99 protein-coding genes and 2 pseudogenes (1 of these 101 cut by a window edge) are annotated in these 115,343 nt (G+C 66.4%); 61 read left to right on the forward strand and 40 right to left on the reverse strand.

Annotation, left to right across the window (positions count from 1 at the left end; genetic code table 11):
• Together C7H84_RS31610 and C7H84_RS31615 are read left to right on the forward strand one after the other, a co-directional pair.
• Positions 1-2,509, forward strand: a 2,509-nt coding sequence (locus tag C7H84_RS31610; protein ID WP_205611480.1) for a YadA-like family protein, incomplete at its 5' end; no start/stop codon positions are given.
• Positions 2,510-2,636: 127 nt separating this feature from the next.
• Positions 2,637-3,299: an OmpA family protein gene (locus C7H84_RS31615; RefSeq protein WP_121862478.1), complete on the forward strand. Its 663-nt coding sequence runs from the start codon at positions 2,637-2,639 to the stop codon at positions 3,297-3,299.
• A 220-nt stretch (positions 3,300-3,519) separates the two neighbouring features.
• Here the strand turns inward: C7H84_RS31615 and C7H84_RS31625 are convergent, their stop codons facing one another.
• The gene (locus C7H84_RS31625) at positions 3,520-3,708 is read right to left on the reverse strand and encodes a hypothetical protein (protein ID WP_121862574.1); all 189 of its coding nucleotides are present in this window, start codon (positions 3,706-3,708) and stop codon (positions 3,520-3,522) included.
• A 92-nt stretch (positions 3,709-3,800) separates the two neighbouring features.
• Here C7H84_RS31625 and C7H84_RS31630 point away from each other — a divergent pair, with 92 nt between their 5' ends.
• From C7H84_RS31630 to uvrA, 6 genes are all read left to right on the forward strand, one after another.
• On the forward strand, positions 3,801-4,853 hold the full coding sequence (locus C7H84_RS31630) for an RNA-guided endonuclease TnpB family protein (RefSeq protein ID WP_121862480.1): 1,053 nt from the start codon (positions 3,801-3,803) through the stop codon (positions 4,851-4,853).
• Between the two features lie 217 nt (positions 4,854-5,070).
• The gene (locus C7H84_RS31635) at positions 5,071-5,286 is read left to right on the forward strand and encodes a DUF3820 family protein (protein ID WP_058903869.1); all 216 of its coding nucleotides are present in this window, start codon (positions 5,071-5,073) and stop codon (positions 5,284-5,286) included.
• Between the two features lie 249 nt (positions 5,287-5,535).
• Positions 5,536-6,450, forward strand: coding sequence for a LysR substrate-binding domain-containing protein (locus tag C7H84_RS31645; protein ID WP_121862482.1), 915 nt, complete (start codon positions 5,536-5,538; stop codon positions 6,448-6,450).
• A gap of 184 nt (positions 6,451-6,634) precedes the next feature.
• Positions 6,635-7,909 carry a dicarboxylate/amino acid:cation symporter gene (locus tag C7H84_RS31650; RefSeq protein ID WP_121862483.1) on the forward strand — a complete coding sequence of 425 codons (1,275 nt, stop codon included), beginning with the start codon at positions 6,635-6,637 and terminating at the stop codon, positions 7,907-7,909.
• Positions 7,909-9,369 carry an amino acid racemase gene (locus tag C7H84_RS31655; protein ID WP_121862575.1) on the forward strand — a complete coding sequence of 487 codons (1,461 nt, stop codon included), beginning with the start codon at positions 7,909-7,911 and terminating at the stop codon, positions 9,367-9,369. Before C7H84_RS31650 ends, C7H84_RS31655 begins: the two co-directional genes overlap by 1 nt.
• Positions 9,370-9,572: 203 nt before the next feature.
• Positions 9,573-15,476: an excinuclease ABC subunit UvrA gene (uvrA, locus tag C7H84_RS31660; RefSeq protein ID WP_121862484.1), complete on the forward strand. Its 5,904-nt coding sequence runs from the start codon at positions 9,573-9,575 to the stop codon at positions 15,474-15,476.
• Positions 15,477-15,556: 80 nt separating this feature from the next.
• Here the strand turns inward: uvrA and C7H84_RS31665 are convergent, their stop codons facing one another.
• From C7H84_RS31665 to C7H84_RS36675, 4 genes are all read right to left on the reverse strand, one after another.
• On the reverse strand, positions 15,557-16,498 hold the full coding sequence (locus C7H84_RS31665; protein WP_121862485.1) for an amino acid ABC transporter substrate-binding protein: 942 nt from the start codon (positions 16,496-16,498) through the stop codon (positions 15,557-15,559).
• 12 nt (positions 16,499-16,510) lie between these two features.
• Positions 16,511-17,818: a dicarboxylate/amino acid:cation symporter gene (locus C7H84_RS31670; protein WP_121862486.1), complete on the reverse strand. Its 1,308-nt coding sequence runs from the start codon at positions 17,816-17,818 to the stop codon at positions 16,511-16,513.
• Between the two features lie 308 nt (positions 17,819-18,126).
• Positions 18,127-18,816 carry a glutathione S-transferase family protein gene (locus tag C7H84_RS31675; RefSeq protein ID WP_121862487.1) on the reverse strand — a complete coding sequence of 230 codons (690 nt, stop codon included), beginning with the start codon at positions 18,814-18,816 and terminating at the stop codon, positions 18,127-18,129.
• Positions 18,817-18,833: 17 nt separating this feature from the next.
• A complete protein-coding gene (locus C7H84_RS36675; RefSeq protein WP_162999424.1) occupies positions 18,834-19,025 on the reverse strand; it encodes a hypothetical protein in 192 nt (63 codons plus the stop codon).
• A gap of 115 nt (positions 19,026-19,140) precedes the next feature.
• Here C7H84_RS36675 and C7H84_RS31680 point away from each other — a divergent pair, with 115 nt between their 5' ends.
• Positions 19,141-20,013: a LysR family transcriptional regulator gene (locus tag C7H84_RS31680; protein ID WP_121862488.1), complete on the forward strand. Its 873-nt coding sequence runs from the start codon at positions 19,141-19,143 to the stop codon at positions 20,011-20,013.
• Positions 20,014-20,102: 89 nt separating this feature from the next.
• Here C7H84_RS31680 and C7H84_RS31685 read toward each other — a convergent pair whose 3' ends face one another.
• Positions 20,103-21,020 (reverse strand): LysR family transcriptional regulator, encoded by a 918-nt coding sequence (locus C7H84_RS31685; protein WP_121862489.1) that lies wholly within the window; start codon positions 21,018-21,020, stop codon positions 20,103-20,105.
• A 176-nt stretch (positions 21,021-21,196) separates the two neighbouring features.
• Here C7H84_RS31685 and gltP point away from each other — a divergent pair, with 176 nt between their 5' ends.
• The 3 genes from gltP to C7H84_RS31700 all read left to right on the forward strand — a co-directional run bounded on the left by gltP (position 21,197) and on the right by C7H84_RS31700 (position 24,952).
• On the forward strand, positions 21,197-22,525 hold the full coding sequence (gltP, locus tag C7H84_RS31690; RefSeq protein WP_121862490.1) for a glutamate/aspartate:proton symporter GltP: 1,329 nt from the start codon (positions 21,197-21,199) through the stop codon (positions 22,523-22,525).
• Positions 22,526-22,578: 53 nt separating this feature from the next.
• Positions 22,579-23,856 carry an aminotransferase class V-fold PLP-dependent enzyme gene (locus C7H84_RS31695; protein WP_121862491.1) on the forward strand — a complete coding sequence of 426 codons (1,278 nt, stop codon included), beginning with the start codon at positions 22,579-22,581 and terminating at the stop codon, positions 23,854-23,856.
• Positions 23,857-24,085: 229 nt separating this feature from the next.
• Positions 24,086-24,952 carry a CoA ester lyase gene (locus C7H84_RS31700; protein ID WP_121862576.1) on the forward strand — a complete coding sequence of 289 codons (867 nt, stop codon included), beginning with the start codon at positions 24,086-24,088 and terminating at the stop codon, positions 24,950-24,952.
• Between the two features lie 612 nt (positions 24,953-25,564).
• On the opposite strand, the gene C7H84_RS31705 is transcribed toward C7H84_RS31700, so the two are convergent.
• On the reverse strand, positions 25,565-26,470 hold the full coding sequence (locus C7H84_RS31705; RefSeq protein WP_121862492.1) for a LysR family transcriptional regulator: 906 nt from the start codon (positions 26,468-26,470) through the stop codon (positions 25,565-25,567).
• Between the two features lie 118 nt (positions 26,471-26,588).
• Here C7H84_RS31705 and C7H84_RS31710 point away from each other — a divergent pair, with 118 nt between their 5' ends.
• The 3 genes from C7H84_RS31710 to C7H84_RS31720 all read left to right on the forward strand — a co-directional run bounded on the left by C7H84_RS31710 (position 26,589) and on the right by C7H84_RS31720 (position 29,936).
• Positions 26,589-27,179 carry a flavodoxin family protein gene (locus tag C7H84_RS31710; RefSeq protein WP_121862493.1) on the forward strand — a complete coding sequence of 197 codons (591 nt, stop codon included), beginning with the start codon at positions 26,589-26,591 and terminating at the stop codon, positions 27,177-27,179.
• A gap of 79 nt (positions 27,180-27,258) precedes the next feature.
• The gene (locus tag C7H84_RS31715) at positions 27,259-28,323 is read left to right on the forward strand and encodes an aldo/keto reductase (RefSeq protein WP_121862494.1); all 1,065 of its coding nucleotides are present in this window, start codon (positions 27,259-27,261) and stop codon (positions 28,321-28,323) included.
• Positions 28,324-28,490: 167 nt separating this feature from the next.
• Positions 28,491-29,936 carry a DEAD/DEAH box helicase gene (locus C7H84_RS31720; protein ID WP_205611481.1) on the forward strand — a complete coding sequence of 482 codons (1,446 nt, stop codon included), beginning with the start codon at positions 28,491-28,493 and terminating at the stop codon, positions 29,934-29,936.
• Positions 29,937-30,047: 111 nt separating this feature from the next.
• Here the strand turns inward: C7H84_RS31720 and C7H84_RS31725 are convergent, their stop codons facing one another.
• The 8 genes and pseudogenes from C7H84_RS31725 to C7H84_RS31760 all read right to left on the reverse strand — a co-directional run bounded on the left by C7H84_RS31725 (position 30,048) and on the right by C7H84_RS31760 (position 35,119).
• Entirely contained in the window at positions 30,048-30,647 is a 600-nt protein-coding gene (locus C7H84_RS31725) for a ParB/Srx family N-terminal domain-containing protein (protein ID WP_121862496.1), read from the reverse strand.
• A gap of 503 nt (positions 30,648-31,150) precedes the next feature.
• Positions 31,151-31,412, reverse strand: a pseudogene (locus tag C7H84_RS31730) (transcriptional regulator).
• A gap of 162 nt (positions 31,413-31,574) precedes the next feature.
• Positions 31,575-31,892, reverse strand: a complete 318-nt coding sequence (locus C7H84_RS31735; protein ID WP_121862497.1) for a hypothetical protein — start codon at positions 31,890-31,892, stop codon at positions 31,575-31,577.
• A 465-nt stretch (positions 31,893-32,357) separates the two neighbouring features.
• Positions 32,358-32,684, reverse strand: a complete 327-nt coding sequence (locus C7H84_RS31740; protein WP_121862498.1) for a hypothetical protein — start codon at positions 32,682-32,684, stop codon at positions 32,358-32,360.
• A gap of 415 nt (positions 32,685-33,099) precedes the next feature.
• On the reverse strand, positions 33,100-33,489 hold the full coding sequence (locus C7H84_RS31745; protein ID WP_121862499.1) for a limonene-1,2-epoxide hydrolase family protein: 390 nt from the start codon (positions 33,487-33,489) through the stop codon (positions 33,100-33,102).
• Between the two features lie 74 nt (positions 33,490-33,563).
• Positions 33,564-33,665: pseudogene (locus tag C7H84_RS37320) on the reverse strand (alpha/beta hydrolase); the annotation flags it as partial.
• A gap of 63 nt (positions 33,666-33,728) precedes the next feature.
• Positions 33,729-34,331 (reverse strand): NAD(P)-binding domain-containing protein, encoded by a 603-nt coding sequence (locus C7H84_RS31755; RefSeq protein WP_121862500.1) that lies wholly within the window; start codon positions 34,329-34,331, stop codon positions 33,729-33,731.
• Between the two features lie 35 nt (positions 34,332-34,366).
• Entirely contained in the window at positions 34,367-35,119 is a 753-nt protein-coding gene (locus C7H84_RS31760) for a 3-oxoacyl-ACP reductase family protein (protein ID WP_121862501.1), read from the reverse strand.
• A gap of 110 nt (positions 35,120-35,229) precedes the next feature.
• On the opposite strand from C7H84_RS31760, the gene C7H84_RS31765 reads away from it, so the two are divergent.
• Positions 35,230-36,159, forward strand: coding sequence for a LysR family transcriptional regulator (locus C7H84_RS31765; protein WP_121862502.1), 930 nt, complete (start codon positions 35,230-35,232; stop codon positions 36,157-36,159).
• 291 nt (positions 36,160-36,450) lie between these two features.
• On the forward strand, positions 36,451-36,918 hold the full coding sequence (locus C7H84_RS36680) for a hypothetical protein (protein ID WP_162999429.1): 468 nt from the start codon (positions 36,451-36,453) through the stop codon (positions 36,916-36,918).
• Positions 36,919-37,023: 105 nt separating this feature from the next.
• On the opposite strand, the gene C7H84_RS31770 is transcribed toward C7H84_RS36680, so the two are convergent.
• Both C7H84_RS31770 and C7H84_RS31775 read right to left on the reverse strand, forming a co-directional pair.
• Positions 37,024-38,100, reverse strand: a complete 1,077-nt coding sequence (locus tag C7H84_RS31770) for an alkene reductase (protein WP_121862503.1) — start codon at positions 38,098-38,100, stop codon at positions 37,024-37,026.
• Between the two features lie 22 nt (positions 38,101-38,122).
• On the reverse strand, positions 38,123-38,890 hold the full coding sequence (locus C7H84_RS31775; RefSeq protein WP_121862504.1) for an SDR family oxidoreductase: 768 nt from the start codon (positions 38,888-38,890) through the stop codon (positions 38,123-38,125).
• 59 nt (positions 38,891-38,949) lie between these two features.
• Between C7H84_RS31775 and C7H84_RS31780 the strand changes: the two genes are divergently transcribed.
• The 6 genes from C7H84_RS31780 (at position 38,950) to C7H84_RS31810 (ending at position 44,019) form a co-directional block, all read left to right on the forward strand.
• Entirely contained in the window at positions 38,950-39,939 is a 990-nt protein-coding gene (locus C7H84_RS31780; RefSeq protein ID WP_240462151.1) for a LysR family transcriptional regulator, read from the forward strand.
• 686 nt (positions 39,940-40,625) lie between these two features.
• Complete coding sequence (locus tag C7H84_RS31790; RefSeq protein WP_121862505.1) at positions 40,626-41,204, forward strand: DUF4337 domain-containing protein; 579 nt, start codon at positions 40,626-40,628, stop codon at positions 41,202-41,204.
• A 115-nt stretch (positions 41,205-41,319) separates the two neighbouring features.
• Positions 41,320-42,201, forward strand: coding sequence for an NmrA family NAD(P)-binding protein (locus C7H84_RS31795; RefSeq protein ID WP_121862506.1), 882 nt, complete (start codon positions 41,320-41,322; stop codon positions 42,199-42,201).
• A gap of 31 nt (positions 42,202-42,232) precedes the next feature.
• Positions 42,233-42,607: a hypothetical protein gene (locus C7H84_RS31800; RefSeq protein ID WP_121862507.1), complete on the forward strand. Its 375-nt coding sequence runs from the start codon at positions 42,233-42,235 to the stop codon at positions 42,605-42,607.
• Between the two features lie 72 nt (positions 42,608-42,679).
• Positions 42,680-43,393 carry an SDR family oxidoreductase gene (locus C7H84_RS31805; RefSeq protein ID WP_121862508.1) on the forward strand — a complete coding sequence of 238 codons (714 nt, stop codon included), beginning with the start codon at positions 42,680-42,682 and terminating at the stop codon, positions 43,391-43,393.
• Positions 43,394-43,557: 164 nt separating this feature from the next.
• Positions 43,558-44,019 carry a MarR family transcriptional regulator gene (locus C7H84_RS31810; protein WP_121862509.1) on the forward strand — a complete coding sequence of 154 codons (462 nt, stop codon included), beginning with the start codon at positions 43,558-43,560 and terminating at the stop codon, positions 44,017-44,019.
• A 218-nt stretch (positions 44,020-44,237) separates the two neighbouring features.
• Here C7H84_RS31810 and C7H84_RS31815 read toward each other — a convergent pair whose 3' ends face one another.
• The 4 genes from C7H84_RS31815 to C7H84_RS31830 form a co-directional block, all read right to left on the reverse strand.
• On the reverse strand, positions 44,238-45,620 hold the full coding sequence (locus C7H84_RS31815) for an MFS transporter (protein WP_121862510.1): 1,383 nt from the start codon (positions 45,618-45,620) through the stop codon (positions 44,238-44,240).
• 110 nt (positions 45,621-45,730) lie between these two features.
• Positions 45,731-46,909 (reverse strand): CaiB/BaiF CoA-transferase family protein, encoded by a 1,179-nt coding sequence (locus tag C7H84_RS31820; protein ID WP_121862511.1) that lies wholly within the window; start codon positions 46,907-46,909, stop codon positions 45,731-45,733.
• Between the two features lie 14 nt (positions 46,910-46,923).
• Positions 46,924-48,081, reverse strand: coding sequence for an acyl-CoA dehydrogenase family protein (locus C7H84_RS31825; RefSeq protein WP_121862512.1), 1,158 nt, complete (start codon positions 48,079-48,081; stop codon positions 46,924-46,926).
• 40 nt (positions 48,082-48,121) lie between these two features.
• The gene (locus C7H84_RS31830) at positions 48,122-48,967 is read right to left on the reverse strand and encodes a MaoC family dehydratase N-terminal domain-containing protein (protein WP_121862513.1); all 846 of its coding nucleotides are present in this window, start codon (positions 48,965-48,967) and stop codon (positions 48,122-48,124) included.
• Between the two features lie 140 nt (positions 48,968-49,107).
• On the opposite strand from C7H84_RS31830, the gene C7H84_RS31835 reads away from it, so the two are divergent.
• The 14 genes from C7H84_RS31835 to C7H84_RS31900 all read left to right on the forward strand — a co-directional run bounded on the left by C7H84_RS31835 (position 49,108) and on the right by C7H84_RS31900 (position 67,825).
• Positions 49,108-50,058, forward strand: a complete 951-nt coding sequence (locus C7H84_RS31835; protein ID WP_121862514.1) for a LysR substrate-binding domain-containing protein — start codon at positions 49,108-49,110, stop codon at positions 50,056-50,058.
• A 338-nt stretch (positions 50,059-50,396) separates the two neighbouring features.
• The gene (locus C7H84_RS31840) at positions 50,397-51,371 is read left to right on the forward strand and encodes a sigma-54 dependent transcriptional regulator (protein WP_121862515.1); all 975 of its coding nucleotides are present in this window, start codon (positions 50,397-50,399) and stop codon (positions 51,369-51,371) included.
• A gap of 161 nt (positions 51,372-51,532) precedes the next feature.
• Positions 51,533-51,931, forward strand: a complete 399-nt coding sequence (locus tag C7H84_RS31845) for a DUF3467 domain-containing protein (protein WP_121862516.1) — start codon at positions 51,533-51,535, stop codon at positions 51,929-51,931.
• Positions 51,932-51,940: 9 nt separating this feature from the next.
• Positions 51,941-55,726 carry an N-acetylmuramoyl-L-alanine amidase gene (locus C7H84_RS31850; protein WP_240462152.1) on the forward strand — a complete coding sequence of 1,262 codons (3,786 nt, stop codon included), beginning with the start codon at positions 51,941-51,943 and terminating at the stop codon, positions 55,724-55,726.
• Positions 55,727-55,795: 69 nt separating this feature from the next.
• On the forward strand, positions 55,796-56,872 hold the full coding sequence (locus tag C7H84_RS31855; protein ID WP_121862517.1) for a hypothetical protein: 1,077 nt from the start codon (positions 55,796-55,798) through the stop codon (positions 56,870-56,872).
• Positions 56,869-57,132, forward strand: coding sequence for a hypothetical protein (locus C7H84_RS31860; protein WP_121862518.1), 264 nt, complete (start codon positions 56,869-56,871; stop codon positions 57,130-57,132). The genes C7H84_RS31855 and C7H84_RS31860 overlap by 4 nt, the downstream gene beginning before the upstream one ends.
• Complete coding sequence (locus C7H84_RS31865) at positions 57,129-57,950, forward strand: hypothetical protein (RefSeq protein WP_121862519.1); 822 nt, start codon at positions 57,129-57,131, stop codon at positions 57,948-57,950. The genes C7H84_RS31860 and C7H84_RS31865 overlap by 4 nt, the downstream gene beginning before the upstream one ends.
• Complete coding sequence (locus C7H84_RS31870) at positions 57,947-59,428, forward strand: S8 family serine peptidase (protein ID WP_121862520.1); 1,482 nt, start codon at positions 57,947-57,949, stop codon at positions 59,426-59,428. Before C7H84_RS31865 ends, C7H84_RS31870 begins: the two co-directional genes overlap by 4 nt.
• A gap of 57 nt (positions 59,429-59,485) precedes the next feature.
• Complete coding sequence (locus C7H84_RS31875; RefSeq protein ID WP_121862521.1) at positions 59,486-61,342, forward strand: hypothetical protein; 1,857 nt, start codon at positions 59,486-59,488, stop codon at positions 61,340-61,342.
• Between the two features lie 50 nt (positions 61,343-61,392).
• Positions 61,393-62,445 carry a hypothetical protein gene (locus tag C7H84_RS31880; protein WP_121862522.1) on the forward strand — a complete coding sequence of 351 codons (1,053 nt, stop codon included), beginning with the start codon at positions 61,393-61,395 and terminating at the stop codon, positions 62,443-62,445.
• 33 nt (positions 62,446-62,478) lie between these two features.
• Positions 62,479-63,891, forward strand: a complete 1,413-nt coding sequence (locus C7H84_RS31885) for a hypothetical protein (RefSeq protein ID WP_121862523.1) — start codon at positions 62,479-62,481, stop codon at positions 63,889-63,891.
• Positions 63,892-63,894: 3 nt separating this feature from the next.
• Positions 63,895-65,208: a hypothetical protein gene (locus C7H84_RS31890; RefSeq protein ID WP_121862524.1), complete on the forward strand. Its 1,314-nt coding sequence runs from the start codon at positions 63,895-63,897 to the stop codon at positions 65,206-65,208.
• A 4-nt stretch (positions 65,209-65,212) separates the two neighbouring features.
• A complete protein-coding gene (locus tag C7H84_RS31895) occupies positions 65,213-66,208 on the forward strand; it encodes a hypothetical protein (protein WP_121862525.1) in 996 nt (331 codons plus the stop codon).
• A gap of 141 nt (positions 66,209-66,349) precedes the next feature.
• Positions 66,350-67,825, forward strand: a complete 1,476-nt coding sequence (locus C7H84_RS31900; protein ID WP_121862526.1) for a hypothetical protein — start codon at positions 66,350-66,352, stop codon at positions 67,823-67,825.
• Between the two features lie 163 nt (positions 67,826-67,988).
• Here C7H84_RS31900 and C7H84_RS31905 read toward each other — a convergent pair whose 3' ends face one another.
• The gene (locus tag C7H84_RS31905; protein WP_121862527.1) at positions 67,989-68,723 is read right to left on the reverse strand and encodes an ABC transporter substrate-binding protein; all 735 of its coding nucleotides are present in this window, start codon (positions 68,721-68,723) and stop codon (positions 67,989-67,991) included.
• Positions 68,724-68,883: 160 nt separating this feature from the next.
• A complete protein-coding gene (locus C7H84_RS31910; protein ID WP_098554011.1) occupies positions 68,884-69,177 on the reverse strand; it encodes an antibiotic biosynthesis monooxygenase family protein in 294 nt (97 codons plus the stop codon).
• 274 nt (positions 69,178-69,451) lie between these two features.
• Between C7H84_RS31910 and C7H84_RS31915 the strand changes: the two genes are divergently transcribed.
• Together C7H84_RS31915 and C7H84_RS31920 are read left to right on the forward strand one after the other, a co-directional pair.
• Positions 69,452-70,861 (forward strand): HD domain-containing phosphohydrolase, encoded by a 1,410-nt coding sequence (locus tag C7H84_RS31915; protein WP_121862528.1) that lies wholly within the window; start codon positions 69,452-69,454, stop codon positions 70,859-70,861.
• A 97-nt stretch (positions 70,862-70,958) separates the two neighbouring features.
• Positions 70,959-72,746 carry a histidine kinase gene (locus C7H84_RS31920; protein WP_121862529.1) on the forward strand — a complete coding sequence of 596 codons (1,788 nt, stop codon included), beginning with the start codon at positions 70,959-70,961 and terminating at the stop codon, positions 72,744-72,746.
• Between the two features lie 108 nt (positions 72,747-72,854).
• Here C7H84_RS31920 and C7H84_RS31925 read toward each other — a convergent pair whose 3' ends face one another.
• The 3 genes from C7H84_RS31925 to C7H84_RS31935 all read right to left on the reverse strand — a co-directional run bounded on the left by C7H84_RS31925 (position 72,855) and on the right by C7H84_RS31935 (position 76,629).
• Positions 72,855-74,303: an aldehyde dehydrogenase family protein gene (locus C7H84_RS31925; protein ID WP_121862530.1), complete on the reverse strand. Its 1,449-nt coding sequence runs from the start codon at positions 74,301-74,303 to the stop codon at positions 72,855-72,857.
• A 2-nt stretch (positions 74,304-74,305) separates the two neighbouring features.
• Entirely contained in the window at positions 74,306-75,409 is a 1,104-nt protein-coding gene (locus C7H84_RS31930; protein ID WP_121862531.1) for a tartrate dehydrogenase, read from the reverse strand.
• Positions 75,410-75,708: 299 nt separating this feature from the next.
• The gene (locus C7H84_RS31935; protein ID WP_121862532.1) at positions 75,709-76,629 is read right to left on the reverse strand and encodes a LysR family transcriptional regulator; all 921 of its coding nucleotides are present in this window, start codon (positions 76,627-76,629) and stop codon (positions 75,709-75,711) included.
• Between the two features lie 394 nt (positions 76,630-77,023).
• On the opposite strand from C7H84_RS31935, the gene C7H84_RS31940 reads away from it, so the two are divergent.
• Positions 77,024-78,352 carry an MFS transporter gene (locus C7H84_RS31940; RefSeq protein WP_121862533.1) on the forward strand — a complete coding sequence of 443 codons (1,329 nt, stop codon included), beginning with the start codon at positions 77,024-77,026 and terminating at the stop codon, positions 78,350-78,352.
• Between the two features lie 64 nt (positions 78,353-78,416).
• Positions 78,417-79,319, forward strand: a complete 903-nt coding sequence (locus C7H84_RS31945; RefSeq protein ID WP_121862534.1) for an NAD(P)-dependent oxidoreductase — start codon at positions 78,417-78,419, stop codon at positions 79,317-79,319.
• 296 nt (positions 79,320-79,615) lie between these two features.
• Here C7H84_RS31945 and C7H84_RS31950 read toward each other — a convergent pair whose 3' ends face one another.
• From C7H84_RS31950 to C7H84_RS31970, 5 genes are all read right to left on the reverse strand, one after another.
• Positions 79,616-80,692: a PHB depolymerase family esterase gene (locus tag C7H84_RS31950; protein WP_121862579.1), complete on the reverse strand. Its 1,077-nt coding sequence runs from the start codon at positions 80,690-80,692 to the stop codon at positions 79,616-79,618.
• 502 nt (positions 80,693-81,194) lie between these two features.
• Positions 81,195-81,578: a GtrA family protein gene (locus C7H84_RS31955; protein WP_121862535.1), complete on the reverse strand. Its 384-nt coding sequence runs from the start codon at positions 81,576-81,578 to the stop codon at positions 81,195-81,197.
• A 14-nt stretch (positions 81,579-81,592) separates the two neighbouring features.
• Complete coding sequence (locus tag C7H84_RS31960) at positions 81,593-82,636, reverse strand: glycosyltransferase family 2 protein (RefSeq protein WP_121862536.1); 1,044 nt, start codon at positions 82,634-82,636, stop codon at positions 81,593-81,595.
• Between the two features lie 24 nt (positions 82,637-82,660).
• Positions 82,661-84,040 carry a glycosyltransferase family 87 protein gene (locus C7H84_RS31965; protein ID WP_121862537.1) on the reverse strand — a complete coding sequence of 460 codons (1,380 nt, stop codon included), beginning with the start codon at positions 84,038-84,040 and terminating at the stop codon, positions 82,661-82,663.
• Entirely contained in the window at positions 84,037-85,275 is a 1,239-nt protein-coding gene (locus C7H84_RS31970; RefSeq protein ID WP_121862538.1) for a glycosyltransferase family 87 protein, read from the reverse strand. Before C7H84_RS31970 ends, C7H84_RS31965 begins: the two co-directional genes overlap by 4 nt.
• A 1,039-nt stretch (positions 85,276-86,314) precedes the next feature.
• Between C7H84_RS31970 and C7H84_RS31975 the strand changes: the two genes are divergently transcribed.
• From C7H84_RS31975 to C7H84_RS32055, 17 genes are all read left to right on the forward strand, one after another.
• Positions 86,315-86,497, forward strand: coding sequence for a Flp family type IVb pilin (locus C7H84_RS31975; protein ID WP_121862539.1), 183 nt, complete (start codon positions 86,315-86,317; stop codon positions 86,495-86,497).
• Between the two features lie 167 nt (positions 86,498-86,664).
• On the forward strand, positions 86,665-86,871 hold the full coding sequence (locus tag C7H84_RS31980) for a Flp family type IVb pilin (RefSeq protein ID WP_121862540.1): 207 nt from the start codon (positions 86,665-86,667) through the stop codon (positions 86,869-86,871).
• 30 nt (positions 86,872-86,901) lie between these two features.
• Entirely contained in the window at positions 86,902-87,441 is a 540-nt protein-coding gene (locus C7H84_RS31985) for a prepilin peptidase (protein ID WP_121862541.1), read from the forward strand.
• 32 nt (positions 87,442-87,473) lie between these two features.
• Positions 87,474-88,874: an ATP-binding protein gene (locus C7H84_RS31990; protein ID WP_121862542.1), complete on the forward strand. Its 1,401-nt coding sequence runs from the start codon at positions 87,474-87,476 to the stop codon at positions 88,872-88,874.
• Between the two features lie 35 nt (positions 88,875-88,909).
• Positions 88,910-89,752: a Flp pilus assembly protein CpaB gene (cpaB, locus tag C7H84_RS31995; protein ID WP_121862543.1), complete on the forward strand. Its 843-nt coding sequence runs from the start codon at positions 88,910-88,912 to the stop codon at positions 89,750-89,752.
• 113 nt (positions 89,753-89,865) lie between these two features.
• Positions 89,866-91,878, forward strand: a complete 2,013-nt coding sequence (locus C7H84_RS32000) for a type II and III secretion system protein family protein (protein WP_121862544.1) — start codon at positions 89,866-89,868, stop codon at positions 91,876-91,878.
• A 20-nt stretch (positions 91,879-91,898) separates the two neighbouring features.
• The gene (locus tag C7H84_RS32005) at positions 91,899-92,198 is read left to right on the forward strand and encodes a hypothetical protein (protein WP_121862545.1); all 300 of its coding nucleotides are present in this window, start codon (positions 91,899-91,901) and stop codon (positions 92,196-92,198) included.
• Between the two features lie 25 nt (positions 92,199-92,223).
• Positions 92,224-93,495, forward strand: a complete 1,272-nt coding sequence (locus C7H84_RS32010) for a TadE/TadG family type IV pilus assembly protein (protein ID WP_121862546.1) — start codon at positions 92,224-92,226, stop codon at positions 93,493-93,495.
• 43 nt (positions 93,496-93,538) lie between these two features.
• Positions 93,539-94,042, forward strand: a complete 504-nt coding sequence (locus tag C7H84_RS32015) for a TadE/TadG family type IV pilus assembly protein (RefSeq protein ID WP_205611485.1) — start codon at positions 93,539-93,541, stop codon at positions 94,040-94,042.
• Positions 94,039-94,482, forward strand: a complete 444-nt coding sequence (locus C7H84_RS32020) for a TadE/TadG family type IV pilus assembly protein (protein ID WP_121862548.1) — start codon at positions 94,039-94,041, stop codon at positions 94,480-94,482. The genes C7H84_RS32015 and C7H84_RS32020 overlap by 4 nt, the downstream gene beginning before the upstream one ends.
• A gap of 21 nt (positions 94,483-94,503) precedes the next feature.
• On the forward strand, positions 94,504-95,712 hold the full coding sequence (locus C7H84_RS32025) for an AAA family ATPase (RefSeq protein WP_121862549.1): 1,209 nt from the start codon (positions 94,504-94,506) through the stop codon (positions 95,710-95,712).
• 19 nt (positions 95,713-95,731) lie between these two features.
• Positions 95,732-97,099 carry a CpaF family protein gene (locus tag C7H84_RS32030; protein WP_121862550.1) on the forward strand — a complete coding sequence of 456 codons (1,368 nt, stop codon included), beginning with the start codon at positions 95,732-95,734 and terminating at the stop codon, positions 97,097-97,099.
• Positions 97,100-97,132: 33 nt separating this feature from the next.
• The gene (locus tag C7H84_RS32035; RefSeq protein ID WP_121862551.1) at positions 97,133-98,110 is read left to right on the forward strand and encodes a type II secretion system F family protein; all 978 of its coding nucleotides are present in this window, start codon (positions 97,133-97,135) and stop codon (positions 98,108-98,110) included.
• 38 nt (positions 98,111-98,148) lie between these two features.
• The gene (locus C7H84_RS32040) at positions 98,149-99,120 is read left to right on the forward strand and encodes a type II secretion system F family protein (protein ID WP_121862580.1); all 972 of its coding nucleotides are present in this window, start codon (positions 98,149-98,151) and stop codon (positions 99,118-99,120) included.
• A gap of 891 nt (positions 99,121-100,011) precedes the next feature.
• Positions 100,012-102,741 (forward strand): molybdopterin cofactor-binding domain-containing protein, encoded by a 2,730-nt coding sequence (locus C7H84_RS32045; protein ID WP_121862552.1) that lies wholly within the window; start codon positions 100,012-100,014, stop codon positions 102,739-102,741.
• Positions 102,738-103,256 carry a (2Fe-2S)-binding protein gene (locus tag C7H84_RS32050; protein WP_121862553.1) on the forward strand — a complete coding sequence of 173 codons (519 nt, stop codon included), beginning with the start codon at positions 102,738-102,740 and terminating at the stop codon, positions 103,254-103,256. The genes C7H84_RS32045 and C7H84_RS32050 overlap by 4 nt, the downstream gene beginning before the upstream one ends.
• Positions 103,253-104,245 carry a hypothetical protein gene (locus tag C7H84_RS32055; RefSeq protein WP_121862554.1) on the forward strand — a complete coding sequence of 331 codons (993 nt, stop codon included), beginning with the start codon at positions 103,253-103,255 and terminating at the stop codon, positions 104,243-104,245. The genes C7H84_RS32050 and C7H84_RS32055 overlap by 4 nt, the downstream gene beginning before the upstream one ends.
• A gap of 27 nt (positions 104,246-104,272) precedes the next feature.
• On the opposite strand, the gene C7H84_RS32060 is transcribed toward C7H84_RS32055, so the two are convergent.
• The 6 genes from C7H84_RS32060 to C7H84_RS32085 form a co-directional block, all read right to left on the reverse strand.
• Positions 104,273-104,644, reverse strand: a complete 372-nt coding sequence (locus C7H84_RS32060) for a beta-lactamase family protein (protein WP_240462153.1) — start codon at positions 104,642-104,644, stop codon at positions 104,273-104,275.
• Positions 104,645-104,698: 54 nt separating this feature from the next.
• On the reverse strand, positions 104,699-105,658 hold the full coding sequence (locus C7H84_RS32065; protein ID WP_121862555.1) for a transporter: 960 nt from the start codon (positions 105,656-105,658) through the stop codon (positions 104,699-104,701).
• 33 nt (positions 105,659-105,691) lie between these two features.
• Positions 105,692-106,219, reverse strand: coding sequence for a flavin reductase family protein (locus tag C7H84_RS32070; RefSeq protein WP_121862556.1), 528 nt, complete (start codon positions 106,217-106,219; stop codon positions 105,692-105,694).
• Positions 106,220-106,224: 5 nt separating this feature from the next.
• Positions 106,225-107,463, reverse strand: coding sequence for a styrene monooxygenase/indole monooxygenase family protein (locus C7H84_RS32075; protein ID WP_121862557.1), 1,239 nt, complete (start codon positions 107,461-107,463; stop codon positions 106,225-106,227).
• Between the two features lie 63 nt (positions 107,464-107,526).
• Positions 107,527-108,315, reverse strand: a complete 789-nt coding sequence (locus C7H84_RS32080; RefSeq protein ID WP_121862558.1) for an SDR family oxidoreductase — start codon at positions 108,313-108,315, stop codon at positions 107,527-107,529.
• A 67-nt stretch (positions 108,316-108,382) separates the two neighbouring features.
• Entirely contained in the window at positions 108,383-109,612 is a 1,230-nt protein-coding gene (locus tag C7H84_RS32085) for a dienelactone hydrolase family protein (protein ID WP_121862559.1), read from the reverse strand.
• Positions 109,613-109,964: 352 nt separating this feature from the next.
• On the opposite strand from C7H84_RS32085, the gene C7H84_RS32090 reads away from it, so the two are divergent.
• Positions 109,965-110,990, forward strand: a complete 1,026-nt coding sequence (locus C7H84_RS32090; protein WP_121862560.1) for an AraC family transcriptional regulator — start codon at positions 109,965-109,967, stop codon at positions 110,988-110,990.
• A 321-nt stretch (positions 110,991-111,311) separates the two neighbouring features.
• On the opposite strand, the gene C7H84_RS32095 is transcribed toward C7H84_RS32090, so the two are convergent.
• From C7H84_RS32095 to C7H84_RS32105, 3 genes are all read right to left on the reverse strand, one after another.
• Positions 111,312-112,421: an S-(hydroxymethyl)glutathione dehydrogenase/class III alcohol dehydrogenase gene (locus C7H84_RS32095; protein ID WP_121862561.1), complete on the reverse strand. Its 1,110-nt coding sequence runs from the start codon at positions 112,419-112,421 to the stop codon at positions 111,312-111,314.
• 55 nt (positions 112,422-112,476) lie between these two features.
• The gene (frmR, locus tag C7H84_RS32100; protein WP_121862562.1) at positions 112,477-112,752 is read right to left on the reverse strand and encodes a formaldehyde-responsive transcriptional repressor FrmR; all 276 of its coding nucleotides are present in this window, start codon (positions 112,750-112,752) and stop codon (positions 112,477-112,479) included.
• A 144-nt stretch (positions 112,753-112,896) separates the two neighbouring features.
• Positions 112,897-113,859 carry a LysR substrate-binding domain-containing protein gene (locus C7H84_RS32105; RefSeq protein WP_121862563.1) on the reverse strand — a complete coding sequence of 321 codons (963 nt, stop codon included), beginning with the start codon at positions 113,857-113,859 and terminating at the stop codon, positions 112,897-112,899.
• A 207-nt stretch (positions 113,860-114,066) separates the two neighbouring features.
• On the opposite strand from C7H84_RS32105, the gene C7H84_RS32110 reads away from it, so the two are divergent.
• A complete protein-coding gene (locus tag C7H84_RS32110; RefSeq protein ID WP_121862564.1) occupies positions 114,067-115,254 on the forward strand; it encodes a M20 aminoacylase family protein in 1,188 nt (395 codons plus the stop codon).
• Between the two features lie 82 nt (positions 115,255-115,336).
• Positions 115,337-115,343, forward strand: the 5' portion of a protein-coding gene (locus C7H84_RS32115) for an ABC transporter substrate-binding protein (RefSeq protein ID WP_121862565.1). It continues 788 nt past the right edge of the window; only the first 7 of its 795 coding nucleotides appear in the window; the start codon lies at positions 115,337-115,339; the stop codon falls past the right edge of the window.

Below are 115,343 nucleotides of genomic sequence, written 5' to 3' on the forward strand. Positions count from 1 at the left end.
GGTGACGTCGCTGTCGACGTCGACGTCGACGGGCCTGTCGTCTGCGAATAGCGCAATCACGTCGCTGTCCACATCCACTTCGACAGGTATCAGTTCGTTGTCCACGGGCCTGAGCGCGACCAACAGCACGGTGACGTCGCTGTCGACGTCGACGTCCACCGGTCTGTCGTCGGCCAACAGCTCGATCGCATCGCTGTCGACGTCCACGTCGACGGGACTGTCGTCAACGAACAGCGCGATTACATCCCTGTCCACGTCGACGTCGACCGGCATCAGTTCGTTGTCGACCGGCCTGAGCTCGACCAACAGCTCGGTCACGTCGCTGTCGACGTCGACCTCGACCGCCGTCGGTTCGTTGTCCACCGGCCTGAGTTCGACCAACAGTTCGATCACGTCGTTGTCGACATCCACATCGACCGGCATCAGCTCACTGTCCACCGGCCTGAGTTCGACGAACAGTTCGATCACGTCGTTGTCCACGTCGACGTCGACCGTCGTTGGTTCGCTGTCCACGGGGCTGAGCACGACCAACAGCAATGTGACGTCGCTGTCGACCGCAACGTCGAGCAGCGTCGGGTCGTTGTCGACGGGCTTGAGCTCGACCAACAGCACGATCACGTCGCTGTCGACCGCCACGTCGAGCAGCATCGGCTCGCTGTCCACCGGCCTGTCGACCACGGACAGCAACCTGACGTCGCTGTCGACGGCCACCTCGACGGGAATCAGTTCGCTGTCGACGGGCCTGAGCTCGATCACGAACAACAACACGAACCTCGGCAACAGCACGGCCGGCGCGATCGGCGGCGGCGCGACCTACGATCCGACCACCGGCACGATCTCGGCGCCGTCGTACGTGACGTACAACAGCGACGGCTCGACGACGATCAACAACAACGTCGGCGCGGCGATCGACAACATCAACGCGCACGGGATCAAGTACTTCCACGCGAACTCGACCGCGCCGGACAGTCAGGCGGTCGGCGTCGACAGCGTCGCGATCGGGCCGAACGCCATTGCGTATGTGAACGGCAGCATCGCGCTTGGCGCGGGCTCGGTCGCCGATCGCGCGACGGTGCCGTCGTCGGGGATCATCCGCAACGGCAGCGCGTCGATTCCATACGACACGACCGATCAGACGCTGCTCGGCGCGGTGTCGCTCGGCGATGCGACGAGCAAGACGTATCGCCAGATCACGAACGTCGCGGACGGCACCGGCCAGCACGATGCGGTGACGGTGCGGCAGCTGACCGGCGCATTGCAGTCGTTCGCGGTCACGAGCCAGAAGTACTTCCACGCCAATTCGACGGCCGGGGATTCGCTGGCGGTCGGCGCGGAATCGGTCGCGGTCGGCCCGACGACGGTCGTCAACGGCGACAACGGCGTCGGTATCGGCAACGGTGCGATCGTCGATGCAACGGCACCGGGCGGTGTCGCGATCGGGCAGGCGGCGAGTTCCGCGCAAGCCGACGCGATCGCGCTCGGCAGCGGCGCGACGGCAACCGGTGCGCAGTCCGTCGCGCAAGGTGCGAACGCAGTGGCGGTCAGCGTCGGCAGCGTCGCGCTCGGCTCGGGTGCACGCAGCAGCGCGACCGATGCGTTGGCACTCGGCGCCGGTGCGTCGGCGACGTTCGCGAACAGCGTCGCGCTGGGTGCCGGTTCGCTGACCACGGTCGGCGCACTGACGAACTACGTCGCGTACGGCTTGAGCAGTCCGCAGTCGTCGGCCGGCGAAGTGAACGTTGGCAACCGGCAGATCACCGGCCTCGCCGCCGGCAAGAACGGCACGGATGCAGTGAACGTGTCGCAGCTCGATTCGATCGCGAACCAGCTGACGACGTTGATCGACCAGCGCACGACCAATCTCGGCGGGCAGTACACGTCGAACCCGACCGGCGGCAACGTGCCGCCGGGGGCGAGCGGTTCGAATTCGTCGGCGGGCGGCTCGGGTTCGGTGGCATCGGGCTCGAACAGCACGGCGGTCGGCAACAGTTCGACGGCGTCCGGCAACGGCTCGACGGCGATCGGCGTCGGCGCAACATCGTCGGGCAGCAACTCGACCGCGATCGGCACGGGCAGCAACGACGGCGGCCGCTCGAACGTCGTCGCGGTCGGCTCGGCGGATTCGCCGCGGCAGGTCGTGAACGTCGCGGCGGGTACGCAGGGCACGGATGCGGTGAACGTGAACCAGCTGAATGCGGTATCGAACCAGTTCACGCAGTCGCTGAACACGGTCAACAACCAGCTCACGCAGATGCAGCAGCAGATCCAGCAGACCGATTCGATGGCGCGTGAAGGTATCGCAGCAACGGCGGCGATGGCGTCGATCCCGCACATGGACCGCGATTCGAACTTCGCGATGGGTGTCGGCACGGCGACGTTCCAGGGTCAGAAGGCCATGGCGGTCGGCGTACAGGCGCGCGTGACGGAGAACCTGAAGGCGACGCTGAACGGCGGTTTCGCCGGCAGTCAGCGCGTCGTCGGCGCGGGCATGCTGTATCAGTGGAAGTGATCGCGCACGGCGGTTCGTGCCGGCACCCGTTGCCGGCGCGCACCGCGCTGAACGCAAACGCATGCGAGGGTGGCGCGCACCATCGTGCCGCCGCTCGCTGCGCCCATCGCATTCTCGGAGTAATCAAGTGAAAAACATCCATCTTGCACTGCTGGCGTCCGTCGTTTCACTCGCGGCTTGTTCCAGCGCGTCGGGGCCGACGTTCAACGCGTACGAACTGCAGCCGCGCGACGGCATCCGGACTTTCCGCGTCGATTGTCACGGCATCCTGTCGAGCGTCAACACCTGCGTGAAGGTCGCGACGCGCATGTGCGGTGACGAGCCCGTGCGCCGCATCGATTCGACCACGCCTTACCGCGACGGCGCCGATCCGCACTCGCTCGTGTTCCAGTGCGGCGCGGCGCCCGCGCCGGTTGCCGCGGCCGTTACGCCGGCGCCTGCTCCGGTCGAGAAAGTGAGCCTGACCGGTGACGCGTACTTCGCGACGGACTCGGCCGTGCTGACGCCGGCCGCCAGCGCCGCGCTCGACAAGCTGCTGAATCAGCAGGGCGACAAGCATTTCGCGCGCGTGGAAGTGGACGGCTATACCGACGCAAGTGGCTCGGATGCGCACAACCAGGCGCTGTCGAAGCGTCGCGCCGATGCGGTCGCCGGCTACTTGCGCGAACATGGACTGAAGGCGGATTCGTTCGTCGCGAAGGGGCATGGCGAAACCAATCCGGCTGCGTCGAACGACACGGCCGAAGGGCGGGCGCGCAATCGTCGCGTGGAAATCTCGTTGCAGAAGTAGGGCGCCGCGACCCGCTTGCCGCAAGCGTGGCCGTCGAAGCCGGACGGCTCGCTTGCGGCAATGAAGCTCGACGCGGACACCGTCGGCGTGAAGGGCCCGCCGCAGCGTGCGCATGCAATGCCCGTCGCATCGCCGCCGCCATACGGCAACTGGCAAATGGCGACTTGCACGTGGCGTCCGCAACGCGGATCGCCATCCGCACCGGGCCGTGAATCAGCGCTCAGTGCCTGATCACGCAGACGGCCAGGATCTCGTACCCCGGGTCGGCATGCGCGTTCGCGGCTTTCTCCGCTTCGTCATACGAACCAAAGGATGCGGCGTCTTCGATTGCCGGCGCCATGCCGATATCGCCGTCCTCGGCGGTGCAGAGGAACTGCTCGCCGGTCTTCACGACGTAGATGGACATCATCAGAATTTGCTCCGAGAAACCCCGCCATTGATGGCGGGAAGGAAAGGTGTGCTGTTGACAGGCAGCTTCTTCCACGGGTTAGGATCACCTGCATGATCCTTGTCTACCGCTACCGGGTGAAGTCGCTCAACGGACTGCTCAACAAGCAGAGCCGTGCGGTGAACTACGTCTGGAACTTCTGCAACGATACGCAGAAGCACGCGCTCAAGTGGAGCAAGAAGTGGCCGACGGGATTCGATCTGAACGTGCTGACGACGGGGAGCAGCAAGGCGCTCGGCATCCACTCCGGCACGATCAACGCAACGTGTGAGCAATATGCGAAGTCGCGCAGTCAGCACCGTCGGCCTTACCTGCGCTATCGCGGCAGGAGATCGCTGGGCTGGGTGCCGCTGAAGGGGCGCGACCTGAAGCTCGAGGGTGACGCGTTCCGTTTCGCCGGCAACACGTTTCGCGTGTTCAACCGCCGCCCGCTTCCCGAAGGCAAGATCAAGGACGGGACCAACTTTGCGCAGGATGCACGCGGCAACTGGTTTCTCAACATCGTAATCGAGATGCCGGATGTTCCGGCCCGACCTATCCGTTCCGGTGTTGGCATCGATCTCGGCCTGAAAGACTTCGCCACACTTTCGACCGGAGAGAAACTGCCCAATGACCAGTTCGGTCGACGAGCAGCGGAAAAGCTGGCGAAAGCGCAACGGGCGCGAAAGCACAAGCGGCATATCGCGAAGTTGCACGCCAAGGTCGCGAATGCCCGTGCCGATTTCCAACACAAGCTCGCGCTCGATCTGGTGCGGCGTTTCGATTACATCGCGGTCGGCAACGTGTCGGCCACGAAGCTCGCCGGAACCAGGATGGCGAAAAGCGTCTACGACGCATCCTGGTCGTCCTTCCGGAACAAGCTCCGCTACAAAGCGATCGCGCACGGGGCCACGTTCGAGAAAGTTGACGAAAGCGGTTCTACCCAGTCCTGTTCGGCGTGCGGATCGAAAGACAGCACGACGCGGCCGAAAGGTATCGCGGGACTGCGAATAAGAGAGTGGACCTGCAGTGACTGTGGTGCCGAGCATGATCGAGATACCAACGCTGCGCTGAACATTCTCCGATGCGGACGTGCATCGCCAGGTGTGGGAATGCTCCGCCTTTAGGCGGAGGGGGACGTCAAGATTCCCTCCAGGGTTTGCAGGGGGAAATTCCAGTCTAGCAGGCAGCAACGAAGTCGGCGGCCGACGCGAATCCCGGCCGTCAATCGGGGCCGGTTCGTCGATCCGGCCTGCCCTGAAGGGACGGATTCGCGGCGGTGGACCGGCGGGCGCGGAGCCGCGCCGTGGCCCAGGGGACCGGAAAGCCGTGCACAATACGCGCATGCGAGCCCCAGATCTTGAATGCCTTGTCGCCGTCACGATGCCCTTCGGAAAATACAAGGGCCGACTCATTGCCGACCTCCCCGGCCCCTACCTCAACTGGCTGGCTCGCGAAGGGTTCCCGCGCGGCGAACTCGGTCGACAGCTCGCGCTCATGCACGAGATCGACCATAACGGCTTGCGGCATCTGCTCGAGCCGTTGCGCAAACCCGCGTAGCGAGGCGTCACGCCCGGTCGGTCACCCGAAGCGTTGACTGCAAGGTGGCGAAGTCGTGCCCGCGTGCAAGCGTGAGCGCGGTATCGCGCTCCGCGGCGCGACCGGCGTGCTCGTCGACCGCGTCGCACTGCATTTCCCCACCAGCGAGAGCAGGCTTCGGGGCGTGGACGGCCGCGATGAGCACATACAATGTGAGCGTTCGTCGGCCGGCGTGCAGGCCGGCTCCACCCGCGCACATCCAAGGCCCCCATGGAAATCAAATGGATCGAGGATTTCCTCGCGCTCGCGCAATACCAGAGCTTTTCCCGCGCGGCTGAATTTCGCAACGTCACGCAGTCGGGTTTCAGCCGCCGCATCCAGTCGCTCGAACAGTGGATCGGTGCCGAACTGATCGACCGCAGCAGCTTTCCGCCGGTGTTGACGCCGGCGGGCCGCCTGTTCCGCGAGACGGCCGAGGACGTGCTCAGCCGCCTGTTCGACACGCGGGCCATCATCCGCACCGAACAGCGGATCGCGGGCACGAGCCTGCAGATCGCGGCCGGCCACACGATCGCGCTGAGCTTCCTGCCGGCCTGGCTCAAGGCGCTCGCGCCGCATTTCGGCGAAGTGCGGGCCCGCGTCATTCCGACCAACGTGCACGACTCGATCCTGATGCTCGTCAACGGCAACTGCGAGTTGATGTTCGCCTATCACCATCCCGAGCTGCCGCTCCATCTCGACCCGGCCCGGTACGCGCACCTTACCGTGGGCCTCGACACGCTAATGCCCGCGTGCCGGCCGAACCGGCGATCAGGGCCCGCGTTTCGCCTGCCCGGCACGAAGCAGAACCCGCTGCCGCTGATCAGCTATACGGAAACCAGCTACTTCGGCCGGTGTCTCGCGCTGCTGCTCGGCCGTGCGCCCGATGCGCCGGCCTTGCAGCTGCACTACGAATCCGACATGGCCGAGGTGCTGAAGAAACTCGTGATGGAAGGCGAGGGTGTCGCATGGCTGCCCCGGAGCGCGATCGCAGCTGAGCTGGCGGCCGGCGAGCTCGTGCCGGCCGGGCCGGCGGCGTGGAATCTGGAGGTCGAGCTGCGCGTGTATCGCGATGTGTCCAATCGCAGCGAATTCCTCGACACGCTATGGCAGCACCTGCGCGCGTCGCCTGCACGGCTCGGCTGACACAGGGTTTTCCCGCGTTATGCGAGCCTCGCATAACGCCATGTTGCACCGGCATCACGGTCGTTTCGACCGTCCCTACCATTCGTTCCAACGGCAAATGCGACGCGTGATCGGCGTCGCACCGCCTTCTTCGCCGCGCTCGTCCGCCTTCCGGCGGGCGGGCGCCACCCAAGGACGAATGGACATGAAAAATCGCCTCACTCTAAGCATCGCAGTCGGCATGATCGTCGGTGTCGTCGCCGGTTACGCATGCCACGCGAACATCGCGGATCCGGCCACGCTCAAAGCGGTGGCCGGCTATTTCTCGATCGTCACCGACATCTTCCTGCGCCTGATCAAGATGATCATCGCGCCGCTGGTGTTCGTGACGCTCGTGTCCGGCTTGGCCGGCATGGACAGCGGCGAAGATGTCGGCCGCATCGGCATGCGCTCGATCGGCTGGTTCATCTGCGCGTCGCTGATTTCGCTGAGCCTCGGCCTCGTGATGGCGAACGCGCTGCAGCCGGGCGCCGGCCTGAACCTCACGGAAGCCGCCGGCGAAGTCAACACCGGGCTGAATACCGGCGCACTGAACGCGCGTGACGTGATCACGCACGCATTCCCCACCAGCCTGCTCGACGCGATGGCGCGCAACGACATCCTGCAGATCCTGGTGTTCTCCGTGTTTCTCGGCGTCGCGCTGAGTGCGCTGAAGCACGACAAGCGCGTCGGCGTCGTGATCCGGTCGATCGACGGGATGGTGCCGGTGATGCTGCGCCTGACCAACTACGTGATGCGCGCGGCGCCGCTCGGCGTGTTCGGTGCGATCGCGTCGTCGGTCACGCTGCGCGGGCTCGACGTGATCTATACATACGGTAGGCTGATCGGCTCGTTCTATCTCGGCCTGCTCGTACTGTGGACGATCCTGATCGGCGCCGGCTATCTGTTTCTCGGGCGACGCATCGGGAGCCTGCTGAAGGCCGTGCGCGAACCCGCGCTGATCGCCTTCTCGACCGCGAGCAGCGAGGCCGCGTATCCGCGCCTGACCGAGCAGCTCGAGCAGTACGGCGTCGACAAGAAGGTCGTGGGATTCACGCTGCCGCTCGGCTACGCGTTCAACCTGGACGGCTCGATGATGTATCAGGCGTTTGCCGCGATCTTCATCGCGCAGGCGTTCGGCGTGCACATGCCGCTGTCGCAGCAGGTCTTCATGCTGCTGGTGCTGATGTTGAGCAGCAAGGGCATGGCGAGCGTGCCGCGCGGCTCGGTGGTCGTGGTCGCGGCGGTCGCGCCGATGTTCCATCTGCCGGCCGCGGGCGTCGCGATGATCCTCGCGATCGACCAGATCCTCGACATGGGTCGCACGATGACGAACGTGATCGGCAACAGCGTGGCGACGGCGGTGATCGCGAAATGGGAAAGCCGGCGTGCCGCGAAGTCGCCACGTGCGGCATTCGATCAACCGGAGCTGAATGCATGATGCGCACCGACAGCATGCACGCGCGGCGGAAGTTCGGCGTGGTTGGCGGTCTCGGGCCGCTGGGCAGCGCGGACGTGTTCTTCAAGATGGTGAAGGCGACGCCCGCGTCGTCGGACGAGGAGCACGTCGACGTGGTCTTCGAGCAATACCCGTTCAAGGGTTCGGGGACGGGGAGTGCGGCGACCATCGAACGCAAGCTGTACGTGTTCGACATGATCCGGCAGTTCGAGCAGCGCGGCGTGACGACGGTCGTGCTGCCGTGCTTCCTGAGCCACACGTTCATCGACGAGTTGAAGGCGAATACCAGCCTGCCGATCGTGGATATCGTCGAAGCCGTTCGCAGCCACGTGCGGTGCACGTACCCGGACGCGACGCGTATCGGCGTGCTCGCTTCCGACTACGTGCGGGACAAGCGGCTCTTCGAAGCGTATTTCCCGGCGCTGCGGTTCGAAGCCGTCCATCCGCGGCCGCACGAGGGGATCGATCTCGTGACTGAAGCCATTTATGGCGCCGACGGCATCAAGTGCGGCCATCTTCGCGGTCGCCCGGTGGAGCTGTTACGCCGCGCTTGCGAGGATCTCGTGGATCAGGGTGTGCAAGTGATCGTCCCCGGCCTGACCGAGATCGCGCTGGTCGCCGATGAAATCGGCCCGCAGCGCGTGCCGCTCGTCGATTCGAACCTCGCGTATGCGCGGTACGCCGTGAGCGGACAGCCGGCTGCGCGCGCGGCGACGTTCAAGATCGGCGTGGTCGGCGGCGTCGGCCCGGCCGCGACCGTCGATTTCCTGGACAAGATCGTGCGCAACACGCCGGCGTCGCGCGATCAGGATCATCTCAAGCTGCTGGTCGAACAGAATCCGCAGATTCCCGATCGGACCGAGAACCTGATCGGCAGCGGCGTGGACCCGACGATCTCGTTGTACGCGACCTGCAAGAAGCTCGAGGACGGCGATGCGGACGTCATCGCGATTCCATGCAACACCGCGCATGCGTTCGTCGAGCGGATTCAGCCGTACCTCGGCATTCCGATCGTCAATATGCTGACCGTGACGGTCGCCCACTTGCGCGATACCTGGCCGGCGCTGCGCGACGTCGGCGTGCTGGCGACGTCCGGCACGATCGAAAGCGGTGTGTATGAAAAGGCACTGGAGTCGCAAGGGCTCCGGCAAGTGGTGCCGCCACCGGCGTTGCAGGCGCGCGTGATGGAAGCGATCTACGGCAAGCACGGCGTCAAGGCCGGTTTCACGACCGGGCAATGCGAGGACGATATCGGCGCTGCCGTCGACGCGCTGATCGCCGAGGGCGTGAGCGTGATCGTGCTGGGCTGTACCGAACTGCCGATCCTGCTGCCGGGCGGGGAATACGTCGCGCGGAACGGCGGACGGGCGACCCTCGTCGATCCGACCGACGTGCTTGCGCGCACGTGTATTGCGTATGCGATGGCGGCTGCGACCGGCTGAACCCGAGGTCGCGCGCCGCGAAAGCCCGTCGGTCGTGGCGCTTCGCCCGCCCGTGGAAAACTGTATGAATATACAGTATAGTATCCGTCGAACTCGAGCGGCGCGGGCATGACCCGTGCGGCACGTGCGCCGCGCCTGCGGGCATCCGCCGCAGCGTTCCGGCACCGTGAAATCCGGCTAACTCATTCAGACGGGCAGGCAAATTGTCATCCAGCAATCTGATCCGCATTCGCGGAGCACGTCAGCACAACCTCAAGAACCTCGATCTCGACCTGCGCACCGGCGAAATGACGGTCGTCACCGGCCCGTCGGGCTCCGGCAAGTCGAGCCTCGTGTTCGACACGCTGTACGCGGAAGGCCAGCGGCGCTACGTCGAAACCTTCAGCGCGTATGCGCGGCAGTTCCTCGACCGGATGGACCGCCCGCAGGTCGAGCGCGTCGACGGCGTGCCGCCCGCGATCGCGATCGACCAGACCAACCCGGTCCGCAGTTCGCGCTCGACGGTCGGCACGATGACCGAGCTCAACGATCACCTGAAGCTGCTGTACGCGCGCGCGGCCGAACTGTTCGACCGCCAGACCGCGCGGCAGGTGCGGCATGACACGCCCGAGACGATTTACGCGGAACTGGTCGAGCGCACGCGCGCCGACGATCCGCGCGTCGTCGTCACGTTCCCGGTCGAACTGCCGGAAAGCGCGTCCGAGGAAGAGGTCGCGCAGTGGCTATCGGCAAGCGGCTACACGCGCGTGCAGGCGCAGCGCGAAGTCGCGTCGCCCACCGGCCCGCGCAAGCTGCTCGACGTGGTGGCCGACCGCTTCCGCGTGCAGCAGGCCGACAAGGTGCGCGTGGTCGAGGCGCTCGAGGCGTCGCTGAAGCGCGGCGGTGGCCGCGTGAACGTCTACGTGCTCGGCGCCGAAGCCGAGAACGCGCTTGCCGAGCCGCAGATCTGGCGCTTTTCCACCGGGCTGCACGATCCCGACAGTGACCTGCGCTACGCGGAGCCGCAGGCGGCGCTGTTCTCGTTCAACTCGGCCTACGGCGCGTGCGAAACCTGTCGCGGCTTCGGCCGCGTGATCGGCGTCGATCTCGGCCTCGTGATCCCCGACGCGCGCAAGACGCTGCGCGGCGGCGCGATCAAGCCGATGCAGACGCCCGCATGGAAGGAGTGCCAGGACGACCTGATGCGCTACGCGGCGAAGGCGGACATCCGCCGCGACACACCGTGGTCCGACCTGACGGACGCCGAGCGCGACTGGGTGATCAACGGCTCGCCGGACTGGAACGGCAAGTGGCAGAGCCAGTGGTACGGCGTGAAGCGCTTCTTCGGCTATCTCGAGTCGAAAGCGTACAAGATGCACATTCGAGTGCTGCTGTCGAAGTACCGCAGCTACACGCCGTGCGACGTCTGCGGCGGCGCGCGCCTGAAGACCGAATCGCTGCAGTGGCGGCTCGGCTCGAAGGCGAACGCCGATGCGGTGCTCGCACCGGCCGATCGCTTCATGCCGCGCGGCGTCGACTGGACGCGCGCGCAGCTCGAAGCGCTGCCGGGCCTGACGGTGCACGATCTGATGCTGCTGCCGATCGAGCGCATCCGGCGCTTCTTCGACGACGTGAGTTTGCCGAGCGCACTGCTCGACGATGCGCTGAAGCTGCTGCTCGCCGAGGTGCGCACGCGCCTGAAATACCTGTGCGACGTCGGGCTCGGCTACCTGACGCTCGACCGGCAGAGCCGCACGCTGTCGGGCGGCGAGGTGCAGCGGATCAACCTGACCACCGCGCTCGGCACGTCGCTGACCAAGACGCTGTTCGTGCTCGACGAGCCGAGCATCGGGCTGCATCCGCGCGACCTCACGCGGATCGTCGAGGCGATGCAGCGGCTGCGCGATGCGGGCAATACGCTGGTCGTCGTCGAGCACGATCCGTCGGTGATGCTCGCGGCCGACCGGCTGATCGACATGGGGCCGGGCCCCGGCGAGCGCGGCGGCACGATCGTCTACGACGGCACGCCGGGCGACATCCGTTCCGCGCCTACGCTGACGGGCGAGTATCTCGGCGGCCGCAAGCACGTCGCGCATGCGTCGAACTGGGCGCGCCGTCCGGTCGACGCTCACACGCCGCGCATCGTGCTCGAAGGTGCGACCGAGCACAACCTGCGCGACGTAACGGTCGAGATTCCGCTGCAGCGGCTCGTGTGCGTCACCGGCGTGTCCGGCTCCGGCAAGTCGACGCTGCTGCAGGACGTGCTGTATCCGGCGATGGCACGCCACCACGGCAAGGCGACCGAGTCGCCGGGCGCGTTCCGCAGTCTCACGGGCGCCGACCAGGTCGGCGACGTCGTGTTCGTCGACCAGTCGCCGATCGGCAAGACCACGCGTTCGAACCCGGCCAGCTACGTCGGCGCGTTCGATGAAATCCGCAAGCTGTTCGCGAAGGCGCCGCTCGCGCTGCAACGCGGCTACGGCGCCGGCACCTTCAGCTTCAACTCGGGCGACGGCCGTTGCCCGACCTGCGGCGGATCGGGCTTCGAGCACATCGAGATGCAGTTCCTGAGTGACGTCTACCTGCGTTGCCCGGATTGCGACGGCAGCCGCTATCGCGCCGAGATTCTCGAAGTGCGCATCGAGCGCGACGGCCGCGCATTGAACATCGCCGACGTGCTCGACCTGACCGTCAGCGAGGCGGCCGCGTTCTTCGCGACGGATGCCGAGGTGCTGCGCGTGTTGCAGCCGATCGTCGACGTCGGCCTCGAATACGTGAAGCTCGGCCAGCCGGTGCCGACGCTGTCCGGCGGCGAGGCGCAGCGGCTGAAGCTGGCCGGCTTCCTCGCCGAATCGGCGGCGGCCGCCGGCGGGCGCCGCGTCGCCAGCGAAGAGGCGCGCATCGCGCGCACGAAGCTGTTCATGTTCGACGAGCCGACCACCGGGCTGCACTTCGACGACATCGCGAAGCTGATGCAGGCGTTCGGCAAGCTGCTCGCGGCCGGCCATTCGCTGATCGTGATCGAGCACAACCTCGACGTGATTCGCGCGGCCGACTGGCTGATCGATCTCGGCCCGGAAGGCGGCGACGGCGGCGGTCTCGTGTTGTGCGCGGGCACGCCCGACGACGTGAAGGCGTGTGCGGAATCGCACACCGGCGTCGCGCTGCTGCAGTACGACCGCGCGATGGACGGCGCAATCGCGCTCGCCGACGAAGGCGTGCCGCTGCAGGCGGTGCTGAGCGCCGCACGCGAGCGGCGTGCGATCGAGGGCGAGGACGTCGTGCGGATCGTCAATGCGCGCGAGCACAACCTGAAGGCGCTCGACGTCGACATCCCGCACGGCAAGTTCAACGTGATCACCGGCGTGTCGGGTTCCGGCAAGTCGACGCTCGCGTTCGACATCCTGTTCCACGAAGGCCAGCGCCGCTATCTTGAATCGCTGAACGCGTATGCGCGCTCGATCGTGCAGCCGGCCGGGCGGCCGGAAGTGGACGCCGTGTACGGCATTCCGCCGACGGTCGCGATCGAGCAGCGGCTGTCGCGCGGCGGGCGCAAGAGCACGGTCGCGACCACGTCCGAGGTCTGGCACTTCCTGCGGCTGCTGTACGTGAAGCTCGGGCTGCAGCATTGCATCCACGACGGCACGCCCGTCACGTCGCAAACCGTCGAATCGATCGCCGCGCAGCTGCTGCGCGACCATCGCGACGAACACGTCGGCTTTCTCGCGCCGCTCGTCGTCAACCGCAAGGGCGTCTATACCGATCTCGCGAAGTGGGCGAAGGCACGCGGCAGCACGCATCTGCGCGTGGACGGCGAGTTCGTGCCGGTCGATCCGTGGCCGAAGCTCGACCGTTTCCGCGAGCACACGATCGAGCTGCCGGTCGCCGATATCGTCGTGTCGCCGGACAACGAGGCCGAGCTGCGGCGCCTGCTCGACGAGACGCTCGAACTCGGCAAGGGCGTGATGCACCTGCTCGCGCCGCTCGACGGGCTGCACCATGCGATGCAGAACGATCATTCGACCGCGCGTGTCGGCGCGGTCAAGGTGCTGTCGGTGAAGCGCGCATGCCCGGTGTGCGGCACGAGCTACCCGGAACTCGACCCGCGGATGTTCTCGTACAACAGCAAGCACGGCTGGTGCACGACCTGCGTCGGCACGGGCGTCACGCTCACGCGCGAACAGCGCGCCGCGTACGACGACACCGTGCTCGCCGGGGACGATCGCGGTCGTGAGCAAACGCTGCCGTCGGACGAGCAGGAGCCGGAAGGCGTCGGCAACGAGCCGTGCCCGGACTGCAACGGTACGCGCCTGAACCCGACCGCGCGTGCGGTCACGTTCGACGCGCATCCGATCGTCGAGGTCGCGCAGTGGACGGTGTCCGATACGCGCCGCTGGATCGATACGCTCGAACTCACCGGCCGCGACGCGCAGATCGCGCGCGACATCGTCAGCGAGATCGGCAGCCGCCTCGCGTTCCTCGAGGAGGTCGGGCTCGGCTACCTGAGCCTCGATCGCGCGGCGCCGAGCCTGTCGGGCGGCGAAGCGCAGCGGATCCGGCTCGCGGCGCAGCTTGGCAGCAACCTGCAGGGCGTGTGCTACGTGCTCGACGAGCCGACGATCGGCCTGCATCCGCGCGACAACCAGATCCTGCTCGACGCGCTGCGCAAGCTCGGCGACAAGGGCAACACGCTCGTCGTCGTCGAGCATGACGAGGACACGATCCGCCGTGCGGATCACATCATCGACGTCGGTCCGGGTGCCGGCAAGCGCGGCGGCACGCTGGTGGCCGAAGGCGCGGTCGCCGATCTCGCCGCGCAGCCGGATTCGGTCACCGGGCGCCTGCTCGCGCGGCCGATGACACACCCGCTGCAACCGCGCCGTGCGGTGAGCGTGGCGGGCAAGAAGGGCGCACCGGCAGTGCCGGAGGGCTGGCTGACCGTTCATGGCGCGACGCTGCACAACCTGCGTGACGTGACCGTCGGTATTCCGCTCGCGCGGCTCGTCGCGGTGACGGGCGTCAGCGGCTCGGGCAAGTCGACGCTCGCGCGCGACGTGCTGATGACCAACCTGCTCGACGCGGTCGGCCGCTCGGTGCTGTCGTCGCCGGCCACGCGGCGCGCGCGCAAGGCCGCGCAGCAGGACGCGCCGGCCACGAACCGCCGTTCGAGCGTGCTCGCGCGCAGCGCGCCGCGGCCGTCGCTGAACGTCACGCATGCGTGGCAGGGCTGCGAATCGCTGAGCGGCTGGGAGCAGATCGATCGCGTGCTGGAAGTCGACCAGACGCCGATCGGCAAGACGCCGCGCTCGTGCCCGGCCACCTACATCGGCGTGTGGGACACGATCCGCAAGCTGTTCGCCGATACGCTGGAAGCGCGTGCGCGCGGCTACACGGCGTCGCGCTTCTCGTTCAACACCGGCGACGGGCGCTGCCCGGCCTGCGAAGGGCAAGGCGTGCGCACGATCGGGATGAGCTTCCTGCCCGACGTGAAAGTGCCGTGCGACGTGTGCCACGGGCAGCGCTTCAATCCCGAGACGCTCGCGGTCACGTGGCGCGGCCGGAACATCGGCGACGTGCTGACGATGGAAATCGACGAAGCGGTCGAGTTCTTCGCGCCGATTTCGAACATCGCGCATCCGCTGCAGCTGATGAAGGACGTCGGTCTCGGCTACCTGACGCTGGGCCAGCCGTCGCCGACGCTATCGGGCGGCGAGGCGCAGCGGATCAAGCTCGTCACCGAGCTCACGAAGGTGCGCGACGACATCACGCGGCGCGGGCAAAAGGCGCCGCACACGCTGTACGTGCTGGATGAGCCGACGGTCGGCCTGCACATGGCCGACGTCGCGAAGCTCATTCGCGTGCTGCACCGGCTGGTCGACGGCGGCCATAGCGTCGTCGTGATCGAGCATGACCTCGACGTGATCGCGGAAGCCGACTGGATCATCGATCTCGGGCCCGAAGGCGGTGTGGGCGGCGGCACGATCGTCGCCGCGGCGCCGCCGGAAGGGCTCGTGCAGGTGAAGGCGAGCCATACCGGGCAGGCGCTGAAGCCGGTGCTGGCGCGCACGGCCAGCGAAGACGGCGTAGAAGGCGAAGCGGAGCAGCAGGGCGCAGCGCGGGTCGGTTGAACGCGATGCTTGCGGTGAGCGGCCCCGGTGCCCAGCGAGGCAGCGGGGCCGCTCGTGTTTCGTCCTTCACGTCGCCGCGCTCATTCCCCCTTCACGCCGATCGTCTCGATGATGGTCTCCAGTTGCGGGCTCATCGGCAGGTTCAGACTCAAGCCCGACGGCAGCGGGCGCAGGAACCAGCGCTTGTACTGGCGCGCGATCTCGCCGTCGATGGCCAGCTCCCGGAACGTGCTCTTCACGACCTGCGCGAGCTGCGGATCGTCCTTGCGGAACATGATCCCGTACGGGTCGTAGGACAGAAAGTCGCCCACCACGTCGTACTGGCCGCCCTTGGCCGCATTCTCGGCAATCAGGCCGTACAGCAGCACGTCGTCCGTCGCGAACGCGTCGGCGCCGCCGTTCGCGACGAGCGCGAAGCCCTGCGCATGGTCCCGCACCACCTGTAGCTGGATCCCGAGCCTGAACCGCTCGCTCAGGTCGCGCAGCGCCTTCTCGTTGGTCGTGCCGGCCGTCACCGCGACTTTCTTGCCCGCGAGATCGCGGAACGAGCGGATCGGCGAGCCTCGTTTCACCATCACCTTCGTGCCGGCCACGAAGATGATCGGCGAGAACGCCACGCGTTGCTGGCGCTCGAGGTTGCTCGTCGTGGAGCCGCATTCCAGGTCGACCTTGCCGCTGACCACCGCATCGATGCGGTTGTCGGACGTGACGGGCACCCAGCGGATCGTCAGGCTCTTGTTGACCGCGTCCTCGATCGACGACACGAGCGCCTTGCACAGCTCGATCGAATAGCCGATCGGCTGGTTGCGCGCGTTCAGGTACGAGAACGGTATCGACGCGTCACGATAGCCGATTGCGATCGTGCCGCTGCTGCGGACCTTCGCGAGCGTGCCGGTCAGTTGGGCCGGCGCGAACGGCTCGACGCGCGGCAGCGTCGATGGTGCATCTTCCGCGCGCGCGGCCGCACCCGTGGCGAGCAGGCCCGCAAGCGCGAGCGCACGCCAGAATCGCTGCATCTTCATCGCGGGCCTCCGTCAGGCTTCCGTCGGATGCGAGATCGTCGCTTCCTGTTCCGCTTCGATGCGCGCGGCGTTGGCTTCGGCTTCCGCTTCCGACAGGAGCTGGCCTTCCCACTTCGCGACCACCGCGCTCGCGATCGAGTTGCCGACCGCATTGGTGGCCGAGCGGCCCATGTCGAGGAACGTGTCGACGCCCAGAATCAGCAGCAGCCCGGCTTCCGGAAGCCCGAACTGGTGCAGCGTCGCGGCGATCACCACGAGCGATGCGCGCGGCACGCCGGCCATCCCCTTCGATGTCAGCATCAGCACGAGCAGCATCGTGATCTGCGTGCCGAGCGACAGGTGGATGTTGTACGCCTGCGCGATGAACAGCGCCGCGAACGTGCAGTACATCATCGAACCGTCGAGGTTGAACGAATAGCCCATCGGCATCACGAAGCTCGAGATCTTGCGCTGCACGCCGAACCGGTCGAGCGCATCGAGGATCTTCGGGTACGCGGCTTCGGAGCTGGCCGTCGCGAACGACAGCATGAACGCTTCCTTGATCAGCACCAGCAACTTGAACACCCGCCGCCCGAGGAAGAACAACCCGGCACAGACGAGCAAGGCCCAGAGCAGGAACAGGCTGACGTAGAAGTCGCCCATGAACACCGCGAACTTCAGCAGCACCGACAGCCCGTTGACCGCGACGGTGGCGGCCATCGCGGCCATCACCGCGAGCGGCGCGAGCTTCATCACGTAGCCGGTGATCTTGAGCATCACGTGCGACAGCTGATCGATCGCGGCGATGAGGATCTTGCCGCGCTCGCCGAGCGCCGCGAGCGCGACGCCGAAGAACATCGAGAACACGACGATCTGCAGGATTTCGTTATTGCTCATCGCCTCGGCGAACGACCGCGGCACCATGTGGCCGACGAAATCCTTCAGCGTGAACTTGGACGTCGCGAGGTTCGCCGATGCGCCGATGTCAGGCAGCGGCAAGCCGAGATTGTCGCCGGGCCGCAGCAGGTTCGCCATGAACAGCCCGAGCAGCAGCGAGACCAGCGACGCGGTAACGAACCAGCCGATCGATTTCGCGAACACGCGCCCGACCGATGCCGCGTCGCCCATGTGCGCGATGCCGACGACCAGCGTGGAGAAGACGAGCGGCCCGATCACCATCTTGATCAGCCGCAGGAACACGTCGGAGACGAGCGAGATGTAACCGGCGATCTCGGTGGTGGCCTTCTTGTCGGGAAAGCTCGTGAAGATCATGTAGCCGATCACGATGCCTGCCACCATCGCGACCAGAATCCAGACGGCTGCAGCATTCTTTTTTTGCATCGTGTGCCTCCCATGCATCGGTTCGCAATCAGGGATGGAAGGACGATACAGGACAAGAATGACGCTGAAAAGTGCAACCGGGTCGGGGTTTGCGCTAGCGCCGGATCACGGCCGATCGAGCGCCGGCGATTGCGCCGGTGGCGCTTCGCGCCGGCAGCCGGCGCAACCCGGTACCGATTGGTGCGGAGCAGCACCTTCCCTGTTCGACGCTCGCGGCGTTGCGGTGACCGGCGCCTTGCAGGAGTGGGGATGGGCGTCGCGAAGCTGCCGCCGCCGGTTCGTCGCCGGGCGCGTAAAGGTGATTCAGTTCAATCCTCAACGCGCACCGCGCGATCGCGGATACGCGTCGACAGCAGCGAGCCGCGCTGGAGCAGGAAGTCCATCAGCAACTGCGGATAGTCGGCCCGCACCGCTGCGCGCACGGACGGCCGTTCAGCAAGCCGTTGCCGCCACGCGGCGACCTTGGGCAGGGCCGCGAAGAATCCGAAGTCGTCGATCTGCTCGAACACGTCGAAGTAGCGGAACACCGGCCCGAATGCCGCGTCCACGATCCTGAAATGCGCACCGCCAAAATACGGGCCAGCGCCGAGCGAGGCTTCGAGCTGCTCGAATCGCGTGCGGATCACACGGGTTTTCGCGGCAAGCGTCGCTTCGTCGGGAGCCGTGTAGAACCCCGCCACGGCATTGAGCAGTGCCGACGCGAACTCGACCCACGCGCGGTGCCGCGCCCGCTCGAGCGGCGCATCGGGATGCAGTCGCGGCGCGAGCGTCTCGTCGAGGTACTCGCAGATCACGGCCGATTCGAAGATGGGCGCGCCATCGACGACCAGCACGGGGGTCTTGCCGAGCGGGGAAATCCTGAGAAACCAGTCCGGCTTGTTGCCCAGGTCGACGTCCGTCCGTTCGAACGGCACACCTTTTTCTGTCAGCACGATGACAGCGCGCTGGACATACGGGCACAGCACATGGCTGACGAGGTGGTATCGGGGTGTGCTCATGTCGTCGCCTCGCCGTGTCAGGCCGCGCCAAGCGCGAAGCGTTCGCTGCGGCGTACCGCCAGCGCACCATCGCCGAGCAGCCACAGCGCTGAATGGGCAATCCACATGACGCCCAACGCCACGCGCAGCAGCAATGCGCCATAGGCGGCGGCATTGTCGCTCGTCGAAATCGATTGATTCATATCGGCACCCATCGCGAGAGTGAACAAAAGGTAAAGCGGCGAGGTAAAGCGGCGGCACCGAATTTAGCATTGCGGATATGCTTGAGTAATAAGCAGAATTACAATTAACGAATGCAAAAATGCAATGCACGGAGGTAACCGGATGCCATACAAGCTCAGCGCGGCAGATCTCGAAACGATCCTCGCGCTTTCCCGCTCGGGCACGCTGGTTCAGGCGGGCGAGCGACTGGAAGTGGATGCGTCGACCGTGTTTCGCAACCTCCGGCGGATCGAGCGCGGCCTGCAGCAGCAGTTGTTCGAACGGACCCGCTCAGGCTATCGCGCGAAGGAAATCGCGCTGGCGCTGGCCGGACACGCGGAGCAAGTGGAAGTGCAGGTCGAATCGGCCCGCTCGATCGCGCAACAAGCGCCCGAGCATGTGGCGGGTACGGTGCGCATCAGTACCACCGACACGATTCTGCACGGGCTGGTCGGGCCGGCGCTGAAGCAGTTGGAAGCCATCCACCCGCGGCTCGCGTACGAGTTGCACACGGGCAACGAGATCGCCGACCTGGGGCGCCGCGATGCCGACATCGCGGTGCGTGCGACCAGGCAGCCGCCGGACTATCTTGTGGGCAAGCATGTCGGGCCGATCGACGTGGCGCTGTTCGCGTCGAAGCACTACGAAGCCGCACGCCGTTATGAAGACGTCATCGCGGGCAGCGCACGCTGGATCGCGCCGGACGACGCGCTTCCGGGCCATCCGTCCGTCATCTGGCGCAAACGTCATTTCAGGAAAGTGGTGCCGCACTACAAGGTCAACAGCATCCTGACCGTGATGGAGCTGGTCGCCCTTGGCATGGGTGTCGGCATCCTGCCGACGTTCCTGACGCGCGGCCGCTCCGATCTCGTGCAATTGACCGATGTCCTCCAGGACTGCCAGACCGAGCTGTGGGTGCTGACCCACCGGGAGTCGCGGCATCTGCTGCGGGTCTCGACCGTATTCAAATACCTGTCGACGACGCTGCAGATCTGACCGGGTGCTGCGATGTGCAGCGATGCGCAGCGAGGCGGGCGCATCGCGTCACGGGCCAGTCGGGCCGTTCCCGCTGCGGGGATCGGTGATCATTCATGCGCACGCGGATCCAGCAGGCTCGTGCTGAAATCGCACGCCTGCGCCGCAAGCCGGACGATCTCGGCGGTGAGCGACTGGGCGCGCTCGGCGCGATGCAGCGCGACATAGCGGACCGGCGGCAATGCCGGCCGCGTGCGCACGATCTCCAGCGCGTCGCACGCGACGAGGTGCGCGACGCACGCCTTCGGCAGATAGCTGACACCCAGCCCCGACAGCGTCAGGCCGATCTGTGCGAGCAGGCTGTTGCTCGACAGCACGCGCTGCATCGCGACGCCATGTTCCTGCAGAAAGCGCGTGTACAGGTGGCCGGTGCCCGACAGGTTCCCTTGCAGGATCAGCGGATACCGGGCGATGTCCGTCAATGAAATGGCGGCCCGCGACTTCGGCATGAACCCGGCCGCGCACATCCACGCGTTATCGACCTCGCCGACCACCGTCGCCGTGAACGCGTCCGTCGCATGCATCTGCGGGACCACGATCAGATCGATCGTGTCGGCCGCGAGCCGGTCGCGTAGCGTCGCGGTCAGGTCCACCTCGGCCTCCACATGCACGCGCGGATACGCGGCCTGGATCGCCCCGATCAGGCGCGGCAGCCACGTCAGCGCGGTCAACTCGGTCACGCCGATACGGACATGCCGCACCAGCGCTTCCTTCGAACTCATCCGCTCGACCACGCGGTCGCGCTGCTCGAGCAGTTCCTTCGCGTGATCGAACAGTTCGGCGCCCTTGTCGGTGAGCCGCGCGCTGCGATGCGCGCGATCGAACACGGTCAGGTCGAACGCGCGTTCGAGTTCCTGGATCCGCTTCGACACGGCCGACTGCGTGGTGTTGAGGCGCGTGGCCGCCGCGTCGAACGAGCCGAGCTGCACGATCCAGTACAGCGCTTCCATCTGCTTGAAGGTAAGCATCGCGTGTCACTCGACAGATGAAGAAAAGAGATATTTTCTCATGTCAAAAAATCGCTTTTTTTACAGATTTCGGCTGTTTAAGGTTGTCCCGTTGTGCCGCTCGAAGAGTGCGTTCCTCAGAAAACGCGCCGCACCGCGCCCAGCGTTGGATCGAACCCCCCTTATCTGGAGATAGCATGGACACCGTCATCGACTCCCCGCCCGTCGCCGACGCGGCTCGCAAGCCGCGCATCGGTCTCGCGTGGCAAATCGTCATCGGGCTCGTCATCGGTATCGCGACCGGGCTCGTGCTGAACCGGTTTCCGCAATTGCGCGACACGGCCGTGTCCGGATTGCTGCAGCCGGCCGGCGACATCTTCATCAAGCTGGTGCGGATGATCGTCGTGCCGATCGTGTTCACGAGCATGGTGATCGGCATCGCCGGCGTCGGCGACGGCAAGTCGCTCGGCCGCATCGGCTTCAAGACACTGCTCTATTTCGAGGTGATCACGACGATCGCGATCGTCCTCGGCCTCGTCGTCGGCAATGTGCTGCAGCCGGGCGTCGGCACCGACATGTCGCAACTCGGGCACACCGACATCTCCCGCTACCAGCAGGCGACGCAGCAGGTGCAGCAGGCGCACCACGGGCTGATGGCATTGGTGCTCGGCATCATCCCCGACAACATCATCGCGTCGATGGCGAAGGGCGACCTGCTGCCGGTGATCTTCTTCTCGCTGCTGTTCGGGCTCGGGCTGCAATCGGTACCGGAAGAGCACCGCAAGCCGGTGCTCGCGATGCTCAAGGGCGTCGCCGATGCGATGTTCAAGGTGACGAACATGGTGATGCGCTATGCGCCGATCGGCGTGTGTGCGCTGATCGCGGTGACGGTCGCGAGCTTCGGCTTCGGGTCGCTGCTGCCGCTGCTGAAGCTGGTTGCCGTCACGTACTTCGCGATCCTGGTGTTCGCGATCGCCGTGCTCGGCGTGACCTCACGGCTGTTCGGGTTTCGCATCCTCACGCTGCTGCGCGTGATCAAGGACGAGCTGATCATCGCGTTCTCGACCTGCAGCTCGGCGACCGTGCTGCCGCAACTGATGAAGCGGATGGAGGACTACGGCGTGCCGAAGAGCATCACGACGTTCGTGGTGCCGACCGGCTACACGTTCAACCTCGACGGCGCGTCGATCTATCTGGGCATCGGCACGTTGTTCGTCGCGCAGCTCTACGGCGTGCATCTCGACTGGCAGCAGCAGATCCTGCTGACGCTGACCATGGTCGTCACGTCGAAAGGCGCCGCGGGCGTGCCGGGCTTCATGTTCGTGATCATGCTCGCGACGCTCGCCAGCGCCGGGCTGCCGCTGGAAGGGCTCGCATTCATCGCCGGCGTCGACCGGATCATGGACATGGGCCGCACCGCGCTGAACGTGGTCGGCAACGCCCTCGCGCCGCTCGTCATCGCGAAATGGGAAGGCCAGTACGACGCGGAGAAGGGCCGCGCGTACGTCGAATCGCTGCGCCGCTGAGCGCCGCCATGCACGCATTGCACAACATTCCGAAGCAAACAGGAGTACCGAACATGAGCAGTTCCCGTGGAGCACTTTTTCCCGACGCGTTGATGCAGCAGGTCAAGTCGCGCTTTCATCACGTCGATCGCGACGCCGACGGCAGTGAGCGGCTGTTCTTCGACAACGCGGGCGGGTCGTTCCGGTTGAAGGCGGCGGTCGACGCGTACGCACGGATCGATGCGCTGCCCGATTGCCCGGAGCGCATCCACGCGCGCGCGCTCGATCTGCAGGCGATCCAGTCGCGCGGCGAGGACGACGTGCGCACTATCCTGAACGCGCAGGGCGGCAGCGTGTATGCGTCGCTGACCGCATCGGGCGCGATGTTCGACATGGTGCGCGCGATCATGGAGAACGTGCCGGGCACCAATGCGGTGACGACCGTGCTCGAGCATCCGTCGTCTTACGATGCGATGACCTGTTACGCGGAACGGACCGGCAAGACGCTGCGCATCGCGCCGAGCGATCCGGAAACCGGCGGCGTGGACGTCGACGCGATCGTGGCGCTGATCGACGCGGATACCGCGCTGCTCAGCGTGATGTTTGCATCGAATATCTCCGGCGCGAAATTCGACATCGAGACGATCGTCGCGCGTGCGCGCGAGAAGAAGCCCGATCTGTTCATCGTCGTCGACGCGGTCCAGCATGCGCCGCACGGCATCATCGACCTGCAGCGCACGCCGGTCGACGGAATCAACTTCGCGCCTTACAAGTTCTTCGGATGCCGCGGCTCGGGCATGTCGTGGCTGTCGCCGCGCGCGGCCGCGTTGCCGCACCACCGGCTCGCCGCGAAGGAGAACTGCGTATGGGAACTGGGCAGCCCGGCGCCCGCGCAGTTTGCGGTCGTGTCGGCGATCGTCGATTACGTCACGTGGATCGGCCGGTATTTCGCCGATTCGGACGACCGGCGCGCGCTGTTCGTCGAAGGCATGCACCGGATCGAGCTGCATGAACGCGCGCTGCTCGCCGCGTTGCTCGACGGGTGTGGCGGGCAACGCGGGCTGCGCTCGATCGACGGCGTCGAGGTCTACTGGGATCACGACGATCTGACGAAGCGCGACCTGATCGTCGGCATCGGCTTCGCGCACCTCGAACCGACGCAGGCGGTGCGGGAATACGAGCAACGCGGTGTGATCGTCTACGAACGCGTCGCGTCGAGCCTGTATTCGGGCCGGATGCTGAAATCGTTCGGGCTCGGCGGCGCGGTGCGGATTTCGCCGCTCCATTGCCACGCGCCGGACGATATCGCGCGATTCCTCGCGATAACCGAAGCGCTCGCGACGAACCGCTGATCGACGACACGGCCCGGATCATCCGGGCCGTGTCGCATTCGGCGCCGCGGCGCGCGCCGTGCAATAGGTTCGGGCTATGACCGGCAGAGCCAATCGATAGTTGTCGTCGAATGGTTTTGCGCATGTAATGACCTGCGAAACGGGATGATTGCGGCTGAAGCCAAACGAACCGATGGAGGAGCAGCGCGTGAAGATCGTGGTTGCGGGGAAGCGAGTGGTGGATGACAACGTGAAGGTGCGCGTGAAGTCGGACCCTTCGACGCTCGCACAGTCGTACCTGTTCGTGCCGGGCAACCAGCCGGAGCGATTCGACAAGGCGCTCGCGAGCGGCGCCGACGCGGTCATCATCGATCTGGAAGATGCGGTCGAGCCCGATGCGAAGGTCGCCGCACGCGACGCGATCGCCCGGTGGGTTTCACCCGAGTGCCCGGTGCTCGTGCGGATCAACGCGCGGAACACGCCGTGGTTCGACGCTGACGCCGCGCTCGGCGCATTGAAGGGCGTGGCCGGTATCGTGCTGCCGAAGGCGGAGCGCGCGGACGACGTATGCGCTGCCGTTGCGCTCGCGCGGCGGCGCGTGCCGGTCTATCCGTTGATCGAAAGCGCGCACGGCATGTGGAACGCGCTCGACGTCGCGAAAGCGCCGTACGTCGAGCGGCTGATGTTCGGCACGCTCGATTTCATCGCGGACATGGGCATGTCGGACGACGGCGTGTCGCTCAATCACTTCCGGTCGCAGCTGACGTTGATTTCGCGCGTGGCCGGTATCGAATCGCCGGTCGACGGCGTGACGCCCGATATTCACGACGGCGAGCGGATCGCGCGTGACGCGCTCAACGGCAAGCAGCAGGGCTTCGGCGCGAAGCTGTGCATTCATCCGAAGCAGATCGGGTTCGTGCACAGGTGCTTTCGACCGAGCGACGATGAAGTGCGCTGGGCGCGAAGGGTGCTCGATGCGATGCGCGAATCGAACGGCGGCGTGGTGACGGTCGACGGGAAGATGGTCGATCGGCCCGTGTCGTTGCGCGCCGAGCGGATCGTCGGGCTGGCTGATGCGGGCGGCGCGGCGGCGGTCGGTGCGGCCGGGTGCCGCTGAGTTGGCCGACCCGGTGTCCGTCGTCTTTCGGGACGACAGACCGGTGCGCTCTTGCGATGCCTTTGCAACTGAATGCAAGGCCACGTTCGACATAAACGCCGGAATGGCCAACGATCGCGCGGTGCGGGGCCATTTCCGGTGAAACGGCAGATTCGAGACAAGATTTCCGCAACGGATCGACGCGCGAGACCGAATCGGAAGTCGGGCGCGGTCATGCATGCGTCGGATCGCCGTCGCCGAACTGCACTTCCTCGGAAAATTTCGATACATGGTCAACAAACTGCGTGCAGGAGCGATGCACTCGTCGATTACGCCAGGCAAGGTACGAACTATCTGCAAGGGCGTCCGTTCGTGCACGTTGGTCAGGTCGACGCGTCGATACCCGTGGCGCTGGCCGATGCGTCTGCGAGCAAACTCGTTTCCCGCCTGAAAACGCTGGATCGCGGCGCTTCTGAATGAGTCGACGCGCGGACCAACACCAGCCTGGCACCGGTGAACGCGTTCGCGACGAAGGCTGAGAACGCGAGGCCATGTATTCACGCCAACCGTGCTTCATCGCAACCGACGCCGACGTTCGCGACAGTCTGGCCGCTTCAAACCACCACACCCTCCTCAAGCGAAATACGGCGCCAACACCCCTTCGATCCAGTCCATGAACGCCCGCACCCGCGGCGACAGATTGCGCCGATGCGCGACGACGAGCGACGCGGCGAGCGGCTCCGGACGCAGGTCGGGCAGCACCTCCACCAGCGCGCCGCTTGCGATGTGATTCGCGACTCCTGAATATCCGGCCTGAATCAACCCGATGCCGGCAAGGCCGGCCGCATGATAGGTCTGCACGTTGTTGACCTGCATCGCGCTCGGCAACGGCAGCGCCGCATAACCGTTGCCGGTCGGATATTCCCAGCCGACTGGCCGCGCGCCGAGTGTCAGCGAGTAGTGGACCATCCGGTGTCCCTGGCCGAGTAGATCGTCGAGCGTATGCGGTACGCCGTAGCGCGCCAGATAACCGGGGCTCGCCGCATTGATCATTCGCAACCGGCCCAACGGGCGGGCGATCAGCGTCTCGTCGACGATCGGACCGAGGCGAATCACGCAATCGAATCCCTCCTGCACGAGATCGACGCGCCGATCGGTGCTCGACAGTTCCAGTTCCAGCTCGGGATGCGCGTCCATCAGTTGCGGCAGCGCGGGAACCACGACGCTGCGTGCCAGCTCGGTCGGCATGTCGACGCGCAATCTGCCACGCAGCCGTGTGCCATGGCCGGAGAACATCGATTGCAGTTCCTGGACCTCGGCCAGCAGGTCCCTGGCGCGCGAATAGAACGCGCGGCCGTCTTCCGTCAGCTGCACGCTCCGGGTCGTCCGATGCAGCAGCGCCACGCCCACGTCGCGCTCGAGTCGACGGATCACCATCGACACACGTCCTTTCTGGATGCCCAGGCTTTCGGCCGCCCGCGTGAAGCTCGTCATTTCGGCGACACGGGCAAAGATCAACAGCGCATCGAGGTTTTGCATTGTTCACTCGGCGAGTAACAGTACGTTCAATCGGTTGTTATTTATAACCCAGTTGTGACTCAGTAGAGTGCTTTTCGATGTCGTCCTCCGACGACCACCTCAACGAAAGGACACAACCATGACGCAACACACCGCTCCGGTTAAGACGGTCGTCGTTTACCACTCCGGCTACGGGCATACCCGACGCATGGCCGCGGCGGTCGCCGAGGGCGCCGGCGCCGTACTCGTCGCCATCGATGCCGACGGCAACATTGCGGACGACGCATGGGACACGCTGGCAGGCGCGGATGCGATCCTGTTCGGCTCGCCGACCTACATGGGCGGCCCCAGCTGGCAGTTCAAGAAATTCGCCGATGCATCGTCGAAGGCGTGGTTCGAAAGCGCGTGGCGCAACAAGCTCTTCGGCGGCTTTACCAACAGCGCGAGCATCAATGGCGACAAGCTCAATACGCTCGAATACTTCGTGCTGCTCGCCGGGCAGCACGGCGGCATCTGGGTGAGCATGGACATCAAGCCGGCGAACCTGAAAGCGTCGACGCGCGACGACCTGAATCGCATGGGCGCCTATATCGCGCCGATGGCGCAGACGCCGGCCGATGCGTCGCCTGACGAGATGTCGACGGGGGACCTCGAGACCGCACGCCGCTACGGCGCACGCGTCGCGACGATCGCCGGACAGTTTCGGGCGGGGCAAGCGCGAAACGACTGAGGTCCAGGTTGGCGCGGTGCATCGTGTGCCGGACGCCGACCCGCCTTCTTTCCCGTCAATCCACCAGGACCTCGACCATATGAAATACAAGCAACTGGGCCGCACCGGCCTGTACGTCTCCGAACTTTGCCTGGGCACGATGACGCTGGGCGGCAACGCCGATGCCGGCATGTGGGCGGCGATCGGCGCCGTCGGTCAGGACGACGCGACCCGACTGATTGCGCGCGCACTGGCCGCGGGCATCAACTTCATCGATACCGCGGACGTGTACTCGTTCGGCCAGTCCGAACGCCTCGTCGGGCAAGCGCTCCGCGACCTCGGCATTCCGCGCGGCGATATCGTGCTGGCGACGAAGACGGCCGCCGCGATGGGCCCGAAGCCCAACGATCAGGGCGCGTCGCGCGGCCACATCATGGATTCCGTGCAGCGCAGCCTAGAACGGCTGCAGGTCGACCATATCGATCTTTACCAGATCCATGCGAACGACTCGGTCACGCCGATCGAAGAGACGCTGCGCGCGCTCGACGATCTGACGCGCCAGGGGCTGGTTCGCTATGTCGGCGTGTCGAACTGGCGCGCCGGAAAAATCGGCAAGGCGCTGGGCCTCAGCCAGGCGCTGCATGCAACGCGTTTCGAGACGCTGCAGGCCTACTATTCGATCGCCGGGCGCGACATGGAGCGCGAACTGGTGCCGCTCGCGATCGACGAGCAGATGGGGTTGCTCGTCTGGTCGCCGCTCGCCGGCGGGCTGCTGTCGGGGAAGTTCGGGCCCGGTGCGCCGACGGAGGAAGGTTCGCGGCGCAGCCATTTCGACTTTCCGCCGGTCGATCTGGAGCGGGCCTGGCCGTGCGTGGCCGCGATGCGCGCGATCGCCGACGCGCGTGGGGTCTCGGTCGCCCGGATCGCGCTCGCGTGGCTGCTCGCCAAGCCGCATGTGACGAGCGTCATCGTCGGCGCCAAACGGGCCGAACAGCTCGAAGACAATCTCGGCGCGGTCGATGTCGTGCTGACCGAGGACGAGCTTGCGGGGCTGGACGCCGTGAGTGCTTTGCCGCCGAGCTATCCCGGCTGGATGATCGATCGGCAGGAGGCGGGGAGGGCGCCGCAGCCTTTTGTGCGCGCAGCGTCGAAACAGGCGCGCTGACGTCACGGCGATTACCGGGGCCGGGCGGTCGCAATCGACCGCCCGCGCTGTCATGAGCGCTTCGCGATTCGACGTGATTTGCATCGATCTTTTCGCCGATCGGTCCGCGCGATGCGGTCGCCGCGGCGGTAACGGCTAAAATTGCGGTTTTAGCCCGGAACACGCCCATGTCTTTTGCCTCGCTTGGCCTGATCGATCCCTTGCTGCGGAATCTGCAGGGCCTCAACTACCAGACACCGACGCCGGTGCAGGCCAAGGCGATTCCCGTTGTGCTCGGCGGCAAGGACGTCATGGCCGCGGCGCAGACCGGCACCGGCAAGACGGCCGGTTTTGCGCTGCCGTTGTTGCAACGGCTGGTGCAGCACGGCCCGGCAGTGTCCAGCAACCGGGCGCGCGTGCTGGTGCTCGTGCCGACGCGCGAGCTGGCCGAACAGGTGCTGCAGAGTTTTGTCGAGTACGGCAAAGGCCTCGACTTGCGGTTTTTGGCCGCGTACGGCGGTGTGAGCATCAACCCGCAGATGATGAAGCTGCGTAAAGGCGTGGATGTGCTCGTGGCCACGCCGGGGCGTTTGCTGGATCTGAATCGACAGAACGCCGTGCAGTTCGATCAGGTTCAGACGCTGGTGCTGGATGAAGCCGATCGCATGCTCGATCTGGGTTTCGCGCGCGAGCTCAATGCCGTTTTTGCCGCGTTGCCGGTGCAGCGTCAGACGCTGCTGTTCTCGGCGACGTTCACCGACGACATCCGCGCGATGGCGGAGAGCATTCTGCGCAGCCCGGTCAACATCAGCGTCAGCCCGCCCAATGTCACCGCCAGCAAGATCAAGCAGTGGGTGGTGACGGTCGACAAGCGGAACAAGCCCGACCTCTTCATGCATCTGGTCGCCGAGAACAAGTGGGACCACGCGCTGGTGTTCGTCAAGACGCGCAATGGCGTGGATTACCTGGCGGCGATGCTGGATGAAGCGGGTTATGCGGTCGACACGATTCACGGCGACAAGCCGCAGCCGGCGCGCTTGCGTGCGCTCGAGCGGTTCAAGAACGGTGAAGTGCAGATGCTGGTTGCCACCGATGTGGCGGCGCGCGGGCTGGATATCGATGACCTGCCGCTGGTGATCAACGTGGATCTGCCGATCGTCGCGCAGGATTATGTGCACCGTATCGGGCGTACCGGGCGCGCGGGGGCGAGCGGCGTGGCGGTTTCGCTGGTGTGTGCCGATGAGGCTCCGCAACTGGCGGCGATCGAAGCGCTGATTCGGCAGACGCTGCGTCGGGAAGAAGAGCCCGGGTTCGAGGCAGAGCATCGCGTGCCGGAAACCAGCGCGACGGGGCAGATCATCAAGAAGCCTAAAAAGCCCAAGAAGCCGAAAGTGCCGCAAGGCGGGGCGGGGGCTGGGGCTGGGGCTGCGAAGAAAGCGCGGCCGCAAGGTGGTGAAGGCAAGCGCAAGACGGACGGGCAGCGTGCCAGCGCTGGGCGTGCGGACGCAAGCGTGTTGAACGGGAGTCCGTTCAGTCTGCAGAAGCCGCGCGGCAAACCTGCCGGCAAGCCAGCGGCGGGTGCGCGCAAGCCGGCCGGAAAGCCCGCTGGCGGCCGTGGTAAGCGTCAACCCTGATCCGGGGCGAGGCGAAAATTCACGCCCGACGCCGTCAACGATCGATGCGTGTTCCTGGCGGCTCCGCCCGAGAGTGCCGGGCATCGGATCCCGTTGCGGCGGCTTGCGTGCTCACGGTAGCTTCGCGCCAAGATAGCCCGGCATGCGTTGGGCTGTTTTGCTGCGGGAAATCTTGATCGCCCTGAGCAATGCCAAAGAGAACGACCCCGCTTCCTTGTCGGGCGCAGCCACATGCTTGCGCAGGAAATCCGACCACACGAAAGTGGCGAATGCACGCGTCGGCTTGCGGTACGCGCCTGCACGCTGGGCAAACGCCGCCAGGCTGTGGTACGGGTCATCGACCAGACCGTGGAGCGTCGATGGCAGGTCGTCGATGCTGCATCGCCTGCCCTGGTCATCGAAAGGATGCACCCATCGCCTCGATTGCATTTTCCTCCAGAAGCGCTGACCCCCGAGGTGGTGCCAGTCGGCGACGACAGTAACCGGAGCGTCGGCATAACCCAGATCCACCCACGCGCGCGCCCAGTGATGATGGTCGATGATATAAAGCGCGTTGTGCGGACCGACGACGACGCGGATCGCGTGATCTCGCATGAACCGCTTGAGCCGGGTGCCGGTGTAGCGAGCAGTGATCAACGCCTTGGCATGCACGTAGTCCATGCCGATCGTGATTTGGGTCGGTCTCAATATCGATAACGGTACCCGGTACATGGCATGGCCTCGACGTTGTTGTCGGTGCGCGTCGCCGATCGGACCGGCGGCGGACCGCTCCCGTTTTCAGTCTCGCAATGTTGATTCAATCGATTTCATACGGCGTCGCGCAACCTGTAGCACCGGGTTCCCGGTACCGGGCGCGGGCCGCAGCAGCGGCCTGCCAGGAACGTGCGTGTGCCGGACGCGCGCAAATACGGTGAAGCGCGCTCAATTGGACCGGCAGCAAGAAGTGCTCCCGAGCTTGGGGTGGCAGGTTGGCAGGGCTTCGTAGCCTCGCGTCCCGCGGCCGGGTTGACTCGGCAGTCAATTGTGCCGCGGTCGTCTGTTGAGCGCTGTCGGCCAGCAACGGACGCTCGTCCGCGCTTTCACAAGGACGTTGGAACGTCGGTTCCGCCCAGCCAACCGACCTTCGCGCGCCAACTGACGCGGGGTAGACGGGCGAGCGGTCGCGCGATCAGGTTCGGGTTGGCGGCTCACCCACGCTCCGACGAAATTCGGGATCATTGCGGTCTATCGAAGACGCCCGCTTCGAGATCTTTCCTGAAATGCTGTAGCCAATCGCTTTCGTCACCGTTCGCGTATTCCCTCGTAATATGCGTCGAAAAACCTGGATATGGTGACATAGCCCTGTAGACCAAGGTTCTCGTCACCCTTCGGATCCGTCGTATCCGTTTCCAGAACATTGAAATCGCCTTCTGCCAAACCGTGGCGCTCCAGCGTCGCCAGAAACGGCTTGTGTTCATCCGTTTCGATTAGCCGCATGTTCGCCCTCTTTGTGTTCAACGGCGATGTCGTGGGACCCGACCGCGACGGGAACCGACTGCACCCGCTCAAGCATTGAAATCATGCGCATCGAACCCATGAGGTACACGTCACAATCCCCGTATGCGGCGCTACCAGGAAGCGAGCATGGTTGCTCCGGTTTTATCGTCTGGGCCCTTTCATACCTTCCGACTCCATGGCCGCATTCCACTCCTCAATCGCCTCGATGGGATCCATCGCTTCGTCAAGCGACGCCGTTGCGCGCTCGGCGGCTGCTCTAGTTTCGTCTACCGGGAAGGCGACATCTCCGTCGCCGTCACCCGGGGGCTGCAGCATGTCATTGAGCATCGCGCTCAACTCCGACGTGTCCCATGGCAGCCCACGCCGAGTTCGGTCCTTTATGTAATGCCTCACTTCCGCGTCCTGCTCCGCGGTGAGCGGCAACCCTCGGAAGGTGCTTTGGGGGTCAGAGTTAGCCATCCCTTTCTCCTGCTTCTATTACTTTTTCAGTGTACTCGCCATTGCGACCACGAGAGCCGTGATCGCGGCGCTCTTGCGCCCGATCGAATGTGTGGCAGCGACAGGCAACAGGCGGCCAAGTGCAGTCGTTCGCCTTCATGCTCGAACGGACATTCAAACGGCCGATCGGCATAAAACTGCGGTCGTTCGCAGACCTGTTACCCCTAGGCGGTCTTCCGCCAAAGAAGGTCGGGAATTGCATGTATGCGCTTGCAGGAGCGCGGCGCCCCAGAGTTGGGCAGACTTGCAGCTCGTCGTTCCGCGAGTAGTCCTGCTCGCACCCGCCAAACGTCTTGACTTACATCGGGTTCGAAGCGGGGGAAGAACCGCTTGAAATATGGATCGAGGGCGGCGGAGATCAGCGCGAATGTCCCCGCCGCAGGTCGCCCACGCGCGCGGCGACCACTCACATGACGCGAAATCAAATTAATGTAGCTGCTTCTTTAGATCTTGCAGTTCAGCGTGGACCGAACTGACTGCCTTCTTGATCTTGGCATTGATATTGGCACCGCGTTCGCACGCTTTTTCCGCGCTGTTGCCGATCCGCTCAAGATCGTCCACCCATTGGCGCATGCGATCCTGATCTTTCGAAGCCATCACTTTCTTTGCCGACGCGGACTGTTGATCTAGCTGATCAACGCACTCGACGAGGTCCTTGGGGAGAGTAGCGTCTGCATGGCAGGTTTGCGAAGCCTGCTCGATGGATTGCTGCAGGTGCGTGAAACGCTTCTGGATTTCGCTGGCTTGCATCATGGTGACACTCCTTTGTGAAAGCGTGTCCGACACTCTAAAACGAGCCTGGCGCACTTGCGGTGTACTGCTCCGGCGCCAATGTTGCCACCTCCGTGCGCTTGAGCCAGCCGGCATGCAGCGTCGGTGCTCTGGCGCCGGTCGAAGGATGGCAGACTTTCAGTATAGGCCTTGCCGCTCATCACGCAGGCACGGTGCCGAACGTCTGTTCCAGCCGAGCTGCTGTCCTTTAGATGCCTGTTTGGATGGCCGGACCGCTCGGTTAGCTGCCCCTGAAAGCCCGACCCGGCGACCCGCGGCAGTGGGTCGAGTTCTGCCGACCGTGTCGGGCGGTAGCCGGCCAGTTGCGGCCAATCGATACAGCGCTGCCCAAGACGCTCGAATGTCCGTTCAACGCCGCAAGCAGACGCTGAGCAGATTATGTTTGTATCTGCTTCAACTGCCGCTCGAATGCGGCGGGGTCGAAATAGTCCCGCCATACGGTAATGATTCCGTCTTCGATAGTCAGCGTACCCATCACCGGAAGCGTGATTCTTCCGCCGCGTTCGTGAAGGAAGACGTCGATACGCTCGTTCAATACAACGTTTCCGTTCGCGGCAATTTGTGTAACCTTCCAGTCAACGGTGAAGGTTTTTCCAATGCCAAAATCCTTGTGGAATTTACGTACATTGTCACGCCCAATGATGTCGGGGAAAGGCACGTTATCGTAAAGCACGTCCTCCGCCAGCATTGAGAGTGCCTCGTCGATTCGATTGGCACTCCAGTGATTAAAGAATTCGATTGCGACATCGACAGGTTTGGCTAGCATGGTTTCTCCGAAGCACGAAGCGCTCGAATCGCATCAACAGTCGATTCGATTGGTGGCCCGCGCAAGTTGTGAAGTTAGGCTTTGATGAAGGCCAGCAGTATGGAGTTAAGCACGTCCGTATTTACAGTCAGCATGCCGTGCGAGAATCCTGGAAAGGTCATCAATGTGCCGGGCCGAGACCGGTGCTCGGCATCGGCGTGAAGATTTGCTGCCGGTAAATCTGAAACGCGGGTTGCGGGTCAGTCGAACTTCACGAGATTGAGAGATGGCAAGGGACCTCCGGGGAATTGAACAAGGCGCGCACCAATCGCGAGAGAGCCTAGGTCAATGCCGAAGAAACCAAGTCGCTCAATCAATGTACCGACGACGTACTTGGCTTCCAAATCGTCGCCGGAATAAAACAACACCCGCTTGCCCCCCTCGCTTGAGGGGTCGCCAGACAACAGGTGTGGTTGAAGATGGTTGAATCCCTTAACCACCCGGGCACCGGGGACCAAATCGGCGACAACTTCGCTTGATGAGCGTGTTCCAAGGTCTATAGGCTTGAACAAAGGTGCTTCGATCGGATTGTTGGTGTCAACAACGACCCGTCCTTCGAAATTGGGCAGTCCATCAAGTGCAGCCGGCAATTTAGACCAGGGCACGGCGATGAACACGATTTCCTTCGACGCGGCCTCTTCGCGGGTGCCCGGCTTAACGAGTGGACCGATAGCCGCGGTCAATTCGCGCAGACTTTCTGCACCGCGGCTATTCGACATGGTGACCTCGATTCCCTTTCGAGAAAGCGCTGTTGCTATGGCTGCGCCGATTTTCCCTGCACCAATGATGCCGATGGTAGTCATCAGAACGCTCCTTAAGGTTTTTGAAGAGTTGAGCGTTAGGCGGTGAATCCACCGTCCGCGATAATGTCCGCACCAGTAACGAACCCAGATTCCGGACTTGCGAGATAGGCAACGACGCTCGCGATTTCATCCGGGCGCCCGTAACGACCAATTGCCATGCCAGGACCGACGATTGCCGCAACAGGGCCATCGGCCGGGTTCATGTCGGTATCGGTCGGCCCGGGATGAACGGTATTCACTGTGATGCCTTTCGGACCAAGGTCACGGACGAGGCTACGGTTGAAGCCGGTAATTGCACCCTTGGTGAGTGTGTACACAGCTGCCGTCGGAAACGCCGCATATCGGGTCATTGAAGAGCCGATGTGGATGATGCGACCTCCTCGCTTCATGTGGCGAACTGCTTCTTGTGTCGCCACAAATACACCTGTCACATTGACGGCGAGCATTCGCTCGAAGTCCTCGAGCTTATAGTCCTCGATGGGCGCATTGATTGCCATGCCGGCGTTGTTCACAAGAATATCGATGCCACCGAACGATTCGACCGTTTTGGAAACTGCGGCGCGTACGGCTTCTGGACTACCTGCATCCGCCTGGATTGCCATAGCCTTGCCGCCCGCTTTGGTGATTTCGCTCACGACTTGTGCAGCGCGTTCCGGCGAGGCACTGTATGTCAATGCAACGGTCGCACCGTCAGCAGCGAGGCGCTTCGCGATTGCAGCGCCGATAGAGCGAGAGCCGCCTGTGACCAGAGCGATTTTTCCGGCAAGGGTGTGAGTGGTGTTGCTCATTGCTTGACTCCAGGGAATTTAGAAAGTGACGCAACTATGGCCTTTTTCGTCATCAACGATTAGTATCAACATGCTTGATTTACTTTCAACGATGACTTGAAGGTTGATGCATGGAAACCTTGGCTAATCTGGAGTCGTTTGTTCGAAGCGCCGAGTTGGGAAGTTTTTCCGAGGCGGCCCGTTGGCTGTCAATTACGCCAGCCGCGGTGAGCCGGAATGTGGCGATGTTGGAGCGAAACCTCGGTGTGCGACTGTTCCACCGGTCAACGCGACACTTGACCCTGACTGAGGCGGGGGAATCTTTTCGGCTTGCCATCGCGGATAACCTCTTCGGAATTCAGGCGGCAATCGCTGGCGTCGCCAACGAAGGAGGGGAACCCAGTGGGGCCCTTAAAGTGAGCTTGTCGCCAACGTTCGGGCTGGCGCGCATCCTGCCGTTGTTGCCGCCTTTTCTTGAGCGGTATCCGCGCATCCGACCGGAGTGGCACTTTGAGAACCGCCAGGTTGACTTGGTTGCGGAAGGTTACGATGCAGCCATTGGCGGCGGCTTTGAACTCCTGCCATCCGTTGTTGCTCGGCCGCTTGCACCGGCGCATGTAATTGCAGTCGCGTCACCGGCTTATATGGATGGCAAGACGCCGCCGCACAGCCCGGCGGGCTTGCAGGCGTTTAAAGGAATCGTGATGCGGTCGCTCCAGTCGGGCCGCATCCGGCATTGGACGATGCGGGACGTTGCGGGAAAGGAAGAAGTTGCTCAACTTCAGCATTCATTTATCGTGAACGACCCGGCGGCAATGCTGGAAGCTGCCTTGCTTGGCATGGGGGTGGCCATGCTGGCGACTGCTGACGCGCTGGATGGACTGGAAAGTGGCGCGTTGGTCCGGTTAGTGCCACGCTGGTACGCGGATGCCGGCGCAATATCCATCTACTATTCGTCGCGAACCCTCCTGCCTTCAAAGACGCGAGTTTTCGTGGACTGGGTGGCCAAGGCCTTCGAAGAACAAAGGCTTGCAGAGCGCTTCGCGGGCAGCCTTACATGAGACCTCAAAAGCCCAACGCTCCAGACGCATATCCGAGGCTGCTGTACCAGAACGTCTGCTCTTGGCCGTGATCCTTCGTCGAAGCACTACGCCGTCGAACGGCGCTTACGGGTCGGGTGCGGCCGCCCACGTCGGGCAGCGGTCGGCCAACTTGAGACATTCGACGCGGGTGTACAAATCGTCGACAATCGTTCTGCGCATCGCCGGATGACTATGAGCGTTCGGTGTGCCGAAGTGCAGTTGCGTGCGGTTTGGCCGTACCCGCGCACCGGCCAAAAGGGGTCAGCGGATATGAGCAGACAGGTTATCGGACATCACCGGACGAAGATCGTGAAGAATGTTCTAGCCCATCTTGTTGCTGCAGCTGTCGCCCCACTGATTATTCCGTTCACGAGCGGATGGCTGTTCTTCCTGCTGCACGAGTGGTTTTATCCTTCGGTGTGGGGCCTGCCGCGGCTTCAGTCACTCATCGGCGTCTCGATCAACAGCACGGCCGTTGGTTATTTCTTCACTTGGTTTTACGGGCTGCCGCTGGCAGCCATTCTTCAGTGGGTGAACCGCTACCAATTCAGTTATCTATTGGTTGCGAGTTCACTGCCAGCGCTGAGTCTTCCCTTCTGGCAGACGGAATGGACAATTTCCGTTCTCCCCGTATGGATTGCCGGAGCTTCGACCGCGTATGTCTTCTGGCTTTTGACACGCCGTAAAGCCCGACGAGATCCTCCATTTGACACCCTCACTTCACGTGCTCACGGCTGAGCCGGTCGGCGAAGGTCCGCTCTTGCAAGTAGCAACGATTGCTAGGGGGGCGGAGACAGCCGATCGTGTCAGGCGGCAGCCGCCCAGGAGCGGACCTTCATCTGTTCAGGCTAGAGCGGGGTAGTCGAGATAGCCTTCGGGCCCCTGCGTGAACCACAACTCGCCCATATCGGCCGCCAACGGAGCGCCTGCGCTGAAACGCAGTGGCAAATCCGGATTTGCGATGAACGGGCGGCCGAAGGCGATGGCGTCCGCCTCGTCGCTGGAGATAGCCGCCACCGCGCGATCGAGACCGTAATCCGAATTCAGGATGGTCACGCCTGCGAATGCCTTCCTGATGGCAGGCGAGAAGGCCGGCCGATCAGAAGCGCCAAAAGTCCCGTCTATCGGGGGCTCGCGTAGTTCCAGATGCGCGACGCCGAGTACCGAAAGTGTTCGAGCCGCCGCAACGAACACGGGTTCCGGATCGCTGTCGCGCACACCCTGGTCCGTGCCGTTGGGCGTGAGCCGTACCCCGGTGCGGCCAGCGCCGGCTATTTCGATCACAGCCTGCGTGACTTCTTTGAGCAGCCGGACACGATTTTCGACGCTGCCACCGTAGGCGTCGTTCCGGAAATTGGTGCCGTCGCGCAAGAACTCGTCGATCAGGTAGCCGTTGGCGGCGTGCACCTGCACCCCATCGAACCCTGCGCGCAATGCATTTCGCGTAGCGCGGCGAAAAGCGTCGAGCAGCGCGGGCACTTCGTCTGCGCGCATGGGTCTGCCCGTGACATAGGGCTGCTTACCGTTATAGGTATGTGCGTGTCCCGGCGCGGTCGTGCCCGACGCCGATAACGGCTGAACGCCGCCATTGAAGCTGGGATGCACGGTGCGCCCCATGTGCCAGAGCTGCGCGATGATGCGCCCGCCGGCCGCGTGTACGGCGTCGGTTACCCGCAGCCAGCCTGCGACCTGTTCGTCGGACCAGAGGCCCGTTGCGAAGGGCCATCCCAATCCCTGCCGAGAGATACCGATCGCTTCGCTGATGATGAGTCCGGCGCTCGCGCGCTGGGCGTAATACTGCGCCATGATCGATGTCGGCAAGTGATCTCGCGTACCGCGCGCGCGGGTCATGGGCGCCATAAAGATGCGGTTGGGCGCTTCGATGTCGCCCAGCCGAATCGGGTCGAAAAGCGTGGTCATGTCTTTCTCCGTTGACTTTGGGTTACACGAGGCGCGCGCCACCATCGACGTTGAGCGTCGCTCCGTTCATGAAGCCATTGGTCATCAGAAACACCACGCCCGCGCCGGCTTCGCTGGCGCTGCCGAGTCGATGCAGCGGCAGCGTCTTCTCCATATTCGCGACGACCGCATCACGCGCGTCACCGAGCGCCTTGCTCAGGATCGGTGTGTCGATCGGACCAGGCGACAGTGTGTTGACGCGCACCGGCGCCAGTTCGAGTGCCAGGCCGCGCGCAAGCGCTTCCATCGCGGCGGACGCCGCCGCGAGCACCGCGGTGCCGTAGGCGTTCGGACGGTCGGCGAGACTGCCCGAGATCAAAGTGATCGAGCCATCGGCGCTCAACCGTTCTCCCAGGGCGCGAATGACGTGCACGGCCGCCCAGATGCGCTCCTCGAACGCGATCCGGAGATGCGCTACGTCCGCCTCGCGTACCGTCCCTGCGACGAAGGTGCCCGCCAGCAAAACCAGATGATCGACGCTCGGAATGTCGCGTACCGCCTGCTGTAGAGCGTCTGCGTCGGTCACGTCGGCCGCGCGCCATCCGGCGAAGCCATGTTGCGCGGCGACGCGTTGAGCCGTATCCGCCGATCGGCCGACGACGATGACTTCCGCGCCCGCCCGTTTCGCCTGGATAGCCGCGTCGAGCCCGATGCCCGACGTCCCGCCAAAGATAAGTGCGGTCTTGCCTGCCAGCGCGTGGTGGGCGACTTCCGCGTCCTGTACGTCCTGCGTTTTGGTCTTTGCGTTCATTTCCTTCTCCTGTTTGACTTCGCCGGTTTGGCGTCGATGGAAGAAGGTTAATTCGCGAAATGGTGCTTGATAATCAGGCCGTCTTTCGCTTTAATGATGCCATCATGGAACAAATTGCCATCGAAAGACTGACTGGACTGATTGCTTTTGCGCGTGCCGCATCGCTTGGCAGCTACACGGCCGCCGCGCGTTCGCTGTCCGTTTCGCCATCGGCCATCAGCAAGAGCATTCAGCGGCTAGAGCAGCATTTCGGACTCAGGCTGTTCAGCCGGACTACGCGCTCGCTGACGCTGACACCGGAGGGGCGGGACCTTCTGGAGCGCACGCACCGGTTATTGCGCGAGGCGGAAGGTATCGAGCAAGGCGTTGCGGCTGCGCGCGCGGAGCCGGCCGGAACGCTCAAGGTGACGGCGCCGTTGCCCGTCGGCGTGAACATCCTTGCGCCCGCATTGACGATGTTCCGCCGGCAGCATCCGAAAGTGACCGTCGATGTCCGCCTGAGCGATCGTTACGTCGATCTGATCGAAGAGGGCGTGGATGTCGCCATTCGGGTCGGCGACCCCGGCGACACGCGATTGATTGCGCGTCGTCTTGCACCGCATCGGATTTGTGCGTTTGCATCGCCTGAATATCTGCAGGAGCGAGGCGTGCCGCAGCATCCGAATGACCTCTTGCAGCACGACTGCGTGAACTTCAGATATCAGTCGACAGGGCTGGAGGCGGCATGGCCATTCAACGTGGGAGGCAAACTCGTTGAGTTCACGCCTGCGTCGGGTTTGATTCTTGACGTCAGCGACGCGATTGCCGTGGTGTTGGCCACGGGTGCCGGAATCGGGATTTCGACGACGTACATCGCAGCGCCTTACATTAAAAGGCGCGAACTCGTACCGGTGCTGCATGAATTCGCCTATGACCGATTCCATCTACATGCCGTGTGGCCCGAGAGCCGCCGCAGCAATCCGGCGGTGAAAGCGTTTGTCGGATTTTTGCAGGACATCTTTCCGTCTCCCACCCCCTGGGACGTGCTGGTGCAGGCTCATGCTTCCTAGCGCTTGTCGTCGAGGAATACGGCGGCCATCGGTTGGATGTGCGATCCGTCTTACGCTCGTCCCTCGTCGCATCGAATCTTTGCGCCTTAACCGAACCGCCGAAAACTCTCCATCACAAAGTCGATAAACACACGCGTTTTCGCGGGGTAGCAGCCGCCGCGAAGCGTTGTAAAAGGAAATCATGCCCGCGTCTGAATGCAATTCGGGCAGCAAACGCACGAGCTTGCCGCCGGCAGATCCGGCAGTACGCTGGGAAGCACCAGCATCGCGACACCCAGACCGACTCTGGCGGCTTCGCGCATGGAAGCGGGATCGTTCATCACGTGTCGACGATCACCACAATTGTTACTTGTACGATCTCGGCTATTGTTTTTGCGCGCGCGAGCTCCAGCCTACTTGAGCGAGACGGAGACCGTGAACGGCCGCTTCAGGAAACCACGGCTGGCCGTTGTGGGTCGACTGCTGTCGACGCACACTTGAGAACCGCCAATTCATTCACAATGTCGAACCGTCGCCCGTTCGGCGGGAGTCGGCGCAGACCATCGTCAGATCGTTCCCGCTGTCGCCCGAACGGGCTGCCCCCAACCGACCTGCGACCCGGCGACAGTGCCACCCCTTTTGCTACCCGCTGCTCACGTGCGTGAGAAGCGCGTACAAGCCCTTCAACTCACGCGAACCTTCCCGTTATGCCAGAAGATTTCGAAGTTCACGGCCCGCACGATCATGCAGTAGAGCACCCTGCCGCGCATGGAGAAGACCACGGAGCGGCGCGCATCGCCGTGATGACGGCTGTCCTGGCCTGCATCGGCGCGATTTCCGCATACCAGAGCGGGGCGGATGAGAATTTCGCATTGCTGCACAAGAACGAGGCCGCGATCCAGAAAACCGAGGCGGCCAACCTGTGGGCCTATTACCAGGCAAAGGGCGAAAAGCAGAATCTGGCCGAGCTCGGCGCGGCCCTGAGTCAGGAAGGATCGCCGCAACGAAAGCGTTTCGAAGCGGACGCGGCGCGGTATCGCGCAGACAAGGAGCCGATCCGCACCCACGCCGAAGCGCTCGAGCGAGAAGTCGTGAAGAGCAATGCTGCAAGCGAGGAGCGGCTACACCGGCACCATCGGTGGGCGCAGGCCACGACCATCATCCAGATCTCAATCGCGCTTGCCGCGATCACGATTCTCACGCGGCGGACATGGATGCAACGCCTGTCGATGGGGGCTGCCGCGATCGGCATCGTCCTGACAGGGCTGGCGTTCTTCGGTGTGTAAGGTTCGAGAGTGACGTTTTCCGCGGTGCCTACCAAAAAACTTGACGGTGAGAGCATATGCTCCTATTCTTTGTCTCAAGGGAGCATATGCTCTCACTTTCAAACGGAGCGAAGCGATGAACGAGCCTGAGATCCTTGTGAGCGGTGCAACCGGCCGCACCGGCGGTATTGCCATTGACGAACTGCTCAAGATGAACAAACGCGTGCGGGCCTATGTGCGTACGGATGACGATCGGGCGGCAGCCCTGAGGCAGCGCGGTGTCGATGTCGCGATCGGCGACTTCACCGACATCGACGCCATTCGGGCAGCGATGGAAGGTATCCGGTCGGTGTATTTCCTTCATCCGATCGCGCCGGGCATCATCGGGGCCGCGGCGTATTTCGCGCAGGCAGCAAAGGAAGCGGGCGTCACGGCGATCGTCAACATGTCGCAGATTTCCGCGCGCCGGGAGTCGATGAGCCACGCGGCCCAGGATCACTGGGTCTCCGAACAGGTTTTCGATTGGTCGGGTGTCGCGACGACTCATTTGCGCCCGACCTTCTTTGCCGACTGGCTCGTCTATCCGCATTTTGCGCGGGAGATCTGGGCCACGAAGAAGATCGAATTTCCGTTTGGCGACGGCCGTCACGCGCCCATCGCCAGCGACGATCAAGGGCGCGTGATCGCCCATCTGCTCGCCAATCCCGAAGGCCACGAGGGCAAGACCTACACGCTCCACGGCCCCGTCGAGATGAACCACGTCGAGATCGCAGCCGCGATGAGCGAGGTTCTCGGCACCAGGATCGAATATGCGCCGACTTCCATCGAGGAGTTCCGGATCAAGATGGAAACCCTTTACAAGTTTCCGCCGTTCCTCACGCAGCATCTGGTCGAAGTCGCGCAGAACTACCGCGACGGCATCTTCTCGGGTACCAACGACGCCGTCGAGAAGATCACCGGAACGCCGGCGCTGTCGGTCCAGCAGTTCGTCGCGAAATATCGGGCCGCATTCGTGTGAACGTCCTTGAAACGAATCGAGGGGTTTGAGAATGTCACCCATCCAACCTGATCGTCATCCGTTTCTCGATGATCTGACGGCCGACGCCGAGCTGGTCAGCTCGGTGTTGCGCGCGCCCGTAATCGGGCGCGACGAAATCCGGCTTGCCGTCGACGCCGTCGGGACCTTTTACCTCTCGCAGACGCCAACTTTCGTACAAGCCGCGGGCTCGCGGCTTTTTCTCGAATACGAGGCCGTACTGACGAGCGGCGAGACGTTGAGCGCGGTCGTGGTCGTCGATCGCAACGCCGACGGCTCGGTGCCGCGCGTCAGCGTGCGGATGAGCCCGCTTGGCGCCGTACTGACGCTCGCGACCCATCTGCGGGAGTCGCTTTCGAAGCAGTTTCCGGAGCACGTCTTTCTTTGAATCACGCACCCGCGCGCTCGTGGATGGCGTCGACATTCCCTCGGCACGCGGCCTTTGAATACGGAGCTTGTCATGGATATCAAGAACGCCAAGGTCTTCATCACCGGTGCCAATCGCGGCCTGGGTCTCGCTTTTGCACGCGAGGCGCTGCGGCGCGGGGCGGCGAAAGTGTACGCGGGTATGCGCAACACGAGCGGTTTCGAGGAGCCGCGCATTGTGCCGGTCAGGATCGATGTCACCGATCCGGCGTCGATCGCCGAGGCGGCGAAACTGGCGGCCGATACGACTCTGCTGATCAACAACGCGGGCATTGCCGCCCTGATCGACGGGCCTTTGGCGGCTGACGTGCAAGTGCAGTCCGCCCGCTTGTTCGATACCAACTACTATGGCGTGGTGCGCGTCACACAGGCCTTCGAACAGATTCTGGCGGCCCAGCCGCATGCCGCGATCATCAACGTGCTTTCCGACATCGTGTGGCTCCCGCGGCCCTATCTGACACCGTATGCCGCGTCGAAAGCCGCCGCCTGGAGCTACACGAACCAGCTTCGCTTTCACCTGCGCGAGCGTGGCATCCAGGTTCTCGGCCTGCACGTCGGGTTCGTCGATACCGATCTGACCAACGGCATCGATGTGCCTAAAGCCAAGCCCGAGGACGTCGTGCGACAGACCTACGACGCGCTCGCGGCCGGCAAGAGCGAGGTCATGGCCGACGAGGGGACAGCGGTGCTGAAGAGCACGCTCGCGGCCGAGATGCCCGGCTACATCACACCGCCGGCAGGGCTTTGAACACCGCAGTCGACACGGGCCGGAGTCGGCGGCGAGCCACGAGGTACGCAGATCGTGCGCAAGCGCTGTCGCTCCCGGCTTTCATCGACAGACAGACACCACCGTACCTTCGCGCGACGCGCGCGTAGCGTTCGCGCAATTAACCGAAATCAGGAGTGAAAGAGATGTTGCCCGTGAACCAGCCGCTCGGAATCGATCAATGCAACTGCTTCGCCGTCAGGAAGGCGAGCAGGCAGATCTCCCGACTCTACGATAGCCATCTCGAGCCCTCGGGCCTGCGCATCACGCAATTCCTCACGCTGGCCGCCCTGGACGAAGTGGGAAGTACCCCGGTCAACGCCCTTGCCGAGCGGCTCGATATCGAACGAACGGCGATGGGGAAAATGGTCGGCTTCCTGGAGCGCGACGGCTTCGTCACGATCAAGCCTTCGCCCACCGACGGCCGAAGCCGCCTTGTCGAACTGACCGAGGAGGGGCGGCGCCTGCACGAAAAAGCGTCCCCACTCTGGCAGGAGGCGCAACGGGAGTTCGAGCGACTGAACGGCGCGGACAATGTTACGGCGTTGCGGGAACGGTTGAGAGCGGTGCACATTGGCGACGTGTCGATGCGTTCGTCGCAGGACTAGGCCCTCCGGATCCATTGCGGCAACAACGTCGATCGTCAAACAAGTCGTCATTCGAGGAGCGGCTATGAAGTCCGCTGCCGCTATCGGTCGCACGGTCGCACCGGATTCCGGGCTCGCCCGCAAAGCGGCGGCCCTGGCTGGCACAACGCTGCGGCCGACGCGAGCGATCGCGGATTGCGCGAGCACGCGCCGCGGCCGGAATTTCGTTACGTCGCCATTCATGCTTGCGAGATACCGGGGTTGACCGCCTCCCCATCCATCTCGCTCGTTCCCGGCGCAACCTCCTCCAACGCCTGCCGCCCCGTCTCGACCCTCAACAACCCGATCGCGACGCACAACACCCCAAGCGTCGCGCTCACCATCGCGATCACCCCCGACACCCCGAACGCCTGATAAAGCGCGAGCGCAGGTGTCCCGATCGACGACATCCGCCCGGCCATCCCCGCCACGCCCGTACCACGCAGCCGCACTTCAGTCGGAAACAGCTCTGGAATATAGCCGAACAACCCCAGCGTCGTGATCGTATAGATCGCGCTGACGAGACAGAACCCGACCAGAATGATCGCGGTGGTATCGCGCAGCGATACATACAGCCAGCCGAGCGCAATACTCAGAATCGAAGCGATGACAATTCCCCGCGCACGGCCGACACGATCGGCGATCAGATACCCGATCAAGCCGCCGACCGGCGAGCCGATCGACATCAGGAACACGAAGCCGAGCGATTTGACGACGGACAATCCCTGCGCGACGAAGAACGTCGGCAGCCATGCAATGAAGCCGTAAAGCCCGACGTTCACGCCGATCGCAGTCAACGCGGCAACGACCGTCCGCCCGCGCATCCCCTTCGAAAACAGCACGCCAAGCGGCACCTTCCCGACATGCAGATCGACAATGCGCGTGACGGGCGGCAACGTACCCACCTGCTTGCCGACCTCCCGCTCGATCTCGGCAAGCGTCGCCTCGGCCTCATCGAGCCGCCCGACCGATTCGAGCCAGCGCGGCGACTCCGGCATCCGCTTGCGCATGAACCAGACGACCAGCGCGCCAACGCCCGCCAGCGCGAACATATACCGCCAGCCGAGATACGGAATGATCCAGTACCCTGCAGCCAGCGCGGCAAACAGCCCGCTGTTGGTGATGATCGCCAGCAGCGAAACCCACTTCCCGCGCGTCTGCGGCGGCACGAACTCGGCAAGCGTCCCCGCCGCGACAACCAGTTCCGCGCCGAGCCCGATCCCCATGATGAAGCGCAGCACGATCAGCCACTCGATATCCGGCGCGAAACACGCGGCGATCGACGCGAGCCCGAACACCGCGAGATTGAGCTGATACGAATACCGCCGCCCGAGCCGATCGCCGACATACCCGGCGACGAACGCGCCGATCATCATCCCGACGAAGGTCGACGACACGAACATCGCGCCATGCCGCAAGTCGGTGAAGCCGCTCTTGACCATCGCCGCGACGGAGCCGTTGGCGAGATAGATGTCGAACGCATCGAGGAACGCGCCACCGGCAATGAGCCCGAGGATCTTCCAGTGGAACCTTGAAATCGGCAGCCGGTCGAGCCGGCCGGCGGCATTGACGGTGTTCGCCATGATGTCTCCGGTTGTGCGGCGCTCTCGCGTCCGTGGACCGGACGTGGAGACGCTTCGATATTGGATGGATGAGGAGCGCGCTTCGATCCGATCAGCACGCAAAGGCCCGGTCAGACCGCACCGGAGGCGTGCAACGCGTGAATCTGTTCGTCGCCGTAGCCGAGCTCGCGCAGCACGGCGTCGGTATGCTGGCCGAGCGCCGGCACGGGATCCATCCGCGGCTCGTCGCCCGGCGTGACGCCGGGCGGCAGCAGGGCAGGGATTTCCCCCGCAGGCGTATCGACTCGCGTCCAGCGCTGGCGGGCGGCAAGCTGTTCGTGCGCCCACACGCCGTGCATGTCGTTCATCCGTGCATTCGCGATGCCGGCTTGCTCGAGCCGGTCGATCACGTCGGCGGCGGTCAGCGTCGAGAACGCGCGCACGATGATGGGCATGAGCGCGTCGCGGTTCGCGACACGCCGGCTGTTCGAGCCGAACCGCTCGTCCGCCGCGAGTTCGGGCATGCCGATCACGGTGTCGCAGAAGCGCTTCCATTCGCGCTCGTTCTGCAGGCCCAGCATCACGGTTTTTCCGTCGCCGGCCTTGAACGGCCCGTACGGAAAGATCGTCGCGTGCGACGCGCCGGCTTGCCGCGGCGGCGACTGGCCATCGATCGAGTAGTAGAGCGGATAGCTCATCCACTCGACCATGCTTTCGAGCATCGATACGTCAATGTGCCGGCCGCGTCCGGTGCGGCCGCGCTCGATCAGCGCGGCGAGGACGTTGGTATATGCGTACATGCCCGCCGCGATGTCGGCGATCGAGCAACCGGCTTTGGCCGGCTCGTCCTCCGAACCCGTAATGCTGAGGAATCCGGATTCACTCTGGATCAGCAGGTCGTACGCCTTCTTGTCGCGGAACGGGCCGTCGAGCCCGTACCCGGAGATATCGCAGACGATCAGCTTCGGATAGCGTTCGCGCAGCGTGTCGTAGTCGAGCCCCAGGCGCTGCGTCGCACCGGGCGCTTGGTTCTGCACGAACACGTCGGCGTCGGCGAGCAGCTTGTGAACGACGTCGAGCGCGGCAGGCTGCTTGACGTCGAGCGTGATGCTTTCCTTCGAGCGATTGGTCCACACGAAGTGCGACGCGAGCCCCGACACGCGTTCGTCGTAGCCGCGCGCGAAATCGCCGACACCCGGCCGCTCGATCTTGATCACGCGCGCGCCGAGATCCGCGAGCTGGCGCGTGCAGAACGGCGCGGCGATCGCGTGCTCGAACGTGACGACCTTGATGCCTTCCAGTGGGCGCATGCTCGGCACTCCTGTCAGAACGAACGCGGCAGGCCGAGGATGTGCTCGGCGACATACGACAGGATCAGGTTCGTCGAGATCGGCGCGACCTGATACAAGCGCGTTTCGCGGAACTTGCGCTCGACGTCGTATTCGCATGCGAACCCGAACCCGCCGTGGAACTGCAGGCACGCGTTCGCGGCTTCCCACGACGCGTCGGCCGCAAGCAGCTTCGCCATGTTCGCCTGCGCGGCGCACGGCTCGTGCGCGTCGAACCGGCGCGCGGCCTCGAAGCGCATCAGGCTCGCGGCCTCGACGTTGATGAACGAACGCGCGATCGGAAACTGCACGCCCTGGTTCTGGCCGATCGGGCGGCCGAACACGACGCGATCCTTCACGTACTGCGACACCTTGTCGACGAACCAGTAGCCGTCGCCGATGCATTCGGCCGCGATCAGCGTGCGCTCGGCGTTCAATCCGTCGAGGATGTACTTGAAGCCCTGGCCTTCGTCGCCGATCAGGTTCTCGGCCGGAATCTCGAGGTTGTCGAAGAACAGCTCGTTGGTCTCGTGATTCACCATGTTCGGAATCGGGCGCACCGTCATCCCGTTGCCAATCGCGTGATGCAGGTCGACGATGAAGATCGACATGCCTTCCGACTTCTTCTTCACGTCCGACAGCGGCGTGGTGCGCGCGAGCAGAATCATCAGGTCGGAGTGCTGCACCCGCGAGATCCACACCTTCTGGCCGTTGATCACGTAGCGATCGCCTCTGCGTACCGCGGTGGTCTTGATCTTCGTCGTGTCGGTGCCGGTGGTCGGTTCCGTCACGCCCATCGACTGCAGGCGCAGCTCGCCGCTCGCGATCTTCGGCAGATAGCGCTGCTTCTGCTCGGCCGAGCCGTGGCGCAGCAGCGTGCCCATGTTGTACATCTGGCCGTGGCACGCACCGGAGTTGCCGCCCGCGCGGTTGATTTCCTCCATGATGACCGATGCCTCGGTAAGGCCGAGGCCGGAGCCGCCGTATTCCTGCGGAATCAGCGCGGCGAGCCAGCCGGCTTTGGTCAGCGCGTCGACGAATGCTTCGGGGTAGCCGCGTGCGTCGTCGATCTTGCGGAAATACTCGGCGGAAAACTCGCCGCACAGGTCGCGAACGGCTTCGCGAATGTCTTGGTACGCGTCGGCAGGATTCATGTGTCGTGTCGGGGAATGCGTCGGAAAGCGCAGGAATGGGTCAGGCGAGGGTCGCGCTCGCGGACATGGTCAGCCAGCCGTCGTGATCCCTGGCCCAGAGATCGATGGACTTGCCGTCGTCGGCGAGCCGGCCGCACACGCTGAACGTGTTGCCGAGGAAGGTCGGCCGCACCGCGCGATACGCGTACTCGCTGATCGTCGCGTCGGGCAGCGAGCGCGTGACGAGGTCGAGCAGCAGCGTCGAGATCAGCGGGCCATGCACGACGAGGTCCGGATAACCCTCGACGTCGCGCACGTAAGTTCGGTCGTAGTGAATGCGATGACCGTTGAAGGTCAGCGCGGAATAGCGGAACAGCATGACTTCGTCGGGCGTGATGTCGCGCTGCCATTGCGCATCGGCGGGGGCGGCCTTCGGCGGAGGGGCAGAGGCGCCGGGCGCGGCCACACCGCGATAGACGATGTCGTGTTCCTCGCGGATCGCGACCTCACCCGCGGCTTCGATCACATGCTCGACGGTGACGAAGCCGAGCGTGCCGGTGCGGCCTTCCTTGTGTTCGACGGACAGGATGCGCGACGTGCGTGTCGCGATCGCGCCGATCGTCAGCGGCGCCTCGAACGTGAGCCGGCCGCCGGCCCACATGCGCCGCGGCAGCCCGAGATCCGGCAGGAAGCCACCCTTGCGCGGATGGCCGTCCGGGCCGAGCGCCGCCTGCTGCGCGATCGACCAGAAATACAGCCAGTGCCAGCCCGGCAGCAATGCATCACCGACGGCGGGCACGACCGGATGGTCGAGCGTGGCCGCGAGAGCGACTGCGCGTTCGGCGCTGATCAGGTCGGTCGCGACCTGAGTGGCATCGTCGCCGGCATGCGAGCGGGGAGCGTTCACTGTCACCTCCATCGCCGGGCACGCCGGCTGTCTTGACTGGGTATGAAGTGACTTTAGGTGATGCGCTCGCGCGGCGGAAATACCGTTTGGATGTGCCGGTCATAGGGGTATCCTATGGCTTTCACGCCGACCGAACCGCCATGGACATCCGCCAGCTCCGTTACTTCGTCAGCATCGTGGAATACGGCAGCCTCGGCAAGGCGGCGGAAAAGCTGTTCGTCGCGCAGCCGTCACTGAGCCAGCAGATCGCGAAGCTCGAGGGCGACCTCGGCGTCACGCTGCTCGTGCGCAGCCCGCAAGGCGTGAAGCCGACCGCGGCGGGCCAGGCGCTGTATCGCCATGCGCGGCTCGTGCTGCGGCAGATGGAGCAGTTGCGCCAGGAAGTGCGGGAAGGAGCGGGCAGCGAGTCGGGCACGGTCGCGGTGGGTTTTCCGACGACGATGACGTCGATTCTCGCGGTGCCGCTGTTCGAACGGGTGAGGGCGCGCTATCCGGGCATCCGGCTGCAGTACCTCGAGAGCATGAGCGGTTTCATCAACGAGCTGCTCGCGAACGGCCGGCTCGATCTCGCGATCCTGTTCCGCGAATCCAATACGACCGGCATCACCGCACTCCCGTTGTTCGATGAAGTGCTGCATCTGCTCGGCGAGCCAGGCGATGCGGTGCCACCGCGCGCGCGCACCTGTACGCTCGCGTCGCTCGCCGGCGTGCCGCTCGTCGCGCCGGGCGTGCAGAACGGGTTGCGGCTGCTGCTCGAGCGCACGTTCGCGCGCGAAGAGGTGCCGCTGAACATCATCGCGGATATCGATTCGCTGCCGACGATGATCTCGCTCGCGCAGTCGGGGCAGGCCTGCACGATCCTGCCGGCATCCGCGCTGGCGTCGCGCGAGCCGTCGAACCGGCCGAAGATGCGCCGGATCGTCGAGCCGGAGATTCGCCGGCCCGCGAGCCTGTGCTGGTCGAACACGTCACCGGTCAATTCCGCCGCGCTGGCCGTGCGGGAAACGATCGTCGAGCTGATCGGGGAACTGGCGGCGAGCGGAACGTGGACGGGCATCTCGTTGCGCACGGCGGATTCGCTGCCGTCGTGATGTGCGCGAACCTGCGCGACATGACACTTTCGTTACTGCACCCGCGTTCTGCCGGACCGACCGGCTCGCCGGTGCGCACCGACGGCCGGCGCGCGATGTGCAAGCGTCGGCTGTCGACAGGTTGTACGAATGCCGATATTGACACTACACTGATTATCGGCCGGCGCCGTGACACGCGGCTCACCATTCAACACGCATCACAGTACTAATTAAACGCGTGCCGACAATCGCCATCGAGGATGGTTGCCTTGTTCCTCAACATCCAGCGGGGGGAAGTGGCGATGAAAATCGGGGCTGGGCATTATCCGTCCACGGTGTGTTAGCCGGACGGCGCGCGCATGAGCACGATCGGGGGCATTCACGCGACGTCACTCGGGCTGCACGGCTCGAGCCCGGCGATGGCCGATTTGCGCCGCTATCTGGCGAAGGTCGCGCAGACCGACACGACGGTGCTCGTGACCGGCGAAACCGGTACCGGCAAGGAGCGCGTCGCCACCGCTGTCCATTGCCTCAGCACCCGAACCGACAAGCCATTCATCGCGGTGAACTGCGCGGCCGTGCCCGACAGTCTGTTCGAATCCGAAATGTTCGGCCATGAGCGTGGCGCATTCACGGGCGCGCAGCACGCGTTTCCCGGCCGCTTCGCCGAGGCCGACGGCGGCACGCTGTTCCTCGACGAAGTCAGCGAGATGCCGCTCGGCGTCCAGGCCAAGCTGCTGCGCCTGCTCGAAGACCGCACGGTGATGCCGGTCGGTTCGCAGCGGCGGCGCCCGATCGATGTCCGGATCGTGGCGGCCAGCAACGAAAGACTGGAGGACCTGGTTGCCGAGCGCCGTTTTCGCGCGGACCTGTTCTATCGCCTGAACGTCGCGCGCATCGAGATGCCGCCGCTGCGGGAGCGGCCCGAGGACATCGCGTCGATCGTCGATCACTTCGTCACCGAACAGAACCAGCGGCGCGCGATGCGGGTGGGGCGGCCCGATCCGGCGTTGCTCGAGTGCATGCGGCACTACCAGTGGCCGGGCAATGTGCGCGAACTGCGCAACCTGGTCGAGGCGTTGTTCATCGATGCGCCGGAAGGGCGCCCGTTCGGGCTGGGCGACCTGCCGCCGGCGTTTCGCCGTTTGTTCCTGCAGGACTTCTCCGCCGGCGAACACGAGCGTGAACGGCTGGTGTCGGTGCTGCGCCAGACCAACTGGAACAAGATGGAGGCCGCGCGCCAGATGAACTGGTCGCGCATGACGCTGTACCGCAAGCTGGCGAAGTACAACCTGGACGCCGGCAACCCTGCGCCGAACACTGCACCGGTGTGACAGCGCGGCTGTCACATGGTACAGCCCGGCAGCTTTCATGAATCCCGCTCCGGTCGGGAAATCCCGCGGCAAATCATGCGTTTGCGCCACCGCGCGAGCGTTGGCCCGCTCCTTGCGAAGATGAACGGACAGACCGCCCGTCGCCATGCAAGGAGGCCGTCGTGCAAGTCATCGAGCCACTCGTGAACGCGCAGCCGGATCCGGCCCAGCCGGCCGGCCAGCCGCGGCCGCTGCTCGCCAGTTATGCGAACTATTTCGAGGTCGGCCATAACGCGTTCGAGTTCCTGATCGATGCCGGCCAGGTCGAGCCGCAGTCCGGCAACGTCCAGTTGATGAGCCGCATCGCGATCAGCCCGGTTCACGCGAAGCTGCTCGCGCAACTGCTCACGCGCTCGATCGCGCAGTTCGAAGCGACTCACCACGACATCCCCGACATCGGCGACACGGAACCGGATCTCGCGATTCTTCCCCCGCAGGAATTCGAACGGCGCGCGATCGATGCGCGCAGCAAGCCGATGCTCGGCAGCCGTCCCGACGAGCCCGATCAAAACCAGAGCTGAGGACACGAAATGGCAGCGCAACTCCATCCCAATCGCATGGTCCTGACCGACCGTTTCCCGATGCTCGGCTTCACGATTCGCGTCGGCCACGCGCCGTGCGTCGCGGAACTGGTGATCGCGTCCGATCCCGCGCTGTTCACGCGCAAGGAAGGGCGCACGTCGTCGACGTTCTACACCAGCCGCGAGGACGGCCTGCTCGCGATTCCGCGCGGCGAAGCGGTGTTCATGGTGCCGCCGGCGGTGCTGGCGCGCTTCGCGGGCGCGGGCCGGCTGTGGTTCGGTCTGGCCACCGCGGCGTCGCCGGATGCCGGTGCGTGGACGGTCGATGTCCTGCCGAATGCCGATAGTCCGTACGTGTCGCTGTCGGGGCTCAGCGACCGGGGATTGCGCAGGGTCCGCATGTTCCCGACACGCGGCGGCGGCGCCGTCAGGAGTCCGCTGCTGAACTGGGCGGGCGACGACACCCGGCCGGGCGCTACCGCGGTGCCGGCGCCTGCCGCGCCGCGGCCGGCCGCCGAACCGGCTGCGCCGCACCACGATGTCCATTACGACGACGGGTTCGGTCCGCTTCCGCCGCTGAATGCCGCAACGCCTGCCGCAGCACCCGCCGCAACGCCGGCCGCAGCGACACCCGCGGCACCGACAGCGGTGCCGGCGGCGCGCCCGGTGGCCGCCGCCGTGCCGGCGCCCGTGTCGCAGGGGATGAGCGGCGATGCCGATTTCCGCATCGCCGGCGAGCGCCGCAGCTTTACCTGGCCGCGCCCGCGCAAGCTCTCGACCGTCGAGCGGGTCGCGCTGCGCGCGATGCTGAGCGCGAATCCGGCCACCGCGTCGCTGCTCCTGCTGCTGCCGGTGGCGATGCGCAACGGCCTGTCGGTGTCGATCGGCGCGGGCGCCGGTGCCGGGCTGGAATCCGGCGGCTCCGGCGCGGTCGGCCTCATCTTCGACGCGAACGGCGACGACATCGGCGTGTTCGTGTCGGGCGAGCTCGATTTCGGCTATATCGTGTCGGCGAGCCTCACCGGCCAGATGACCCTGCTGCGCGGCCATATCGATGATTTCGCCGGCACCGGCACGAGCGTGGGTGTGATGGTCGGCGAAAGCCCGGCCGCCGGCATCTCGGCGCTGTTCAACGCCCGCAACGAATTCGTCGGCGTCACGTTGTCGGCGGGCGTGAGCGTGGGCAGCCCGGTGAGCATTTTCGTCGGCGTGTCGCGCGCCGCGTCGGGCACGCTCGCGACGTCGTCGTCGCTCGCGTGGTCGCGCGGCCTGAGCGACGACCCCGAGGCATACGGGATCGATACGCCGCCGTACAGCGACGACGATGCGGCCGCCCAGCCGCCCGCAACGGCCAGCGCGCTGGCGCTCGGCGCGCGCGAGAACAGTCTCGTCACGCGCACCGCGGCCAGCCCGAATTTCGACGAAGGGCGCGGCACCAGGACGATCGATCGCATCATCATCCACATCGCCGACGTGCCGACCGTGCAGCACGTAGTGAATACCTTCACCAATGCCGCGTCGAAGGTGAGTTCGCATTACCTGGTCGGGCAGGAGGGCGAAGTCATCCAGTTCGTGTCCGAGGCCGACACCGCGTGGCACTGCAAGGGCTCGAACCAGCGCAGCATCGGCATCGAACATGTCGCGGTGAAGCGCGGCGGCGCCGACTACCCGCGTCGCAACGGCACCGTCCAGCATTTCGACGCACTGGCACCGACGCAGCTCGAGTACGAAACCTCGGCGGCGCTCGTCGCGTCGCTGTGCGACAAGTATCAGCTGCCGATCAATCGCACGACGATCATGGGCCATCGCGAGGCCGACACGTCGACCGGCCATACCGCGTGCCCCGACGGCAACTGGGACTGGGACTACTTCATGCGGCTGGTCAACAGCCGCACCTGCCAGCCGCAGGCGGCCGGCCAGGCGCTGGGGCGCGCCGCGCGCGCGTTCGGCGACGACATCCCGCTCGACCCCGGCGTCGGCGGCCTGTCGATCGGTACCGATGCGCTCGAGATCGGCGACATCATTCTCAGCACCACCGGCAATCCGGGCTCGGGCGTCATTCGCGCCGGCTCCGGCGCCGAGGTCAGTCACGCGATGCTCTATGTCGGCCAGGGCGGGCAGGTGATCGAGGCGATTCCCGGCGGGGTCCAGCTGCGCCCGCTCGCGGATGCGCTGGCCGATGCGCGGCTCGCGGTCGCGTTTCGGGTGCCGGGGCTGACCGATACGCAGCAGCGGCAGATCGCCGATGCCGCCGCGCGCTACCTCGATCGCGGCTTCAACTACGTCGGGCTGGTGCGCTGCGGCGGCTACCTGATCGACCGCCGCGCGTGCGACCTGCTGTCGGGCGATGCGGCCGAGCGCTGCCGCCGCTTCGTCGGCCGCGTCGAGCTCGGCGAAGGCGCCGACACCGACACCTTCTTCTGCTCGCAACTGGTCGCCCAGGCGTTCCAGGATGCAGGCAGGCCGCTCGTCAGCGTGCCGCCGCACTGGGTGCCGCCCGGCGATCTCGCCACCCTGTCGACCGGCACGATGGCGGCGGGCACGCTCGCGTATGTCGGCCATCTGAAGGCGCCGATCCCGAGCCGCGGCTTCTTCGGCATGAGCCAGGCGCTGGCGGTCGCGCCGGGCGCCGCGCGCACGCTGGGCGCCGACGACTGGACCGTGAACTGGGACGACGTGCAGATGACCCCGCAGCCGACCGACATGGGCTGCTGGGCGACGGCCGCGTCGATGGTGCTCGGCTGGCGCGACAACCAGAGCGTCGATCCGACGCTGCTCGCGCGCTGCATCAGTCTCGAGCGCCAGATGCGCGACGGTCTCGCGCCGGCCGAGGTGGCCGGGTTCGCCGCCGCGTCGACCCTCACGGTCGAGCCCAATGCGTGCTTCACGCCCGAAGGCTTTCGTCGCCTGCTGGAAGCGAACGGGCCAATCTGGGTCGCCGAAGTCGTGCGTGCGCCGGTCAACTTCTTCCATGCGGTGGTGGTGACGGGCATGTATCGCAGCGGCGACGCGTATTTCGTGCGGATCACCGATCCGCTGGACCGCGTGGTCGGCACGCCGGGCCATCCCGGCGCGCGGACGCTGCCGCCGACCCACGCGACCGGCAGCCGCTACATCATGACCTACGAGGACTTCGTATCCGAATTCGAGGCGGCGGCCGGCATCGGCGTGATCCAGCTCATGCATTCGGGCGGCACGTTCGGGCACCTGATCAATCGCGGCAGCGCGGCGGGCGCCGGCTACGCGCTCGGCATCGAGCCGCCGGCCGCGGGCAGCGGATTCGGCGTCGGCGTGAGCCTGACCCGGCGCACCGAGAGCCACGACGGGCGCAGCTACGATCTCGCGCAGCTGGTCGGGCTGGTGCAGCCCGCCAATGCGCTGGCGGGAGGCGCGGGGCAGCCGCGCATGCCGGGCCAGCGCATCACGCTCGACGACTGGCCGTACATCGACGGGCCGAGCGGCCGCACGTGCGCGCCGGTGGCGATCGAATGGGCGTGGCAGGGCGGGGCGGTCGGCGACGTGACGATCGTGCCGGCCCAGGGACAGATGCTCGACGGCTGGACCGCGTCGGTTCGTGCGGATATCGGCCGCGGTTCCGGCACGCCGGAGCGGGCGAGCATCACGCTGCGCATCACGACGACGTTCCGGCATGCCGGCGAGGACGATCAGGTCGGCGTGACCGAGGTGGCGCTGAACGGCGACGGCCGCTTCCAGACCGTGCACGGCGCCGACGGCGCGCCGCCGCTTCCGGCAAGCGGCACGCAGCCCGCGGCACGCGAACTGCAGCCTGCCTGACCGCGAGGGACCCGCGCGATGGCACGCCACATCCCCCCTCCGCCACCCCGCGGCGCGATCGCGCCCGCGGTGGCCCTTGCTCGCGACGCGTTCGGCCGCGAGATCGTCGACGGTGCCGGATCAGGCGACCCGGGCCGGCAGGACGGCGCGTCGCCGCCGGCGGTTCCGGCCGGCGGCCCGGGCGCGTCGGCGCCGCCCAAGGAGAAGGCGACGGACGCGATCGGCCGGCGTGCGGCGGCGCTGGCCGACGCGATCGACTTTCCGACCTTCGTCGCGAGCCTCGTGCACGGCACGTACGACGCGATCGTGGACAGCTCGATCAAGCAGGTCGAGAGCTTCGCCGACCTGGTCGGCGCGGTGGCCAAGCCGCTGGACCAGTTCGCGCAGGAGAACGTGACCGACGGACAGGCGCGCGCATGGCTGGTCGAGCAGTATCCGCACGACGTGACGCTGGTGCAGGACGGCGGCGAATACCGCCTCGCGCCGGTGGTGCGCCCGGGCGACGACGACGCGGCGCCGGCGCCCGCATGGCTCGCCGATTTCGGTGCCGCCGATGGCGCGTTCGACGCGCAGACGCTCGAGTCGGTGGTGTTGCCCCGCGCCCGCGAGCGGGTCGCGCAGCATCGGCTGTCGACGCTGTCGACGATGGTGCTGCTCGGCATGCAGCGGGTCGTGGTCAAGGACGGGACGATCGCTGCGAGCCTCAATTTTCAGGCCAAGGCACGCGACCGCGCCGCGGTGCAATATGCGACGTCGAACGATCCGTCGTCGGGACAGACGACCTGGGGCGGACGGGGGACGTCGGGCGACGTCGTCACCACGGTGTCGACCGTTGCGGTCAATGCGCAAACCGACACCGATCTGAAGGCGACGCTGACCGGCAAGGTCAGCATCAATTTCGCGTCGGAGACGCTGCCGCTCGACCGTTTCGTCGACGAGGCATCGCGCAATCTGCTGGAGCGGCACAGCCGGCCGGCGGCGCGGATCGCGGCGCCGGCGGCCGCCCCGCCCGCGGCACCGGTTGCGCTACCCGCGCCGGCTGTGACGCCCGCGCCCGCACCCGCGCCCGCCGCCGTGCCGGCGGCACCTGCCGCGCCGGCTGTTGCAGCGGCGCCCGCATCGTCCACCCGGGGAGCACCAGCATGATTGCGCCAAGGCCGCTGGGCGACACGCTGGGCGCGTTTGCCGACGTCGCCGAGCAGTTGAACGCGGGTGCGGCGCAGGGGCTGCGGGTGCGCTCGGTCATCATGGAGCTGCCGCTCGACCTGCGCGTCGCGCGCGGCGCCGACGGCGTCGAGCTGCTCGGCGAGCTGCCGCAGTTCCTGACCCGCACGGCGTTCGATGCGGAGCCGGCGCGGCTCGCGATCGTCCTCGAAGCCGTGCCGATCGATGGAGCTGCGCGATGAACAGCAACGCGAGCCTGCGCCTCGAGGATTTCATCCAGGCCGTGCAGAGCCAGCTCGACAACGCGCAGGCGGCGATGGCGATCAAGGCGCGCAACCTCAACCTGCCGCTGACCTTCGCGATCAAGGACGTCAATCTCGACCTGCGCGCCCACGTCGAATTCGTCGAAAGCGAGGTGTGGATTCGCCCGGCAGGCCCGGGCGACACCGACAGCAGCGCGTTCCATCTCGTCTTCACGACCATCACGCGGCCGGCGATCGAGGAGAACGCGATCGCGCTGTCCGAGGACAGCAAGGACCAGCCGCTCGACGCGCTGGGCGACGAACTGTCGGCCGAGGACCGCAAGCGGCTCGAATGGGCCGGCGTGCGCACGGTCAGGCAATTCAGGCAGGCCGAGCAGCGCGACATGGTGCATGCGATCGGCCGCGTCACCAATCTATCCGTGGACCGGCTGCGCCGGGCGCTCGACCGGGCGGGCGCGCCGAGCGTCGAGCGAGTCGAGCCGGTCGCGCCGGCCGTCGATGCGCAGCCCGATGCGTCGCCGCTGCTGCGTGTGATCGGACGCAATCTGGTCAATGGCGCGCACGCGCCGCTGGTGCGGATCGGCAATCGGCCGGTCGCCGTGTTGCAGTCGGCGGACGACGAGCTGCTGCTCGCGCCGGGCCACGACCAATGGGCCGGCGAACTCGCCGTGTCGCCGACGAGCCGGCATGCGGCCGCGATGGCGTTCGACCTGAGCGCGTTCGCGCCGCCGGCGGCGCCCGCCGGCAAGCCGATGACCCTGGGCGCGATTCCCGCTCAGGAGGAGGCGCGGCCATGACGATCTGCGCACTCGGCACGCCGTGGGCGTCGCCCGGCGAGCGGCAGTTCAGCCTGCCGACCAGCCTGCTTTGCAAGCTGGCGCTCGGCGAGGCGCCCGAGAACGTGCCGTCGATCCGCGACGTGACGCGCGGCGCGCTGGCCGCCGCGCAACGCATCGACGGCGGTCCGGTCGACCGCATCCTGGCCGCATTCGCCGGCCGCTTCCTCGCGGTGCGGCCGTTCAGCGCGGCGGCCGGGCGCTGGGTGCCCGGGCACGCACACTGCGGATACGACGCGATCGAGCAGGCGACGGGCGTGGCCCGCACGCTGCTGCTGCGCGTGCCGGCCGGCACGCCGATCGGCGAGCTGTGCGATTCGCTCGCGCAGCTCGCGACCGTGGAGAGCGTGACGCCGAACTACGTCGCGATGGTCCCGATGGACGCGCCCGGCCGGCTGGCGCCCGCACCGTCGGCCGCCCGGCTCGCGCAGGATGCGCGCGCGCTGGTGCGCATGGCCGACGCGCACGCGATCGAACCGGGCGACAGCGGCGTCACGGTCGGTCTGATCGACAGCGGCATCGCGCGCCGGCATCCCGAATTCGCCCATGCATTCCGCACGGGCGCGGACACCGTGCGGCTGGAGCCCGGCGATTTGTCGCCCGGCGTGCAGCTGCTGAGCGGCCACGGCCATCGCGGCGATTTTCCCGAGGACCGCTTCGTCGGACACGGAATGGGCTGCGCGGGGATCATCGCCGCCGCGGGCGTGGCGATGCCGCGCGGACTCGGCGGCGACTGCCGCATCCTCCCGATGCGCGCGCTGGCGGCCGCGCGCCTGCCGGGCAACGCGCACGCGGTCGGGCTCGGCGCGATCGCCGACCTCGATCGCGCGCTCAAGCTGGCGGTCGACCTCGGCGCCAAGGTGATCAACATGAGCTTCGGCACCGACGACGCGACGATTGCCCCGAACCGCCCGAAACCGCACGCCGACACGATCGCGTACGCCGCCGCGCGCGGCTGCATCCTCGTTGCCGCGAGCGGCAACAACGGCAGCGTGACCCGCTACTGGCCCGCCGCCTATCCGCAGGTGATCGCGGTCGGCGCCGTCGGCGACGACGGACGGCCCACCGGCTTCTCGACGCGCGGCCCGCACGTCGCGCTGTGCGCACCGGGCGAACGGGTGCTGACGAGCGCGATCGAGGCCTATCAGCTGGCGACCGGCACCAGTTTCGCCGCGCCGTTCGTCGCGGGTGCCGCGGCGCTGCTCGTTGCCTATGCGCAGCGCCGCGCCTATCCGCTCGACGGCGCGACGGTGCGCGATCTGTTCGTCGGCACCGCGCGCCCGTTCGCGCCGGGCGCGCCCGGCGCGGCCGACGGCTGCGGCGCCGGCATTCTCGACGCGGCCGCGGCGCTGCGGGCGCTGTCCGAGCGCATCGACGCGTACGACGCGGCAGGCGAAGACGGTTGCATGGGCAAGGAAGGCAGTGCCGACGACGGCTGACTTGCGCGCCGGATCCCGTTCACTCCCCGAACCGACCGGATTTCAAGGAGAAGTTAAATGTTTCAAGTCAATCATCAAGTCCGCTTCCTCGACCTCGTCGACCTCGAGACCCGGGCACGCGACGGGCTGGTCGATATCGTCAACCGGCTCGAATCGCTGAAGCGGCCGCCGGTCGCTGCCGAGCGGGAGCAGCTCGCGCTGTGCAAGGCGATCCTCGCGGCCGTCTACGACACGAAGCCGTCCGATGACGTGCCGCAGGTGTGCGATCCGCTGTTCGTCGCCACCCGCGAACTGCTCGCCAGCAAGTCGCTGGTGAATCCGCCGTTGCTCTCCGAGGTTAACGGCCAGCTCATGTTCGGCACGGGCGGCGCGGGCGGCACGGGCGGCACGGGCGGCCCCAATGGCCCCAATGCCCCCAATGGCGCGAACGGCGCAAAAGGCGCGAAAGCCGCGAATGGCGCAGACCCCGAGCCCGCGGCGATCACGCTCGTCGCACTGGTGCTGGGCATCCTCTCGGTGGACGCGGCCACGCCGCCTCCTGTGAGGGTCGTGGACGGCAAGACGGTGCCGGACGCCGGCAGCGGCTTGATGAACGCGTTCACGCGCCAGTTCTTCGCGGCGGTGGGCGAAGCCAATTCGTACGGGATGCTCGCGCAGCGCGTGCTGGCGCTGCTGTGCATCGAGGGCGATCCCGACGGCCGCGGCGGCGAGCAGCCGGGCGTGGTCACGACCGAATTCGCGCGCGTGATGCGCGGCCTGCAGGCCCGCAAGATCCAGGCCGACGAGCCGCAGTTGCGCCGCCGGATCAACGAGGAGCTGAACACCGTCCAGAACGTCGGCGGCGAGGACTCGATCGCGGATCTCGGAATCGACCTGCCGAACCTGGAGGATCTGGAGGATGCGAACATCGTCGCCGACAACGTGCGCGTGATGGGCCCGATGATCGTCGCCGCGATGTTCGACGAGCTCAAGGTGTTCCAGGTCGTCGACCGCATCGTCGAGCAGTTCCAGCACGGCACGCTGCCGATCGGCCCCGGAAACGCCGGCAAGCTGCTCTATCGCTACTGGCGCGAAACGCCGAACCGGATCTCCGAGCAGGAGCGCAAGAACTTCGCGGCCATCACGCTCGGCGTGCCGGGCGGCGATCCGAATACCGCCGGCAACCGTGAATTCAACGACCTGTGGATCCGCTTCGTGTCGTCGGTGTCGTCGTTCGTGCGCCAGACCGAAGTCGATTCGCTGCTGCGCGCGAGCGTGCCGAACGCGATCAATCACCAGCAGGTGCGCAAGGCCGCGCGCGATCTGGCCGGCAACCTGTCGCTGCACGGCTACGGGATGGCGCATTACGCCGCGCGCGAGATCCAGTCGCAGGTGAAGTTCATGATCGATCTGCTGCAGGATCCCGAGATCCGCGGCTGCTACGGTGCGAAGGACATGTGGCAGGTGATCGACCAGGTCGCGACCTACGATCTGGGCGGCGCGCGCACCAGCTCGCGCTATCGCACGCTGGCGACCTGCGGCACGATCATCACCGCATGGCTGGCCAACAACGTCGACCGCGTCAACAAGGCGACCGGGCCGCTGCTCAGCATCGATCAGATCGCGAATCCCGACGTCTCGTCGAACCACAAGTCGACCGTCGATCCGACCGACTACGACCTCGTCAACGCGTGCGAGCTGTGGCTGGCCGATACCGCGACCACCGATACGCAGATCGAGCAGTTCTCGCAGCCGCGCGAGGCGCCGCAGATGACGTCGAAACCGGTGCCGATCCCGGCGATGGCGCGCGAGATGCTGGACAGCGTCGGCGATATCGGCGCCGGCATCGGCCTCGGTGCCGGCGTGCCGGTGCAGGCGGGCTACGGTGTCGGCACGCACAACGGTGCGAGCTACTACTCGAATCGCCCGCACTGAAGCGGCGTCGCGTGCGCTGCGCCATTCCCGAACCCTGCCGGAGCCGAGCCATGCCCCTGACCTCATTCCGCGAGCCGGTCGTCGCCCGGGTCGAACGCCGCCTGAAAAGCGCCGCGCGAAGCCTCGGCACCGCCGATCCATTCGCGCCGTCGCGCGAGCTGTTCCTGCGCACGTTCGGCGACGGCGCCGACGATCTGCGGTTCCGCGACAACGCACTGATGCCGATGGCGGTGCCGTTCGAACCCAGTTTCTCGGAAAGCCAGCCTGGCAAGCTGCGCTTCACGATCGAGCCGTTGCCGCCGGAGGCGTCCGCGATCGACCGGCGCGACGAGTCGACGCGCGAAATGCGCAAGCTGATCCGCGACTTCATCGGCCGCGATGCGCTGCACTGGTTCGACCAGGCGAGCGAGCCGTTCCGGGGCTTCGCGCGGCCGGGCGGCAAGCTCGACTACGGCGCGTTCTTCGGCTCCAGCTACGACCGCGACGGGCTCTACGCGTCGAAGGTGTACTACGAGCTGCCGGGCGACGCCGGCACGATCGAGAACCTGCCGCGCGACCTGGCGGGCGTCGTCCAGGCCGCGCTGCGGATGGTGCCCGGGCTCAAGCCGCTCTTCACCACGATGGCTGCGCAGCGCGATCTCGGCGGCCAGCGGCTCACGTTCGCGTGCACCGAGGCGCTGCGGCTCGCCGATCTGCAGCCGGTGATGGATGCCCTCGGCATCGGCCATCGGCTGCCGGGCATCATGCAGCTTCTCGGGCTGGTGCTCGGCGGGCGCTTCGATCTGCCTCCGCACGGTGCGCTGCTCGCGTTCGGGCTCGGGCCGGACGGGCCGGATGTCGAGCTGTACGTGCTGCTGTCGGCGATCCCCGACGTGCCGCCGGCGTTCCTCAGCCTGCTGACGATGGGGCTCGCCGAGCGTCCGCGCGGGCTGCAGGCGCTCGAGCGATGGATGGGCGCGTTTACGCCGGAGGACGCGCACTGGCCGGGCCGCTTCTCGATCATCAGCCTGCGCACGGATGCGGCCTGCCCGGCGCGGGTGAGCCTCTACCTGCGCCCGATCGAGTTCGAACTGCCGGCGGACGCGCCGGATCGGGCCAACTGAATCGCTTCGTCACGCGTTTTCCGCGAGGTCGCCATGTTCCAGCACGCTGCCGCCCGTTCCACGCCGATCGCGCCACCGCCGCGCGCGGCCGCCCCGCGCCAACTCCTGCCGGTGCCGCCGGTGCCGCCGGTGCCGGCCGACGAAGTGCGCCGCGGCGTCGCGCAGATGCTGACCCGATCGCAGGCCTTCAATGCGATGCCCGACGCCGATCGCCGCGACATCGCGCGCAACACCGCGTTGATCGCCGACTATCTGGCGCGGCCCGAAGGATTTGCCGGCAACGAGATCCCGGGCGGGCTGGGCAACGCGACGGCGCGCGCGCTCGACGACAACACGGATCATTCCGCGCACGAGGCGGATTTCTCGACGCACAACCAGGCGGTCGACAGCATCGGCAAGTCCAGGTTCACCGCGGCGGCCGCGCACGAGGGCGCGGCGGTGGCGGGCGAGCTGCTGAACCAGGTGAAGTTTCCGACCTTCGTCGCGAGCCTGATCAGCGGCGTGTTCCAGTCGATCACGCACAGCTCGATCGAGCAGATGAAGGCGTATCAGGAAATGATCGCGCAGGTCGCGAAATCGCTCGGCCAGTTCGCCGACGAACACGTGACGGAGAACCAGGCGCGCGATCACATGGTCGGCCAGTTTCCCGACCTGTTCGAGATCGGCATGGACGACAGCGGCGATACGCCGAGCCCGCGCGTGCAGGTGCGCGACGGGGTCGACCCGGACGAAGCGTCGAAGACCGTACGTGCGCGCCTGCAGATGGGCGACGGCGACACCTTCGACCTGTCGGACGAGGCGTCGGAACTGGCCATCGTCAACCGCTTCAAGATGCAGCTCGCGAAGCAGCGCCAGCAGATGCTCGCGTCGATCGTGCTGATGGGGATCAACCGCATCGTCGTCACCGACGGCAAGATCTCCGCGAAGATCATCTACGACGTGCGCGCGCAGGACACGCTGTCCAAGCAGCGCAGCGCCACCGCGGTCGACCTCGCCCGCGACAAGGACGGCAACGTGCAGTCGACCTACGCCGGCAAGGGCACCTACGATCGCGGCGGCAAGTACGACTCGAGCAACGACAAGGACAACGGCCGCCAGTACAGCGCCGACTACTACGCGAAGGGCGACTACGAATACGAGAACAAGCCGATCATCACCGCGTCGACCGCCGCGTCCGAAACCAGCAATGCGGCGATGCAGACGAAGATCCAGCTGTCGGGCGCGGTCGACGTCAACTTCAAGAGCGACTACCTGCCGCTCGACAAGATGGCGACGCCGCAGATGATCGCCACGATCACCGGCAACGCGACGCCGGCCGATCCCAACGTGCTGCCCAGTCCGAAAACGCCGGCCGCCGCCGCACCGGCTGCCGCACCGGCCGCGGCTTCGGCTTCCGCGCCTGCTGCGGCCCCCGCCGCCGCGCCGGCGCCGGCCAAGGGAAACTGAGCCATGCGCCTGCCCGCTCCCCCCGACGCGCTTCACCCGGTGCGCCCGCCCACGAGTGCCGCCGCGTTCGATGCGACGCGCCCCGAGGTGCGCCGCCTGCTGACCGCGATTCCGTCGTTCCTCGACCTGCCCGACGACGAGCGCCGCCGCATCGCCGCCGATACGGTGCGGGTGCTCGCGTATCTGGCCGATCCGAACGGCGTGCATGCCGAGATCGCCGAGCGCGAGGCCAACGGCGAACTGCCGCGCACCGGCCTCGCGCATCCGGTCGCGCGGCCGCATCCGGCGCTGGCGCCGGTGCCGGCGGCCACGGCGCTGGCCGACGATCCCGTCACCGCGACCAAGCGCCAGCTGTCGCAGGACCCCGGTTTCGCCGGCAAGGACTTCCAGGCCGGCGCGGTCAAGCAGGGCGTCGAGCAGTTCGGCCAGATGGTGCAGAAGGTCGATTTCCCGAAATTCGTCGGCGGCCTGATCAAGAACGTGTTCCAGGCGATCGTCGAAAGCTCGATCGAGCAGATGCGCGCGTATGGCGAGCTGATCGCCAACGTCGCCAAGACCACCGCCCAGTTCATGAGCGACAACATCAGCGAGGGGGCCGGCCGCGACTATCTTGCCGATTCGTTCCCGGACGTGCTGTCGGTGCAGGCGCAGGACGGCGCCGACGCGTTCGACGCGGACAGCGCCGGTGCGGCCGCCGCGGCGGCGCCGACGCGGCTGGTCGCGCAGGGCGACAACGCGCAGCAGCGGCTTGCCGAGATCAGCCGGAACTACAACCTCGAGCCGCCCGTGACCGACCTGTCCGACGACAAGTCCGAACTGCGGCTCGTCACCGCGGCGCGCCTGCAGATGGCGAAGCAGCGCCAGCAACTGCTGTCGTCGATGGTCATGCTCGGCATCAACCGGATCGTCGTCACCGACGGGTCGATCAACGCCAAGGTGGTGTTCGACATGCGCGCGAGCGACACCGCGAAACGCACCTACACCGCATCGATGCACGACCGCGAGAGCCAGAAATACAAGGAGTCGCTCAACGCGCACTACGGCAGCTGGTACACGCCGTATTCGGCCGACGCCGCGTTCGAGGGGCAGCAGGAGCACGTGGCCACCGTCGGCTCGGCGCTCGACGACACCAGCGAATCGAAAGCGGAGGTGAAAGCGAAGCTGTCGGGTGAGGTGCGCGTCAATTTCAAGAGCGACTACCTGCCGCTCGACAAGATGGCGACGCCCGAGATGATGTCGGTGATCCAGGGCAACTCGACGCCGTATAACCCCAACAAGCCGGCCCCGGCGGCCGGCTTGCCTGCCGGGCAGCACTGAGATCATGGCGCGCATGCTCATCGCCCCGCCGGCGGATGCCGGGCTAGCGGCCGCCATCCGGTCGGGCGAGCGGCTCGTCGAGCGCGCGACCGCCCGCGGCCTGGCCTTCGCGCTCGACGAGCTCGGCGACATCGCGATTCCCGATCCCGTTTCCGCAAACGTCGACAAGGCGCAACTGCGCGCGCTCGCATCGCTCTATCTGGCGGCCGATCTCGAGCCCGCGGGCGTGATTCCCGCGGTCGAGGCGCTTGCCGGCCTGTCCGCGAGCGGCGCGGTCGGCGTCGATCTGGGCGGCGCGGAGCCGCTGGTCGCCAACTGGTGGCGCCACCGCGCCGAGAAGCTCGCGGCCGGCGAGCGGGCGGCGTTCTATTCGCGGCTGTTCGGCACGTCGTACGGCCCGGCGGCGGCGGATGCCGGGCGCAACGTCCAGTTCGAGGAATGCATGCTCGTGCTGTGCGAGGCGCTCTACAAGCTCGACGAGACGCCCGGCGCCGACGCGCGCGGGGATTCCGGCCAGCAGGCGCGCGTACGCAGCGCCGCGCGCGCGCTCGCGCAGAACCTCGGCGCCGCGTGTACCGGCGTGACGGCGTTCATGGCCGGCGAGATCGTCGGGATGCTCAGGGACGCATTCGCGATCCTCGGCCACGCCGATATGCGTCACGGCTTTGCCGCGCGCGACATCTGGGGCGTGGTCGCGGGCATCGGCAGGCTCTCGCGACAGCCGCCGCGCCAGCCTGCCGCCTATGTCCGGCGCGGCAAAGCCGGGATGACCGTGATCGCATGGCTGGCGGACGTCGCCGATGCGCTCGGCGGCGCGTCGCCGCTCGTGACCCTCGATAACCCGGTGATCGCCTGCGCCGCCGACTGGATCGAGGCCACGCTCAGCCTCGGCGAGAAACCGGACGGCCAGGCGCCTTCCGTCCCGGACGACGGCCGCGCCGCGCCGCCGGCTCCGCGCGCGGCCGCACCGGGCAATGCGTGGGCGGCACTCGGAAGCTGACATGGAACCGCGTCGCTCAGGCCGTCGCGAGACGGGCGGCAGAACCCGAGTGCCGACGGCGGCCGACGCGCCGTCGCCCATCTGGCCGCGCTTCAGGTGTAGCCGGACGCGGGACGCGCGATGCGCGGCGGAGCCGCTGAGATGACGGCAACCGCGCACCTTGCGCGTTCGCCGGTGCCGCGGCCCGACGTTCGCCACCGTGTCCGCGAACTGCTGTCCGCGCAGCAGGGCTTCGGCGCACTCGATCCGGCCATACGCCGCGATCTCGCGTCCGGACTGGCACGGATCGGCTCGCTCGCGCTCGACCACGACGAACTCGCGGCGCAACCCCGCACGGCGCTGGCCGTCGCGCAGAGCGCGGGCTCGGCGTATTCGGGCACCGCGATCGACCGGATGGCCGGCACGACCCGGGCGGTGCTCGACGCGGTTTCGTTCCCGCGCTTCGTAACCGAGCTGATCACGGGCGTCTTCAAGGCGATGAACGATTCGAACCAGCAGCAGCTGACCGCATTCGTCGACCTGATCCGCAACGTCGCGCAGACCACCGAAGGCTTCGCGGACAGCAACGTCGGCATCGCGGGCGCGCGGCAGTGGCTGGCCGAGCATTTCCCCGCGGCTTACGAGATCAGCGGCGACGACGACACCACGAACGACGCCGACGAACTGGCGGGCCTGCCGCCGGACGAGCGCCGTCAGCGCCAGCAGGAACTGCAGGCCGAGCGCGATGCCGCGACCCGGCTGGCGCTGCGTCCGGGCGCGACGCCGCCGCCCGAAGCGGCGCTGCGCAGTGCGCTGGGACTCGCGCCGGGCGACGCGGTGCCGGCCTCCGACCCCGAGCGCCTCGTGCCGCTCGCGCAGCAGGCGCTGGCCCGCAACCGCCAGCAGTTGCTCGCCACGATGGTGCAGATGGGCTTGCAGCGCATCGTGATCGAGAGCGGGCGGCTCAATGCCGCGATGAATTTCCATATCGACGCGAGCAGCGCCGCCGCGAACGACCGCGGCTCGCAATTCGACACGCGCAACACGGTGGGGGTGAGCGGGGGCGCACGTTTCGGGCCGTGGGGTGCGGAGGCCAACGTGCAGAGCACGATCGGCTACGTGTCGACCGACCGGACGCAGACGACCGAGAGCTCGCACGCCGACGTGAACCTGAGCAGCGGCGTCGAGCTCGTGTTTCGTACCGACTACGTGCCGTTGAACCGGCTGGCGGGCGTGGGCGACATCGAACGCATCCGCGTCAACACGCTCAATCCGGATGCCGAAGCGGCGCGCGCGGCCACCGACCGCGCGGCCCAGCGCAGCGCCGAACAGGCCGACATGGCCGCTCGCCGGACCTCGCTGGACAGCGGGCTGCGCGCGCCGCCCGCCGCCGCGCCCGCGGCGCCGCGGTCCACGGCGCCGGGTTCGCCGGCACCGGGTTCAGCGGCGCCGGGCGCGGCAGCGGGCGGCCACGCGAGCCAGGCGGCACCGGCGCCGTCGAATCCGTCGCCCTCATCCGCGGCTCAGCCGCCTTCCGGGCCGGGTGCCGCCGCGTCGCCGTCGCCTGCGCACGCGGCGACGCCCGCGCCTCGATCGCCTGCCGGCGCAACGGCAGCGGGACACCGTGCCGCGTCGTGAAGGCGCATCGGCAGCAAGTTGCGAAGCCGCGTGTCGCGCCGGATTCGTTGACGACGTTCAGCCGCGCGAGCGAGCCGTTGAGTGCCCGGTGGCGCGCGGTTGTCGACCGGCAGTGCCGACCGGGTGCGACGGCGTCGTCGGGAAGACCTGACGCGTGTGCCGCTCAGGCACGCGGCGCGACCGATGCGCCCGTGATCCCGTGCCGCCGCAGCGAATCCGCGACGAAGCCCGACGCCTTCATCTCCTCGACGAATTCGCCGAGGAACGCGGCCGCCGCTGCACCGCGGCTCTTCGGCACGCCCATTGCCTGGCGGATCACCATGAAGCGCTCGTCTAGCAGGCGCAGGCCCGGCGTCTTCGCCGCGTCGGCTTCGAGCTGCTGCTTGACGCCTGCGGCGACTTCGAGCTGCTGGTCGACGAACGTCGGCACGACGGCCGGCGACGTCGGCGCGCGCACGATCTGCGCGGCCTTCAGTTCGCGCGTGAGGAACAGGTCATATGCGCTGCCCTTGCCGACCACCACGCGATTGTGCGGCTGGTCGACGTCCGCATTGCCGCGGATCGGCGAATCGTCGTGCACGAGATAGAAGCCTTCGATCAGCACGTACGGCTCGGTGAACGCGACCGTTTCGCCGCGCAGCGGATCGACCGCGAAGAAGCCGAAATCGGCACGCTCTTCGGTCAGCGCCTGCACCGACTTGCCGGCCGCATCGAACACGACGAGCTCGAGCTCGGCCGCGAGCCGCTCGGCGAATGCGCGCGCGAGATCGATCGACACGCCGAACGGCTCGCCTGTCGCCGGGTCGCGATTCGCGAGGATCGGGTTGCCGAGATTGATCGACGCGCGCAGCTTGCCGGTGGGCGTGAAGGCGGAAAGGACGGAAGGGGCGATGGTCATGATGGGGCTCGTGGTGGTCGAAGGCTCGGCTGATCAGGAGGCAAGGTTTCGTGCGGCAGCGTGAGCGTGTTCCTGTCGTTGGTGGGTGAAAGGGGCACCCGCGGGTGCCGTGCGGCGACGCCGCGTCGAAACATAGGTCCGCTTAGCGGGGCGGTTGCGGCTACTTCACCGCCACTTCCGTATGCACGACCTGCGGCGGGCTCTTGAAGAACGGACCGGCCAGCTGTCGCCACGCCTGGAAGTCGTCCGACTCGCGGAAATGCACCATGTGGTCGTCGACGGTGTCCCATTTGACGACGAGCAGATACCCGCCGCTACGCTCGATCACGCGGTGCAGCTCGGCGCCGCCGCAGCCGCGCGCACGGGCGAACAGCGGAAGTGCCTGACGAACCGCGGCTTCGAACGGCTCGGCCTGCGACGGATCGATTTCGAGCGATGCCATTTCCAGAATCATGAAAGCTCCATACGGGAAGAATGATGCGGCGCGGCGCCGGCATTGACCCGCGCCTTGCGCAACGATACCGGAAGTCGGCATCACGGTGGCCGCGCGCCGTCAGCGCGAGTCCTGCGGGGCCGTCACGCGTCCCGGACGATCGATGCCGGCGGCGCGGGCCATGCGGTCCAAATCACTGGGCGCGTCACCCGGATCAGCGTTTTCCCCAATGCGGAATAGTGCGGCGCAAGCCGATGTCACAGAGGCGGTGAAGACAATCAATCCGAGGCCTGCCATGACGACATCCGCGACAAACGGAGCCAACGATGCACCACCCGAAACGATCGCCGAAGCCGCATCCGACACCCTCGTCGCCGCCCCGTCGATCCTGCTGGTCGACGATGAACCGAGCGTGCTGTCCGCACTCAAGCGCGTGTTGCGGCCCGCGCGCTACGAGATCCTGACCGCCGAAAGCGGGGAAGCCGCGCTCGAGATCCTGGCGTCGACCGAAATCGACCTGATCGTGTCCGACATGCGGATGCCGAACATGAGCGGCGCGGCGTTTCTGGCACGGGCACGCGCGTTGTACCCGGACACGATGCGGATTCTGTTGACCGGCTATTCCGACATCGCGTCGATCGTGGAGGCCGTCAACGAAGGCGGCGTGTACCGCTACCTGAACAAGCCGTGGGACGATCACGACCTGCTGATGACGCTCGAGCAGGCGCTCGAGCAGCGGCGCTTGCGCAACGAAGCCGCACGGCTCGCCGCGCTGACCGAAGCGCAGAACGAAACGCTGCGCCGTTTCAACACCGAGCTCGAAACGCAGGTGCGTGCGCGCACCGAGGAGCTCGGGCAAACCGTGATGTTCCTCGAAGCGGCGCAGCATGACCTGAAAAGCAGTTTCACCGCGATGGTCCAGGTTTGCGCGAGCATGATCGAAATGCGCTGCGGGACGGCCAGCGGCCATGCGATGCGCGTCGGCGAGATCGCGCGCCGTCTTGCGCTGTCGGCCGGGATGAGCAGCCTGCACGCACAGGACGTGTATTACGCGGGCTTGCTGCACGGCATCGGCAAGCTGTCATTGCCGGACGAACTGCTGCACAAGCCGCTCGTGAAGATGACGACGGACGAACACAGCCTATTCCAGCAGCATCCGTTGCGGGCCCAGATGGTGCTCACGCCGGTCGCGCAATTGCACAAGGTCGCGTCGATCGTGCTGCACCAGTACGAACGATTCAACGGACGCGGCACGCCGGATGGGCTGACGGGCGACGCGATCCCGCTCGGCTCGCGGATCGTTGCAATCGCGCGCGATTTCGAAGGGCTGCGCCACGGCGAGATCGGTGCGCCGCACTCGGTCGAGCAGGCGATCGACGTGCTGCGCTCGCAGGCCGGCGTGCGTTACGACCCGCTGCTCGTCGCGCGGTTCATCGAACTGATGCGCGATCCGGCGAGCCTCGGCATCGCGGCGTCCGTCGCGGAGATCAAGTCCGCGCAGCTGCGCGAAGGGATGCAGCTCGCCGACGATCTGCGCACGCATCGCGGCGTGCTGCTGATGACGAAGGGCAGCGTGATGTCGACCCATCAGATCGAGCTCGTGCGCCGTTTCGAGGCACGGGAAGGGACGCCGTTCGACATTCTCGTGCTGACCGGCGCCGCCGCGTCGGCGCAGGCAGCGGCCGCCGAAGCGCCGCCCGCCTGACGCCGCGCACACCGCACACCGCACGCCGCGCGGCCTGCAGCGCGTGTCCGATCGCGCGCCGCCGGCCACGCGTTCATTTCGACCGGGGCGCTCGCTCATGCATGGCACCTACAATCCGCTGCTCGTCCTGCTGTCGCTCGTCATCGCGACGCTGGCCTCGTATACGGCGCTCGACCTTGCCGCGTTCATTTCCCTGCTCGACGATCCGAAGCTCAAGCGTGCGTGGCTGGCCGGCGGCGCGGCCGCGATGGGCACCGGGATCTGGTCGATGCATTTCGTCGGCATGCTCGCGCTGTCGCTGCCGATCCCGCTCGGCTATGCGCTGGCGGATACCGGTGCGTCGCTGGCGATCGCGGTGCTCGTGTCGTATTTCGCGCTGAACGTCGTCACGCGTGCGCGACTGAGCGGCCGGCGCCTGCTCGCCGGCGGCACGCTGATGGGCGCGGGAATCGTCGGGATGCATTACACGGGCATGGCCGCGATGCACATGGCGCCCGGCATTCGCTACGATCCGGCGCTGTTCGCCGCGTCGATCGGCGTCGCGGTGATCGCGTCCACCGTCGCGCTGTGGATGGCGCAGGCGTTGCGCGCGCAACAGGCGCGCCATGCGACCACGCAACGCATCGGTGCGGCGCTGATCATGGGCATCGCGATCACGGGCATGCACTACACGGCGATGGCGGCCGCGCATTTCGCGCCGGATGCGCGCTGCGGCGCCGCGAACGGGATCGATGCGCCGTGGCTCGCGACGACCACCGCGCTGTTCACGACGGCGACGCTGATCGTCACGCTGCTCGTGTGCCGCTTCGATGCGCGCACCACCTTTCTGCGCGGGATGACGGATACGCTCGAGCGGCTGGTGCGCGTGCGGACCGCGGAACTCGAAACGGCGCTGCGGCGCTACGAGCAGACCACCGCGACGCTGCAGCGCACGCGCGAGGACATGGCGACCGAGATCGACGAGCGCCGGGCGGCGCAGATCCGGCTCGAACAGGAGAAGGACGAGCAGCGGCGCCTGCTGCGCGCGCTGGAGGAAACCCACGTGCAGTTGCTGCAATCGGAGAAGCTCGCATCGATCGGCCAACTCGCGGCCGGCGTCGCGCACGAGATCAACAATCCGATCGGCTTCATCAGCGCGAACCTCAATACGCTGAGAACCTGGGTGCGGAGCCTGCTGGACGTGATCGCCGCGCATGAAGCCGCGTTGCCGCAACTCGGCCCGGCCGAGCGCGACAGGCTGGCGGCGTTGCGCCGCGCAGCCGATCTCGACTACGTGCGCGACGAGATCGTCACGCTGATCGACGAATCGATCGACGGCGCGGTGCGGGTGCGGCGCATCGTGCAGGACTTGCGCGATTTCTCGCGGCCGGGCAGCGGCGAATGGAGCGTGGTCGATCTGCACGCGGGGCTCGAGAGCACGCTCAACGTCGTCCATAACGAGCTGAAATACAAGGCCGACATCGTGCGCGAGTATGGCGACCTGCCGGCCGTCGAATGCCTGCCGTCGCAGTTGAACCAGGTGTTCATGAACCTGCTCGTGAACGCGGCGCAGGCGATTCCCGAGCGCGGCACGATCACGATCCGCACGTCGAGCGACGGCGAGCAGGTGGCGATCGCGATCAGCGACACCGGAGCCGGCATGGCGCCCGACGTCGTGCGGCGGATCTTTGATCCGTTCTTCACGACGAAGCCGGTCGGGCAGGGCACGGGGCTCGGGTTGTCGGTGTCGCACGGGATCGTCGAGCGCCATCGCGGCACGATCGACGTGACGAGCGAGCCGGGGCGCGGCACGACGTTCTGCGTTCGGCTGCCGGTCCGGCGTTCCGATGCGCGGGCGGCCGACGAGGTAGCGGTGGCTGCGGTCGAGCAACGCGCGCGAGCATGACCTGCGGCGGCGTTGCGCGCGATTGCTGGTGCCGCCGCCTTCGATAGAAAGAACCTCCGGAGCGCAGCGATCACGGCGCGCCTCGTTGCGCGTCGCGCGTCGCGCTCGTCAATCGTGCCGGATCGCGATGGTTTTCAGCGCGGTGAAACCGAGCAACGCTTCGAACCCTTTCTCGCGACCGTACCCGCTCGCCTTCACGCCGCCGAACGGCAGTTCGACGCCACCGCCGGCTCCATAGTTGTTGATGAACACCTGTCCGGCCTGCAGCTTGCGCGCGAGGCGCAGCCCGCGTGCACCGTCGCGGGTCCACACGCCCGCGACGAGGCCGTACTGCGTGCCGTTCGCGAGCGCGACCGCGTCGGCTTCGTCGTCGAACGGCATCGCGGCGAGCACGGGGCCGAAGACTTCTTCCTGCGCGAGCGCGCTGTCGGGCGGCACGTCGCGGAACAGGACCGCTTCCTGGTAATACCCTGCGCGCGACGCGCCGGCCGCGATCGTGCCGCGCGCGGCCACGCGAATGCCTTCGGCCTCCGCGCGTTCGACGATGGACCGCACCCGCGCGTGCTGCTTCGCGTTGACGAGCGGCCCCATCTCCAGGTTCATCGACGGCGGCCCCGAACGCAGCGACGCAAATCGTTGCGCAAGACGATCGAGCACGTGCTCGTAGATGCTGCGCTGGACCAGCAGGCGGCTGCCGGCGGAGCAGGTCTGGCCCGCGTTCTGCACGATCGCGTTGACGATCACGGGCAGCGCCTGTTCGAGGTCGGCGTCGTCGAACAGCAGTTGCGGCGACTTGCCGCCCAGCTCCAGTACCGCGGGGCAGTGACGCTCGGCGGCGGCGCGGCCGACCATCGCACCCGTTCCGGTCGATCCGGTAAACGAGATGTGCCGAATGCCCGCATTGGCCGACAGCGCCGCGCCGGCTTCGGCGCCGAGCCCTGTGACGACATTGACGGTGCCGGCCGGAAACCCGACGTCGGCCGCGATCTCGGCCAGCCGCAGGATGGACAGGCTCGCGTCCTCCGCCGGTTTGACGACGCACGCGTTGCCGGCGGCGAGCGACGCGCCGACGCTGCGACCGTAGATCTGCATCGGGTAATTCCACGGAATGATGTGCGCCGTGACACCGATCGGCTCGCGCACCGTCAACACCGTGAAGCCGGCGGTGTACGGCAGCGTGTCGCCATGCAGCTTGTCGACGCATCCCGCGTAGTACTGGAGGTAGCGGGCCAGCACGGCGGCATCGGTGCGCGCGGTGTTCAACGCCTTGCCGGTGTCGCGCGCCTCGAGCTGCGCGAGCTCGTCTGCGTGCTTCAACACCGCCGCGGCGTACGCGAACAGCAGGTTGCTGCGCTCGACCGGCGACAGCCTCGCCCACGGACCGTCGAGCGTCTCGCCCATCGCGCGCCGTGCGGCGGACACGGCCAGTTGCACGTCCGTCGCGTCGCCGCGTGCGATCGTCGCGAACGGTTCGCCAGTGCTCGGATCGATCACATCAAGATGTGCGCCGCCGTTCGGTGCGATGCGGGCGTTGTCAATGTAGTGACTGAATTGCATGGTCATTCCTCGATCGATGCGGGATTCGCGATGGTGTCGGCTATCGCGGCGCCCAGTTCAGCGGTGGTCGCCGTGCCGCCCATGTCGCGGGTGCGCGGGCCGGAAACGAGCACGGCTTCGATGGCGGCGACGATTTCGGCGGCCGCCGCTTCGTAGCGCGCGTCGCCGCGGCCGAGATGCTGGAGCAGCAACGCGGCCGACCAGATCTGCCCGATCGGATTGGCGATGCCGCGGCCGGCGATGTCAGGCGCCGACCCGTGCACCGGTTCGAACAGCGACGGAAACCGGCGCTCCGGATTCAGGTTGGCCGACGGCGCAATGCCGATCGTGCCGGTGCATGCGGGCCCGAGGTCGGACAGGATGTCGCCGAACAGGTTCGACGCGACGACAACGTCGAAGCGATCCGGGTTCTGCACGAAATGCGCGCACAGAATGTCGATGTGATATTTGCGTGTTTCGATGTCGGGAAACTGCGTGGCCATCTCGGCGAGGCGCTCGTCCCAGAACGGCATGGTGATCGAGATGCCGTTGGATTTCGTCGCGGCGGTCAGCTGCTTGCGCGGGCGCGAGCGGGCGAATTCGAACGCGAACTTGAGCACGCGGTCGACGCCGACGCGCGAGAACACCGATTCCTGCACCGCAATCTCGCGCTCGGTGCCGGCGAACATCCGGCCGCCCACCGACGAATACTCGCCTTCGGTATTCTCGCGAACGACGATGAAGTCGATGTCGCCGGGTTTGCGCCCGGCGAGCGGCGCGGGCACGCCCGGCATCAGCCGGACCGGACGCAGGTTCACGTATTGGTCGAACTCGCGCCGGATCCGGATCAGCGATTCCCACACCGCGACGTGGTCCGGCACGAGGTCCGGCGCGCCGACCGCACCGAAGAAGATCGCATCGTGGCCGCCGATCTGGCGCGCCCAGTCGGCCGGCATCATCGTGCCGTGGCGCAGGTAGTGATCGGTGCACCAGTCGCCGAACTCGTCAAAAGCCAATGGAATGTCGAAGCGCTCGGCGGCTGCGCGCAACACGCGCAGGCCTTCGGGCATCACCTCCTTGCCGATGCCGTCGCCGGCGATGACGGCGATGCGATGCGGGTTCTTCATTTGCGCGAAACCTCCATGACGAAGATGGCGTGCCGCAGCGACCGAGCCAAACAGGAGGCGGGCGCGAGCCGGACGGCGCGCGCGGAACGACGAATTGGCCGCTTGCGCGACGCCATTCAAAGCGGGTCGAACGGCGCCGGCGTGTCTCCTGCGTCTCTTTCCGTTGCGGTAACGGGCGGACGATTGAATCTGTCCGTCGAATCTACCGTGGCGCCGACGCGGGAAGGAAGTGCGGATTGGTGAACGGGACCTTCGAAAATCTGCAAGACGCGGGATAGCCCGGGTGCGCGGAAGCCGCGTCAGTCGTTCGGCGGCTCCGGGTCGCCCGCGGTGAGCGACGGCGGCGCGAACGACGCCAGAAACTCGAACAGCTTGCGCGTCGGCTGCGGCACGGCGCCCGTGCGGATGCCGACCGACATGACCCGGTTGGCCCACGGATCGTTGAGCCGGATGAAGCGCAGGCGCATCGGTTCGCGAAAGAGCGCGACCGCACGCTCGGGCAGGATCCCGATGCCCTGGCCCGCGGCAATCAGCCGGCACATCGCCTCGAAGCTCTGCACCTGCACGCGGAAGCGCACCGCCTTGCCGAGCAGCGCAGCTTCGCGGACGAGCGAACGCGTGAGCTCCGAGCGGTCGTCCAGCGCGACCAGATCGTGCTCGAGCAATGCGCTGAAGTCGATCAAGTCGCCGGTGAGGCTGTAGTCCTCGGGGACGACCACGCTCGCGCGATCCATGCAGTACGGCGCGAGATGGATGCCTTCGGTCGCGGTGCGGGACGTGACGATCCCGACGTCGGCGCGGCCTTCACGCAGCGCCTGCAGGATGTCGGCGCTTCTGAGCTCGCTGATCTGCAGCTTGATGTCGCGGTAGCGCTGCGAGAATTCGCGCAATTGATCGGGAAGATCCTGGCTGATCGCCGAGATGTTGGCAAAGACGCGGACCCGGCCGATGGAGCCTTTCGTATAGTCGGACAGCTCGCTGTAGATCGCATCGGTGCGCAGCAACAGGTCGGTCGCATGGCGCAGCAGCGCTTCGCCGGCGGGCGTGAGCTCGACGCCGGCCACCGTGCGGTTCAGCAGCACCACGCGAAAGTGATGCTCGAGCAGCGCGATGCGGCGGCTGGCGGTGGACAGGGACATGTGAGACTGCTGCGCGGCGCGGGACAGGCTACCCAGCTCCGCCGCACGGACGAACAGGGCGAGTGACGTGAGATCGAACAAGCGCGGACTCCGGTTGAGGCTTCGGGAAGTATGTCACTCCTGTTCGCCGTTCATCGTGTCGGGTGCTTCGGGGCTAACCCTGACCGGCCGTCGATGCTGCACCGCACAGTTAACGCCCCCAGCAAGTCACGACCAAACGCAAAGGGCGCGATCGGCCGCTAGAATTCAGGGTCTCGCGTGTTGTGCAGCGCACCGTGCAGCAAGCGGGCGGCACGTGCATTCGAGATATTCGAAGTGCCGCTTGAAGGATTTCGCATATCGGCCCGATCGGGCTGCCGGTAGATTCGAATGGCCTTGTCGCTTACCACCATTCCAACAGCGGCGGCCGCGCTGCGAAGCCAGCACGCAGGCCGCCTCGGCGAGCGGGGCCGTCCATGAACTTTCGGAGACAAACATGGAAATCGACGCGACCTGCAACCCGGGAGGCCTCGCCCCACCGGCATCGGCGCACACCCTCGCGCACGAGGACCGGCTGTTCCGCCGGCTTGCGCTGCACATCCTGCCGATCCTGATGTTCGCTTACGTCACGTCGTACATCGATCGCGTGAACGTCAGCTTCGCCAAGCTGCAGATGAGCCAGCATCTCGGGTTCTCCGATGCGGTGTTCGGCTTCGGCGCCGGCATCTTCTTTCTCGGCTACGTGATCTTCGAGGTGCCCAGCAACCTGCTGCTGGTGCGGGTCGGGCCGCGGCGCTGGATCACGCGGATCGTCGTGTCGTGGGGCATCGTGTCGGGCTTGACCGCGTTCGTGTCCACGCCGATGCAGTTCTACGTGATGCGCTTCCTGCTGGGGGTCGCCGAGGCCGGCTTCATTCCGGCGATCGTCCTCTACATGACGCAATCGTTCCCGCGCCAGCGGCGTGCGCGCATCCTGTCGATGTTTTATGCGGCGCTGGCGCTGGCGGGCTTGATCGGCTCACCGTTGACCGGTTTCATCCTCCAGTATTTCGACGGGGCGATGCAGATTCCGGGCTGGAAGTGGATCTTCATCCTCGAGTCGCTGCCGGCCTTCGTGGCCGCTCTTTACGTGTGGAAAGGGCTCGACGACGACGTCACGCGCAGCGAGCGCTTTTCCCCGCCGGACCGCGCGATCCTCGCGCGCGTGCTGGCGGACGACCGGGCGACGACCGAGGCGGCGAGCCACCAGGGACTCTTTACGAGCTGGCTGGTGTGGGCGTTCTGCGTGATCTATTTTCTCGACGTGTTCGCGATCTACGGGTACACGTTCTGGGCGCCGACGATGATCAAGCAGATGGGGATCGGCAGCGACTTCGTGATCGGCTTGCTCGCCGCGCTGCCGAATGCGGTCGCCGTCGTCGTGATGGTGCTGTTCGGGCGCAGCGCGGACCGGCGCGGCGGCCGGCGCCTGCACGTTGCGGCGCTCCTGCTGATGGGTGCGGCCGGGCTCGGGCTGTCGGTCATCTGGCACGACCAGCTGTGGCTCGGCATGTTCGCGCTCTGCATCGCGAATGCCGGCCTCATCTCGTTTCCGCCGCTGTTCTGGAGCATGCCGACCACCGCGCTCGGCGCTGCGTCGGTGTCGATGGGCATCGCCGTGATCAGTTCGTTCGGCAACCTCGGCGGCTTCTTCGGGCCTTATGCCGTCGGCTATCTGAAGCAGGTTTCGGGCAGTCTCGCCGCACCGCTGTTCGTGATGGTCGGTTGCCTGCTGCTCGGCCTGGTTCTCACGATGCTGTTGCCGGCACGCCTCGTCGATCGATGAAGGCTTGCCCGTTTTGCCGCGGCCGCAGCGCCGCGGCGCCACCTTTTTGACGGAAGGGAATCACATGAAACGACAGATTGGCCTGATCGGCGTCGGCTTGATGGGGCATGGCATCGCGCGCAACGTGCTGAAACACGGGTATCCGCTGACGGTCGTCGAGCATCCCGGTAACCAGCCGCTCGACGAGCTGTTGCGTGCCGGCGTACGGACCGTGAAGACGGCGCGCGAGCTGGCGCTGCAAGCGGACGTCGTGATCCTCTGCGTGACCGGTTCGCCGGAGGTGGAAGCGGTGCTCACCGGCGAGCAGGGCGTGCTGGCCGGCTTGAAGGACAACGCGATCGTCGTCGATTGCTCGACTGCCGTGCCGGAATCGACGGTCAGGATGGCGCGGCGCGTCGAGGCCGCCGGCGGGCGTCTCGTCGATGCGCCGATGACGCGCGGCGCCAGGGAGGCCCACGAAGGGCGGCTCAACCTGCTGGTCGGCGCGACACCCGCGGTGTTCGACGAGATTCGCCCGGTGCTCGCGTGCTTCGCGGAAAACATCACGCGGGTCGGCGAGCTCGGCGCCGGGCACAGCATGAAGCTGCTGCACAACTTCGTTTCGCTCGGCACGATTGCACTGCTGTCGGAAGCCGTCGCCTGTGCGAAGCGCGCGGGCGTGGATACGGCGGTGCTCGCTGACGTGCTGGCGAACGGCGGCGGCGGCGGGGTCGCGTTGAACCGGCTGCGGCCGTTCCTCGAGACCGGCGATACGTCCAGTCTGCCGTTTCATATGGCCAACGCGTTCAAGGACCTGTCGTACTACTCGACGATGGCGGAAGGCGCGGAGGCGGCTCATGCGATCGCAAGTGCGGTCACGCATACCTACCGCGATGCGGTTGCGAGCGCCGGTGCGCATTGTCCGGTTCTCAAGTTGTCCGATGTGCTTGGGGCGACGGGGGTTGCCGGTGAAGGTGAGGCACGGTAGTTGCGCGGAGGGCGTCGCTAGCGGCGCATGTTGGACGTGGCGGTAGGGAACAGCAAGTCCAGGATGGCGCCGTCAGGGGCGCAGGTCGGGCATATCCCGGCTGGGAACAGCAAGCCCGCTTGCGGCGTGGTGTTTGCGTGGATGCTCTGCGTCGGTGAGTCGGTGAGTCGGTGAGTCGATGAGTCGATGAGTCGATGAGTCGATGAGTCGGCGCATCGCCGCGTCGATGCGCCAGTGCATCGGCCGGCTCGCTGCGCTTTGTATCACTACGGCAGCCGGCCCGTCGCGCACTTCGGTCACCGCTTGCGCCGCCGCCTTCGAAAGAAATTCCAGAACATCGCGGTCGCGTCCGGCCCCGTCGCCGAGTGGAACGCTTCGCTCGGATCGCCGCCGCTCCATGCGTGCGCGAGGCGGCGCACGATGCAGACCCGCACGATCACCCGGCCGCCGCGCAGATAGTCGGTGTAGTGCGCGTCGTCCTGCGTGTACGTCTGTTGCTCGCCGACGCGCAGTTCGCCCTGTTCGTCGACGAGCCGGTTGATGCGCGCGAACGCGATACCGAGCTGCACCGCGTTGCGCTCGTCGACGACCGTGTCGAGCCCGCCATGCATCACGAGCGCGGGCATGCCCGGATAGCTACGCACGTCGACGCAGGTGTCGACGACGCGGATCGGATCGTCGCGCAAGCCGCGGCGCATCACGCTCATCGCGGCCATCGTCGACAGCGGCGGCGCGATGGCCGGGCCCGAATGCAGGCCGACGGCCGCGAACAGCTCGGGCGACGCGATCGCCAGCTGCGCGGCCAGCCCGGCGCCGGCCGACATGCCGGCCAGATAGATCCGGTCGCGATCGAACCCGCGCTCGCGCACGATCGCCTCGACGAGCGATGCGACGGCCGGCGCTTCCGACTGCGACGCATCGCCATGCCAGTTCCAGCAGCGATGCGAATGCGCGGTCTTCGCCTGTTCGGGAAACAGGACGGCAAACCCCGCGCGCTCCGCGACGCGGCAGATACGCGTGCCCGCGGCGAACGATTCGGCGGTCTGCTTGCAGCCGTGCAGCATCACGACGACCGGCATGCCGTCGGTCGTCGCCGGTGCGCCGGGCAGATACAGCGCGTACGCAAGATGGTTGATGAAGCGGCCGGCGGCCGGGCGCGCGGAATGAAACGAGCGCAGCCACGTGCCGGGCGCCTGGCGCGGCGACGGACGCGCGGCCGGCGTCGGCGCGCTGGGGCGGCGCGTGGTGCGCGCGGTGGCGGGGCGCTTGGCCGATGGCGCCGGTTTGGCTGTTTTCTTTTTGGGCCGCGTGCGCGTGGCGGCGGAAAACAGGTCGAACGGCCGTAGCCAGAGGCTGGATTTTTTCCGGGGCATGGACGAATCTCGTGCCGGCCGCGCATGCACGCTGCATGCGGTGAAGCCGGCCGGCGAATGGAAGTCGAATGCGGGTAGAGCAGGATTCGTGCTGCGGGACGCGTCGGCGTCGACGCGGTTCGGCAGCGCCGACGCGGAGGCGGCTGGCCGACTGAATACAACGCGATGCGACTTCTTTACAACCGCGTCGCGATTCGGGCAGGCCACCTGCCATGCTAACAGGCGTCGCGCCTGGCGCGTGCGATGGTTCCGTGACGGAACGATGAACGCTTTGACCCTTTCGCGGGCGGCAGGCGCGCGGAAGTAAAGCTTCACCGCACGGCTCTGGCTATACGCGAGCGCTTCGCGGCGCACGTAACGGTCGACTTCCATCGGCGACCCGGTTCGTTCAGACCGGAGAAACGGCATCGGATTCAGGCAACCAACGGCGGAGCACCGCGCACGCGGGACGGCGGCCTCGTCAGGCACCACACCATCGCTCACATGCGCGGATGGCTTCCTTTCACCGATACGTCCACAGCCGATGCAGCACGAACATCGTCGGCGGGATCAGCAGCGCGATCGCGACGATGGCCCAGCCGCGCGGCACGTCGAGCAGTTCGGCGGCGCGCGCGAGCCCCATCGTTTCGGCGAAGCCGGCCAGCGCGACGGTCAGGTAGCGCACCAGGTTGCGCGACTGCAGGTTCGACGAAAAGCTCCACAACGTATTCGCGAGATAAGAGAACGCCGTCGCGCAGACGAACGCGACGGCGTTCGCGATCACCTGCGTCGCATCGAACAGCGCGTACATCGCGGACGCGACCAGCACGTGCAGCGCGGTCGAGCAGAGCCCGGACAGGCCGAAGCGCGCGAGCCGCACGCGCTCGGCATAAAGCAGTTCGAACATTGCCGCCCCGCCGGTCAGCGTGCGCCGACCCGTACGCGAGCCGGCGGCACGCGGCGGCGTGCGGTCGCACGGCGCGCATCGCGCACGACCGGCAGCTCGACCACCTTGGCATGCGTCTGGTAGCGGCGGCGAATCAGATAGACGGGACGCTGCTTCGATTCGTCGTAGATGCGCCCGATGTACTCGCCGACCACGCCGATGCCGACGAGCTCGATGCCGCCGATGAACAGCACGACCGACAGCAGCGACGAGTAGCCGTGCACGGGATTGCCGAACAGCAGCGTGCGGCCGACGATGAACGAGCCGTACAGGAACGCGAGCGCGGCGATGCCGACGCCGATATAGGTCCAGCTGCGCAGCGGCACGGTGCTGAAGCTCGTGATTCCTTCGAGCGCGAAGTTCCACAGCTTCCAGCCGGAGAACTTCGATTTCCCGGCGCTGCGCACTTCGCGCTGATACTCGACGATCACGGTCCGGTAGCCGACCCACGCGAACAGTCCCTTCATGAAGCGATGCCGCTCGGGCAGGCTGCGCAACGCGTTGACGACCTTGCGGTCCATCAGCCGGAAGTCGCCGACGTTCTCCGGCAGCTTCACGTCCGACAGCAGGTTGTGCACGCGGTAGTAGATCGCGGCGGCGGTGCGCTTCGCGAACGAATCGCACGCGCGGCTGCTGCGCTTCGCGGCGACGACTTCGGCGCCGTCGCGCCAGTGTTCGAGCATCACCGGGATCAGGCTCGGCGGATCCTGCAGGTCGGCGTCGAGCGGGATGATCGCGTCGCCGGCCGCTTCGTCGAGGCCGGCGGTCAGCGCGGCTTCCTTGCCGAAATTGCGCGTGAGATCGATGACGCGCACGCGGCGGTCGGCCAGGCTGATGCGAATCAGGCGCTCGAGCGTGTCGTCGCGGCTGCCGTCGTTCACGCAGACGATCTCGAAGCGGATCGTGTCGAGGCCGGCCATCAGCGGAATCACGACGTCGAAGAAGCGTTCGACGGCTTCGCCTTCGTTGTAGAACGGTACGACCAGCGAGACGAGCGGTGTGTAGAGTGAGTCGCGCATGATGGGTTCCCCTGTAATCGCGTGTCAGCGGCCGGTGCCGATGGTCGGGCGGCCGATGCGACGCAGTCCGTGCGCCGGGCGGTGGTGTGAGCGGACCGGATGGGCGAAACCGGTGTCGGTCGAGTGGTCGCGTGCGTCGGGCATCGACGGCACGTCGTGCCTTTCTTGTGCAATCCGGCCGACGAGCAGCGCCAGCGAGCCCAGCGTGACGAGCGGCATGAACTGGAACGACAGGTGCGGCACCAGCACGAGGCCGGCGAGCGGCATCACCCACAGCAGCAACAGCCATTCGCGATCGAAGCGCCGCCAGCCGTGCGTCCATGCATAGCGTGCATACCATGCGATCACGAGCCCGTACCAGGTCAGGTCGTAGTCGTACAGGTAGGGGCCGACCACCAGGGACGCGCACGCGAGTGTCGCGGCGCGCAGCGCATACGAACACGCACCGCGCCACGCGTACACCACGACGAGCGCGGCGGTCGCGGCCGACAGCAGCTGCAGGCCGAGTGCGACGTAACCGGGCCAGCCGAGGCCGGTGGCAAGCACGAACAGGGTCGGCATGCGCGCGAGCCGCGCGTGGCCGGCGCCGACTATCTGGTATGCGGCGTGCATGCAGTGCACGAATAAGACCCAGGCGTCGAAGCCGAACAGCAGCGTCGACAGTGCGAAGCCGCCGACGATCGTCGCGGCCCATGCGCTCAGCGCGCGCCATTGTCCGGCGCACAGCAGCGCGAGCGGGAACAGCACCGACATCTGCGGCTTCATCGTCAGCATCCCGAAGCAGATGCCGGCGACGACGGGACGGCGATTCAGCGTCAGCAGTCCGATGCCTGCGAGCGACGCGGTCAGCAGGCTCGTCTGCCCGACGATCACCGCGAGAAACGCGCCGGGGAACGCAAGCGCGCAGAGCAGCGCGGCCTCGCGTTGTACGATTTTGCGGATCGTCGTCACGAACAGCGCGTAGGTGGTGCCCAGCCACAGTACCAGCGCGAGCATGTACGGCAGCCAGCCGAGCGGCAGCACGAACATCAGCATCGTGGGCGGGTAGAGCCACGGCAGCGAACCGTTCCCGGCCTGCATCGTCGGAATCGCGATCTTCTCGAGCTCGAACAGCGACGGCAGATTCCATGCGTTGATCCCGAAGCCGTGCGCGGCGAGCCATGCGGCGCCCCAGATCGGCGCGACATCCTGTGCCAGGGGTTCAGGCAACGACGTCTGCGACCAATGTACGCGTAAGAGATACACGCAGATGAACAGCAACTCGGCGAACAGTGCCGCCGCTGCATAGAGGCGCACCCGATCACGATTGAGCCAATGCGGGAAGCGACGCGGGCCGGCGATCGGCAGCTCCGGATGGGCGTCCATCGCCGAATCCGTGTGCAGGAGGGCGAGCGGCGATTTCATCGTGCGCTCCGCGGTGCGAGGTTTGCGCGACGCAGGACCACGAACAGGACGGCGAGCAGCACGACCGGGCCGAGCTGCGGCAGCTTCGAGATCCGGTTGAACACCTCGAATATCGGCAGCAGCCACGCGACTACGATCACGATCTGGTCGCCCGGCAGCCAGCCTTCGTCGAGTCCGTAGGCGATCACGCAGAAGACCGCGATGCCGAGCCAGGCCAGTTCGTAGTGCCACATATAGGGGGTCGTCAAAAGCGTGGCGACCGCGAGTGCCGCGCCGCGCAGGCGCATGTCGGCCGTGCGGCGCCAGACCTGGACAGCGGCCGCGATGGCGAGCAGGCCCACGGCCGCTTGCGCGGCGAGCGAGACCGGAATCGACATACCCGCGAGCCTCAGTGCCGCAAACGTCGTCGGCGAAACGAACCAGTAGGCCGGCAGGGTGAAATGCATGCCGCGCACGATCGACATTGCATGAGAGAGGCCGGTCAGCGATTCGGTGCCGGTCAGCACAATGCTGGCCGCCGTGAACAGCGTGGTCGCGACCGCCGCCGCCGCGAAGGTGCGCCATGCGCGGGTCGCGATCAGCACGAACGGAAACACCATCGCCATCTGCGGCTTGATCGCGAGCAACCCGATCAGCACGCCGGCGAGGATCGGACGACGGCCGAGGCAAACCATCGCGAGTGCGGCGATGCCGGCGGAGAGGATGCTGTTCTGCCCGTACAGGACGGACGAAAACACGCCCGAGTAGGCGAGCACGACGAGCGCGGCGGCGCGTGGAACAGGCAGGTGCGCACGCAGCCCCGACAGTCGCAGGATGGCATACGCATAGCATAAAAGACTGCCCGCAAAAAAGAGGAAATAGGCGGGCAGGAAAGGCACGAGGGCAAGCGGCGCGACGAACAGCAGCATCGTCGGCGGATAGAGCCAGGGCAGCGACTGGTGACCCAGGTAGGCACCGAACTGCGCGACCTCGGCATGAGAGAAGACGGCCGGATCGTAGGCGGCTGCGGCATGGCCTTGCAGCACGAACTGCGATGCGGTCCAGAAGACGGAGAAGTCGACGCCCGGTCGTGCGACCGTCTGTGACGTGAAGGCATTCGTTACGACGCCCCACGTGATCAGAAAGCCCGCGCACAGCAGCAGCATGATGCAGCTGTACGGAATGATGCGGTCGGCTGTCAGCCATTGAGCACAGCGTTTGGCGCGATAGCGCACTCCACGATTGGCCGTGTACATGATGCCCCGTCTGCAGTGAAGGCTGCCTTGATCTGCCGCAGCCTTTTTGTGTTGTCGTGTAACCGGCTCGAATCGCATTCAACGGCGCTGTCCGGTGAATGCATTGTTGGAGAAAAAATCGCGTGACGCAAACCGCCGGCCGGATCGAGCGATATCGAACGGGCGGCGATATGGCTGAAAAGCGGGTTTTCTCGTCTGAAAAAACCGGCGCGGCGCAATGGATGTTTCTCGGTTGAAACATTCCGGGTTTTTGGCCGGTCCGGCATCGCGCGGAACTTGTGGCCGACACGCGGCGGCGCGGATTCGGGAAAATCCCGAGAAAATTTTTGTGGGCCCCTTGTGCAGTGCGGTGCCGCCCGGGCAGCGTCTCGAGCCGGCCCGCACGCGTATATCAAATTTGAAACATTTCCGGCACCGCGCCGCGACCGGGTTGCCGGGCGAATCGCGGAAACCGTTGCTGCGCCTGGATTTCTTCCGGGCTGGCCTGCTCTTTGCGACATGGTCCGCACGATAGTCGACGACGTGATGAAAGGCCGGCTGGAGCAACAGACGGACAAACCGGACTCAATCACCTGTGCGGACCAAGGGATCGAGGCGCGACGGGGAAATACGCCGCCCAAACCTTGAAAGCCGCCAGAAAACCTCGACGGAGCGAATACGCGACGGCATCGTCCGCGCAACAAGAATCACATGACAGCATTTGGGGAATAAAAATGAAAGACCAAAGCAGATTGCGGCTCGCGTGCCGCGCAGAAGACCTGCAGCACCATCGACGCGTTGGCGTCGTCCGTTCAATCCGTATTCATGCCCGGAACGGTCGTTTCACCGTTCTGCTCGATCGCGCCATTCGGCTGATCGCAGCATGCATGCATATCGCACGCATCAGCGCACCGACGACCGTTCACCAGGCGAGGCTCGTACCCTGCCGTGTGCGTCGTTGAGCGCCACATCCGAATTCTTTTGTTGTGCCGGTAGTACCCGCTCCCTGCGTCAATGCCCGACAAGGGGATTTCCATAGTAGTGCGAAAGGAGAAATGCCATGTCCACATTCATTCAGAAGGTCCGCGGTTTCGTTCAAGACGAGCAAGGCGTGACGGCCATCGAATATGGCCTGATTGCCGCGCTGATCGCCGTGACTCTCGTTGCAGCACTGACGTTGGTCGGCAAGGATCTCAACGACGTCTTCAACACGATTGCAGACGACCTCAACGGGGCGCTCTGAATGACGGGGCGGCGAACGGTGGGTCCGGCCCGTTCGTCGCCAATCCGTCATGCGTGCAAGGCCGGACGCAACACTTACGGATGTCGGATGGAATGAACGGCGGATGGCTCGGCCGGTGCAGTGCTCGAGCCGCCCCCGCTCCTTGATCGACCGAATCGGAGGCCGCCATGCGGGCCAGGGAACGTGCTGTATCGGTATTGCGATGGATCGCCGACGAGCAGGGCGTGACGTCGATCGAGTATGCGCTGATCGCGGCGCTGATCGCCGTCTTCGTGCTGGGAAGCGTGATCACGCTGAAAGGCTCGCTGAACGATACGTACAACATGATTGCGGCGGTCGTGACCGATGCGGTCAATACCGCACTGGGTCAGTGACCCTGACATTACGTCCAATCGAGGTTCGCCATGTTGCCTGCCGCACTGCCTCATCCGGTTCCGTTGTGCGTGACGCTGCTCGTCGTCGTCGCGGCCAGCACGGACATCACGAGCCGACGGATTCCGAACCGGCTCGTCGCGATCGGGCTCGCCGGTGCGCTGATCGCCCAGTGCGCGCTGCACGGCGTCCAGGCAGGCGCACTCGCATGGCTTGCCGGCGCCGCGACCGGCTTCGGCCTGCTGCTGCCGTTCTATCTGCTGCGCGGGATGGCCGCGGGCGACGTGAAGCTGATGCTCGCGATCGGCGCGTGGGTCGGCGCGCACATGACCTTCTATATCGTGCTGGCCGCCTTTGTGGCCGGTGGAATCGGCGCGATCGGTTTCGCGCTGCTGCGCGGACGCATGCGCCAGATGTGCGCGAACGTCCGGGCGCTGATCGCGCGCCGCTCGTCCGCGGCGCGTGCAGGGGCAACCGACGGCCCCGTGGCGTTCGCGTCGGTCGGTGCGTTGCCGTATGGCGTCGCGATTGCCGCCGGCACGCTGGGCATGCTGTTCGTATCGTGCGCGTAGCGCGCCGACCCTGCAACGAGGATGGACCGAACATGAACACGAACCTCACCCAACCGACGCACGACGCGCAGGTTGCACACTTGCCGTATCCGTCGCCCACGCGGGAGGTGCACGCGAAGCCGGCCACGCAACTGCCGGTGGCACCGCGCTCGCTCGAGGAAACCGGATTGAGCCAGTCGTTCGTCGCAGGGCTCGTACTGAAGTCGACGCTGGTGCTCGGCCGCCCATCCTACGGCGACCTGATCGAGCGCCATTGCCTGCCGCTCGCGGTGCTCGACGACGTCTTCGCGTTCCTGGTGCGCGAACATCTGGTCGAACTGACCCATCGCGGCAAGACGGACCTCGACGTGACGTTCCGCCTGACCGACGCGGGCCGTGTGGCCGCGCTCGAAGAACGTGCGCGCAGCAGCTACAGCGGGCCCGCGCCGGTGACGCTCGAAGCCTATCTCGACTGCGTGTCCACTCATTCGGTGCGCAAGCTGCGCGTGGCCCAGAACGACGTGTGGGCCGTCTTCGACGGCGTCGTGATGGACACGGCGATCCTCGATTCGGCGGCCGCCGCGCTGAATTCCGGCCGGCCGCTGCTGATCCATGGCCCGGCCGGCAGCGGCAAGACCTTCCTCGCGGAACGGCTCGGCGCGCTGATGGGCGGCCACGTGCCGGTGCCGTATGCGATCTACGCGGCCGGTGAAGTGATCCAGATCCACGATCCGCTCGTGCATGTCGATGCGGCGTCGCAATCGAGCGGTCAATCGGTCGACCGCCGCTGGCGCCTCTGCGAGCGGCCGGTCGTGATGTCCGGCGGCGAACTGACGCTCGACGAGCTCGACCTGCGCCGCGACGAAGCCGCCGGCTTCTATCAGGCGCCGCCGCACATGAAGGCGAACATGGGCATGTACATCATCGACGATCTCGGCCGCCAGCGTGTCGAGCCGCGCGACCTGCTCAACCGCTGGCTGCGGCCGCTCGATCGCGGCGTCGATTTCCTGACGCTCGAGTCCGGCAATCGCTTCGTGCTGCCGTTCGACGTCTGGCCGGTGTTCTCGAGCAACCTGGCGCCGGAGCAGTTCGCCGACGACGCGTTCCTGCGCCGGCTCGGTTCCAAGCTGCACGTCGGCGCGTTGTCGATCGACCACTACCGTGCGGTGTTCGACGCCGCCTGCGCGTCGCTCGGCCTGGTGTCGACGCAGGACGCATTCGACTATCTGCTGCATCGGCTGCATCTGCCGACCGGCAAGGCGTATCTGGCCTGCTTTCCGATGGATCTGCTGCGTCTCGTCGCCGCCGGCGCGCGTTATCGCGGCGACCCGCCCGAAGTGACGCACGACGCGCTGCACGACGCATGGGCCAGCTATTTCGGCTCCGCGCCCGAGCGCGACGGCGGATATCTGGCGCCTGCCGAGCACGGCGAGCGCACCCACGTAACCGGTTGAGCCGTTTCTTTCACGATTCGTCGAGGAGCATTGCCATGAAAAACAGTCGAGCGCTCATGATGCTGATCATCGCGATGGTCGCGGGGCTTGCCGCGGTCGTGTTCGCGTCCCGCTGGTTGATGAATACCTCCAGCAGCTCCATCACGTCGGTCGCGGTCGCGACCACCGACCTGAACCTGGGCGAGCCGCTCGGGCCGAACCAGATCCATATGGTGAGCTGGCCGTCGGGCAGCGTGCCGACCGGCGCGTTCACCGACACGAAGGAACTCGAAGGGCGTGTCGTGCGCACGAGCCTCGCACGCGGCGAGCCGGTGATCGAGTCGAAGCTCGCACCGGTCGGCACGAAGGGCGGATTGTCCGCGGTGATCGCCGACGGCAGCCGCGCGATCACGGTGCGCGTGAACGACGTGGTCGGCGTCGCGGGCTTCGCGCTGCCGGGCAACTACGTCGACGTGATCGTCAATACGCAGGAACAGCAAGGCAAGACCGACGGGCAGAGCATCTCGAAGATCGTGCTCGAGCACATCCTCGTGCTCGCCGTCGCGCAGCAGGTCAGCCGCGACGACACCGCACCGAAGGTCGTCAACGCGGTGACGCTCGAAGTCACGCCCGACCAGGCCGAACGCCTCGACCTCGCGCGCAGCGTCGGCACGCTGTCGCTCGTGCTGCGCAACCAGGTCGACCAGAAGACGCTGACTACCGACGGCGCGACCAAGCTCACGCTGCTCGGCAAGGCCCCGGCACCCGAGGCGCCCGCGGCTGCACCCGAACGCGTGAAGACCGTGCGCGTGCGGGTCGCGTCGCACGTCGCACCGGAAGCGCGCCGCGATTGCGTAGGGGTGCTGACCGGCGTGCGCGGCAGTATCGAATGCTTCTGAAACCGTACAACACATCCAGATAACCAGATTAACCGGATCGGCCGCCGTCAGGGTACGGCGGCCTTGGAAGACGAAAACCGGCGCTTCGCCGGTCACTCGGGGGATCAGACGAAATGAAGATCAATCCGCAACATTCAGGTGCCGGCCCGATGCGTACGCGCATCGCACGAGGCACGATGATGGCCGCGATCCTGTGTGCCGGGACGCTGACCGTGTACAGCGCACTGGCCCAGGAAGGCGCCGAATCGGCCGCGCTGATGAAGGGCGGCGCGAGTGCACCGGCCGCCGTCGGGAAGGGGCCGATGCAGATGACGATCAGCATGGCGCCGGCGCCCGCCGCCGCCGCGGCCGCAACGGCGGGCCCGCTGCGCGGACCGAACTGCGTGGGCGCGGTGCGTGACTCGACCAGCGTGAGCGTGCCGCTCGGCAAGTCGCTGCTCGTGCCGATGCCGGAACCGGTCCGCAACCGCACGATCGGCAACCCGGCCGTTGCGCAGGCAACGATGGTGTCGCCGCAAACGCTCTACATCCTCGGGCTGTCGGTCGGCACGACCAACATGATCGTGCAGGGCCGCAGCGGTGCATGCCGCGTGATCGACGTGGCGGTCGGCGCGGATGCCGGCGGCCTGCAGGCGTCGTTGCTGCAGCTGATGCCGACCGAGCGCGACATTCACGTGTCGACCGCCGCCGGCACGATCGTGCTGGCCGGCAACGTGTCGAACTCGCAGGCCGCGCAGCAGGCCGTGCAGATCGCCCGTGCGTACAGCGACAGCGCCGGTGAAGGCGGTGGCGGTGCGAAGGGCGGCGGCGTGCTGAACATGCTCGCCGTCACGTCGCCGCAGCAGGTGATGCTCGAGGTGAAGGTCGCCGAAGTGTCGAAGACGCTGATCAACCAGATGGGCAGCGCGTTCAACATCCAGGGCGGCTTCGGTTCGTGGAGCGGGGCGCTGGTCAGCAACCTGCTCGCGGGCGTCGCGAGCGGCGCGATCTTCAACAAGGCGAACAACAAGCCGTTCAGCGTCGCGGCCGATGCGCAGAACACCGACAACCTGGTGAAGATCCTCGCGGAACCGAATCTCGTGACGATCAGCGGCCAGGAGGCGACGTTCCTCGCCGGCGGCAGGATCTTCATCCCGGTTCCGCAGAGCAGCGGCATCGGTAACTCGTCGATCACGCTGCAGGAAGAGGAATTCGGCGTCGCGCTGAAGTTCACGCCGACGGTGCTCGCGAACGGCCGGATCAGCCTGAAGGTCGCGCCGGAAGTGTCGGAGCTGTCGCAGACGGGCGTCACGCTGAGCGCGACCAACGTCGGCGGCACGTCGATCCTGCCGTTGATCACGACGCGGCGCGCATCGACGACGGTCCAGATGGGCGACGGCGAATCGTTCGCGATCGGCGGGCTGATCAAGGACAACGCGACCGGCGCGCTGAAGGCGATCCCGGGTGTCGGCGAAGTGCCGGTGCTCGGCGCGCTGTTCCGCAGCACGTCGTTCCAGCAGGACCGCACCGAGCTGATCTTCCTGATCACGCCGCACCTGGTGAAGCCGCTGCAGACCGCCGACGCGCCGTTGCCGACCGACAGCTTCTCGAAGCCGAACGAAGCAGACGTGTATGCGACCGGCAACATGGAAGGCCGCAAGGGTACCCGCAAGCAGAGCGCACCGCCCGCGAGCGGCGCAGCGGATGCACCGCAGACGCCGGCTCCGGCGCCGCAATCGAGCACGCCCGCTGCGTCGGCCGCCGCATTGCCCGCACCGCGTGCGCCGCAGGCAGCCGTTGCACCGGCGCCGGTGCCGGCACAGCCGGAGAAGGCAGCGGCTGCCGCGGCCGACGCAGCCGACGCAGCCGGGGCCGTGAGCGTCGAGCCGGTACCGAACGCGCAGCCGCGGTCGGAGCCGCTCATGCAGCCGCTCACGCAGTCGCTCACGCAGTCGCACACCCCACCGCAGGCCGATACGGCCGTTGCGGCGCGGATCGCGCGCATCGAAGCCGCAGCCGCGCGCCTCGCGGCGGCTGGCTCCGGCACGCCGGCCAAACCCGCGCCGCATTCGAAGCCCAGCTTGCCGGCCGCCACCCGTGCGGAGATCGCGCGGGCGAACGCAGGCCCCGAATCCACCGATCGTTGAAGCCATCCAAGGGGAAGCTCATGAAATCCGCCTACCTCGTATTCGTGCGCCGCGCGGCGCTCGCTGTCCCACTCGCGTTCGCGCTCGCCGGTTGCATGTCGTCGACGCCGGTGTGGGACACCCGCTTCGGCGACTCGGTCCGCGCCGTCACGCAGGCCCAGATCATCGATCCGCATGCCGCCGACCACGCTGCATCGCGCCCGGGCGTCGAAGGCAGCGCCGCGGCGGCCGCACTCGACAACTACGACAAGTCGTTCAAGACCCCCGAGCCGAAAGCGAATGCATTCGTGATCGGGATCGGCAAGGGGTCGGGGCAGTAACACAGGCAAGCTCAGGGAGAACGCCATGTCCAGCGCAGCTCGTCATCCGAAACTCACGCGTCGCGGTATGCGTCGCCAGCAAGGCGCCGTCGCGATCATCGTCGGCCTCGCACTGGCGGTGATGATCGGGTTCGTCGGGCTCGCGCTGGACCTCGGCAAGCTGTACGTCACGCGCAGCGAATTACAGAACAGCGCCGACGCATGCGCACTGTCCGCGGCCCGCGACCTGACGACGGCCATCAGCCTGCAGGTCGCGGAAGCGGACGGCATCGCCGCCGGCCACGCGAATTTCGCGTTCTTTCAGCAGAACGCGGTACAGATGCAGACGGATTCGAACGTCACGTTCAGCGATTCGCTGACCAACTCGTTCCTCACCAAGACGGCGGTCACCACGCCGGCGAACATCAAGTACGTGAAGTGCACCGCGCAGCTGAGCAACATCGCGCACTGGTTCATCGAGGTGCTGAACACGGTTCCCGGCGTGCAGGTCGCGAACGCGGCGCAGGTCTCGGCCAGTGCGATCGCGACGGTCGGCGCCGGGCAGACCACCTGTGCGATCCCGGTGTTCGTGTGCAAGGCCGCGTCCGCCGCGCCCTACAAGGTGGGCGACTGGATCTCGTCGCCGTCCGGTTCGTCGACGACGTACGGGCCCGGCAACTTCGGCTGGGCGGCGCTCGACGGCTCGACCAACGAACCGACCATCGCCAACGAACTGTCGGGCAATACCTGCAACATCACGTCGCCGCCCGACCTCGGGTCGACGGGCCTGAAATCCGCATCGCTGCGCGCGTGGAATACCCGCTTCGGCATCTATACGAACGGCGCCAACGGGTCGAGCGGCCAGCCGGACTTCACCGGCTATGCATACGTCGGCCCGAATTACGGGCCGCCGGGAACGGCCGGCATCGTCGGCGATGCGTACACGCAATTCGTGATCGATCGCACCAAGTTCAAGGCCTACCAGGGCGACGGCGCGCCGCCGACCGGCAGCGGCATCTCGACCAACGGGACAGTCACCGGCAGCAACTACCAGACGTTCGGCGGAGACCGGCGGGTCGCGCTCGCTCCCGAGGGCGACTGCTCGACGCTGAACGGGGCAAGCACCAAGCTGCATGTCACGCAGTGGGACTGCGTGCTGATGCTCGATCCGCTGCCGTTCAGCCCGGGTGCCGGCGGGGTCGTCGCGCATCTCGAATACCTCGGCTCGGCGTCATCCGGCAACACGCCCTGCGCGACGCACGGTTTGCCGGGCAGCGGCAGCTCGGTCGGCCTCAAGGTGCCGATGCTCGTTCAATAGAGGAGACGCGATCATGAAAAGGCTCCCGATTCGCCGGTCACGCATGCGCGGTGCCGCCGCGGTCGAATTCGCGCTCGTGCTGATGCCGATGATCGTGCTCGCGACCGGCGTGGCCGAGTTCGGCCGCGCGATCTACCAGTACGAGACGCTGACCAAGGCGACGCGCGACGCGGCCCGCTACCTGTCGGTCTATCTGCCGACCGACAGCGCGTATCCGCTCGCGGCGGCGCAATGCCTCGTCGTCTACGGCAACACGACCTGCGGGACTGCCGGCACCGAGCTGGTGCCGGGGCTCACGACATCGATGGTGATCGTCTGCGACGCCACGCATTCGCCCGATTGCGCCGACGCATCCGATCCGGCGCAGTTCGCGAACCTGCCGACCTACGACTCGACCAACAACGCGGCCAGCGGCACGGCGACCGGCAGCATCAACGTCGTCGAGGTGAAGGTGAAGGGCTATCAGTACCAGCCGATTCCGGCCTACCCGGGGCTGTCGTCGATCACCTTCGGCAACATCGTCACCGTGATGAGGCAAGTGTCATGAACGCGCGCCCCTTTTCGCCGTCGCGCCGTCGCGCCCAACGTGGCGCCACGAACGTCGAATTCGCGCTGGTCGCATCGATCCTGGTCATGCTGCTGATCGGCATCTTCGAATTCGGGCGCGTGCTGTTTTACTGGAACACGGCGAGCGAAGCCATCCGGCTCGGTGCACGCACCGCGGTCGTCTGCGACGTGAACGCCGCCGGCGTCGTGAAGCGCGTGAAGTCGCTGCTGCCGATTCTGGCGAACTCGAACGTGTCGGTGAGCTACACGCCGTCGGGTTGCGACGTGAGCTCATGCTCGTTCGTGACCCTCAGCGTCACCAACGTCACCGTGAATACGATGATCCCGATCGCCCACTTCGCGATCACGATGCCGCCGTTCACCACGACGCTGCCGAGGGAAAGCCTGAACTCCTCGACGGGCGGAACCGCCTGTCAATAATCGAACCGACGAGGCACAGTCATGATCAATATCCTCGTAGCTGCCGACGATACCGCCCGGCTCACGCAGATCGCGCGCCTGGTCACCGACAGCGGACACTATCGCGTGACGCGCGCGCATGGGCGTCCATCCCAGATCGAGCATCGAACCGACGGGCTCGATTCATTCGATATCCTGCTGGTCGACGGCGCGACGACCGAAGGGGCCGAGCTGGCGGCGATCGAGCGGATCTGCCGCGTGCATCCGGGGCTGACCGGCATCCTGGTGGCCGCCGATGCGTCGCCGCACGTGCTGCTGGACGCGATGCGCGCCGGCGTGCGCGACGTGCTGCAGTGGCCGATCGACCCCGCGGCGCTCGGCCGTGCGCTCGAACGTGCCGCCGCGCAAAGCACGCGGCGCGACGCCGAGGATACGCGCTTCGTGTCGTTCATGTCGTGCAAGGGCGGCGCGGGCACGAGCTTCGTCGCGAGCAACGTCGCGTACGAGATCGCCGAAGGCCACAAGCGCCGCGTGCTGCTGGTCGATCTGAACCAGCAGTTCGCGGATGCCGCATTCCTCGTCAGCGACGAGACGCCGCCGTCGACGCTGCCGCAGCTGTGCGCGCAGATCGAGCGGCTCGACGGCGCGTTTCTCGATGCGAGCGTTGCGCACGTGACGCCGACCTTCCACGTGCTCGCGGGCGCGGGCGACCCGGTCAAGGCCGCGGAGCTGCGCGCGGATGCGCTCGAATGGATCCTCGGCGTCGCGGCGCCGCGCTACGACTTCGTGATCTTCGATCTCGGCGTGAGCGTCAATCCGCTGTCGATGATCGCGCTGGATCGCAGCGACCAGGTCCAGCTCGTGCTGCAGCCCGCGATGCCGCACGTGCGCGCGGGCCGCCGGCTGCTGGAGATTCTCGTGTCGCTCGGCTATCCGACCGACCAGTTGCGGCTGGTGGTGAACCGGATGACGCGCGCGAGCGAGCGGTCCCGCACCGCGCTCGAGGAAGTGCTCGGCCTGCGCACCAGCGCCACGATACCCGACGACGCCGACACCGTGCGCGAAGCGCTTGACCAGGGGCATCCGGCCTCGCGCGTCGCGCGCGGCGCCGCGGTGACGCGGGCATTGCAGGCCTGCGCGAAGCAGATCGTCGAAGGCGACGTGCGCATCAAGCACGGCACGTCCACCAGCGAACCGTTGATGTCCCGGCTGTTCGGCCGCAAGGCCACGCCGAAGCTCAAGTCCATGTGAATCTTTCGGGGAAACCATCATGTCATTGCGCGAACAGATGTCCTTGCATCGGGCTCAGCCGCACGCGGCTGGCACCGAACCGGTTGCGTCGATGCATTCGTCGGTACGCGACGCGTACCAAAAGCTGCGCCGGGAAATTCACCTGGCCGTGCTCGAGCGTGTCGAGCTCGAGCGGCTGTCGCGTCTGCCGCAGGAGCAGGTCCGGCACGAAATCGGCACGCTGATCTCGCGCATTCTCGACGAGCAGCGCACGCCCGCGAACGACATCGAGCGGCGCCAGCTCGCGATCGACGTGTACGACGAGATGTTCGGCTTCGGTCCGCTCGAGTCGCTGTTGCGCGACCCTGGCATCTCCGACATCCTCGTGAACACGTACCGGCAGGTCTATGTCGAGCGCAGCGGCCAGCTGGAGCTGACCGACGTGACGTTCTACGACGACGCGCACCTGATGAAGGTGATCGAGAAGATCGTGTCGCGGGTCGGGCGCCGCATCGACGAATCGACGCCGATGGTCGATGCACGCCTGCCGGACGGCTCGCGCGTGAACGCGATCATCCCGCCGTCGGCGATCGACGGGCCGTTGATGTCGATCCGGCGCTTCGCGGTCAACCCGCTGAAGATGGACGACCTCGTCAGTTACCAGAGTCTCACGCCGCCGATGGCGGAACTGCTCGATGCGCTGGCCCAGGCGAAAGTGAACGTACTCGTTTCGGGCGGCACGGGCAGCGGCAAGACGACGCTGCTCAACATCCTGTCCGGTTTCATTCCGCGCTCGGAACGGATCGTGACCATTGAGGATGCGGCCGAGCTGCAACTGCAGCAGCCGCACGTGCTGCGGCTCGAGACGCGCCCGCCGAACATCGAGGGCAAGGGCGAGATCACACAGCGCACGCTGGTGCGCAACGCGCTGCGGATGCGGCCCGACCGGATCATCCTCGGCGAAGTGCGCGGTGCGGAAGCGCTCGACATGCTGAATGCGATGAACACCGGCCACGAAGGCTCGCTCGCGACGATCCACGCGAACACGCCGCGCGATGCGCTCACCCGGCTCGAGAACATGATCAGCGTCGGCGGCCTGTCGCTGCCGCCGAAGACGATGCGCCAGCAGATCGCGTCCGCGATCTCGGTGGTGGTGCAGGCGACGCGGCTCACCGACGGCAAGCGCAAGATCGTCAGCATCCAGGAGCTGACCGGGATGGAAGGCGACATCATCAACATGCAGGAGATCTTCACGTTCAAGCGCACCGGCATGGATCGCGACGGCACGGTGCGTGGACACTTCTGCGCGACCGGCGTGCGGCCGAAGTTCGCCGAGCGGCTGCAGGCGTTCGGCATCAACCTGCCGGATTCTCTGTACGACCCGGCGCAGCGCTACGAGACGAAGTAACGACGCGCGATCGTCTGATCCCGGGGAGGTTTCATGGACTCGATCTTTTACGGTTTTGTGATTCTCACCTTCGTCGCGGTCGTGCTCGCGATCGAGGGCGTCTATCAATGGTGGAACGCGCGCCACGGTGCCGCGGCACGCCGGATCGAGTCGCGCCTGCGCGCGATGTCGGCCGGCGGCAGCGTGCAGCAGGAGCGGATGTCGATCCTGAAGAAGCGGATGCTCGACGAGACGAAACCGTTCGACCGGCTGTTGCTGCGCGTGCCGCGCGTGCAATCGCTCGATCTGATGCTGCAGCAATCGGGGCTCGACTGGACGGTCGCGAAGCTGGTCGTGCTCAGCGCCGCATTTCCGGTGGCGACTGCGCTGGTCCTGAGCTTGACGCCGCTGCCGCTGATCGCCGTGATACCGATTGCGCTGCTGACCGCGTGCCTGCCGACACTACGTGTGACGCGGTATCGCAACCGGCGGTTGCTCAAGCTCGAACGGCAGCTGCCCGACGTATGCGACATGATCGCGCGGGCGCTGCGCTCCGGCCACTCGTTCACGAGCGCGCTCGGGATGGTCGGCGAGGAGTTTCCCGATCCGATGGGCGGTGAATTCCGGATCACGTTCGACGAGATCAATTACGGCGTGTCGCTGCACGATGCGCTGGTGAACTTCGCGACGCGCGTGCCGGCCCAGGATCTGCGCTACTTCGTGATCGCGGTGCTGATCCAGCGCGAGACCGGCGGCAACCTGGCCGAACTGCTCGACAGCATCGCAGCGCTGGTGCGCGAACGCTTCAAGCTGTTCGACAAGGTGCGCGTGCTGTCGGCGGAAGGGCGGCTGTCGGCCTGGATCCTCGGCCTGCTGCCGTTCGGCACCGCAGCCATGATGGCCGTGCTGAACCGGGAGTTTCTGTCAGTGCTCTGGCAGGATCCGGCCGGCATCAAGATGGTCGGCGCGATGCTGACGTCGATGTTTTTCGGCGTGCTGTGGATTCGCCGCATCATCCGGATTCGCGTCTGACGCGCGTCTCGATCTTCACGAACCGATTCGAGGCTGTCATGCAAAATCTCAACGTAGTACATACCGTGATGCTGGCGGGCTTGTTCGTCTTCGTCGTGGGCGGCGTGCTCGTCGCGATGCTGCTGTTTGCGCCGCGCAGCATGGAACGCCGGATTCAGCAGGCGAGCGGGGCCAGTGCGGGCATCGGCGCCGGCGCGGACGACGGCGGCCAGCCGTCGCGCTGGATGGCGAAGCTCGTCGAGCTGTCGCAACCGATCTCCCGGCTGTCCGTGCCGCAGGAGGGCTGGGAGAATTCGCCGCTGCGCATCCGCATGATGAATGCCGGCTGGCGCGATCCGAACGCGGGGGCGCTCTACTACGCGGCGAAGACGGTGCTCGCGCTGGCGCTGCCGGGCGCTGCGCTGCTGGCGCTCGCGACGACGCGGCTCGCCGATGAGCGGATGCTGCTGTCGTTCATCCTCGTGGCGCTCGCCGGGATCGGCTACTACGTGCCGAACGTGATCCTGTCGCGGCGGATCGCGACGCGTCAGCGGCTGATCTTCGAGGAATTTCCGGACGCGCTCGACCTGCTGACGGTCTGCGTGGAGGCCGGGCTCGGGCTCGATGCAGGGCTGATGAAGGTGAGCGAGGAGCTGCGCTTTCGCAGCGAAGTGGTCTCGAGCGAACTCGACCTGCTGCTGCTCGAAATGCGTTCCGGCTTCACGAAGGAAACCGCGCTGCGCAATCTGGCGCTGCGGACCGGCGTCGAGGATATCGAATCGTTCTGCGCGATGCTGATCCAGGCCGACCGCTTCGGCACGAGCATCGCCGAATCGCTGCGCGTGCTGTCGGACATGCTGCGCACGCGGCGCCGGATGCGCGCCGAGGAGCGGGCCGCGAAGATCGCGCTGAAGCTGCTGTTTCCGCTGATCTTCTGCATCTTCCCCGCGCTGATGTGCGTGTTGCTCGGGCCGGCGATGATTCATGTGTATCGCGTGCTGCTGCCGACCTTCACCAGTATCGGACAGTAGGCGGCGCGGCGTGGCCGCGCGAACCTGACGTGCGTGCCGACCGGCCATCGCCGATCGGCACGACCACCGTCTTCATGGGAGACTCCTTCTCCTCCAGGGGCGGCGCCGCGCGACAGGTCGACCCTGGAGACAGCCGTAGTCCACTGCCCGCGGGGGTGGCTCTCTACGGCTAACACCGACCGAATCAATCAATCGATCCGAATCCAGCAGTCCGCACCACTGAATTAATCCGGATAAATAATGTGCGCGATTGTTTATCGGATTGGCGCTCGGAATTTCCCATCCTCGAAACGATTCGCTGAGCGAAAGCAAAATGTAATGACGGGGATGTGCCCTGACCAGCACGTAGACGACCGCCCGTGGCCGTCCAGCGCGGTCCCGACGACACGAAGCGCGTCGATTCCCGTCCGCGTCCGGCGTCGCACGCCATGCGGCCCGAAATTCCCCTTGAAATCCCCGATTCGAATTTCTAGCATTATTCGAAATCGGAACTGAATCACGGCGGAAACGGGACGCGCCTTTCGGCATCCCGGGAATATCAAAAAAGTATTCGAAAATCAAGCGACTGCCCGACGATACTGAAAACAGGCCGGTCATGCGCAAGCAAGGCCGGGGGAATCATGAACAAGCAAGCAGCGATGTGCACGCGGCCCGATACCTCGTCGAGCACGTGTGCGTGCGTGTGGCACGGCGCCGCCCACCCGCCGCGCAGCGTCGCGCGTCCTTTCCCTCCCGACTCCTGACACCCCACGCGCGATCGCGCCCGGAACCCGGCTTTCATACTCATCTCCCGCGACACGGCGGCCGCGTAGCAGCCCGCATGCGGCCGGCGTGACGACGTGTGTCGCGCATTCGACGCAACGACATAACAATTCGAACGAGGGACGCAGCATGGCCATTCATGTGCCTGTGACACGCCGGACGTTTCTGAAGCTCGCCGGTAGCGGCGCCGTGGTCGCCGTTTCGGTCACGCATTTGCCGGCACTCGTGCTCGCCGCGGGCGACACGCCGGCCGATCCGAACGCGCCGAACTGGGCGCCGGTGCCCGGCAAGGCGCGCTGGCGCATCGACGGCATGCCGAAGGTGACGGGCCAGAAAATCTACGCACGCGACTTCAAGGCCCGCGACTTCGTCGGCTGGCCGCAGCAGGAGAACTGGCTCTACGCGCTGCGCTGCGACCGGGTCGACGCCGTGTACCAGGGCTACGACCTCGGCGTGCTGCCGGCGGAACTGCGGCCGATCGCCGTCGTCGACAACGCATTGCTGAGCGCGCACCGGATTCCGCTCGCACCGGAGGCAGATCCGATCGCGAACCAGGATATCTACTGGCTCGCGCGAGCGGGTTATCCGGCCGACTGCTACGGGCAACCGGCCGCGCTGCTGATCTTCGAGAACTTCGATGTCTATCGCCGCGCGAAGAAGCTGCTCGACTTCAATCGCAGCGTGATTCGCTACGGCGCGCCGGTCGGCAAGGGCGCGGCCGCACCGGTCGTGCCGTATGCGCCGGTGACCGTCTACGTGCGCGACGACGCACGACAGTTCAGCTACGTCGGCAACTACCAGACCGACAGCCACGGCAAGCCGACCGCGAAGTACCTGGAGGAACGCGAGGCCGCGGTCGCCGACATCGATGCGACGATTGCGCGCAACGCGGCCGCCGGCGAGTGGATCGGTGTTCGGGCGACCGGCGACGAAGGGTTCGAGACGCCGGCGATGGACCCGATGTTCATGGAGCCGGAGGCCGGGCTTGCGTGGTACGACGCATCCGCCGCGAAAATGAGCCTCGTGCTCGGCACGCAGTCGGCGAACGACGACGCGGGCGGCGCATGTGCGCTGTTCGACGGCAGCGACGTGTCGGTCAAGGAGGCCCATGTGATCGCGTGCTACCCGGGCGGTGGCTTCGGCGGCCGCGACAAATCGTATTTCCCGCTGTACCTGGCGCTCGCGGCACCGTTCGCGAAGGGCGCGCTGCGCTGGCAGCAGTCGCGCTACGAGCAATTCCAGGTTGGCCTGAAGCGCTGCGAAACGCAGTTCTCCGAATCGCTGTGGTTCGACCGCCGCGGCAAGCTCGAAGCGATCACCTGCGATTTCCTGATGAACGGCGGCGGAAAGAAAAACTTGTCGCCGTACGTCGCGCAGCTCGCCGCATTGAGCGCGATGAGCTGCTACGAGATTCCGCGGGCCCGTGCGCAGGCCGCATCGACCTACACGCGGGAAGTGTTCGGCGGATCGCAACGCGGCTTCGGCGGCCCGCAGGCGTTCATGGCGATCGAGACGCTGATGGACGAGGCCGCGCGCCGGCTCGGACTGTCGCCGTTCGAGATCCGGCGCGCGAATCTGCTCGGCAAGGCGCCCGAGCTCGGCAAGGGGCGCGCGATCACCGGTGCGCCGATCCTGTTCGACCTGCAGCTGGATGCGCTGCTCGACCGGCTCGAACGTCATCCGTTGTGGATCGAGCGCGAACAGGCGCGGGCCGAGCGCAGCGCGCGCAAGCTCCGGTACGGCGTCGGTCTAGCGATGGCGAACGAAGCGTTCGGCACGTCCGGCGACGGGATGTTCGGCATGGTGCAGATCCTGCCCGACAGCAGCGTGCGCGTGGTCACGCCGTACACCGACATGGGCAACGGCGCGGCCACGACGCTGGGTCTCGCACCGGCCGAATTTCTCGGGCAAAACGCGCAAACGATTGCGATGAGCGAGATCGGACCGTTCAACGCGCTGGGGCTCAGCCCGAAGCTGCCGCAAAGCGATCCGAAGTGGGTGCGCTACAACTACGGTTCGTCGAGCGCGTGCCTTGGAGCGTTCCATCAGTACCACGCGGTGAAGGGCGCCGCGCAGGCGCTGTTCCTGCAAAGCGTGCTGCCGGCCGCGCGCGTGTTGTGGGGCGTCCCGGTGCGTGCCGAGGACGTGCGCTGGGTCGATCGCGCGCTCGTCGCGAACGGCCTCGCCCCGATTGCGTGGCCGGCGCTGCTCGGCACGATCACGAAGCTCGGCCTGCAGACGGTCGCGGCCGTGCATGCGAGCTATGCCGGGTACTTCTGGAAGGGAACCTATCCGTTCGCGTCCGGCACTGCGCAGGTCGACTACGACTACGTGGCGGTCGGCCTCGACCCGTACTACCTGACGCCGCTGACGCGCACGCTGCAGGCGCCGCCCGTGAATACGACGCTCTATGGGCGCACGACCTATGCGCCGTCGGCGGCGCTCGTCGCGGTGTCCGTCGATGCGGCGAGCGGGCGCGTGAAGGTCGAGCGCGTGGTAACGGCCGTCAGCGTCGGCCGGCAGTTGTCGCCGGAGCTCGTGGAAGGACAGTCGCAGGGCGCGGTCGCGATGGGCATCGGCAACGTGCTGACCGAAACGTGCCCGCTCGGGCCGGACGGACCGGGCGGCGGCCGATGGAATCTCGATCGCTACGAGGTCACGCGGCTGCCGGATATTCCCGAGCAGGAGCTGATCGCGTTGCCGCCGCCCGGCGGCGATCCCGCGAACGCGCGCGGCATTGCGGAAGCGGTGATGTGTCCGATCGCACCGGCGCTGCTCAATGCGCTCGCGATGGCGACGGGGCGGCGCTTCCGGGTGACGCCCGTGACGCCGGACAAGATTCGGGAGGCGCTGCAATGAGCAATCCGGTGCGGATGACCATCAACGGCAGGCCCGTCGAAGCGGATGCGGCCGACGAGGACATGAACCTCATCGACTTCCTGCACGAGCGGCAGGACCTGACGGGCACCAAGCTGTGCTGCGGCATCGGCGTGTGCCGCGCTTGCACGGTCGGCGTGCGCAACGCACCCGATGCGCCGATGGAAAAGACGCTGTCGTGCTCGACGCCGGTCAGCGCGATGGCGGGCATGCACGTGTACACGATCGAGGGGCTCGCGCAGGGCGGCGCGCTGTCGCCGCTGCAGCAGGGCTTTCTCGAGTCGTTCGCATTTCAGTGCGGCTACTGCGCGTCGGGCTTCCTGATGGCCGCGACCGCGATGCTCGATCATCTGCGCGCGCAACCGGTGCACGAGCGCGATCTGGACGCGATGATCGAAACCTGGGTCGGGGGCAACATCTGCCGCTGCACCGGTTACGTCAAATACATCGAGGCCATTCGCAAGGTGGCGATGCGCTACACGAAGGGGGCGGCATGACGATCAGAACCTGCGTCGTCGCGCTGGCGACGCTGCTGGCCGCGCAGGTCGCGCCCGTCGCGCTCGCGGCGGAGGACGGCGACGGGTCGCTGCACGCGTATGCGCAGCAGTGCACCGACGAAATCGGCGAGATTCCCGCATTCGACTGCAACGCCGGCACCGATGTGCCGATCACCGTCAACGGCCGCGTGCCCGCGCGCTATGCGGCGCACATGACGTGCGATCGTCCGGCGCTGCTGCCGTATGACGCGCCGACCTCCGGGCAGTGCACGCCGTATTCGAAGATCCTCGACCTCTCGCACGGCGACACGCAGATCTCGGCGTTCTGCCGCCGCAAGCAGATCCGCGCGAACCGGAGCCCGTACTACGACGAAGTCGACATCGTGCTGCACCACGCCGGCAACGGCAAGACGTGCTGGTTTCATGCGGAGACGGCGGGCACGGGCGGCATGAACGCTGCGCGCGTGCCGCCGCCGAACGAGACGACGCCGCCGCCCGGCCATCCGTCGGCGGCGGAATTCTGGTGGAAGCCGGCCGCGACCGCGACGAAGCGCTGCGTGTCGTGTCACGACGCGAGCCCCGTCATGTACAGCCCGTGGATCGGGCAGGTCTGGAACAAGGTGCCGACCGATCCGTGGGGCAAGTACGTGAACCTCGGCGCCGACTTCGCATCCTGGACGTCGCACGCGATCAGTACGCCGGGCAATACCTGCATCGGCTGTCACCGGATCGGCGACCAGAACAGCTGCAAGATCTATGTGCCGCTCGCGGCCGGCCTGCTGTCGCCGCCGCCGGGCAGCAACGCGCGCGCGAGCCGGTATCCGTTGACGCACTGGATGCCGATCGACAACAACCGGAGCCTTCACGAATGGACCGCGGCGAACGCGAAATCGGTGAGCGACCTGCTCGAATGCTGTTCGGCGCGCGGCAAGGATGATCCGAAGTGCAGCTTCACGCCGGCGGCGCAGGCCGCACAGGCGACGAAATGATCGGCGCGCGGGTCGCGCGCCGACGCGTCACGGCCGCCCCTCGCTCGGCACGTCCGCTGCCTTGCTCAGCTCCGCCATGATGATCCGCGCGAGCTCGTTGGCCGGTGCGCGTCCGTCGGGGCCGGTCCACGTCTTCGTCACGCTGCCGATGCGAAAGTGCGCGTTGGTCGGGATCGGCGTGCTGCTGCCGCGCACGGCCGTGCCGAACGACGCGAGCCAGTTGCCGTGCGGCGACTGCACATAGACGACCGCGCCGGGCGTCAGCGTGTCCGCGAGCATCGCGTTGATCTGCGGGCGCGCGCCGGTCGCATAGGCCGGTTCGCCGGAGTCGACCGAACTGTCGCCGCCGCAGGCGGACACGGCGATGCCGACGGCCAGTGCCGGAGCGATCGCCGCCATGCGCTGGTCAGACGATAACGGAGATGCCGGCCGGATTTCCGCGTCACCGCAGCGTCACTGGAAGTGATGCACGTAGCGCAGCACCATTCGCGTGCCTTGCGGACGATTACGCGCATAGACCTCGAAATATGCGTTGAACAGCAGGTGATCCTGCGGCGAGAAGCTGTACATCGCACCGGGCCCGATCGCGAGCACGGCTTCGCGCGTGCCGGCGACGTCCTGGCCGTTCGCCTTCATGTCGGTGGTCTGGCGCAGCCAGTAGCCGTTGAGCCCCAGCCGCAATCCGGGCCGCACTTCGTACTCGGTCGCGAAGTTCGCATGCACGGCCTGGCCGGCCTGCGTCGACGTGACGTCGGACCCGAGCGCGGTGGCCGGCTCGTGGTTGGTCGCGTTCCACAGATAGTGCAGCCGCCACGACACGGTCCATTTCGGCGTGATCCAGAAGGTGGCGGCCCAGTACGGATCGAACGACCAGAAATGGCTGCCCGGATTGATCGCGCGCGCCGGATCGTATGCGCCGGTCGGCGCGATGAACTGGAATTCCACGCGCTGCGCAAAGCGCGGCCCTTGCGCACCCATCACCGGATCGAACTGGATGAACGGGCCGAACAACAGATCGCCGAAGCCGGCACGCGAATTCAACGCGACGTTGCCGATCCCGTCGTTCGTATGCACGGACGCCACCCACGGCAGGATCACGTCGAGCCCCGGATGCAGGCCGCCGAACGTCAGCGGCGACTGGTAGACGAGCTGGCTCAATCCCGCAAATAAGTCGATGTCCTGCTTCGGCAGCCCGACCTGGTTGCCGGCGTTGTCGTTGATGCGCCCGGCCGTGTAGTACTCGAGATACTGCGTGCCATACCAGCCGGAGCCGGCCGGCGGCATCCCGTCGAGGAAGCTGGTCATCCCCAGGTTGACCGACGGGAGATCGGTCGCGTGAGCCGGCGCGTGGGCTGTCAGGCCGACCAACACGAGGCCTGCAATCGCAAGCAGGCGAGAGCCGCATTTCATCATCACCACCTCCTGAAGCTTTGTTTGTATGACTAATCAACCGGCGCGAGCAATGTCGGGATGGGCCGAGATCGCGCGATACTGGCCCGCATGGAAGACGAGCGGCGGCTTGCCGAATGCGTCGAATTGCTCGATCTCGCCGATGAACAGCAGATGGTCGCCGCCCTCGTAATGACCGATGTTGCGGCACACGAAACGGGCGCTCGAGCCGTCGAGGCACGGCACGCCGCCCACGTCGGCGTCGACGTGCGGCACGCCGTCGAACTTGTCGGCGCTCGGCGTCGCGAAGCGGCGCGACAGCTCGATCTGGTCGTGCGCGAGGATATTGATCGCGAAGTGCGTGGCCGCGACGAAATCCGGGCGGCTCGGCGCGACCTTGCGCAGGCTCCACAGCACGAGCGGCGGGTCGAGCGACAGCGACGAGAACGAATTGGCGGTGAGACCGACCTTGCGCCCGTCCTGCGAGCGCGTGGTGATTACGGTCACGCCGGTCGGAAACTGCCCGAAGGCGGCACGCAACTGCAGCGGATCGACGGCCGCGGCGCAGGAAGCGGTGGTGTTCATGGCGCTTACTCCGAACGGGCGGCGTGTTCGCGGATCAGCGCCGCACAGGCCGACGGCTCGAACCACCACGGTGCGAATTCGCGCGGATCGTCGAAGCCGTTGACGATCGTCGACGCGAGCGACGGGAACTGACCGGCGGCGCCGAGCAGCTCGAGGATGTGCGGCGGCGGCGGGGTGAGCAGCGAGTTGGTCCAGCGCACGACGTGCTGCGCATAGGCCCAGTAGCGTTCGAACGTGTCGTGCATCCAGCCTTCGTCGAACGGCGCGGTTTCGCGCGCGAGGATCGCGTCGCCGTACACCTTCGCGCACTTGGCCGCGTTGTTCGAGCCCTGGCCGGTGATCGGATCGTTGACGACCACCGCATCGGCCATGCCGAACACGGTGCGGCCCGACGGCAGGCGGAAGAAAGGCTTGCGCACGGTCGGCGTGAAGCGCCCGGACAGCGTGCCGTTCGGATCGGTGAGCTCGACGTCGCGGCAGCGCTCGAATTCCCACGGCACGTACTGCTGCAGGAACGACAGGCTGCGGTCGAGATGCTGCTCGGGCGTCTTCACGTCGGCCCAGCAGTCGAGCGGGCCGCCGGGGATGCCTTCGAACACCATGATCTCGCACGGGCCGGTCGTGGTCAGCGCGGGAAACACGAAGTACTCGCCGATGCCGGGCAGCAGATTGAAGCGCACGCGCGAATACGGCTGGCTCGGCGTCATGCCCTTCACGTAGGTGAGGGCCAGTGCGCGTTGCGGGCGCTCGAACGCGCTGCGCGCATCGTCGCGGCCCAGCAGGTTCACGACTTCGCCCTTGCCGGCCGCGAGCAGCACGAGATCGTGGCTGCGCGCGAGCTCCTCGAGCTCCGGCACGCCGACGTCGCAGATGCGCACGTCCGCGCCGCGGCGCCGGATCGCGTCGAGCCAGTCGGCCATCTTCACGCGCTGGTCGACCGATTGCGCATAGCGGGTCAACCGCGACGACCAGTCGAGTGCCTTGCCGCCGTTGCCGTCCGGATGCGGCACCGCGATCCCGATGCCGTCGACCGACGGGCACGCTTCTTCCCACGTGTTCAGCCCGAGATCGCGCTCGATCTGCAGCGCGGTATGGAACATGCACTGGCTCGACATGACCTTGCCGGTGCGGATCTGCTCCGCGTCGCGATTGGTCGCGAGCGTGACGTGATAGCCCTGGTCGAGCAGCGTGAAGGCGAGTTGCAGGCCGGACTGGCCGGCGCCGACGATAGCGATGCGTTTCATGATGAAATCCTTCGTATAACGAATTACTTGATCCGGAATGCGACCCGGTGGTGACGATCTCGTTTACTCGGCCAGACGCGGAATCGCCGGCACGGCCTGCTCGGGTCCCATCGCGGAATAGCCGCCGTCCACCGCATAGTCGGCGCCCGTCACGAAGCTCGCCGCGTCGCTGCACAGGAACGTGACGACCTGCGCGACTTCCGCCGGGTCGCCGACGCGACCGAGCAGATGAAACGGCGCGGCCACGCGGTCCGTCTTCGCGCGGTCGCCGTGCGTCAGCTCGTCCATCACGCGCGACCACGTCCATCCCGGCGACACCGAGTTGACGCGAATCCGGTCGGCGGCGAGATCCATCGCCATGCTGCGCGTCAACTGCCGCATCGCCGCCTTCGAGGTCGGATAGAGCCAGCGGCCGGTCTGCGCACATTGCGCGGAGATCGAGCTGAAGTTCACGATCGCACCGCCGCCGCGGCGCGTCAGGTAGGGGTGCACGGCCTTCACGAGCATCGCGGCCGATACGACGTTGACGTCCATTGCCGCGAGCCAGTCGTTGCGCGTCGCCTGGATGCCGTTGTCGACATAGCTGCACGCGAGGTTGATCAGCAGGTCGATCGAGCCGAAGCGTTCGGCGACGGCCGACACCGCGCGTTCGATTGCACGGTCGTCGGTGATATCGGTCACGATGAACATGCCGCGTTCGCCGAGGGCATCGGCCACGCGTGCGCCGTTCTGCACATCGAGATCGAGGATCGCGACGCACGCGCCGGCGCGGTTCAGGTCCTGCGCGACGGCGGCACCGATCAGCGTGGCGCCGCCGGTGACGAGCGCGACTTTGCCGGAAAGAGCAGTCATGGGGTGTCTCCTGGATGGTTGGAATCGACGCGGCTCGGGTGCGCCGCGCCGCGCGCTGGTCCGGCGCTTATGCGCTGTCGTGCCAGCGCTGCATCAGCCGGTTCGACGGCACCGTTTCGTCGAGCAGCTTGCGCGCCGTTTCGACCCCGGCGACCGGCAGGCCGGCTGCATCGAGCAGGCCGATCTGTACGAGCACGCTCGCCTGGTCCCAGTAGATGTGCTCGTGATACAGCTTGTTGCCGCGGAACTTGACGATCGCGACGAGCGGGATCTCGACGCGCCGGCCGGTCGGCGCGACGCCTGGCAGCATCCAGTCGATCTCGGTCGTGTGCGTGAAGCAGAACAGCAGTTCGTCGACGATCTGGCTCGCGCCGACCGTGCGCGAGATCGGCGTGATCGTCGTGTCCGGCGGGTTCGCATGCACGAAGTGATGCGTGTAGAAGCGCTTGAGCTCGTCATGGCCGACACCGCCCGTCAGCGTCGGAATATGGTTCACGTAAGGTTGCGCGACCATCGTGTCCATCGTCGCGTCGACGTTGCGCGTGTCGAACTCGTGCCGCAGGTGTTCCTCCCACAGTGTGGACAGGTCGTAGTGCGGGCCGAGCGCCGCGCGGAACGCCGCGATCGCGCGCTGGTGCGCCATCACCGCGGCCGCCTTGTCGAAGTGATCGCCGCCGGCGCGCGCGAACGCATGATCGACGCCGGGGTACACGTACACTTCGACGCCATCGCGCCCCGCGAGCGCCGCGGCGATGCGCTGCTGCGCGTCGGGCGGGCAGAAGCGGTCCTGCGCGGGGATCTGCAGCACGAGCCGGCCGCGCACGTGGGCGGCCTCGTCGAGCGCGTGCTCGATCCCCACGCCGTAATAGCTGACGGCGGCGGCCACGTTCGGCAGCCGGCATGCGGCGAGATACGCGAGCTTGCCGCCGAGGCAGAAGCCGAGCACGCCGGCCCCGCCCGTGCATTCCGGCCGTTGCGTGAGCACGGCCAGCGCGGCGGCAATGTCGTCGACGCCCTTGTTTTCGTCGTACTCGCGGTACAGCGCCATCGCGCGCTCGAAATCGGCCGTGGTGTAGCCGAGCTCGATGCCGGGCGCCTGGCGCCAGAACAGGTCGGGCACGAGCACCGTGTAGCCTTCCTCGGCGTAATAATCAGCCACGTCGCGCATCGTCGCGTTCGCGCCGAAGATCTCGTGGCACAGCACGATGCCGGGCCCCGTGCCGCCGGCCGGCGTGCTCAGGTAGGCGCGAAACGCCCCGCCGTCCGGCGACGGGATCTCGATGTGTCGTCCTTTCATGTGTCCCTCCATTCTGTTCGTGGCTTGCATGGGCCCAGTATTGGTGGACGAAACGCGCGTTTCTATCCGCTTTCTTCGGCCGGTATCCGCGAATTCCGGAAACCTGTGGAGCGGCCGGCCGCGCCGAGGCCGGAACGCGGCGCACTGCGGGTATGTGCGGATGCGGAAGGCCCGCACAGTTTTCTACGATGCGCGAACGGTCCGCTTCTTGCGTAGGTACGCAGGGCTTGCGTAGTGTAACGACGCGGATTGTCCGGATAGTCCGGACGCTATCCGGATCGTGCGACCGGATTCCCCGGATCGGGAACGCGCGCACCGCGCAAGTGCGATCGAGCACGACGGGAGAACTTCGATGGGGCAATTTGCCGGAACGGGCTGGCTGGGCGACGCCGCCTGTTTCAATCACGACACGCTGCTGCTGCAGTCGAACGATCTCGACGAAGTGCGCGCGCGCGTGGCGGATGTGTTCAAGCCGCATCGACTCACGTTGAGCGGGAACTCGCGCGGGCTGCACAGCTGCATGCACCATGCGCGCTGGGGCAACCTGTCGCTGAACCTGCTCGACTACGGCGGCGAGGTGTCGATCGAGCCGGGGCCGCTCGAGCATTTCTATCTGTTGCAGATGCCGCTTCGCGGCGATGCCGAGATCGAGTGCGGCGCGACGCGCTTCGTGTCGTCGCCCGACACCGCGTCGCTGCTGTCACCCACGCTGTCGCTGCGCATGCGCTGGGGAGAAGCGTGCCCGCAAGCGATCCTGCGCATCGAACGCGACGTGATGGAGCGGCATGCGCAACGCCATTTCGGCGATGACCGGCGCGTGCCCGTGGAGTTCGAACCGGAATTCAGCCTGTCGTCGCCGCAGGGTGCGTGCCTCGCGCAAATGCTGCCGATGCTCGCCGATGCGATCGCAACCGATGGGCATCCGCTGCGTCATCCGCTCGCGTTCGAGCAACTCGAATCGACGCTGCTCAACCTGTTGCTGTACGGCCACCCGAACACCGTACGCAACGGCACGCGCCCGGCACCGGCGCCGCTCGCGCCGTTCTACGTGCGGCGCGTCGAGGAATACATCCGCGCGCATGTGGACGAGCCGCTGACGATCGAACGGCTCGCGGAGCTCGCGGGCGTGAGCCCGAGCACGCTGTTCGCCGGTTTCCGCAACCGGCACGGCATCACGCCGATGGCGTTCGTGAGACAGTTGCGGCTGCAACATGTGCGCGACGAACTGCTCGACGACGCGACACCGGGGCTCGCGTCGGTGACCGACATCGCGCTGAAATGGGGCTTCGCGCACCTCGGGCGGTTCGCGATCGAGTACAAGCGCGCGTTCGGGGAATCGCCGTCGGCGACGCTCAGGATGCGGCGCGTGCGGTGCTGAAGCTTGTGGCTTGTGGCTTGTGCGGACGACGCACGCGCAACGTTGAATGTCTGGGACATGTGTGAAGCGCGAGCTTCATGCGCGTCATGCGCGCGGACGATGCCGGTTCGCCGCGCGCTGATCGGCGCGCGGGACTGACGTTGGCGCGCACGGCGCCACGCCAGATCGGTGTTGCCGGCAGCATGACGTGACGTCGACCGTCGCAGGCCCACCGGAACAGGGCGCTGGAAATGCGGCGCGCCGGCAAGCCTTTCAGCTTGCCGGCGCGCATCACACGCAACGGGACCGATCGCCGCAGCAACCGGTCCGCTGACGCCTATTTCAGTAGTGCACGACGGTCCGGATCGACTTGCCTTCGTGCATCAGGTCGAACGCTTCGTTGATCTCGGTGAGCGGCTTCGTGTGCGTGACGAACGGGGCGAGCTGGATCTTGCCGGCCATTGCGTCCTCGACCATGCCCGGCAGTTCGGAACGACCCTTGACGCCGCCGAACGCCGTGCCCAGCCAGCGGCGGCCGGTAACGAGCTGGAACGGACGCGTCGAGATTTCCTGGCCGGCGCCCGCGACGCCGATGATCACGGACTGGCCCCAGCCGCGGTGCGCGCATTCGAGCGCCGCGCGCATCACGTTGACGTTGCCGATGCACTCGAAGCTGTGATCGACGCCCCAGCCGGTCATTTCGACGATGACCTGCTGGATCGGCTTTTCGTGATCCTTCGGGTTCACGCAGTCGGTGGCGCCGAACACGCGCGCGAGGTCGAACTTGCCCGGGTTGGTGTCGACCGCGATGATGCGGCCGGCCTTCGCGAGCTTCGCGCCCTGGATCACCGCGAGGCCGATGCCGCCGAGGCCGAACACGGCCACGGTGTCGCCTTCCTGCACTTTCGCCGTGTTCTTCACCGCGCCGAGGCCCGTCGTGACGCCGCAGCCGAGCAGGCACACCTGCTCCGGGTTCGCGTCCGGGCTGATCTTCGCGAGCGACACTTCGGCGACGACCGTGTATTCGCTGAACGTCGAACAGCCCATGTAGTGATGGATCGGCTGGCCGTTGTAGCTGAAACGCGTGGTGCCGTCGGGCATCACGCCCTTGCCCTGGGTGGCGCGCACCGACACGCACAGGTTGGTCTTGCCGCTCTTGCAGAACAGGCACTCGCCGCATTCGGCGGTGTAGAGCGGAATCACGTGGTCGCCGGGCTTGACGCTCGTCACGCCTTCGCCGACTTCGACCACGATGCCGGCGCCTTCGTGGCCCAGCACGGCCGGGAACAGGCCTTCCGGATCGTCGCCAGACAGCGTGAACGCGTCGGTGTGACAGACGCCGGTATGGGTGATCTTGACGAGCACTTCGCCCTTGCGGGGCGGTTCGACGTCGATCTCGACGATCTGCAGCGGCTTACCCGCCTCGAATGCGACTGCGGCACGTGACTTCATGGCAATTCCTTAAAAAAATCATCGAATGGGCGGTACGTCGACGAACCTGCGCCGGTCAGCGCAAGTAGGACCGGACGAGGGTCACGATATCGTCGATCGATTCGGAAGAAGGCCGCGGGGCATCCGCGAGCTGGGTAAATTCCTCGCGCAAATGGCTTTCGAGCACGCCGGCCATCACGCCGTTGATCGCGCCGCGGATCGCAGCCAGCTGCTGGAGTACCGGGCCACAGTCCGCTCCCTCCTCGAGCGCTTGCTCGAGCGCATTCAACTGCCCGCGCACACGGCGCACGCGGATCAGCACGCGTTTCTTTTCTTCGGGGGAATGCGGCATGGGATGGTGGGTTCCGGATACTGGGGGGCAGTATAGAACAATGCGGGGGCGGCGGTCTACCCGGTCGTGCCCGGATGGCCAATGATGTATAGGGGGCGGCGGCCGACCGCGCGGTTCGCGCTGCCGGTGCGCGCGGTGTCGGCGTCAGATCAGCAACGTGAGCGTGCGAAACAGCGCGAGATCCTCCTTGCGCGCCGAGCGCGCATGCCGCCGGATCACCTGCAGCAGGCAGTCGAGGAAGCAGCGCGCGGCATCGCTCAGCGTGCTGCTGCGGCGCGTGACGACGCCGAGTTCGCTCGGCTCGAACGTTTCCTTCAGCGACAGCACGCGCATCCGGTCGCCGAACGGCGGCACCGCCGCGAGGATCGTCGGGCACCACGTGCACATGCCGGCCTGTTCGAGCATCGTCTGCAGCATCGCGACCGACTGCGCGCGCACGATGCGCCGTTCGTCGATCTGCGCGCCGTGCCGCGTAAACAGATAGTCGACGAGCGCGGCCTGGCCGTCGGCCGACGAATTCAGCACCCAGTCGCAATCGAGCAGGTCGTGCACCGACTTCGCGCGTTCGCGCGGATGCCCGGCGCGCACCATCACCGACGTGTCGTAGCGCAGCAGCGGCTCGAACGCGAATTCCTGCGCGCCGCTGCCGGGTTGCACATGGCCCAGCGCGAAGTCCATGCTGCCGTCGCGCAGCAGCGGTTGCGCGACGGCCATCAGCGCTTCGTAGAGCTCGAGGCGCACGTCGGGCATCCGCTCGCGAAACTGCAGCACGGTTTCCGCGAGGAACGTCATCGTGAGCCACGGCGTGACACCGACGCTCAGCCGTCCCTCGACACGCCCGCGCATCCGTTCGAGATCGCTCTGCGCGTGCTCGAGCTGCTTCAGCACGAGCTTCGCGTGCGTGAGCAGCGTCTTTCCGTATTCGGTGAAACCGATGCCTTCCGGCGCGCGCACCAGCAACGGCAGGCGCTCGCTGGCCTCCAGCTCGCGCAGCGCGCGGGTGACGGCTGCCTGCGACAGCCCGAGCGCGCGCGCCGCGCCGCGGATGCTGCCGGCCTCCGCGCTCGCGACGAGCGCCTGCAATTGATGCAGCTTGATTGTGGTCATGGTGCGAAATGGGCTATGAACCGGGCTATGAACCGGGCTATGAAGCGGGCTATGAAGCGGGCTGTAACCCGGGCTGTAACCCGACAACGAAAGGTTGTCATCATAACGAAACTGCGGCTGTTCGCCGGTTTTTTCGCTGCCTACGATCTCGTCAACGATCGGCCCTTTCGGCAATCGTCATACGGCATCTTTCGAGGATTAACGGGGTTGGACCGAACACGTATCGCGCCCGAAATGGCGGCCATCGAGACGGAGATGATCGCGCTGCGCCGGCGGCTGCACGCGCATCCGGAGCTCGGTTTCGAAGAACATGCGACGAGCGCGCTCGTCGCCGACTGCCTGACAACATGGGGTTATCGGGTCACGCGCGGCCTCGGCGGCACCGGCGTGGTCGGCACGCTCGCGCGCGGCGACGGGAAACGGCTCGGCTTGCGCGCCGACATGGACGCACTGCCGATCCGCGAGACAACCGGGCTCCCGCATGCGAGCCGGCACGACGGCGTGATGCACGCGTGCGGCCACGACGGCCATACGGCGATGTTGCTCGCGGCGGCCCGCTGCCTCGCCGAGCGCGAACGCTTCAACGGCACGCTGAACGTGATTTTCCAGCCGGCCGAGGAAGGGCTCGGCGGCGCGAAGCGGATGATCGACGATGGGCTGTTCACGCAGTTCCCGTGCGATGCCGTGTTCGCGATGCACAACGTGCCGGGGCTGCCGGCCGGCGTGCTCGGCTTCTGCGACGGCCCGGCGATGGCGTCGGCCGACGAGGTGCGTGTGCGCGTCACCGGGCGCGGCGGCCACGGCGCGGTGCCGCACACGACGATCGATCCGGTGGTCGTCTGCGCATCGATCGTGATGGCGCTGCAGACCGTCGTGTCGCGCAACGTGAACCCGCAGGAACTGGCGATCGTCACGACCGGCTCGATCCACGCGGGCACCGCGTCGAACGTGATCCCGCCGCATGCGGATCTCGCCCTGAGCGTGCGCGCGCTGTCGCCGGACGTGCGCGCGCTGCTCGAGCGGCGCATCCGCGCGATCGTGCACGGACAGGCCGACAGCTACGGCGCGACGGCCGAGATCGACTATCGCTACGGCTATCCGGTGCTCGTCAATCACACGGCGGAGACGGCGTTCGCACGAGACGTCGCGCGCGAATGGGGCGACGACGACGCGCTGATTCCGCATCTGCGGCCGATCGCGGCGAGCGAGGATTTCGCGTTCATGCTCGAGGCATGCCCGGGCAGCTACCTGTCGATCGGCAATGGCGACGGCAATGGCCACGGTGAAGGCGCGGCCGGCTGCGGGCTGCACCACCCGGGCTACGACTTCAACGACGCATGCCTCGCGACGGGCGCGAGCTACTGGATCGCACTGGCCGAACGCTACCTCGCGTGAGCGGGGCATTCGGATGCGCGGACACGACATGCGCACACACCAATTTGATTCACCTTCAACGATGGAAACCAGGAGACAGGCAATGAAAC

The organism is Burkholderia sp. Nafp2/4-1b, from assembly GCF_003635165.1.
Taxonomy (GTDB): Bacteria; Pseudomonadota; Gammaproteobacteria; order Burkholderiales; family Burkholderiaceae; genus Burkholderia.

What these genes read in the sequence shown, in the direction of transcription:
- C7H84_RS32085 (WP_121862559.1), bottom strand. Translation starts at nt 109,612, where the DNA reads ATGAAAGGACGACACATCGAGATCCCGTCGCCGGACGGCGGGGCGTTT.
- C7H84_RS31925 (WP_121862530.1), bottom strand. Translation starts at nt 74,303, where the DNA reads ATGCAATTCAGTCACTACATTGACAACGCCCGCATCGCACCGAACGGC.
- C7H84_RS31825 (WP_121862512.1), bottom strand. Translation starts at nt 48,081, where the DNA reads ATGAATCCTGCCGACGCGTACCAAGACATTCGCGAAGCCGTTCGCGAC.
- C7H84_RS32040 (WP_121862580.1), top strand. Translation starts at nt 98,149, where the DNA reads ATGCAAAATCTCAACGTAGTACATACCGTGATGCTGGCGGGCTTGTTC.
- C7H84_RS31735 (WP_121862497.1), bottom strand. Translation starts at nt 31,892, where the DNA reads ATGGCTAACTCTGACCCCCAAAGCACCTTCCGAGGGTTGCCGCTCACC.
- C7H84_RS31965 (WP_121862537.1), bottom strand. Translation starts at nt 84,040, where the DNA reads ATGAAATCGCCGCTCGCCCTCCTGCACACGGATTCGGCGATGGACGCC.
- C7H84_RS31790 (WP_121862505.1), top strand. Translation starts at nt 40,626, where the DNA reads ATGCCAGAAGATTTCGAAGTTCACGGCCCGCACGATCATGCAGTAGAG.
- C7H84_RS31650 (WP_121862483.1), top strand. Translation starts at nt 6,635, where the DNA reads ATGAAAAATCGCCTCACTCTAAGCATCGCAGTCGGCATGATCGTCGGT.
- C7H84_RS31905 (WP_121862527.1), bottom strand. Translation starts at nt 68,723, where the DNA reads ATGACCATCGCCCCTTCCGTCCTTTCCGCCTTCACGCCCACCGGCAAG.
- C7H84_RS31770 (WP_121862503.1), bottom strand. Translation starts at nt 38,100, where the DNA reads ATGACCACGCTTTTCGACCCGATTCGGCTGGGCGACATCGAAGCGCCC.
- C7H84_RS31665 (WP_121862485.1), bottom strand. Translation starts at nt 16,498, where the DNA reads ATGAAGATGCAGCGATTCTGGCGTGCGCTCGCGCTTGCGGGCCTGCTC.
- C7H84_RS31850 (WP_240462152.1), top strand. Translation starts at nt 51,941, where the DNA reads ATGGCAGCGCAACTCCATCCCAATCGCATGGTCCTGACCGACCGTTTC.
- C7H84_RS31920 (WP_121862529.1), top strand. Translation starts at nt 70,959, where the DNA reads ATGCATGGCACCTACAATCCGCTGCTCGTCCTGCTGTCGCTCGTCATC.
- C7H84_RS32060 (WP_240462153.1), bottom strand. Translation starts at nt 104,644, where the DNA reads ATGGCGGCGATCGCTCCGGCACTGGCCGTCGGCATCGCCGTGTCCGCC.
- C7H84_RS31755 (WP_121862500.1), bottom strand. Translation starts at nt 34,331, where the DNA reads ATGACTACCATCGGCATCATTGGTGCAGGGAAAATCGGCGCAGCCATA.
- C7H84_RS31990 (WP_121862542.1), top strand. Translation starts at nt 87,474, where the DNA reads ATGAACACGAACCTCACCCAACCGACGCACGACGCGCAGGTTGCACAC.
- C7H84_RS31945 (WP_121862534.1), top strand. Translation starts at nt 78,417, where the DNA reads ATGAAACGACAGATTGGCCTGATCGGCGTCGGCTTGATGGGGCATGGC.
- C7H84_RS31675 (WP_121862487.1), bottom strand. Translation starts at nt 18,816, where the DNA reads ATGAGCACACCCCGATACCACCTCGTCAGCCATGTGCTGTGCCCGTAT.
- C7H84_RS31680 (WP_121862488.1), top strand. Translation starts at nt 19,141, where the DNA reads ATGCCATACAAGCTCAGCGCGGCAGATCTCGAAACGATCCTCGCGCTT.
- C7H84_RS32105 (WP_121862563.1), bottom strand. Translation starts at nt 113,859, where the DNA reads ATGACCACAATCAAGCTGCATCAATTGCAGGCGCTCGTCGCGAGCGCG.
- C7H84_RS31645 (WP_121862482.1), top strand. Translation starts at nt 5,536, where the DNA reads ATGGAAATCAAATGGATCGAGGATTTCCTCGCGCTCGCGCAATACCAG.
- C7H84_RS32030 (WP_121862550.1), top strand. Translation starts at nt 95,732, where the DNA reads ATGTCATTGCGCGAACAGATGTCCTTGCATCGGGCTCAGCCGCACGCG.
- C7H84_RS31895 (WP_121862525.1), top strand. Translation starts at nt 65,213, where the DNA reads ATGGCGCGCATGCTCATCGCCCCGCCGGCGGATGCCGGGCTAGCGGCC.
- C7H84_RS32005 (WP_121862545.1), top strand. Translation starts at nt 91,899, where the DNA reads ATGAAATCCGCCTACCTCGTATTCGTGCGCCGCGCGGCGCTCGCTGTC.
- C7H84_RS31950 (WP_121862579.1), bottom strand. Translation starts at nt 80,692, where the DNA reads ATGCCCCGGAAAAAATCCAGCCTCTGGCTACGGCCGTTCGACCTGTTT.
- frmR (WP_121862562.1), bottom strand. Translation starts at nt 112,752, where the DNA reads ATGCCGCATTCCCCCGAAGAAAAGAAACGCGTGCTGATCCGCGTGCGC.
- C7H84_RS31695 (WP_121862491.1), top strand. Translation starts at nt 22,579, where the DNA reads ATGAGCAGTTCCCGTGGAGCACTTTTTCCCGACGCGTTGATGCAGCAG.
- C7H84_RS31740 (WP_121862498.1), bottom strand. Translation starts at nt 32,684, where the DNA reads ATGATGCAAGCCAGCGAAATCCAGAAGCGTTTCACGCACCTGCAGCAA.
- C7H84_RS31875 (WP_121862521.1), top strand. Translation starts at nt 59,486, where the DNA reads ATGTTTCAAGTCAATCATCAAGTCCGCTTCCTCGACCTCGTCGACCTC.
- C7H84_RS31900 (WP_121862526.1), top strand. Translation starts at nt 66,350, where the DNA reads ATGACGGCAACCGCGCACCTTGCGCGTTCGCCGGTGCCGCGGCCCGAC.
- C7H84_RS31685 (WP_121862489.1), bottom strand. Translation starts at nt 21,020, where the DNA reads ATGCTTACCTTCAAGCAGATGGAAGCGCTGTACTGGATCGTGCAGCTC.
- C7H84_RS31805 (WP_121862508.1), top strand. Translation starts at nt 42,680, where the DNA reads ATGGATATCAAGAACGCCAAGGTCTTCATCACCGGTGCCAATCGCGGC.
- C7H84_RS31880 (WP_121862522.1), top strand. Translation starts at nt 61,393, where the DNA reads ATGCCCCTGACCTCATTCCGCGAGCCGGTCGTCGCCCGGGTCGAACGC.
- C7H84_RS31745 (WP_121862499.1), bottom strand. Translation starts at nt 33,489, where the DNA reads ATGCTAGCCAAACCTGTCGATGTCGCAATCGAATTCTTTAATCACTGG.
- C7H84_RS32025 (WP_121862549.1), top strand. Translation starts at nt 94,504, where the DNA reads ATGATCAATATCCTCGTAGCTGCCGACGATACCGCCCGGCTCACGCAG.
- C7H84_RS32035 (WP_121862551.1), top strand. Translation starts at nt 97,133, where the DNA reads ATGGACTCGATCTTTTACGGTTTTGTGATTCTCACCTTCGTCGCGGTC.
- C7H84_RS31625 (WP_121862574.1), bottom strand. Translation starts at nt 3,708, where the DNA reads ATGATGTCCATCTACGTCGTGAAGACCGGCGAGCAGTTCCTCTGCACC.
- C7H84_RS31795 (WP_121862506.1), top strand. Translation starts at nt 41,320, where the DNA reads ATGAACGAGCCTGAGATCCTTGTGAGCGGTGCAACCGGCCGCACCGGC.
- C7H84_RS31710 (WP_121862493.1), top strand. Translation starts at nt 26,589, where the DNA reads ATGACGCAACACACCGCTCCGGTTAAGACGGTCGTCGTTTACCACTCC.
- cpaB (WP_121862543.1), top strand. Translation starts at nt 88,910, where the DNA reads ATGAAAAACAGTCGAGCGCTCATGATGCTGATCATCGCGATGGTCGCG.
- C7H84_RS31720 (WP_205611481.1), top strand. Translation starts at nt 28,491, where the DNA reads ATGTCTTTTGCCTCGCTTGGCCTGATCGATCCCTTGCTGCGGAATCTG.
- C7H84_RS32045 (WP_121862552.1), top strand. Translation starts at nt 100,012, where the DNA reads ATGGCCATTCATGTGCCTGTGACACGCCGGACGTTTCTGAAGCTCGCC.
- C7H84_RS31780 (WP_240462151.1), top strand. Translation starts at nt 38,950, where the DNA reads ATGGTGCTTGATAATCAGGCCGTCTTTCGCTTTAATGATGCCATCATG.
- C7H84_RS31725 (WP_121862496.1), bottom strand. Translation starts at nt 30,647, where the DNA reads ATGTACCGGGTACCGTTATCGATATTGAGACCGACCCAAATCACGATC.
- C7H84_RS32020 (WP_121862548.1), top strand. Translation starts at nt 94,039, where the DNA reads ATGAACGCGCGCCCCTTTTCGCCGTCGCGCCGTCGCGCCCAACGTGGC.
- C7H84_RS31970 (WP_121862538.1), bottom strand. Translation starts at nt 85,275, where the DNA reads ATGTACACGGCCAATCGTGGAGTGCGCTATCGCGCCAAACGCTGTGCT.
- C7H84_RS31635 (WP_058903869.1), top strand. Translation starts at nt 5,071, where the DNA reads ATGCGAGCCCCAGATCTTGAATGCCTTGTCGCCGTCACGATGCCCTTC.
- C7H84_RS31775 (WP_121862504.1), bottom strand. Translation starts at nt 38,890, where the DNA reads ATGAACGCAAAGACCAAAACGCAGGACGTACAGGACGCGGAAGTCGCC.
- C7H84_RS32000 (WP_121862544.1), top strand. Translation starts at nt 89,866, where the DNA reads ATGAAGATCAATCCGCAACATTCAGGTGCCGGCCCGATGCGTACGCGC.
- C7H84_RS31890 (WP_121862524.1), top strand. Translation starts at nt 63,895, where the DNA reads ATGCGCCTGCCCGCTCCCCCCGACGCGCTTCACCCGGTGCGCCCGCCC.
- gltP (WP_121862490.1), top strand. Translation starts at nt 21,197, where the DNA reads ATGGACACCGTCATCGACTCCCCGCCCGTCGCCGACGCGGCTCGCAAG.
- C7H84_RS31985 (WP_121862541.1), top strand. Translation starts at nt 86,902, where the DNA reads ATGTTGCCTGCCGCACTGCCTCATCCGGTTCCGTTGTGCGTGACGCTG.
- C7H84_RS31930 (WP_121862531.1), bottom strand. Translation starts at nt 75,409, where the DNA reads ATGAAGAACCCGCATCGCATCGCCGTCATCGCCGGCGACGGCATCGGC.
- C7H84_RS31670 (WP_121862486.1), bottom strand. Translation starts at nt 17,818, where the DNA reads ATGCAAAAAAAGAATGCTGCAGCCGTCTGGATTCTGGTCGCGATGGTG.
- C7H84_RS31840 (WP_121862515.1), top strand. Translation starts at nt 50,397, where the DNA reads ATGAGCACGATCGGGGGCATTCACGCGACGTCACTCGGGCTGCACGGC.
- C7H84_RS32055 (WP_121862554.1), top strand. Translation starts at nt 103,253, where the DNA reads ATGACGATCAGAACCTGCGTCGTCGCGCTGGCGACGCTGCTGGCCGCG.
- C7H84_RS31860 (WP_121862518.1), top strand. Translation starts at nt 56,869, where the DNA reads ATGATTGCGCCAAGGCCGCTGGGCGACACGCTGGGCGCGTTTGCCGAC.
- C7H84_RS31940 (WP_121862533.1), top strand. Translation starts at nt 77,024, where the DNA reads ATGGAAATCGACGCGACCTGCAACCCGGGAGGCCTCGCCCCACCGGCA.
- C7H84_RS31655 (WP_121862575.1), top strand. Translation starts at nt 7,909, where the DNA reads ATGCGCACCGACAGCATGCACGCGCGGCGGAAGTTCGGCGTGGTTGGC.
- C7H84_RS31960 (WP_121862536.1), bottom strand. Translation starts at nt 82,636, where the DNA reads ATGCGCGACTCACTCTACACACCGCTCGTCTCGCTGGTCGTACCGTTC.
- C7H84_RS31760 (WP_121862501.1), bottom strand. Translation starts at nt 35,119, where the DNA reads ATGAGCAACACCACTCACACCCTTGCCGGAAAAATCGCTCTGGTCACA.
- C7H84_RS32070 (WP_121862556.1), bottom strand. Translation starts at nt 106,219, where the DNA reads ATGAACACCACCGCTTCCTGCGCCGCGGCCGTCGATCCGCTGCAGTTG.
- C7H84_RS32095 (WP_121862561.1), bottom strand. Translation starts at nt 112,421, where the DNA reads ATGAAGTCACGTGCCGCAGTCGCATTCGAGGCGGGTAAGCCGCTGCAG.
- C7H84_RS31815 (WP_121862510.1), bottom strand. Translation starts at nt 45,620, where the DNA reads ATGGCGAACACCGTCAATGCCGCCGGCCGGCTCGACCGGCTGCCGATT.
- C7H84_RS31810 (WP_121862509.1), top strand. Translation starts at nt 43,558, where the DNA reads ATGTTGCCCGTGAACCAGCCGCTCGGAATCGATCAATGCAACTGCTTC.
- C7H84_RS32075 (WP_121862557.1), bottom strand. Translation starts at nt 107,463, where the DNA reads ATGAAACGCATCGCTATCGTCGGCGCCGGCCAGTCCGGCCTGCAACTC.
- C7H84_RS31800 (WP_121862507.1), top strand. Translation starts at nt 42,233, where the DNA reads ATGTCACCCATCCAACCTGATCGTCATCCGTTTCTCGATGATCTGACG.
- C7H84_RS31865 (WP_121862519.1), top strand. Translation starts at nt 57,129, where the DNA reads ATGAACAGCAACGCGAGCCTGCGCCTCGAGGATTTCATCCAGGCCGTG.
- C7H84_RS31715 (WP_121862494.1), top strand. Translation starts at nt 27,259, where the DNA reads ATGAAATACAAGCAACTGGGCCGCACCGGCCTGTACGTCTCCGAACTT.
- C7H84_RS31835 (WP_121862514.1), top strand. Translation starts at nt 49,108, where the DNA reads ATGGACATCCGCCAGCTCCGTTACTTCGTCAGCATCGTGGAATACGGC.
- C7H84_RS36680 (WP_162999429.1), top strand. Translation starts at nt 36,451, where the DNA reads ATGAGCAGACAGGTTATCGGACATCACCGGACGAAGATCGTGAAGAAT.
- C7H84_RS31975 (WP_121862539.1), top strand. Translation starts at nt 86,315, where the DNA reads ATGTCCACATTCATTCAGAAGGTCCGCGGTTTCGTTCAAGACGAGCAA.
- C7H84_RS32065 (WP_121862555.1), bottom strand. Translation starts at nt 105,658, where the DNA reads ATGATGAAATGCGGCTCTCGCCTGCTTGCGATTGCAGGCCTCGTGTTG.
- C7H84_RS31885 (WP_121862523.1), top strand. Translation starts at nt 62,479, where the DNA reads ATGTTCCAGCACGCTGCCGCCCGTTCCACGCCGATCGCGCCACCGCCG.
- C7H84_RS31915 (WP_121862528.1), top strand. Translation starts at nt 69,452, where the DNA reads ATGACGACATCCGCGACAAACGGAGCCAACGATGCACCACCCGAAACG.
- C7H84_RS32090 (WP_121862560.1), top strand. Translation starts at nt 109,965, where the DNA reads ATGGGGCAATTTGCCGGAACGGGCTGGCTGGGCGACGCCGCCTGTTTC.
- C7H84_RS31870 (WP_121862520.1), top strand. Translation starts at nt 57,947, where the DNA reads ATGACGATCTGCGCACTCGGCACGCCGTGGGCGTCGCCCGGCGAGCGG.
- C7H84_RS31910 (WP_098554011.1), bottom strand. Translation starts at nt 69,177, where the DNA reads ATGATTCTGGAAATGGCATCGCTCGAAATCGATCCGTCGCAGGCCGAG.
- C7H84_RS31765 (WP_121862502.1), top strand. Translation starts at nt 35,230, where the DNA reads ATGGAAACCTTGGCTAATCTGGAGTCGTTTGTTCGAAGCGCCGAGTTG.
- C7H84_RS31980 (WP_121862540.1), top strand. Translation starts at nt 86,665, where the DNA reads ATGCGGGCCAGGGAACGTGCTGTATCGGTATTGCGATGGATCGCCGAC.
- C7H84_RS32080 (WP_121862558.1), bottom strand. Translation starts at nt 108,315, where the DNA reads ATGACTGCTCTTTCCGGCAAAGTCGCGCTCGTCACCGGCGGCGCCACG.
- C7H84_RS31630 (WP_121862480.1), top strand. Translation starts at nt 3,801, where the DNA reads ATGATCCTTGTCTACCGCTACCGGGTGAAGTCGCTCAACGGACTGCTC.
- C7H84_RS31705 (WP_121862492.1), bottom strand. Translation starts at nt 26,470, where the DNA reads ATGCAAAACCTCGATGCGCTGTTGATCTTTGCCCGTGTCGCCGAAATG.
- C7H84_RS31820 (WP_121862511.1), bottom strand. Translation starts at nt 46,909, where the DNA reads ATGCGCCCACTGGAAGGCATCAAGGTCGTCACGTTCGAGCACGCGATC.
- C7H84_RS32050 (WP_121862553.1), top strand. Translation starts at nt 102,738, where the DNA reads ATGAGCAATCCGGTGCGGATGACCATCAACGGCAGGCCCGTCGAAGCG.
- C7H84_RS32015 (WP_205611485.1), top strand. Translation starts at nt 93,539, where the DNA reads ATGCGCGGTGCCGCCGCGGTCGAATTCGCGCTCGTGCTGATGCCGATG.
- C7H84_RS32010 (WP_121862546.1), top strand. Translation starts at nt 92,224, where the DNA reads ATGTCCAGCGCAGCTCGTCATCCGAAACTCACGCGTCGCGGTATGCGT.
- C7H84_RS31955 (WP_121862535.1), bottom strand. Translation starts at nt 81,578, where the DNA reads ATGTTCGAACTGCTTTATGCCGAGCGCGTGCGGCTCGCGCGCTTCGGC.